The sequence below is a fragment of the Vibrio pomeroyi genome (assembly GCA_041879425.1).
In the GTDB taxonomy this organism is placed as follows: Bacteria; Pseudomonadota; Gammaproteobacteria; order Enterobacterales; family Vibrionaceae; genus Vibrio; species Vibrio pomeroyi_A.
Genome location: CP090854.1, coordinates 865,072 through 980,414, shown reverse-complemented (window position 1 = coordinate 980,414; position 115,343 = coordinate 865,072). Strand labels below are relative to the sequence as shown.

Below are 115,343 nucleotides of genomic sequence, written 5' to 3'. Positions count from 1 at the left end.
TTTCACGGCTCCCCTGTTCAACGAAGAAGCATTAGATAAAGAACGCCAAGCCGTTGATTCAGAATATAAGATGAAACTCAACGACGATTCGCGACGCTTGTACCAAGTTACCAAAGAACTGGTGAACCACAATCACCCATTCTCGAAGTTTTCTGTCGGTAATATCGATACGTTGGGAGACAGAAACGGCGAGACGATTCGACAAGAGATCTTATCGTTCCACCAGCAACAATATTCTGCAGACCTGATGACGCTGACGCTGTCTGGCAATCAATCCTTAGATGATATGCAAGGCTGGGTTGAGGACCGTTTTAGTTCGATTACCAATCACAACCTGCAAGGCAAGAAGGTTGAAGTACCGATTGTTGGCGAATTAAGCACAGGCGTTCAAGTGCACGTTGAGCCAATTAAAGAAGTGCGCAAACTCATCTTAACCTTCCCTATGCCAAGCATGGATGAGCATTATGGCGTTAAGCCACTGTCGTTCTTTGCACACCTTTTAGGTTACGAAGGCGAAGGCAGTTTGATGATGCAGTTGAAAGAGAAAGGTTGGATTACTTCTCTCTCAGCAGGTGGCGGCGCAAGCGGCAGCAACTATCGTGATTTCACAGTCAGTTGCTCATTGACCATCGAAGGTTTAACCAAAACCGATAACATCATCCAAGCGGTATTCCAGTACATTAAGCTGATTGAACAACAAGGTATTGAAGAGTGGCGTTACCTAGAAAAGCGTGCCGTTTTAGAGTCCGCTTTCCGCTTTCAAGAACCAGCAAGACCACTTGATGTCGTGAGTCATTTGGTGATCAACATGCAGCACTACCAAGAACAAGATGTGGTGTATGGCGATTACAAAATGTCGCATTTCGATAACGAATTACAGCGTTCTTTGCTTCCCTACTTAACCGTCGACAACATGCGCGCGACCATTGTTGCCCAAGGTTTCGAGTATGACAGAGAAGCGAAATGGTACTTTACGCCCTACTCTGTGACACCTTTTAGCTCAGAGCAAACCCAATGCTTTATGTGCATCAATCCCGGTTGGCAGTTCGAGCTTCCAAGCAAAAACCCGTTTATTTGCTATGACTTAGATCCGGCAGAACTCGAAGGTGACGCTAAGCACCCGCAATTGTTAGAAGAGTTAGACGGCTTTAAGCTGTGGCACCTGCAAGACCATCAATTTCGAGTACCGAAAGGTGTGGTGTATATCGCTATTGATAGCCCGCACTCAGTGGCTAGCCCTAGGAACATCGTCAAAACACGCTTATGTGTAGAGATGTTCTTAGATTCACTCGAAAAAGATACCTATCAGGCTGAAATTGCTGGTATGGGTTACAACATGTATACCCACCAAGGTGGTGTCACACTGACTCTGTCTGGATTCAGTGAGAAGCAGCCGCAATTGCTCAATATGATTCTTGAACGCTTCCAAGCACGCGACTTTAGTCCAACACGCTTCGAAACAATTAAGCATCAATTGCTAAGAAACTGGAACAACGCGTCGCAAGATCGTCCTATCTCGCAACTGTTTAATGCAATGACAGGCATCTTACAGCCCAACAACCCTCCTTATGCGGTGTTGATTGAGGCACTAGAAACGATTGAAGTCGATGAGTTGTCGTCATTCGTTCAGTCTATTTTGGCTGAACTTCATGTTGAGATGTTTGTATATGGCGACTGGAAAAAAGCCGATGCACATAAGATGGCTGACACGCTAAAGGATGCCCTACGTGTTCAAGATCAGGCTTATGAAGAGTCACTGCGACCGTTAATCATGCTGGGTGAAAACGGCAGCTTCCAACGTGAAGTGGTCTGTAATCAAGATGATTCGGCTATCGTGGTTTACTACCAATGCCCTGATATTTCACCTCAAAATATCGCGTTGTACTCACTCGCTAACCATTTGATGTCGGCCACTTTCTTCCATGAGATTCGTACTAAACAACAACTGGGCTACATGGTTGGCACTGGCAACATGCCACTCAATCGACACCCAGGTATTGTGTTGTACGTGCAATCTCCCAATGCTGCTCCGGCTGATCTGTTAGCTTCAATAGATGAGTTCCTTAATGCTTTTTATATGGTGTTATTGGAGCTCAATGACTACCAATGGCACAGCAGTAAACGCGGTCTCTGGAATCAGATTTCAACTCCCGACACGACATTGCGAGGTCGAGCACAGCGCCTGTGGGTTGCGATTGGTAATAAAGATATGGAATTCAACCAGAGAGAACGTGTGCTTGAAGAGCTCAAAGGGCTCACTCGCTCTGACATGATGCGTTTTGTGGTTAGCCACCTGAAACCGCGCACGGCCAATCGTTTGATTATGCACGCTCACGGTAATGCGCATCAGGACGAAGAGAAGCTGTCGGCGGGTGTGGAGATAGGCTCTATTGACGAGTTTCAACTGCGCCCGAAAGATACTGAGCTTGGCTAATAAGAGTTTATAAAAATCAAAAGGTTGATGTGAGAGCATCAACCTTTTTTATTGGGTGAAGCACATCACTCTCCGTCATTCCCGAGAAGGAAGAATGACGGAGTCGGGAATCTCATTCCTTTCACTCGCTCATAAAAAAGAAAAGCCCGCATCAATGGCTTGACACGGGCTCAATAATTAGCGTACTAGAGAGTTACTTGTAAAAAGACTCATCCAGACCAGCACGTGTCAGTAGGCCATCACATGGTGCAAAACGATCACCGTACTTCTTAGCGAAGTCGTTCATCATCTCAACCAGTGACTTAATACCGATTTGATCCATATAACGGAACGGACCACCTAGGAATGGAGGGAAACCAATACCGAAAATAGCACCAATATCGCCATCACGAGGGCTACGGATAATACCATCGTCGAGACAACGAACCGCTTCGTTGAGCATTGGTAACACACAACGCATAGCGATGTCGTTATCACTTAGTTTAGGTTCAGGTTGCAGCTTAAGCAGCTTGTAAACTGACTTATCGACTTCCTTCTTCTTACCTTTGTAAGTATAGAAACCTTTACCACTCTTACGCCCTTTACGGTTGTCGTTCAGAAGAATGTCGAACACATCAGGGCCTTGGAAACGATCGCCTAATTCATTGACCAAAATCGGGATGATCTTAGCGCCGATATCAACACCCACCTCATCTAGCAAGGTAATAGGGCCGACCGGGAAGCCGAAATCCAATAACGTGCTGTCGAGCTTTTCAATCGGCTCATTTGCCAATAGCAGATGTGCCGCTTCATTCATGTACGGAGCAAGAATACGGTTCACATAGAAACCTGCCGTATCTTTAACAACAATCGGGGTTTTGCCTTGCTTCTTCGCTAATGCCACTACAGTCGAGATAGTCTCTTCTGAGGTTGTCTCATGAGGGATAACCTCTACCAGCGGCATTTTCTCAGCAGGGCTGAAGTAGTGAAGACCGACCACATTTTCTGGTCGCTTCGCCTTCTCCGCTATCTTATGGATTGGCAGTGAAGATGTGTTGGTCGCGAAGATCGTCTCTGGCTTAGCATTTTCTTCAATGTCTGCAACCATCGACTGCTTAAGGTCTAGATCCTCAAACACCGCTTCAATCACTACGTCAGTGTGGTTGAAACTCGTAAAGTCGATACCACCAGAAAGCTGAAGCATCTTACTTTCTAGTCCAGCACGGCTCAGAATACGACGCTTACGCTGCTTATCGAACAACTTGTAGTTGTAGTTAAGCGCATTCAGCACACCTTCATTTGATACGTCTTTAATACGGACTGGTACTTTTGCTTTCACCACGCTGACATGGCTGATACCTGCGCCCATAAGACCGCCACCCAACACACCAACGCGCTTAACCGCTTTCGGTTCTGCATCTGCACCGTGTTCTTTCTTCATTTCAGTGGTAGCAAAGAAGATTGAACGAAGGGCTTTTGATTCAGAAGTCATTACTAATTCAGAGAAACGCTTCGCTTCGTACTGAAGACCTTTTTCAAAGCCGTTCTCTAGGCCATAACGAATCACATCAAGAATCGCGTCAGCTGCTGGGTAGTTACCACGAGTTTTCTGATTGGTCTTCTTCGACGCTTGTTCAAAAATCACCTTACGGCCAAGGCCATTGCGCGAAATCAGTTTCTCTTTGGTCGAAGCTTGGCTTTTAGACGCCAGACGCTTACCTTTTTTACTGCCCGTATTCTTTTCAACGAAGCTTTTCGCTACTTCAAGCAAAATAGTATCTGGGACACAAGCATCCACAACACCAAGCGATTTCGCTTTCTTAGCGCGCAGCTGTTTACCTGTGAGAATCAGATCGAGCGATGGTAGCAAGCCAATCAAACGAGGGAGACGCTGCGTACCACCAGAACCCGGTAGTAAGCCTAGTTGCACTTCTGGCAGACCAAGACGTGTCTTATCGGAATCGGTACACACACGGTAGTCACACGCTAATGCGAGCTCTAAACCGCCACCAAGACACGGACCATGAATTGCCGCAACGACTGGGTAAGGAAGATCAGATAGCGCTTGGAACATTTCCTGACCTTGACGAGCAAGAGACTGAGCTTCATCAGCGGTTTTACACGCATCCAGCATTCGCACATCAGCACCAGCAATAAAGTTATCTGGCTTAAGTGAGTGAACGATTAAGCCCTTAACGCGGCTTTGCTTTTCTTTTAACTGCTCAAAGATCGCTTTCATCTCTTCAGCAAAAGCCGCTTGTAGCGTATTCATTTTCTCGCCTGGTACATCGATCGCTAGCCAAGCAATATCTTGGTCATCGATGTTAAGAGAGAATGCCGTCGCTTTCTTTTTGGTTGATTCAGTCGCAGACGTTGAATCTGGTTGAGCGACTGTTTCCTTTTCTGTTGTTGCATCAAGAGTCGTAGACATTATTCTACCTCCAAGATCATTGCTGCACCTAAACCACCAGCTGCACAAGCTGTGTTCAGTGCCAAGCCGCCACCGCGACGTTTCAGTTCACGTAATGTTTGAGTCATCATGCGCGCACCAGTCGCAGCAAACGGGTGTCCGTAAGCAATTGAGCTGCCCAGTACGTTGAACTTCTCCATATCAATCTCACCGATCGCTTTGTCGCGGCCAAGATTCTTCTGAGCAAACTCGTCACTTGCAAACATTTTCACATTCGCCAGCACTTGTGCAGCGAATGCTTCGTGCATCTCGATCAGAGTTAAATCTGACAGCTCTAGGCCTGTGTTCTTCAATACTTGCGAGGTCGCGTACGTTGGGCCCATCAGCATATCTGTTTCAACACCGATTGCTGAGAACGCATAGCCGCGAATATAACCAAGCACTTCTAAGCCTAGTTCTTTCGCTTTACCTTCGCGCATCAACATAACCGCAGCGCCGCCGTCAGTAAGAGGCGTAGCATTGGCTGCCGTTACGCTACCGTATTTTCTATCAAATGCAGGACGCAGCTTCGCGTAGCCTTCAACCGTTGAGTCGTGACGAATGTTGTTGTCTTCCGCTAGGTACTTTTTGTAAGGCGCCGGGAATGCCGTCATTACTTCGTCTTTGATCTTGCCTTCTTTCCATGCTTGAGAAGCCAAAGAGTGAGAACGGTGAGCAAGTGCATCTTGAGCCTCGCGAGTAATCCCGTGCGTCTTCGCCATCTGCTCAGCGGTTTGCCCCATGGATAGACCAGTCGAGTATTCAGCAACGGCTGGCGGTACTGGCATAAGGTCTTTCACTGAAAGGGTTTTAAGAATCTTCAGCTTTTGACCCATGGTCTTGGTTTTGCTCAGCGCTAATAAATTTGCCGCTAACTTTTTCGAAACACCGATTGGCAATACAGAAGACGAATCCGCACCACCCGCAATGCCGACATCAATCATGCCCGCCATAATGCTCTCGGTCACGTTGACTGCCGCTTGGAAACTGGTCGCACACGCTCGTGTCACACTGTAGGCATCGGTATTGATGTCCATGCCTGTTCCCAACACGATTTCACGCGCGATGTTTGGTGCTTCTGGCATCTGAACAACTTGGCCGAAGACGACTTGTTCAATAAGCGCAGGATCGACATCAGTTCTTGCAAGCATTTCGCTCACAACCATTTTGCCTAAGTCGACCGCAGGCACTTGACTAAATTCTGTGCTCTGACGAGCGAATGGGGTTCGTAATCCAGCGACAACGGCAACACGTTCTCCAGAACGCGTTTTGACTTCCTGTTTGCCCATGGTTTCTCCTTAAAGTTAAGAGGTCTGACCTGAAGCATTGTAAAGAAGTTGTTAATTAAATCAAACGAGCGTTTAAATAAACGTGATACGAGTATCTCACTGCTTGAAAATATAATGCACATTCAGGCGAACCTTTTTGGGGGTAAGGTTGTCGTAAGAGACTAAACTATTGTAAGTAAATACTGTTATCGCTTTGTAGGGATTGGTTTTCTTGAGGCAAAAAAAAACCACACAAAGCTGTGTGGTCGGAATGTGTATAAAGCAATTAACTTGACGCCAATTGAAATAATCAGTTTCCTGATTAGGAGAAAGTAAAGTCAGCCTTCAAAAGGAAGTGTCGTCTTGCTCAACATGCTAGCCACGAATGACTAACTAGACGACAAGGTGTACTATAACGGGTTCGAGGCCTTAGATTTTGAAGTAGATCAATTTTAATGTGATTTTACGATTTCCTGCCGATCGTTAGCTCTAAAAACGAAACAGAATATAAAAACGAAGCACAACGTATAGAGGACAGCTATACGCAGAGCAATTATGGAGGCTCGTGTGTCAATAATAAAAATGTTTGGAAAGAAAACAGCCAAGCGTCCGGTCAACTCTGATATGGACAAACAAAGAAAATACGAAGCACTCGTGCGTGCCTATCATCGTGACCTCTTTCGCTACGCCTATTGGTTATGTAAAGACAAAAGCATTGCCGAAGATTTAGTGCAAGAGACTTGCCTTCGTGCATGGAAGTCACTCGATAGCCTACAAGATGAAAAAGCCGCGAAATCTTGGCTGATTACTATTTTGCGCCGCGAGAATGCTCGACGTTTTGAACGCAAACAGTTTGATCTGGTTGATATCGACGATCATGGTAACGATGCTAGTGTCAGTGATGACCCACACCATCAGCACCTATGGTTGCAAGCTCAGATCATGAAACTTGAAATTGATTACCGTGAGCCTCTCTTCTTGCAAGTGATTGGTGGTTTTAGTGGTGATGAGATCGCAGACATTCTCGAACTCAACAAAAACACGGTGATGACACGTTTATTCAGAGCTCGAAATCAGTTGAAAGAGATGCTGGATACAGAAGAGGCAGAGAGGGGGCAACATAATGGATGATTTGGAATTTCGTCGTCGTGTATTGTCGGAACCTAAACAGCGTACACAAGATATTATTGATGCAGCAGCAAACAGCGAAGCCAATAGTAACTTCTTAGACGATGTACTATCGCTTGATAAACAGATCCACTCTGCGATGAACGTGGATGTACCAGACGATCTTGCTGATCGCATTCTGTTCAATCAAACCTCAAGCGAAGAAAGCAAAGTGGTAAGGCCGACTTTTGCTCGACGAGCAATGGCGATGGCAGCCTCAGTAGCATTTGTTGCAGGCTTATTAGTTGGCCAAGTGAATTGGGGAAATGCATTAGTCTCTCCAGCACAAGCAAGCTTAGCTGATACGGCAATGAAACACGTTGTTGATGAAAAGAGCTTTATTAGTGGGCTTGATGAACAAGTCACATCTCAACAGATCAATGCCAAAATGAACCCGTTCGCTTTTCAGTTTGACGAAGCTTTCCCCTATCACGTTTATTACTTGAACCATTGTGGTTTTGGTAAGTCGAATGCCATGCACATGGTCTTCCAAGGCGAAAAAGGCAAAGTCACACTGTTTTTAACAGGGATTCCAACAGACAAACCGGTCGACTTTGACGAAAAAGGTATGTCTGGTTCGGTAACTCCGATCGATGACAGCAGTCTGATCCTTGTCGGTGAAGATGGCGAGGACGTTTCTAAGATCGCCGAAAAGCTCACAAAAATGATCAAACCAATGGGCTAATTAGCTCTCAAAGCCCCGTCATAAAAGGCCCAGCAATTATACTCTTGATATTGCTGGGCTTTATTTATAAATAAACATCAAAACCATTCACAACATCAATAACTCTAGAGTTAAAACTCTAAAAAGCAGCATTTCCCACCATTTTCGTGCCAGATAGGCGTCATTTCCATAATTTTCCACTCAAATTTCTCAATGGTCGGATTTGTATATCGTATACTTCCGAATAGGATCAGCCACCATTGAGCAATTGCTCAAATTAATCGCCCTGTAGAGGCGGATATATAAAGGAATAAATGAATGACTACCAACAACACGCGTCTGTTTAAAAAGTCTCTTTTAGCAGTAACAATTACACTGGCGTCTTCGCAAGCGATGGCAGCAGGTTTCCAACTTAACGCACAATCAGCAACCGGCATCGGCCGCGCTTTCGCTGGTGATGCAGTAATCGCAGATAACGCGTCAGTAATGGCACGTAACCCTGCAGCAATGGCACTGTTTGACAAAACTGAGCTATCTCTTGGTTTTGAAAGCATCACTTCTATGATTGAAGTTAAAGATGCAGAATATAACATCAACGGAAGTCCAATTCCGGTTGCCGACACTGATGATGTTGGTGATACATCTATCGCGCCAAATATCCACCTTATTGTTCCAGTTAACGATAAATTCGCTTGGGGTGTTAATGCGTACTCAAACTTCGGTACTAAGACAGAGTTCGATGATAGTTATACTGCAGCAGAATACGGCGGACTAACCGATGTTCAGAGCATTAACTTTGGCCTTGCAGGTTCATACCGACTAAATAAACAATGGAGCTTTGGTGCAGGTTTAGACCTTATTTACGGTCAAGGTACTATGAAAAGAGAAACTAGTGCAGCTCTAGGTGTAGCTAGTGGCGGTTTAGTTCCTGCCGGAACAACATTAGTTGATGTTGATGAGGCTGATGGTTGGGCTGTGGGCTTCAATGTTGGTACTGTATATGAGCTAGATGAAAACAACCGCTTCGGCTTAGCTTACCGTTACAGTCCAGAGATCACAGCTAAAGATGACAAAGGCCAAGAAATCACCTTACCTTTACCTGATATCGCTGAATTCTCTGGTTACCACAAAATAGAAGATACTAAATTCGCAGTTCACTACTCTGTACAATGGATTGGTTGGGGTGCATTCGATCAAATCGACTTTGAAAACTTACAAGGTTCACCTCTTGGCTCGTCGTATGCGAAACAATACCAATGGCAAGATGGTTGGCACTACTCTATTGGTGGTACATACTACCTAAACTCTGATTGGACTCTTCGTGCAGGTTACATGTACGACACAAGTGCACAGGATGAACTAACTTCTATCTCTGTTCCTGATTCAGATCGTCAGTGGTTCTCTGCAGGTTTCACATACCATATTGATACAGTTTCAAACGTTGATTTCGGTTTCACTTATCTAATGGGTGATGATGTAAATGTATCAGAAACGACTCCGGTTGCTCCTGGACTATCGACTGGCGTTAACGCGACCACACACGCTGATGCAATCCTAATGGGTCTACAATACAGCCGTAGCTTCTAATAAAAGCTAGGTTATAAATACCCAAAGGGTCGCTTTTATGCGACCCTTTTTTATTACCTAAGCCACTGACTAACATTAATTTAAGCTTACAGCTGTAGCCTGCGCAGGCCACAAATGACTACAAGTGTACGCTCAAATTTCGCAACACAGCCGAAACATTCAGACTATTTACCTAATAATTAGTCACAATTACTCATTAAATCCCTAAAACACTGTTTTATTCGAATTTCGTTTTTAAAGTAATGACTCTAAAAGTAGAATCACGCCACTAAATACTTATGATTCAGCGAACATAATAATGAAAATGAATAAGACTCTTCTATCTGCTGCAGTGGCAGTTGGACTACTTTCGACTTCTACCGTTACTCACGCGGCAGGTTTTCAGCTAGCAGAATACTCGGCAACAGGTCTTGGCCGTGCATACGCAGGTGAAGCAGCAATGGCTGACGGTGCTGACGCACAATGGCGTAACCCAGCAATGCTGACTTACCTAGAAGGTACTCAGGTTTCTGTTGGTGGTATCTATGTTAACCCTAATATTGATGTTAAAGGTGAAGTAAACCACGCTCACCCTGCAATCGGTACAAGCCAAGCATCTTCAAACGATTTCGCAGATGACGCAATTATCCCGAACCTTTACATTTCTCACCGTTACAACGAGAAGTTTGCTATCGGTTTTGCATTTGGCACGAACTACGGCATGGAAACCAATCTAGGTGATGACTTCAATGCATCTCACTTCGGTAACGAAGCAAGCGTAATAACTAAAGAAGCTAACCTAAACTTTGCTTATCAAGTTGTTGAACAAGTAAGTGTTGGTGGCGGTATTCGTTATGTTATGGGAGAAGGTAGCTTTGGCGCGACTGCTCCTGCAAAGAATGCTGTTGGAGTACATCCAAGTACTGGCGCACCAATCTCTGTCCCTGCTGGAACAACACTGAAATACATGGAAGGTGATGACACTGCGTGGGGCTGGCAAGTAGGTACTGCATGGCAGATCAATGAGAACAACCGTATCGGTTTTGCCTACAAATCCGAGGTTGAACTCAAATTAGAAGGCCATGCAGAAGGTATGGGGTTTGGCATGATGACACCAGGTCAACGTGACAACGGTCATATGATGCTAGCGCTTCCTGCTACAGCAGAGCTTGCTAGTTTCCATCAACTGACAGAAGCATTGGCAGTCCATGCTAGCTTCAACTGGACTGATTGGAGTTCTTTCGAAAAACTACAAGCAGAATTAAACACATACGGCAGCCAAACAGTTAAAGTTGAAAATTGGGAAGATAACTACCGTCTTGCTTTAGGTGCAACTTACCAAGTTGACCCAAAACTGGCTCTACGTACTGGTGTGGCTTACGATACTTCAGCTGTTAGTGACAAAAACCGTACTATTACAATCCCAGAAACTGACCGTACTTGGTTAAGCATTGGTGCGGGTTACCAATGGTCTGAACAACTTTCATTAGACGCGGGCTTTACTTACATCATAGCTAAAGATGCTCCAATCACTGAGTCACGCGGTTATGCATCTGACGATGCTGCAGAAGCAGTTGGTGGTCAATTTGTTGGTACAACAACAGGTAATGTTTGGCTAGTTGGTGTCCAAGCTAACTACCGCTTCTAATCTGTTTGACTTAATCTAAAGTCATAAGCATTAAAAAGGCTCGATGTTGTTTCCAACATCGAGCCTTTCTTTTACCCGTTATTCAAGGTCTTCAAATTAGTAATCTTCTAAATAGCCATCAATGAAGTCTTCTTCATCAAGATCAACCTCTTTAGGTTCAATCTCCGCTTTAAAGTCACGACGTTGAATATAAACATCACGCGTTAAAGCGTATGGATCCGGAGAATCATCTAACAAGGCTTCTTGCGACACTAACTGAGCTCGAGTTTCCATTCCCTCAAATGCCCACTTGCCTAGGCTAGCCCAGAAGTTCAAGAAGGACAAAGGTACATACAAACCGTCAACGGTTTCAGTTACTTCACGTGTTGTTAATGGGCCATAACCCGGCACCATGAAGTACGGTCCGTTCCCTACTCCATAATGACCAATCGCATCAGAGAATGACTTGTCATCGTATTTGGTGATCCCAGCTTCACTGGCAATATCAATTAAGCCTAACAGACCAAAAGTCGAGTTAATCCAAAAGCGGTTAAAGTGGTCGAGTGCTTTCTCGCCATTACCCATAATGAGGTTGTTCACCATGCTTGATGGCTCGTCTAAGTTGGCTAGAAAATTGGAGATACCAGAACGAACCGGTACAGGGGTGTAGTCAACATAAGCGAGAGAAACAGGGCGAACCAAGTAAGGGTCTAGATATTCGTAGTTGATATCCCACATCGCTCGGTTGAAGCCTTCAAAAGGATCATTCGGGTGGGATTCTTCGACGTATTCAGAGGTTTCGAGATTATCATCGTTAACGCTCTCATCTGGTGCGCTAGAGCAGCCCACAGTCAAGCTTGCGATAAAGAGTAAACTCGAGAGTCTTAAAACACTGATAGACATATCACCTTTTCCATAAGGAATTCAAATAATAAAAAAGGCCAGCAATCGCTGGCCTCAATTGTTTGGCTAAGTCTATACCGTTTATCAACAAATCGGAATAGCTAACACCTATGCAAAGTGATGATTAATATTGCTTATTAATATCAATGGTCACTGGAGCACCTAGTTCAACCACTTCACTTTCACCGTACCAATCACCGTCGCGAGTTGACACGTTACCGTCTGTATCAAGCCTAGCTCTAACCATCAGAGTTTCAAGGCTAGACAGCTTTTGGCCTTCCATCATGCTGTTGCCATCATCAAGCACAACGGTACGAGGAAAAGTACCCAATGGGTAGCGAGCAGCTGCAACAGGCATTGGTGAGCCATCAGCTCTGTGTACTGAAACAACCAACACTGAGTTTGGATCCGCGTTCACATCACCAGATAACTCAAGTGTTACAGCAACAGTCTTGCCTTGGTCAACGCCCATTGCATTGCCCATTTTTTGCTGAGCACTTTCAATACTACGTGAAAGCATTTCGTAGCGACTGTCTTGAGGACCAATCATCTGTTGCATGATGCTCCAGTACTTCACAGCACCTGGGTAATCTTGACGCTCAAATGCATCGAACGCTAGCAATGAGAACACACGAAGGTCAACGTAATCGTTTTGAATCAAACGGCTCAGAAGTAGACGAGCTTGGTTTTGGTCAGCTTCATCAGGAGAAAGCATTAGTGCTTGTGCAAAACCTAACTGAACATCTTCATTCTTAGGCTCAAGCTTGTACGCTCGTTCCATAGAATCTTTTGCTGTTTCAGCGTCGCGGTTAGCCAAAGCAATACGACCAAGCAGCAACCAACCTGTAGAATCTTCCGGTTGATAATGCAAGCGAGTACGCAGTGCTAGCGTCAAATCTTCTAGTTCATCATCCGTTAGCGCGCCACCTTCTGATGACATTAGCTTTTTAGACAATTCAGGAAGGTTCGAGCTCACTTCTTGCCAGTGTTGAACTTTGTCCAATGCACCGAACTTAAAGTACATACCATAAGTTACAACAACGACAAGAATGATCGACGGTACAACCACACCAACGGTTGAGATGTGAGTCTTCTTCACCTCTTCTTGCGCAGGAACATCATCAAGCAGAGATTGTTTCAAATCAGCGATCAGTTCTTGTTGGTTATCAACAAGACCTTCCTCTGCTTCTACTTCTAACTCGACAAGACGGTCTTTATAGAATGCTTTGTTCAACTCGTCGCGAAGCATTTCATCATTGTTTGCCTTCTTATTAATGAAAGGCAGAACAATTAAGAAAATTGCCGCTAGCGAAAGGATAATGGTAGAAATCCAAAATAGAGTCATTACTTCTTATCTCCGTCGTTCTCTTCATCGAGTAACGCTTTTAAGCGAGCTTCTTTGTCTGCATCCCAGTCTTTATCTGACTCTACTGCTGCTTTTGATTTTGACTTTCTGCTGCGTAAGATGATCAAACCAAATCCAAACACAACCACAGCAAATGGACCAATCCAAAGGATTGAAGTTGCTAGTGTCAGCGGTGGATTGTAAGTAACAAAGTTACCGTAGCGAGCGATCATGTAATCAATGATGTCTTGCTTCGACTTACCGTCCTTTGTCATCTCGTACACTTTTTGGCGTAGATCGACCGCCAGTTCAGCGTTCGAATCACCAATGGTGTTGTTCTGACATTTAGGACAACGAAGCGTATTGCTCAACTCTTTGAACTGCTGCTCTTGGTCAACATTATCAAATTCATGAAACTCGATAGGTGCAGCAGAAACTGTCGCTGAAATCGCAAACGTAGCAAACAGAGTAATCAGTGCCTTCTTGATCATTTCGCTTCCTCCAACAAGTCTTGATACATCGGTTCAAGCGTCGATGCCCAGTTGGTTGGATTCACATCACCCACATGGCGGTAACGAACGACGCCGTTAGCATCAATTAGAAAAGTCTCAGGAGCGCCATACACACCAAGGTCTAGGCCTAGCATACCGTTGCCATCAAAAAGACTGATTAGATACGGGTTGCCTAACTCGTTTAACCAACCAACCGCTTTGTTGCGATCATCTTTGTAGTTAAGACCAATAATCTTAACGCCTTGATCAGCGAGCTTGTTCAAGTAAGAGTGCTCTGCATAACAAGTCGGGCACCAAGTCGCCCACACGTTAAGAAGCAGCGGCTCACCTTTAAAGATCGCTTGGTCATGTAGCTTACCTGGTTGCTCTAGATCTTCTAGGTCAAACTCAGGGACAGGCTTACCAATCAATACGGATTCAAGCTTAGTCGGGTCATCGCCCGACTGATTGCGCATTAATTGCGTTGCAAAGATCCCAGCTAGAACCATGAACGCAATCAAAGGAATGAATAAAATCTTCTTGTTCATTCTAATTAAGCCTCCTGCTCTTGAGCCAACTTTTTGGTTGGCTTACGGAAACGGTAACGACGGTCACTGATAGCGATAGCACCACCAATCGACATGATCAAAGAACCAGCCCAGATCCAACGTACAAACGGTTTGTAGTAGATACGAACAGCCCAAGACTTGTTGTCGTCCAAACGTTCACCCATTGCTATGTATAGGTCGCGAGTTACGCCACGGTCAATCGCCGCTTCGGTCATCATAGACTTAGCAGTAGTGTAGAAACGTTTTTCCGCGTGAAGCGTGTTGATGTACTTACCTTCTTTAGTAATTTCAAAGTCAGCAATGTAACCATCGTAGTTTGGACCATCTTTGTCACGAACACCTGTGAACAGGAAGCTGTACTCTTCAAGCTGGTAGCTTTCGCCAGGTGCCAGACGAACATCACGTTCGATGCTGTAGTTTTGCACCATCGCGATACCAATCACTGTCACCGCTAAACCGATGTGACCACACACCATCGCCCAGTGGCTACGAGGTAGCTTAGTTAGACCTTTCATAAACGTATGACGGTGAGTCGCACGTTCATGCAGCTCGAAGCCGTGCATGAAGATGATCCAGAATGCCATTACCCAGCCAGCAAACGCAGTACCACTGAAGCGGTCAGCCAATAGAGCAACCATTAGCGCACTCAAGCCAAGTGAGAATGCACCTGAAATCAGCATTGGTTTAACAAGCTTAGACAGGTTGTCGCGTTTCCAGCGGATCAGAGGACCGATACCAAGCAGGAACGAGAACGGAATCATTAACCAGAAGAACAACATGTCAAAGAATGGAGCACCGATAGATACCGAGCCCAAGCCTAACTGTTTGTGAACTAGAGGTAATAGCGTACCTACTAACACAACCACTAGGGCTGCGATCAACAAGATGTTGTTACCAAGCAGCGCGTTTTCACGAGAAACCAGATCGAAGTTACCACGAACACGAACCGAGGCGCCTTTCACAGCAAACAACAGCAGTGAACCACCGATAACGAAGACTAGGAAACCTAGGATAAACATACCGCGAGCAGGATCCGACGCAAACGCGTGAACCGATACCAAGATGCCCGAACGAACTAAGAATGTACCTAACAAGCTTAGCGAGAATGCAGAGATAGCCAGCAGTACTGTCCAAGCTTTAAATGTGCCACGCTTTTCGGTTACCGCAAGTGAGTGCATTAATGCAGTACCTGCCAACCAAGGCATGAATGAAGCGTTTTCTACTGGATCCCAGAACCACCAGCCACCCCAGCCAAGTTCGTAGTAAGCCCACCAAGAACCTAGTGCAATACCCACAGTTAGGAATAACCAAGCAGCGATTGTCCAAGGACGAGACCAACGAGCCCATGCCGTATCTAAACGACCGCTCATTAAAGAAGCAATCGCAAAAGAGAACGCTACAGAGAAACCTACATAACCCATGTAAAGCATCGGCGGGTGAATGATCAAGCCCGGGTCTTGCAATAGAGGGTTCAAGTCACGGCCATCAACAGGGAAGAAAGGCAGTGTACGTAGGAACGGGTTAGACGTTACGATAATGAACAGCAAGAAGCCGACCGTAATCAAACCCATGATAGCCAATACACGAGCCACAGACTCTTGAGGCATGCCACGGCTAAACGTCGCAACAGCAACCGTCCAACCCGCTTGGATTAGAACCCAAAGCAGCAATGAACCTTCGTGAGCGCCCCAAACCGCAGTAATTCGGTAATACCAAGGCAGTTGGCTGTTCGAGTTACTTGCTACGTATTGAATCGTAAAATCATTTGTGTAAAACGCGTAACACAAGATAAAGAACGAAATCGCTAAGAATCCGAACATACCCCACGACAACGGTCGTGCGCTGTTCATCAATAATGTGTTATTTCGAGCGGCTCCATACAATGGGAGCACGCTGAGCAGCAATGCTAATCCCAAGGATAGGATCATCGCAAAATGGCCGATCTCGGCTATCATTGAGCATTTCCTTCTTTTTGTTCAGTTGTGTATTGCAAAGGCTCATGGGTTTTCTTCATTGCTTCCGCAACTTCAGAAGGCATGTACTCTTCATCGTGCTTTGCCAACACCTCAAACGCTTCGATTGTCGTTGCATTTTTAAGGACACCTTGAGCAACAATACCTTGGCCTTCACGGAAAAGATCAGGAAGGATACCATCGTATAGAATTGTTACTTTAGGGCCTACATCCGCCAAATCGAAGCTTACACGTAGTGATTCATTGTCACGGCTTACAGAGCCAACTACGACCATGCCACCAATACGTAGGCGTTGACCAACTTCAGGCTTTTTACCGTCTTTGCCGTTAACCAGCTCAGTTGGCGTGTAGAACAGATCCATGTTCTGGTTAAGTGCATAAACCATCAATCCAACAGTCGCACTGATACCAAAAAAGATCGCTAAGACAATGCCCAGCCTCTTTTTGCGTCTTGGGTTCATAGAGTGTTCTCCATATTTTTTGCTGCATCGATACGAGCTTGACGATCAATCTTAGCTTGTACTTCATTTAGTAATTGCTTACCACGACGAACGCTTACCACCAGTAAGATGATCATCGCGAGGAATGTGATTCCAAATGCACTCCATACATATGAGGCGTAGCCCCCCATGGCAAAGAAATCACTCAAAGATTCAAAATACATAATTACCTACCCTACTACGCTTTTTCGGCCGCAAGCTTGCGGACCCATGGACGATGACTCTCTTTACTGATGATTTCGTTACGGAAACGAACCATAGTCACAGCACCAAAGAAAAAGGCGAAGCCGAAGATGTTAAGAAGAAGCGGCCATAGCATGTCACTTGAAATAGAAGGCTTGTCGAATTTAGTGATCGTCGCGCCTTGGTGAAGTGTGTTCCACCACTCTACTGAAAAGTGAATGATAGGTAGGTTGATAACACCAACGATTGCCAAAATGCCTGCTGCTTTAGCGGCTGTTTTTTGGTCGTCAAACGCGTGGTGAAGTGCAATCACACCCAAGTATAAGAATAGAAGAATAAGCTCTGAGGTTAAACGTGCATCCCAAACCCACCAAGCACCCCACATCGGTTTACCCCAAACCGCACCTGTTAGCAGTGCAATGAAGGTAAATACAGCACCAATCGGCGCCATAGCCAATGCGGCCATATCTGATAGTCTTACCTGCCATACCAAACCGATAAAGGCAGCAATCGCCATCGACATGTAAACGCCCATAGACCAGATTGCAGACGGAACATGGATGTAGATGATTCGGAAACTATCACCTTGTTGGTAATCTGAAGGCGCAAATGCAAGCCCCCACACGGTACCGACGGATAGACACAATAGCGCTAGGATCGAAAACCATGGCAGAAGTTTACCAGCAAGCTGATATGAGGTTTCTGCTTTGGCATAGGGATGGAGCCATTTCCACATGTTGTAATCTCACTCTTACTTCATATTGCTTACAGCTATTAAAGCTATAATTATAATAATTTATTTTGTCTTGCTTTCAGTTTTGCTGACTCTATGAGTCCAATCGACACATTTGGTTCACATTAGCTATACGATAACGGAACCCTTATCAGTTCACACTCACTCTAAGTGCGGCACTGATCGCAAAAGGTGTCAGAGTCATCGCACCCATTAACATCGCCCCAAGCACTGCCAACTGGCCGTTATACGCAACGCCCAATGCCGCAGCGTCAATCGCTGACGTCGCGAAAATCAAAATGGGGATGTAAAGCGGCAGAATTAACAGGCTTAACAGGACTCCGCCCTTCTGTAACCCAACGGTCAATGCAACACCAATCGCACCAATAAAGCTCAATGCGGGTGTACCTACCAGCAAGGTCAACACAACTGAGAGCCATGTATCAAAATCTAAAGACAACAAAACAGCCAACAATGGGCTGATTAGAATCAATGGTAACCCTGTCAACAACCAGTGTGCTATGACCTTGGACAATACTACCAACTGCAACGGGATGGGCATGAGCATCATCTGTTCGAGCGCGCCATCTTGAAAATCATCGCGGAAAAGGCGTTCCAAAGAGAGCAATGCAGAAAGTAAAGCAGCCACCCAAACAATACCCGCAGCAATGCGCGCAAGTAGGTTTGGCTCAGGGCCGATACTTAAAGGGAAAAGCGTAATAACAATGATGAAAAACCACAGAGGGTTAAAGATATCCGCTTGGCGTCGGAATGCGATAAGCAGCTCACGTCGAATAATCGTGGTCATAGAAGAGATCATATTACTCACCCAACTTTATTTTTCTTAGTTTCGGGCTATCAGCAAACATATCTTGGTGCGTGGTTAATAACACGATGCCGCCGTTGTCTGCATGCTGAGAAAAAAGAGATTCGAGAACTTTCACGCCCTGCTTATCAATCGCAGTCAGCGGCTCATCGAGAATCCACAACATTTGTTTGCTCAACCAAAGACGAGCCAATGCCACTCGGCGCTGTTGACCAGCAGAAAGCTGCCCGGCAGGGACATCTTCTCTACCTGCAAGACCGACTTGAGCCAGAGCATGATAAAGGTCTTCTTTGCTCGAACCTCCACTGTGAATCGACTGATAGAAACTTAGGTTCTCATAGGCACTAAGCTCGCGCTTTACGCCCGTTTGGTGACCAAGAAAAAGCAAATTCTGATGATAAACATCTCGACCCGATTCGATGGACTCACCATCCCAAGAGATAGTGCCGTCATCGCGATCGCCTAAACCAGTAATAATCCTAAGGAGTGTCGTTTTCCCGGTACCGTTACGACCTTCAACCTGAACCAGCTCACCTGGTTTCAATTGAAAAGACAACGATTCAAACAGAACCCTGTCGTCACGAATAGCAGTTAAATTTGAGACTTCTAGCATAGGAAAATTTAGTCGAGTAATGAGAGGGCTATAGTAGCACACCAACATGGTGACAAAACAGGACTAGGCGTTTTCGATAGAACAAACTCCGTAAGAAACTGTTACCACCGCATCACAATTTACACATTTTAATCAACAAACAAGATATTGTCGTAGATACAAGCACTTATAAACATCGTTCTATATACAACAGACAGGCATAAAAAAAGAAGCCGAAGCTTCTTTTAAGAGGAATGCGTGATAAACATCAAGTGCTCGATACACAATTAGCGCTCAATTTATCGACGTCGAGGTGGGTCTCTGCGATCACGCGAAGACGCAGGTTGTTCATCAAATGATGAAGGATTACTTCTTAGCGAAGGAATTTTCTCTTTGCCAGCAAGCTTATTCTGCAGAGACATCATTAGCTCAGCTTCCGCTTTTGGCAATTCGCATTCTTCGATCAGTTCGTTAATCCCAGCTCCAAGCTGAACCATTTTCGTTGCACGCGTGTACAAACGTCCATCGGTATCCGCATGTTCCAACTCAACAATACGTTCGTTCAAGTGCTTGATCAGATCTTGCTGCTCAGTCACTTTCTGACCAAGACCAACCACAACAGAGCGAACTTCAAGTAATTGCTTACTCGATTTCTGAAGCTCTTTGTCCAAGTTACGAACTTGAAGGCGTGACTGATCAAGCTGCTTTTGAATCGCACGTTTTACTTTGCTAATCAAAATCAAGATGAATAACGAAAAAACCCCGACTCCAGCAATCAGAGCAACTGGGGTTAAAGGAAGCGCTTCAAACATTACAGGTGAGCCATCTCATCCCATTCGTCTTCGCTTAGTAGTTTGTTTAGATCTACTAAGATAAGCAGCTTGCCATCACGGTTGCTAACACCTTGGATGAACTTCGCGCTTTCATCAGTACCAACACTTGGTGTTGTATCGATTTCAGAAGAACGTAGGTAAACCACTTCAGCAACGCTATCTACTAGGATACCAATGACTTGACGCTCAGATTCAATAACGATGATACGAGTGTTGTCTGTAATTTCACCTTGCATCAAGCCAAAGCGAGAACGAGTGTCGATAACAGTAACAACATTACCACGCAGGTTAATAATACCTAGCACGTAGTCTGGAGCACCCGGTACCGGAGCAATTTCGCTGTAACGCAGTACTTCACGCACTTGCATTACATTGATGCCGTAAGTTTCTTCTTCTAGCTGGAATGTTACCCATTGAAGTACTTCGTCATTAGTTTGATCTTTTCTTACTTCAACTTCACTCATTTGAGACATAGATAATCCTCTTGCCGTCGTTACCGACCACTATTATTAACTTGATGCTTTTGTTGTACCAATCGTAGTACTAGCTCAATGCTTTTACATCTAGCCCTGCGTTTAGCATGGCGATTAATGCTTCGACATGGATCAAAGCACACATTTTTTCTTTTACCATACCAGCGAGCCAAGGGCGTTTTCCCGCCGTTTCTCGCCAGCGTACTTTATCTGTATTCAGCAACTCGGTGCCTTTGAGCTCAGTGCCCGCCAGGCCCCACAAGCTTTCTCCAAGCATCACTATATATTGATAGTTTTCTTTGTATTCGTCACCTGATAGTTTCTCAGACATCACCCATTTTGCGGTATCGACCACATCTAGCTGACTATCACGATTGGTTTGCAACCCCAAATACCAAGTCGGTTTACCAATAATGTGATTGACCTCTTCTAGGCGATGGATACCACCGAGTTCATCAAGCGGCACCGCAAAGGTCACACCATTCACATCAAAATACAGTACTTGAAAATCTTCTGTTCGAGTTTGGCTTTCCCAAGAAGTAAATTGGTCAGTGCCTCCAGCTTGAGTTTCAAGCTCAACAACTGGCTCGATAGAAGGAGCTTCAAGCTCAGGTTCTATCACTTCAGCTTGTTCAGTTTTTACTAACTCAGATTGAGCGGCGAACTCAACTTCAATTTGTTGCTCTTCAATTGACGGTGATTCAGCCAAAGGCTCCACAGCAATTGATAAATCGGTTTCTGGAAGATTCCAATCTTGAATTTCTGGTTCTTCAAACACTTGAACAGATTCGACCGCAGCATCAAACATTTGCATGTCTGTTTGCTGAGCGATTTTCTGAGTGTTCTGATCCATCAACTCATCAAGATTCAGTTCATCAACCACATTGGTTGCTTCTAATCGACTGAGTAGCTTTTGAACATCCTCAAGATTAGGCACTTCAAACTCAGCTGCGCGAATTTCCGCGTAGCTTGAATGATGACCAGCTAATTGACGCTCTGGCTCTGGCTCTGGCTCTGGCTCTGGCTCTGGCTCTGGCTCTGGCTCTGGCTCTGGCTCTGGCTCTGGCTCTGGCTCTGGCTCTGGCTCTGGCTCTGGCTCTTCAGATTGTGATTCGTCGTTAGACTCGTCAACAAAAAAATCATCCGATTCAAAGCTTTCATCACCTAACAGCGCGGTAAAATAGTCATCCAGTGCTTGTTCACTCGATAGACTTGGTCGCGCTATTGTTGATTCTTTATTCGCGCTCATTTATCGCCAACCTTTCGAGATAAATAAGCAGTTGTTTGTAAGCAAATACACCACGACTACCCGATGCAAAATGAGAGGCTGGCAAGCGCTTTAGGCTTGCGTCTCTAAACTTGGTATCAATCGGCACAGCAGACGTCCAAACTTGGTTCGGATAATCCTCTTTGAGCTGCGTTAATGTTTGTAGTGAAGCCTTGGTTCGCTTGTCGTACATCGTCGGGACAATCGTCACCTTAAACGGTGTTTTACGAGACTTCTGCATAATGGTTAGAGTGCGAATCATGCGCTCTAGGCCCTTCATTGCGAGAAACTCAGTCTGTACCGGAATCAAAATTCGGTCGCTGGCCGCCAACGCATTCACCATCATCACACCAAGAATTGGCGGACAGTCGATCAGTACGTAGTCGTAATCATCTTTCAACGCCGCTAAAGCACGCTTCAAGATTAACCCCATGCCGCTTCGATTTCCCATCACACGGTCAAGTGTTGCCAATGACATGTGTGCAGGAATGATATCGATACCTTCAACGTCGGTTTGCAACGTCAGTGGTCTTACCGTTTGCGCAGAAAACTCACGAAGCTGAAACAGATCGAACAAGCTCGACTCCACCGTATCTGAGTCGTAACCCAGATAGGTGGTCAGTGATGCATGTGGGTCAGTATCAACCAGCAGAACACGATGCCCTTTTAAGGCAAGTAAGCCTGCCAAGGTCACTGTCGTGGTTGTTTTACCAACACCACCTTTTTGGTTTGCAACACTCCAAACAATCATCTCGATTTACCTAAGCTAACCCAACTTCAACCAAGATCCTTTCCGCGATGCGGTCTAGAGGTAGGTCTTCAGTAGAAATGCCAGCTTTTGCTACAGCTTGAGGCATACCATATACAACACAGCTATCTTCGTCTTGTGCCCAAATTGTCGAACCCGCAGTCTTCAACATACGCGAACCTTCTCGACCATCTGCGCCCATACCGGTCAGGATCATAGACAAGACTTTGTCGCCGTAGATCTTCGCAGCTGAGCCGAAAGTCACATCCACACATGGTTTGTAGTTCATGCGGTCGCCGCCATCGATAATTCTTAAGCGAGCAGAACCAGGGCGGCCATCAACCATCATCTGTTTGCCACCCGGCGCAAGATAAGCCACACCAGGTTTCAACACGTCACCATCTTGAGCTTCACGCACTTCAATCTTACACAAGGTATTCAATCGGCTAGCAAAAGCAGCAGTGAAGGTTGCAGGCATATGCTGAACTAACACAATCGGATGTGGGTAGTTGGCAGGGATGCGGGTCAAAATCTTCTGTAGTGCAACCGGGCCACCAGTCGACGTACCAATTGCCGTTAGCTGATACTTCTTACCCGAAGCTCTAAACTTGGCTGCTGATGCAACTGCTGGCTTCGCAGATGAAGTAGCAGCCGAAGTCGCTGCTGACATCGGTTGGCGTAATGGCGCTGATGTTGACGTCGTTGCAGTAGCTCGCGGTGCAATAGGTGTGCGACGCATGAATGCACGCTTAGCAGCAATCTGAATCACACGCTGTTGAAGCAATGCGACTGCGTCATCACGGTTACGAGCGATGTCTTCAAACTTCTTAGGTAAGAAATCCAGAGCACCGGCGTCTAACGCATCTAACGTTGCTTTCGCGCCGTCATGCGTTAACGATGAAAACATCAAAATAGGCGTTGGAGACGCAGCCATAATTTCACGAACGGCAGTGATACCGTCCATGACGGGCATTTCGATGTCCATCGTAATCACGTCAGGTCTTAGCTTCTTTGCTTTCTCGACCGCTTCTTTGCCGTTTACTGCTACATCGATGACTTCTAGGCGAGCCTCTGAGTTGATGATCTCGCTAACGCGACGACGAAAAAAGCTCGAATCATCAACGACTAATACTTTAATCGCCATATTTATCCTTAAATTAAATTCTTGACGCAGCTGCGTACTGCTTCAACAAGTCCGGCACATCTAGAATCAATGCAATGTGTCCATCACTTGTGATTGTCGCGCCTGCCATTCCTGGCGTGCCTTGCAGTAGTTTATCAAGTGGCTTGATGACTACTTCTTCTTGACCGATAAGCGTATCAACAACAAAACCAACACGTTGGCTGCCCAGTTGTACGATAACAACATGGCCGTGTCCTTTGCGAAGTTCAACGATACCCGCTTTAGGCGCAAGCCAGTTTTGCAAGTAGAACAACGGAATAGACTTATCACGAACGATGATAGTCAGTTGGCCATCAACCACGTTAGTACGGCTTAAATCTAGGTGGAAGATCTCGTTTACAGATGCCAATGGCAATGCAAATGGGTGACCCGCGACACCGACCATCAAGGTAGGTAGAATCGCTAGCGTCAGTGGAACCTTGATCGTGATCTTGGTGCCCTGTCCCATCTCTGAATCGATATCAATTGAGCCATTCAGTGTGTTGATCGCTGTTTTCACAACGTCCATACCTACACCACGACCAGAGATATCTGAGATCTGCTCTTTGCTTGAGAAACCAGGAGCAAAGATTAGGTTGAAACACTCTTTGTTTGATAAGCGAGACGCAGCATCTTCGTCCATCAGACCACGTTTAACCGCGATACCGCGAAGCTTATCAGGGTCCATACCGCCACCGTCATCAACGATAGCCAGTTCAATGTGGTCGCCTTCTTGAGAGGCAGACAGAATTACTTTACCCGTTCTCGACTTACCTGCGGCAACACGATCTTCCGGCATTTCAATACCGTGGTCGACAGAGTTTCTCACTAAGTGAATCAGGGGATCAGCAAGTGCTTCAACTAAGTTTTTATCCAGGTCCGTCTCTTCACCGCGCATCTCAAGAACAATGTCTTTCTTCAAGCTACGAGCAAGGTCACGGACAACTCGTGGGAAACGACCAAATACTTTCTTGATCGGCTGCATACGAGTCTTCATTACCGCACCTTGTAGGTCTGCAGTAACAACATCTAAGTTAGACACAGCTTTAGACATTTCTTCGTCGTTGCTATTTAAGCCAAGGCTGACAAGTCGGTTACGAACCAATACCAATTCACCCACCATGTTCATGATGGTATCGAGTGTTGATGTATCGACACGAACAGTTGCTTCGGCTTGTTGCTTTTTAGCTGGTGCTTTCACTTCAGCTTTTGCTGGAGCGCTCGGCTTCGGTTCTGCTTTAACCGCAACCGGGGCAGCAGGCTTAGGCGCAGCTTGTGGTGCAACTGGCGCAGGCTTCACTTCTGCAGGCTTAGTCGCTGCATCAAGTTCTTCAATTGAAGGCCCGTTACCTGAACCATGCAGTTGGTCTAGTAACTTCTCGAACTCTTCGTCCGTCATCAGATCATCGCCTTCAGACATCGCCGAAACAGGTGCTGCAGGAGGAGCTGGCGGTGGTGGAGGCGTTGAACTTGCCGCTGTCGGGCTCTTACCCGCACCGTGCAATTCATCTAATAACTTTTCAAATTCGTCATCAGTAATATCACCGCTGTCTGCGACTGGCTGAGGTGCAACTGGAGCCGGCGGCGGTGTTGGTGTTGGTGCAGAAGCCGATGTTGGTGAACCACCTTTACCATGAAGTTCATCAAGTAGGCGTTCAAACTCGTCTTCAGAGATGTCATCAACAGAAGACGCGCTGATGCTTGCGCTTTCAACAACAGGCTCAGGCGCTGCAACAATAGGTTCAGGGATAACAGGTGCTGGTGCTTCTACTGGTGTAACTTCATCAGCAGACTCTGGTTTGCAGAGACGATGAAGCTCATCCAATAGAGATTGGTCAGCTGGTACTAAAGGTTCCTGATCTTGCACGGCTCGAAACTGTACATTAACTGTATCTAGCGCCTGCAGCATAGTATCCATCAAGCCTGATGTTACGCTGCGTTGGCCGTTTCTTAGAATGTCGAACACATTCTCAGCACCATGACAAGTATCCACCAGCTCAGTCAATGCTAGGAAACCAGCACCACCTTTTACTGTATGGAAACCACGGAAAATAGCATTTAATAGGTCTTTGTCGTCAGGGTTGTTCTCAAGTTCTACCAGTTGCTCTGATAGGAGTTCAAGGATCTCTCCTGCTTCGACTAAAAAGTCCTGAAGAATATCTTCGTCTAAATCGTAGCTCATACGTTACCTTTAAAATCCAAGACTGGATAACAAATCGTCGACTTCATCTTGAGATGCAACAGCGTCTTCTCGCGCTTCTGGGTTCATGATTGGACCCTCAGGAGCAATAGATGCTTTCTTCTCTTTTTCTGGCGTTGGTTCGATTTGATTCGCTCCGAATACGGTGAGAATCTCTACCAAACGTCCTTCAACCTCATTTACCAAGGTAATAACTTTGCTAATTATCTGCCCAGTTAAATCTTGGAAATCCTGAGCCATCAAGATTTCAGTCAGTTGTCCACGTAGTTCAGTACTATCGCCTTCTACTTGGACAAGTAATCCATCAATGCGGTGACATAAAGCTTTAAATTGTGCCAGCTCAATGCGGCCATGCATCAGTTCATTCCATTGAGGCCTTACTTGAAGTAAACACTCGTGTAGGTTGTCTGCAATTGGCATACAGCGATCGACAGCGTCCATCGTTTTGTTCGCCGCAACTTCCGTTTTATCAATGACATACTGAAGGCGATCCCTAGCGTCAGGGATTTCATCATTTGCGATAACGCTAATGCGCTCGTCAAAGTTGAATTGTATCAATGAGTCATGGAGGTCGCGAGTCAGACTACCTATTTCTTGAAGCATTGGATTGTCTTGAAGACTAAAAGTATCTTCATAAATGCTTCTAACAAGAGAATCAGCACCTTGCTGCTCATCGTTCTCAAGCAGCTCTACTAATTTTTTTGCTTGTTCTAATGAAATCATCCTGAGTTCGGCCTTACTCCGCATATTTTGTGACGCTTCAGCTATAGAGATAAACGGGAAACTGAAAAGTTAATGTCCCTCTAGAAGCGCCTAAAACAGGTTATTATGAGTGCTTATAAGCGCTCAAAAATCTTATCTAGTTTCTCTTTCAGAGTTGCGGCAGTGAAAGGCTTCACAATGTAACCATTAACACCCGCTTGCGCTGCTTCGATGATCTGCTCACGCTTCGCTTCAGCTGTGATCATAAGCACTGGAAGGTGCTTAAGTTCTGCGTCTGCGCGAATGTGTTTAAGCAGGTCAATACCTTGCATGCCCGGCATGTTCCAGTCAGTTACCACGAAATCAAATTCGCCTTTTTTCAGCATAGGTAACGCGGTCAAGCCATCATCTGCTTCTTGAGTGTTGTTGAAACCTAAGTCGCGAAGTAGGTTTTTAACAATTCGGCGCATCGTTGAAAAATCATCAACAATGAGAATTTTCATGTTTTTGTTCAAATTAGCCTCCACTGAATAAAATCAGTGTTGTTAGTCGTTCTGTGTCCAAGCACTTAACTTAGTGCGTAAACGCTGCATAGATTGGCTCAGTATTTGGCTGACACGAGATTCGCTGACACCTAGTACTTCCCCAATCTCTTTTAAATTGAGTTCTTCGTCGTAGTAAAGCGAAAGCACAAGGCCTTCCCTTTCCGGAAGCTGTTTTATCGAATCGATCAAAGCTTGGCGGAATGACTCATCAGCAACCCCTTGAAAAGGCGCGTTATCTTGAGAGTCTTCGTTCGGAGATATTACATCATCTGAAACGCCTAAATCTTCGATCCCAACCAGTCTTGAGCAATTAATGTCAGTTAAAGCGCAGTGGTACTGCTCTAAACTGAGTCCCATGTGCTTTGCCACTTCGGCATCGCTTGGGTCGCGGTTGAGTGTGCCCTCTAATTCCGCGATTGCACTACTGATTTCTCGATTGTTTTTGTGAACCGATCTCGGCACCCAATCCCCTCGGCGAATGTCATCTAACATTGCTCCGCGAATTCGAATACCAGCGTACGTCTCAAAGCTTGCGCCTTTGGTACCATCATAGTTTTGTTGCGCTTCAATCAAGCCGATCATGCCAGCTTGAATCAAGTCATCAACCAATACATTAGGCGGTAATCGCCCCAACAAGTGATGAGCGATACGTTTAACCAACACAGAGTACTTCTCAAAAAAAGCCTGTTGGCTATTGTGATTAGCGTGTTGGTCGTAAGTAAGCGCTTTATTCACCAAATGGTTCCTCTACAAATTCAGTACGATTCAGCAGCCTTTCAACAAAGAACTCCAAGTGTCCGCTTGGTGTTTTTGGTATTGGCCAGGTCAATGCTTTGTTAGCCAAAGAGCTGATTGCCAATGCAGCTGGAGAGCGAGGGAACGCATCGACTACGATCTTCTGTCTCTTGACTGATTGACGTACTTTATCATCTAAAGGAATACATGCTACGAGTTCGAGGCTCACATTCAAGAAGCGCTCTGTGACCAAAGTCAACTTTGCAAATAATTCTCGGCCTTCGCGGTAGCTTCTGACCATATTTGCAACAACTTTGAATCGCTGAACCTGATGTTCTCTGCTCAAAAGCTTAATCAGCGCATATGCATCAGTGATTGAAGTTGGTTCATCACAAACCACAACCACGACATCTTGCGCTGCTCTTGAGAAGCTAATCACCATGTCCGAGATACCCGCTGCGGTATCAACTAACAAGATGTCCATCTCGTCTTCAAGCGAACCAAATGCTCGAATCAAACCCGCGTGTTGTGCGTGTGATAGCTCAGTCATGCTCTGCGTACCCGAAGTCGCTGGAATAATTTTAATTCCGTGCGGACCTTCGACAATCGCATCCTTAAGTTCACATTCACCTGCCAATACATGTCCAAGGTTTCGTTTAGAACGAATTCCCAGCATGATGTCGACGTTCGCAAGGCCTAAATCGGCATCCAGTACCATGACTTTTTTACCTTGGCGAGCCATACAAATAGCCATACCTAAGGTCACGTTAGATTTACCAACGCCGCCTTTACCACCCGTTACAGCAATAACTTTTGTGAGTGAAGGCTTGGTTAAGCGACGGAGGCCGCTAGCTTGATCATGTATCATATTTTCGTTCATATTTATCCGCCGCCTAGAGCCCTTCAGAATCGCTGTTCCAGTAATGAGGTTCATTCTCTGTAGATTTTTCTAATAACTCATTTGCCTTAGCAATCATGTACTTTGGCTGAGCAATAACGATATCTTCAGGAACTCGTTGACCATTTGCTATGTAAGCAACTGGTAATGCATTTTGTATTACGACACTGATGAATTCACCTAGACTTAGGGATTCATCCAGCTTAGTCATGATGCACCCCGACAACGGGATTCTTCTAAAGTGTTCAATTGTTTCTTGTAGCACTTTGCGCTGCGCGGTTGCTGGCAACACAAGGTAACTATTAATAACGGAACCACTCTCTTGCATCAGTGTGTCTAACTGCTCAGATAGGCGAACATCTCGTTGTCCCATGCCTGCAGTATCGACCAGAATTAGGCGACGATTACGTAACTGATATATTACATCGGCCAATTCACTAGAATCTTTAGCAACTCTTACAGGACAACCCATAATTCGACCATAAATCGATAACTGCTCATGTGCACCTATGCGATATGTGTCCGTTGTCACTAGTGCCACATTGTCGGCGCCATACTCCATGGCTGCGCGAGCAGCGAGCTTTGCAACAGTCGTTGTTTTACCTACGCCGGTAGGGCCAAGCAGAGCCACAATACCGCCGCGTTTTAAAATATCTTTTTGTGTCACAGAGATTTGGTCAGCAACAAGCGCTAACAACGCCTTCCAAGCTCGGGCTGGTTTGGTATCTTCCGGAATGTAGCAAGCCATTTGATCCGCAAGCTCAGCCGACACACCCATACGTTCGAGGCGTTTGATAAGCATGGCTCTGAGGGGTTCACGACGCTCAACTTCTTGCCACATTAATCCAGACACTTGATGTTCCAAAAGACGGCGAATCGAGGTCATCTCTTCGCGCATCGTTTCCATTTCAGTATCTGAACCTTTGGACTGAGTATTCTCACGACCACGATCATAGCGAGTAGGATCCAGACGAGGAGCTGGACGCTCGACTCGACGGTCTTCTGCAATCAGTTTGGACAAGCCCGTTTCACGCGCAAATGCAGAATCGAGGTTACCGCTCGATTGCTGATTATTTTGCGACAAGTGACTGTTGCCTGATTGGCGATTCAGTAGGGCTGACAACGAATCTTCGTTTTCAGCACGATGTTGTGGCTCGTCGTCTGCACCATGACTGTACTGCTTAAGCATATTGGCAAAGCGTTTAGTCATTGAGCGTCCACCTTCAGCATTCGACTGTAGGCTAACCTTGTCATCGTCTAGCTGACGACGCCCTGATGGTGCTGCAGGAGCGGCCATCTGTGTGTATTGGCTTGGTGCAGGTTGCTGAGGTTTATTGAGTCTCTGAGGCGCTGTCGATGGGCTGGATTCACCATCAATAGCGGCAACAATTTCCACGCCACCTGCGACCTTTTTGTTAGACATGATCACCGCTTCTGAACCAAGTTCTTCTTTAACTTGGAGCAGCGCAGTTCGCATATCTTTTGCAAAAAATCGTTTAATTTTCAATTCGATCGTCCGTTCTAATTAGGCGGCTTAATTACCAACAGCTTGTACTATGCGTATCTGCTTTTCGTCCGGTATCTCTTGGTAAGATAATACTCTCAAGCTTGGGATCGTGTTTTTCACGAACTTCGCCAGAGTGGAACGCAATACACCAGAGGTCAGTAACACCGCTGGTTCACCTTTCAGCTCTTGCTCTTGTGTGGCATGGCTGAGGGAGGTCTGTAAACGTTCGGCTAAACCAGGTTCAATACCAGCAGATTCTCCGCCGGATGCCTGCATGGTTTGATGCAAGATTTGTTCCAGCTCAGGAATCAAGGTTATAACAGGCAACTCTGGTTCTATACCATTGATTTCCTGAACAATTAGTCGTTTCAATGAGATACGAACAGCGGCCGTTAGTATGTCAGGTTCTTGACTCTTACCTGAGTACTCCGACAAAGTTTGGACTATTGTTCGAATATCACGAATTGGAATGGCTTCATTAAGTAGGTTCTGCAGAACTTTCACCACCACACCCAGTGGCAATTGATCCGGTACAAAGCCTTCCACCAATTTAGGTGTTGAACGGCTCAGCATCTCAAGCAGGTTCTGAACTTCTTCGTGACCAATCAACTGCGATGCGTTGTTGGTGAGCAATTGGCTTAAATGTGTTGCTAACACGGTCGATGAATCTACAACTGTGTAGCCGAGGGCTTGTGCGTGTTCACGCTGCTCTTCACGAATCCATACCGCTTCTAACCCAAATGCTGGGTCGATTGTCGGCTCACCATCGATCATTCCGTATACTTGGCCCGGGTTAATCGCCAGTTCCATATCAGGCTTAATCTCAGCCTCACCCACCGCAACACCCATCAAGGTGATTCGATAGCTGTTTGGTGTCAGCTCTAGGTTATCGCGGATATGGACAGCAGGAATCAAGAAACCAAAGTCTTGAGACAGCTTCTTACGCACACCTTTAACGCGTTCTAGTAGCTCGCCGCCTTGGTCTCTGTCTACCAATGGAATCAAACGGTAACCCACTTCTAGGCCAATGATATCAACGGGTTGAACATCATCCCAAGAAAGCTCTTTCTGCGAACCTGTTTCTCCACTGGCTTCAACTGCCGCCGGAAGGTTTGGTTCCAGAGCCTTCTTCTTCTGTTTCTTATCGATGTAATACGCACCTGCGCCCGCAACAATAGCTAAGCTTAAGAAAGAGAAGTGCGGCATGCCCGGAACAATACCCATGATGCCAAGGATTGCGGCAGTGATCATCAGGGCTTTTGGGTTGTCGAACATTTGGAAGACAAGCTGTTGCCCCATGTCTTCATCGGTATTTTGACGCGTTACCATCATCGCGGCAGCGATAGAAAGTAATAGCGATGGAATTTGTGCAACCAGACCATCACCGATAGTCAGTAGCGTATAGATTTCGATTGCTTCGCCAAAACCAAGGTCAAACTGAGCCATACCAATGCTCAAGCCACCAATGATGTTGATGAATAAGATAAGGATACCGGCGATCGCATCGCCTTTTACAAACTTAGAAGCACCGTCCATTGAACCGTAGAAATCAGCTTCTTTGGTTACTTCAAAACGTCGCAGACGTGCCTGATCTTGGTCGATCAAACCCGCGTTCAAATCGGCATCGATTGCCATTTGCTTACCCGGTAAGGCATCCAAGGTGAAACGTGCACTTACTTCCGAAATACGGCCTGCACCTTTGGTAACAACCATGAAGTTAATGATCATCAAGATCAAGAACACCACTAAACCAACCGCGTAGTTACCACCGATAACCACGTTACCGAAGGCTTCAATTACGTTACCAGCCGCATCGCCACCTTCGTGACCATGCAGTAACACCACACGTGTCGAAGCAACGTTCAAGGCTAATCGAAGTAGTGTCGCAATCAGAAGGACTGTCGGGAAAGCGGCGAAATCCAAAGGTCTGCGGGTATATACCGAGACCAGTAGCACAACCATAGACAATGCAATATTGAAGGTGAAGAACATATCCAGCAAGAACGCAGGAATGGGCAACACCACCATAGCAAGCGTTGCAAGTACCATAACAGGCGCGCCAATCGCAGGCATGGCACGGTTAGGGATTTTCGGTAGCTTGTCCGCAAAAGGCAGGGAGAATTTCATAAATCTAGACTGGTTCGCTATGTTGTAGCTATCTCACCAAGCGTATTGAAGCTCAGGTCTAAGCTATGTTGCTATGTTTAATAATACACAGGTTGATAATACACGGGATTATCATGAACCAGTTATTATGTTCGGAATTGATATAGCAAACACTGTACCAACATCTTACGTCAAATTATCGCCATCACCTCTTAGAAAAGAGCAATAACTATGTCCCTATTATCAGTGTTCATCACGCTGAGCTCAAGCAATTGATCTAATGACGTAAATCAGGTGGGATCGGCATATTAGAATCTTGCAGTTTTGGTCTCTCTCCCCCGCGTTTTCGATACTGTTTCAGTTGAAAAACATAGGCGAGCACTTGGGCAACCGCTGTAAACAAACCGTCAGGAATTTGTTGTTCGAGCTCTGTGGTGTGATAAAGCGCCCTCGCCAATGGCGGTGCGGGAACAATATAGATGTCATTTTCACGGGCAATTTCACGAATCTTCATCGCCATGTGATCAACACCTTTGGCGACCACAATTGGCGCTTTATCTTGGTTCTGCTTATAGCGCAAAGCCACCGAGAAGTGCTCCGGGTTAGTGACGATCACGTCCGCTTGAGGTACATCGGCCATCATCCGACGCTGAGCTGCTTCCCTTTGCAACATGCGAATTCGGCCTTTCACCTCAGGCTTACCTTCAGTGTCTTTGAATTCGTCTTTCACCTCTTGCTTGGTCATCTTCAGCTGATCGGCGTGTTGCCAGATCTGGAATGGGATATCAATAGCCACCACAATCAACAAAGAGCAACTGATCAACAGAATGAAATTAAGCAAGATATCCAACGCATGGAAGATGTTCTGCGGATAGACATCCATACTCAGCTGCATCAAGTCATGCTGAGACGCTTGAATTAGATAAATCGCCATACCCGACACAAGCGCTACTTTCAAAATAGATTTGAGCAGCTCAACCCAGCTTTGTAGGCCAAACATACGCTTGATACCACTCAGAGGATTGAGCTTAGACGCTTTCGGCATCGCTGCTTGCATCGAGAAGTTAATCCCGCCTACACCTGCCGCGCCAATAACAGCCGCAACAAACAAGGTGATCAGAATTAGGAACAGCGGAAACAGCAGGTTCACCAGTGCGCCACCAGCGATTTCTAGGAGTTTGTTGGTGTCAAAGATTTCTTCGCGGCTCAAAGAGAACAGACGTTGCATAGCCTCGAACAAAGCCTTCGCCATCGATTCGCCAAACCACATTAATGCAATCGCACCGACAATTAATACCGACGCTGACGCTAGCTCTTTTGACCTTGCAACCTGCCCTTTCTCTTTGGCCTGTTGCAAGCGTCTGGGCGTGGCGTCTTCTGTGCGTTCTTGACCGTCTGACTCTGCCATTTCAGCCTCCTAGCAATCTAACCGGATTAGACGACATATCTGTTGCTCGCCTTGCATCCAGAATAGCTCATAGTGACTATACAAGCCGCCAAGGATGTACCAACAAAGTAACAGACCCACGAGTAGCGCAAATGCAAAACCCAAAGAAAAAATGTTTAGCTGAGGTGCTGCACGCGTCATTACACCAAACGACAAGTTAATCGTCAGCAGTGCAATAATGCCAGATAAAGACATCGCCAGTGCTGTTTTGAACATGATACCAAGCCACAATGCGAGTTCTCTAAAATCGACCGAGGTCAGAGAACCACTGCCAATCGGCAAGGTTTTAAAACTGAATACCACCAGCTGCAACATCTTCAAATGACCGTCGGTCGCCAAGAAGAACATAGTCGCAAGTAGCATGAATAGTTGGCCGAGTACTGGTGTGTTTTGACCGTTTGCCGGGTCGACCATTGAGGCGAAGCCCAAGCTCGATTGCATACCGAGGATCTGGCCGAGCATAACGAAGGTTTGAATCATAAACTGGGTAACAAACCCCATCGCCACACCAATCACGATTTGCTCAAAGACGGTAAGAAAGCCTTGAAAAGAGAGCAGTTCAATCTCTTTTGGAACAGCGGGAATTGCAGGCATCACCGCGAAGGTAATTGCCAAACCTAAATACAGACGAATACGCGGCGACACAAAACGTGCACCGGTGACCGTCATCACCATCAGCATGGCTGAGATGCGAGTGTAAGGCCAAAAATAATTGGCTAACCACTCTAGTACAAGGCTCGTTGGGTATTCCATATCGGTTTAATACAGAACTTGAGGTAAGCGTTCGATGAGTTCAAAAAAGAACTCCATCATCATCTGAGTCATCCAGTGCGCAAACAGCATCAATGCCAATAAGGTCACGATCAAACGCGGCAAGAAGCTCAATGTTTGTTCGTTGATCGAGGTCGCCGCTTGGAAAATAGCCACGACCAAACCGATCAGCAGGCTGGGGATAATAATGGCGCAAACCATGATTAATACCATCCAAAGCGCGTCTCGGAACAACTCTACGAATATTTCAGGATTCATGATTTCCCCCAGCTACAAGGCAAAACTGCCGGCGAGTGTGGAGAGTATCAAGTTCCAACCATCAACAAGAACGAACAGCATCAACTTAAACGGCAAAGATACAATCATCGGTGACAACATCATCATACCCATCGCCATCAATACCGACGCTACCACCAAGTCGATAATGAGGAATGGCAAGAACAACATAAAGCCTATCTGGAAAGCCGTTTTCAATTCCGATGTGATAAACGCAGGGATCAATACTGCCATCGAAACATCTTCTGGGTTGGTCACTTCCGCCCCAGAGATTTCAACAAAGGTCTCTAGATCTTTGATTCGAGTCTGTTTGAGCATGAAGGATTTGATCGGCCCTTGGGCAACATCAAATGCCTGTCGCGCAGATATCTGTTCATTCAAATAGGGTTGAACCGCTTGCTCGTTAACCTGATTGATCACGGGTGACATGATGAAAAAGGTCAAGAATATCGCGATACCAATGATCACTTGGTTGGAAGGCGTTTGTTGCAAACCCATCGCCTGACGCAAGATAGACATCACCACCACAATACGGGTGAACGAGGTCATCAATATCACCATTGCCGGCAAGAAGCCAAGCATGGTCATTAACGCTAGAATTTGCAGGTTGATTGAGTAGTCTTCACCACCATTGGCGTTGGTTGTCATGGTGAAAGCAGGAATGCCGCCCCCGTTACCTGTCAAGCTGCCAGTAGTCATGGTGGTTGATTTGGCTTGGTCTTGTTCCATCGTGCTGATGGTGACCGACTCTGAACCCGCGGTGTTGGCAGGGATTACAGTGCCGTCTTCAGCCTGTGCGAATACCGACACACTGAATACTAGGGTACAGAGAAAAGTAAGCTGAACCAGCAGCACTTTTACCGCGCGGAAAGCTCCGGCTTGGCAAAAGTAAGATGAGTTCAAAAGTCCGTTATTTGTTTGCATCTTTTTTCATGAGCTGGGAAAGCTGACTTGAGAATGTACTTTTTTCCAGCATCTCCTGAGTAAGAGGTTTATCAAGCTTAGAGATCAGCTGAATGGATTGTGTGGTAATGCCAACCAAGAACTGCTCATCACCCGCTTGCACGATAGCAATACGCTCTTTTGTGCCCACAGGGATTTGCCTAACAATGGCCAAACCTTGCTGATTGGACATCGCTGGCACTTGCATTCGTTTCAGTAGCCAAGCAATAAATAAGATGAAGGCTATAACGAAAATTAGCGACCCAAAGGTGGTCGCTAAGTCAAGAGAAGGCGGCGTTGCAGCAAAAGCGATGGAAGGAGCAGTTAATAGCCCTACTCCCAAGGTTCCTCGTAACAACCCTGTCATTCCGAGAGAAGAGCCCGCTAGTCTTTGAGACAAAAGACTCATTAACGCAGCTTCTTAATTCGTTCTGTTTGGCTAATAACGTCAGTCAAACGGATACCAAACTTGTCGTTTACTACAACCACTTCACCGTGAGCAATCAAGGTACCGTTTACCATCACATCCAGTGACTCACCGGCAATTCGATCTAGCTCGACAACCGAACCTTGGTTCAATTGAAGTAGGTTACGAATACTGATCTGAGAGCGACCCACTTCCATCGAAATGGTCACTGGGATATCCATAATGGTATCCAGCTTACGACGCTCATCTTCAGAAATCGGAGACGATGAATCAGTTAGCTCATCAAGTGGTGCCGCGAGCACATCATCAACATCAATTGACGGCGCTGAAGGGTCTTCACCAAGTGCTGCCGCCCATTCGTCTGCTAGCTTTTGATCTTCACTAGGTTCCATTACCAATTCCTATACTTTTATCTATTTTGCTATTCGTCATCATCGCTATTTTCTAGCTCAGACATTAAGTCTTTACCTAGAAAGGCGAGATCAGTTTTGACCACATGTGGTCGTTGAATTTTTTCAGAAATCTGCACCGCGAGCTTTTCACCCGAACGACCCATTTTCACACGGTACGTCGGCAGTTCTTCAACAAACATGGTTGCGTGTTCAGGCATATTCATTGGAATCACATCACCTGGACGCAACTCCATTAAATCGCGCAGCGAGATGTCTTGCTCTAGAAGGTTGACGCGGAAGTTAACAGGCACGTCCATGATTTCATCACGCAGTGCTGTACTCCAACGAACGTCGGTTTCCATTTTGTCTGATTGAACACCCGCATCCAGCAATTCACGGATCGGTTCTACCATTGAATAAGGCATCACGACGTGAAAGTCACCACCGCCGCCATCTACTTCAATATGGAACGAACTCACGACGATCACTTCTGTTGGGCTCACAATGTTCGCCATACTTGGGTTCACTTCAGAATCCAGGTATTCAAACTCAACCCCCATCACTGGAGACCAAGCTTCTTTGTAATCTTCAAAAACAATTTTCAGCAGCAGCTGGATAATACGTCTTTCAGTCGGCGTAAATTCACGGCCTTCAATCTTGGCGTGGAAACGACCATCACCACCAAAAAAGTTCTCTACGAGAATAAAAACAAGACGCGCTTCCATGGTGATCAGCGCCGTACCTTTTAACGGACGGAAACGCACCATGTTTAAACTGGTGGGTACATACAATGTGTTTTGGTACTCACCAAACTTCATCATCTGTACGCCGTTGATCGACACTTCAGCCGTTTTACGTAACATATTAAACAAGCTGATACGCATATGACGTGCGAAGCGCTCGTTAATAAGTTCAAGGGTCGGCATTCGACCACGGACGATTCGATCTTGCGATGAGAAGTCGAAATTGACCGCGTTGTCATTTTCGGTTTCTAAGACATCTTCAACTTCTTCAACATCGTCAACGCCGTGTAACAGCGCATCAATTTCGTCTTGGCTTAATAAATCGGTCACAAATTACCTATTGAATTACGAAGTCAGTGAATAGCACTTTTTCAATCACAGGCTGGCCAACAGCTTGAGACAGACTGGCTTTAATATCTTCAGTCGCCTTGTCACGCAGTTCAACTCGCCCTGTTGGGGAACGCAGTTGGTCAACCGTTGCCGAAGCGAACGTTGCTAGCAGTGTACTTTCGACAAGTGGAGAGTGGTAACGCGCAAGATCTTCATTCTTACTTCCGCGCACCATTAGCTGTGCTTTTATCTGGACTAGGCGATCTTTTTTATCACCGGTCACATTGAACAAGAAAGGCTGAGGAATATTAACATACATAACAGGCTCAGCAGCGACCACAGCAGTTGCGGGTTGAGACTGAGATTCAGAAGCACCATCATCTGAGCCTAGGAAAAAGAACAGTGCACCACCAACGCCAAGCAGTAAAACGACTACGGCAATTATGATGATGAGGAGCTTACTTTTCTTTTTAGCTGGATCTAGTTCTGCGTTCATACTGTTCTTTAACTTCCTGTTACTTCCACTAACGAGCTGCTATAGGCCTGATATTAGGCATAATAACTAATTCCATCACGCTTTGATGCGACATTCAATTCAAGATTGCTGCCGCTATCAAGGTTTTCATCACCTTGAGCATCATTTGTGCGGTTAGAGCCGGATTGTTGCTCACCATTGTTGTATCTATCTTGCCCTTGGCCTGAATTCTGTTGTTGAACAGACGAATCAGCGAGCTGCATACCTTGTTGAGCAAGCATCTCTCTTAAACGAGGTAGGGTTTGTTCTATCACATCCCTCGCCTGTTGGCTGTTCACTGTGAAATGAACGCTGGCCACATCATTGTTCATGGTCATGCGAATCTTCATTTGCCCTAACTCTGGTGGGTCGAGGCGGATATCTAAGTTCTTAAGGTTCTTAGACATCATCATTTGCACTTTTTCCGCTACCTGCTCATTCGCGAGTTCTTTAGTCAGCTGCAAAGGCGCTTGTTGAGCAGCTTGAATCTCAGCTCGGGTTGGCGCAGAACCCGCAGTTGTAGCGCCTTGAACACCCGCAGCAGAAGCGATCTGTTGAGCAAATGTCGAATCTTTAGAGTCTTCTTTAGCACCCGCTTTTCCAAGACCAGACAATGCCGCTGCTCCGGCTCCAGCTTTAAGTAACATGTCCGTTGAGCCGGCTTTGGTCGCAACAGGTGCTGCATTCATCGCCACCCCTTGCGCAGTTAAAGCAGGGTCTAAAGCAGCTTGTTGAGGTGAAGCAAGGTTAGCTTGTTGAGCCGCAGCCTGCTGGGCCGCGTGCGCATTATTGGCGTGTAGCATTGTCGCCTTGTCTGAAACAGCATTGGCTGCAGCTTGAGACGAGGCCTGTGATGTCGCTTGCTGAGCAGCGGTCGCGACAGCTGCTGTCGATGCTGCTGCCGCTAAGGCCTTAGCTTCATTCGAATCTGCGTTATCCCAATCAATCGCGGTTGGGTTACCTGAGGTGCCACTCGCATTCGGGGCTTGGCTTAGTAAAGCACTAGCTTGCTGTTGAACGTTGGCGAGCTGTTGATTCAACACTTCTATATTAGAGGTTGCTTTAGCTAAGGCAGCTTGCTCGTCGACCGTCAACTTAGCGCCGCTTTGTTGTTTTTGAAGCAAACCATCCACTACAGACTGCTCTGATTCAATCTGAGTATTCAATTGGTTAAGCGCTTTAGTATGCGCATCAACCTGTTTCGCTAGCTCGAGTTCAGCAGGTGAGAGTGCTTGCCTTTGATCGGTAGTAACCGCGCTAGCCGCATTTTTCTGGTTCAGCTCTCGGCTCATGCTTGCTTCGATCTGCTCAGGGGTCACGCCTTTGTCCATTAGCTGTCGGATTTCATCATCAGTCAGCTGAGAAACACCCTTACCACCGGTAAGCACCGCAATTTCAGAGTCCACTTCAAGAGCGCTGTCTGAGTTTGCCGTATTATTTTGTTGTGTAGCCAGACCCGCAACGGAGGCACCTGCAATAGGAGCACCCGCGATATTACTTTGAGCTTGGTCTATCTGAGCTTGCTGAGGCAAGCCTTTGCCGTTCGGTGTCTTATTAAGCGTTTTGTTTGCCTCATCCAACTGACCAAGTAATTTATTGCCTTCGCTCATCGCTGCGTTGGCTTGAGAAGCATCCTTGGCTTTTAATTCTGCAGTTTGATCTTTTGAATGTTGACCAGCAGAAGCAGCTTGAAGTTGTTCACCTTCGGATTGAGCTTTCTCAGCAGAGGTGTCATCACCCGCCATGTTCGATGAGGTTTTGTCTTTCGACTGCAAATCTAATTCAGCCGTTTGTTCAACACCTGACTTATTGGTCTTCGCATCTTCAACAGGCGCCTTTTCAGCACCTGCCGTTGTAACAGCTTGTTTGGCTTGAGCCTCGCTAGTCGCATCTGTGCTCTTTGATTCAGCTACATCGCCTTGCGTTTTCCCCGCCGACTCACTGTTAGCCTTTTCAGAAGACGCATCACCTTCAGCCGAAGGTTGTTTGCCTTCAGATTTTGAGGCACTTTCTGCGCCTTTTACTGCAGCCTTGCTGTCACTTTCTTCAAAGCCGAGCGCTTCTTTAAACGACTCAAAAAAACCTTTTGAATCGCCGGTTTCTTCTACCTTTGAAGCGGTAGAACCGGTTTCCAACAACGATGACGTTTTGTTGGTCGCTGAATTTGAGGAAGGACTAACATTCATATATACAAGCTCTATCTACTAGCTTTGCTGCCACAAAATCGGCAACAAAAAGAAAGTCGGGCGCTTTTCATACCTTTAGCAGGCAAAAGGCGCAATTTTATATAAAACGGAGCAAGAAACATGCCTATAAGTTTCGATATTACAATCTAGCGAATATCACCGATGTCATTCGTGGCTTAGGATCACATCTTCTTTCGGCTGTACAACAGCGTTGAGAACTCATCCATCTGCTTCTGCTCTCTTTGATCTTGCAGTCTGGCTTTCTCTTTCTGCTTTTTCTCCATCAACCACTCGTAAGATTTGCGTTTTTTACGCAATTCCATCCAGTAGCTCTGGCAGTTATCGACCTGATTTTTAAAGTGATGCTCTGCTTCCCTCTGTTTAGAAAGCGTTTCATCCAACTGGGTTAAGAAGCGATTCAAGTGACCATATTGACTGGCGGTTAACCCAGCCTTGCCACGGTCAACCAATTGCTGACAGTAATCCAGTCGATACTTTTCAATCTGCGCGACCTGTTCGTAATAACCTTGTAGCTCTGCATTGGCTTTATTCAGCGCTAATACGGCTTGGTTTTCTTGGTCTTTGGCTTGATCAAGAAGAAACTCTAATGCGTTATCCATGACTAACCTTATTCATCGTTAGCCACCTAACACATGCTTCAACATGTTGACGCACATGTCGTAAGGAACCGTTTCTTTCATCTTCTGCTGTAAGTACTCGTCCAGTTTCGGCTTCAAGGTGAAGGCGCTATCAATCGCAGGGTCAGTACCCGGTTTGTAAGCACCAATCGATACCAAGTCTTGGTTTTTGCGACAAATAGACAGCACTTGTCTGACCGCTTTCGACATCAAGACATGTTCTTCGGTGGTGATTTGAGGCATCACACGGCTGACGGATTTCTCAACATCAATCGCAGGGTAATGACCCGCATCCGCCATCTCACGCGACAACACAACGTGACCATCAAGAATCGCTCGCGATGCATCGGCAATTGGATCTTGTAAGTCATCACCTTCGGTTAACACGGTAAAGAAAGCGGTGATCGAGCCTTGTTCATCGTTGCCGTTACCCGCACGTTCTACCAGCGCAGGAAGCTTAGCAAATACTGAAGGCGGATAACCTTTAGTTGCTGGTGGCTCGCCAACAGATAGTGCGATTTCACGCTGAGCTTGTGCAAAACGGGTCAGTGAGTCCATCAAGAGCAGAACATCTAAACCTTGGTCACGGAAGTATTCCGCCACCGTTAGCGCCGTTTGACAGCCCTTCAATCGCATCAATGGCGATGAGTCTGCAGGCGCGGCAACAACAACCGACCGTTTACGACCGTCTTCACCGAGAATCTCTTCGATAAATTCTTTTACTTCACGTCCACGTTCACCGATTAGACCCACCACAACCACTTGCGCAGTTGTACCTCTGGTCATCATGCCTAGTGTTACGGATTTACCGACACCAGAACCCGCAAATAGACCAATACGCTGCCCTTTACCTACCGTCAGCAAGCCGTTAATCGCCTTTAAGCCAACATCAAGCGGCTCGGAGATTGGTTTACGTGCTAACGGGTTAATAGGCTCTGCATTAAACGAAGCGCGTTGCTCGGTATAGATTGGGCCAAGTCCATCTAGAGGATTACCGACACCGTCAATGACACGACCAAGCAGTTCCATCCCGACCGGAATGCCACTTTCAGAGGTCATTGGTGTGACGCGAGCACCGGGTAAGATCCCTGTGATTTGTTCGCTTGGCATTAAAAATAGGTTATCGCCAGAGAAGCCAACGACTTCGGCTTCCATCTGACCAGACATGGTCTCAACCAAGCACAAGCTACCAATCGGCGCTTTACAGCCTGTTGCCTCAAGGGTTAAGCCGACAACACGCACCAATTTACCGGAGGCAACGGGTCGCGATTTTAGCCCTTCGATTTTGTATTGGCTGAGACGATTAGCTAACTCAAGCATTACACATGGCCTTGATGACGATTAGCGCCGCAGAAGCTTTGAATCACGTTCTTCACGCGCTCTTCCATTCGATAGTTAACGCTCGACTCTCCTGCTTCGATTTGGACATCACCACGGTTGAGTGCAGGCTCGGCTACTAACGTCCAATTACGGCAGTCCAATTCGGTTTCACCATACGCAGAGCGAATAATCGCAACGTCTTCAGGGTTAAGCTTCAAGGTAATCGCGTGACCAGAGATTGGCAGTGACTCGACCGACTCTTTCACGGTATCTAAGATGATTTGTGGGTTGGTTTGAACTTCAACGTGAACCACTTCTTTAACCATGGTTAACACCATGTCGACAAGTTGCTTCTCAACCTGAGCATTCATTAGCTCCAAAGGTTGAGCAAACTGATTCGCGAGCCCCATAAAGATGGCAACTTGCTGCTGGATATACTCTTGACCAGCAGTCACGCCTTCAAGCTTACCGGCTTCATTACCTTCAGCATGACCTGCGACAAAACCTTCTTCTTTGCCCTTTTCATAGCCCTGCTTGAAGCCCGCTTCTTGACCTTGATGCAGGCCTTCTTGATAAGCGCCCTGCTTTATCAGTTCGATTTGCTCTTCGGTCAGAACAAGCTCTTCATCTTCAATGGCTTCTTCTACCGTAGGCATCCAACCCGGATCGTAGTTAAACGCCGTTTCTTTGGCTTGTTTACTCACATCAGAGGTGTAGTCAGGCAGCCCCCATTTCTGAGGTTGGGCAACCGTATTATCTTCTTCAGGGCGAAGGAAGCCGCGTTTTCTATCACCTGACATATCAGTACCTATCTATGAGTGAGTCAAACTGCATTGCAAATTCAAGCAGTTAAACTTAATTAATCTGTGGTTCGAGATTGGATAAAGAAAAGCCCCAACGGTGTGGGGCTTTTGAGGTTTCTGTATTAAAGGAACTCGTCGGCGCCACCAGACAGCATAATCTCGCCACTGTCGGCCATCTTCCTCGCAATACCCAAAATCTCTTTCTGAGCCGCTTCTACATCAGAGACTTTCACTGGCGGCATCGCCTCAATATCGTCTCTCATCATATCGGCAGCACGTTTAGACATGTTCTTGAAGATCTTCTCACGCAGACCTTCATCAGCACCTTTAAGTGCTTTCTGTAGAATGTCTTGTGGAACATCACGCAGCAGTCGTTGAACACCTTGGTCATCAACTTCAATAAGGTTTTCAAAGACAAACATAAGATCTTGAATCTGAGTTGCCATGTCTTCGTCTTGATCCCGGATTTGATCCATCAAGACACCTTCAACGTTGTTGTCCATGTAGTTCATGATCTCAGCCGCAGCTTTCAGGCCACCAATTTTGGCTGCTTGAGCACCAGCTTGACCCGCGAACTGTTTCTCCATGATTTCATTCAGTTCAGCAAGTGCTGACGGTTGAACTTCTTCAAGGTTAGCAATACGCATCATCAGATCCAGACGAACACGCTCTGGGAACTGAGACAATATCTCTGCCGACTGATCAGCATCGAGATACGACAATACAATCGTTTGAATCTGCGGGTGCTCGTTGATGATGATGCTCGCCACCTGACGAGGATCCATCCACTTAAGAGAATCCAAGCCTTTAGAGCCGGTTCCCAGAAGGATTTGGTCAACAAGGTTATTCGCCTTATCTTCACCCAGAGCAGCCACCAGCGCATTACGCATGAAGTCTTCGCTGCCCATACCAATGTTGGTGTACTTCTGAATATCATCCAAGAAAGCACGGTGCACTGCGCCTACCTTCTCTTGTGATAAGTCCGTTGCACGAGCCATCGCACTACCCACACGCTGAACCTGCTTAGGCTCTAGGTGACGAATAATACCCGCCGCATCTTCTTCGTTTAAACTTAACAACAAGATCGCTGCGCGCTCATCGCCTGAGATTGAGGCGATATCCACACTTGCGACATCAAGCACATCACCGCCTTCAGCTTGTTGTGGAACAATTTCGTTAGCCATCTGTCATCCAATTCTTAACTACTTGAGCTGCTAGCTCTGGTTCATTAGCGACAAGTGCACGTACTGCTTTAAGCACGTCCTCGTCTTTGTGCAGGTTAGGTAAGTCGATGCTTGAACCAAATTCAAACAGCTCACCACCTTCTATATCACCGCCAATTAGGCTGGTTTCGCCGTCGGCACCAATTGGCATACCATCAGGGCCGTACATTTGATCGTCGTTATCAGCGGCTGGGTTAAGCAGTTTCTTCATTGCAGGGCGAACAAGGACTAATACCACCACAATAATAACCAGCGCACTCGCAAACCAACGAACCCAATCATTGAAGTTTGGATGTTCCCAAATCGGCACATCAGCGACAACATCAGTGACTTGAGGTGCGAACTGCATGCTTAATACGTTGAGCAAATCACCACGAGTTTCATCAAAGCCCACCGTACCAATCAGCACTTGGCGAATGGCATTAATTTCGCTCGCTGGAATTGGCGTGTGAACTACTTCACCTGTATCTGGGTTCAATGATTGACGGTCTTTAATCGCGACAGAAACTGTCTGACGGTTCACTGTACCAGTCTGTTTACGCTCGTGACTGATGGTTGTGTCTAGCTCGAAGTTTCGTGTCGCTTCTTTATGAACCGAACCTTGGCCGGTCAAAGCGCCGTCTTTCATCTGGGCAACGTCTTGCGGGATTGAAGCATCAGCAGGAGGCTGATTACTCAAGGCACCCGGAATGCCTGCCACAGTATTGCCGTTGTTATAATCTTCTAATGTGTATTCGCTTCGTGTTGCTGGCGTGTTCGGATCAAAACGCTTTCTCGTTTGCTCCACAGCACTGAAATCGAGCTGAATATCAACCTGAGCGGTATAGTTACCAAACCCAAGAATCGGAATCAGGATAGAGTCAATTTTCTCACGCAGCGCTTGTTCTTGGTTACGCTCTAACTCGTGTTCTTTACGACGCGCCGCTGACATCGGGTCTTGAGAACCTGAACTCAGAAGTCGACCGTGTTGATCGGTTACAGTAATGCGTGACGTTTTCATTCCCGGAACGGCACTCGCCACCATATCCACAACAGAATCGACTTCTTGCTGCTTGAGGTTAGTACCTGTTTTTAGAGTTAAGAATACTGAGGCAGAAGCTTCTTGGTTATGGCGCACGAACACGCTTTGCTTTGGCAAGGCTAATAAAACCTGCGCTTTACGCACTTGTTTCATCTGCTCAATGGCTTTTGCAAGCTGTCTTTCTCGGCTTAACTTAAGGCGCTCTTGCTCTAAACGTTGTGATACACCGAAGCCCATGTCTTGCATGAGGATGTCATCACCCGCGTTTCGCTCTTGGTTCAAACCAGCTCGTACCATATTTAGCTTCAACGAGTTGTACTCGCTAGCAGGAACCGAGATGGTATTGCCTTCAAGAGAGTACTCGATCTTCTGCAGATCTAAGTAATCAAGAACCGGGATTAATTCTTCTGTTTCGTAGGCCCCTAATGGACGCATTTCTGGCTCTTTAACCCAGAAAAACAGCATCACAATCAGCGCTACACAGATAGAGATAGAAAGGACTAAGACAACCTGACGAAGTAAATCGAGGTCACCTACTGCCATATCGAACTTCGATGAACTGCGTTCACCTAGATCGGGATTTTGCCCTTCGCCGTCTAGCTCAGAGCCTGCAATAAGTGCGTGGTCGTTGCTATCGCTCACGGTTAAATCTGTTGTTTGACTATTATCTGCCACTATTTAACTACCTAACTTATACCGGCATGTTCATCAGCTCTTTGTACGATTCGACCAATTTATTTCTAATTTGGATCGTCGCCTCAAAAGCCACACTAGATTTATTACGAGCAATCATCACGTCTGATAGAGACACGCTTTGGTCACCGCTATCAAAACGAGCTTGAAGATCACCTGAGGTCTTCTGTAATGAGTTCACATTATTGATGGCATTAGTCAGCATGTTGCCAAAATCTGCACCGACCGCTTGCCCCGTTGCTGCGGGACGCGCGCTGGCAGCTTCGACCATCATTGCCTGCATTTCGCCTTGTAAACCATCTATTCTCATCTACTACCTCAGGAGTCAAAATTATGACTATCTATTTAGCTGTATTATTGACAGAGCAATTAGCGTGCCACACATTAAATTGACTAGATATCGTATTACACTAGTCAGAAAGCTGACACTACTAATCTATCCTCAGTTTGGGATATCTATTCCAGCATCACGCATTTTCGCCAACTTATAACGCAATGTACGAGGGCTGATACCCAGCTTCTCGGCCATATCTTTACGTCGGCCATTGCATGCGATCAAGGTTTCAAGAATGATCGCATACTCTTGATCTCTAAGCTCATTACCGAGCCCTTCACTGCTAGCCGCCACTTTACTTATTGGATTTGCTTCAGCAATCGGCTTAATGTCTGGCGTCGCAACGTCATTACCTTCAACTATTTGTTGTAGGCTGCTTGCATCTTGCCAATCGACACCTTCAAGCAGAATGTGCTCACCAGAGATATTCTCTTGTTCGCTTAAGATTAACGCACGCTGTACCACATTATCTAATTCACGAACATTGCCCGGCCACGGATAATTGACGAGTTTGCTGATCGCTTGTGCCGACATCACTGGCACTGGCATACCAAGTTTGGTGCAGTGACGCTCAACTAAGTGTTTGGCTAAAGGCTCAATATCGCCTTTACGCTCACACAGTGGTGGCCAAGAAATTGGGAACACATTCAGTCGGTAGTATAAATCTTCACGGAAATTCCCTTCAGAAACATACTGTTTAAGATCTCGGTTACTGGTCGCTAACACACGAACATCTAACTTGATGCTCTTACGGCTACCTAAACGCTCAACCTCGCGCTCTTGTAAGACACGCAGTAGTTTGGCTTGAAGGCTAAGATCCATTTCACTGATCTCATCCAACAAAATCGTGCCGCCTTGCGCTTGTTCGAATTTACCTGGGCAAGCTTGAATAGCGCCAGTAAATGCGCCTTTTTCATAACCAAACAGGGTTGCTTCCAACATATTGTCTGGGATTGCCGCACAGTTGATCGCGACAAACGGACCATCTTTACGACTAGATGCGTTGTGAATATAGCGAGACATCACCTCTTTGCCTGAACCACTAGGCCCAAGCACCATGACATTGGCGTCTGTTTTCGCAACTTTATCAGCCAGCATCATTAGCTTAATGCTTTTTTCATCGGCAACGATGGCATCACCATTGTCGTCCGACTTTACGGGAGCGTAGCGGCTCACCATGTTTAACAATACTTCCGGCGCAAATGGCTTCGCCATGTAATCGATCGCGCCCTCTTTCATTGCTGCAACGGCGTCTTCAATGTTGGCGTAAGCAGTCATCAACAGCACCGGTAAATTTGGCCAGTGCTGCTTGATATTTCTCAGTAGCGCCAAACCGCCCATGCCTGCCATTTGAACGTCAGACACAACAATATCAACGGAGTTGGATTTTAATTTGACCAGAGCATCTTCCGCACTATCTGCTTCCAGCCATTCATAGCCAGCCAGCGCGAGAGTGTCGACAAGGGCTTCGCGTAGACCTTCATCATCTTCGACGATTAACACTTTGCTTTGAGCCATAGGATTCTCCAGTGTAAATTCAGTTAAAACTTATTAGTCTTCAGTAGAAGCGCTTCTTTCTAGCGGCAAGCACATAGTAAAACATGCGCCATCACCTTCTTCTGAGATCAATTCCAGTCGGCCTTCATGTGCTCGACATACCATTTGTACAACCGCTAAGCCTAAACCTGTACCTTGAGAACGAGTGGTAAAGAATGGTTCCATAATTTTACCTTGAAGTTCTTTCGGTACGCCGGGGCCACTGTCTTGTACTGATATCTTAAGCTCGCCGTTTACTGGTCTAAAAAACACATCAATCTGCGATTCCTTGCCAGCAATTTGAACCGCATTCAAAACCAGATTACTTAACGCTGATGCGATGGCGTTGGCGTTGCCAAACATTTGAGTCTCTTCGCCTTCAACCTCCTGACAATAATCAATCTGGTTGGATTTCAGTGCCGCTTCCACCATAGGGTGAAATTCGGTAATCAATTCAGCGACAGTAAATGGCTTAACCACCTTGTTATCGCCACCTTTGGCAAACAACAGCATGTCATTCACTTGTTTTTCTAAGTCATGCAATCTATCCATAAGCTTAGATTGAAAACGTGTCTTTGTTGCCGGCGGCAGGTTCGGCGCGGCAAGGTTGGATGCATACAACATCGCGCTAGAAAGCGGCGTACGAACCTGATGGGCCAGCGAGGCCACCATTCTGCCTAACGACGACAAGCGTTGAAGATCACTCACGCGAGACTGCAAAAGGCGAGTTTCTGTCAGGTCGGTAATCAAGATAAGCTGACCTGTAGTCGAAGCTGAAATCGCCAAACGTACCTTTCTCCCATTTTTCAATGAGATCTCATGACCATCATCGTCTTTAGGGTCGAAGGCACTTTGAATGACCGAAAACCACTTCTCGCCTACGAGCTCTACCCCAAGAATACGGTGCGCTTCTGGGTTGGCTTCTCTCACTTCGCCATGTGTATCTAACAAGATGACCCCTGCTGGCATCACATCGAGCACTTGCTTGTAGCGCTCAACCTGCTGTTCAACAGAATCTAGGTGTGATTGATTTTCTGGTTCGTTAGATACGTGCATGTCAAAAATTTGCCTCAAATACTAAAACAGCCTGACACGTAAAACACGAATCAGGCTATTTGCTATATTTATCACATAGTTAAGCAAGCAACAACTCGACTATGGTTTATCAATTCACTTAGCTAGCGTTACGAAATAGCTAAAATGTGCGTGCTAGTTTTCACTTTCGTATAAAAATGGGCACTAACGCTGCAAGTTATATTTACGCATTTTTTCAACCAAAGTGGTTCTGCGCATTCCAAGCATGTCAGCTGCACGAGCAACAATACCGCCCTGTGCTTCCAAAGCTTGGTTGATCATATTCACTTCCATGTCCGCAAGCAGCTCTTTCAGGTTTACCCCTTCTGGTGGTAACTCTTGAGGTGCATTCGCGTTGTCAGCGATATCATCTTGCTGATCAAAGCTGAAATCTTCTGAGAACAAATCAGCCAGTGCATCACGCTCTTGCTCTTCTTCGGACACAAAGCTATTAAACTCAGGCTGGAACTCAGGAATATCGCTGTATCGATACTTAGTTGGTAGATGGTTTACATCAACCAAGCTATTAGGATAAAGGATGACCATACGCTCAACTAGGTTCGCTAATTCACGAACGTTACCTGGCCAGTAATGCTCCATCAAAGAGTTAATCGCGCGAGGCGTAAAGCAAATAGGCATGCTGCCTTCCGCTTCCATTCGTGTCATCAGCTCTTGAAGCAATAATGGAATATCTTCTTTGCGATCTTGCAGCGCCGGCATCTCAATCGGGAATACATTCAAGCGGTAGTAAAGATCTTCACGGAACGAGTCATCGTCGATCATGTCTTCAAGGTTACGGTGCGTTGCCGCAATCACGCGAACATCAGCTTGAATCGTGCTATTGCCACCTACGCGCTCAAAGCATCGTTCTTGTAAAACGCGTAGCAGCTTAACCTGCATCGCCATTGGCATATCGCCAATCTCATCAAGAAACAGTGTGCCACCTTCAGCCAATTCAAAGCGGCCTTTACGTGCAGTAATCGCACCAGTAAATGCGCCCTTCTCATGGCCGAACAGTTCGCTTTCCAATAAGTCTGGCGGAATTGCGCCACAGTTCACTGGCACGAAAGGCCCAGAACGACGCTTAGAATGATAATGAATATTACGTGCTACGACTTCTTTACCCGTGCCTGATTCACCAAGAATCAATACATTCGCTTCTGTCGAAGAGACTTGTTCAATTAAGTGACGTACTTCTTGAATGCCAGCACTTTGACCAACTAGGCTACGAAACAGTGTGTTCTTACGTGCCGAAGAGACAACTTGAACACCCTTACGGCCTAAGAAGTCTTTACAGTGTCTTAATGCATCACTTAATTGCGGGTAGTTAAGAGGAAGCTCAAGTTCACCAACAAAGTTAGTGAGCTCGTCAACCGGGTGATTATTTTTGCCAATCACTAATAGTGGGATGTGATTGGCGTGAACAAGCTTTTCATTCAGTAATGCGTTGAAGCCTTTACCTTTAATTGAGCCAATGATGCAGCCGGCCCACTGTTGTGACCAGTCAACCTTGCGCGCTTGTTCAGAGCTGATTACTTCGCAGCTCTCTCCTACAAACTCTAATATTGTGCTTAAATTGTGACGATCTTGAGCGTTATCGTCGACGACAAGCAGTTTTGCCAAACCTTGCATAAGTAGGAATTATTGCCTTTATTTTGGTGCGATGCGGAAAAACGGTGAGCGACGTAATTTATAAAACAGAGATATGTATCAATGATTATGTTTTACGTGGACAAATTTAGGAAATCAGCAACGAAAAAAAGCCATTAGGCTATCTAATGGCTTCTATTTTATTTGATTAAAAAAATAAGGCAACCAACCAATTAAGGGATATGAGATTGGTTAAAACTGCAATTTTTCTTTAAATACCTACGTCAGCAGACGTCAAGTTGTGATATTCATTCGGAATTTGGTCCCAAGCGCTCTTAATTTCGCGGATAATATCGATAACATCATCAATAGGCTGTGGGTCATTTTTGTGATTTGCCGCAGAAATTTGCGTGATCATGAACTCATAAAGTTGATCTAGGTTTTTCGCAATGTCGCCGCCATCGTCCATAGACAGGCAACTACGTAGGCTAATAATGATATCTAGAGCCTTACCAAGTCGCTCACCTTTCACTGGGATGTTGCCTGCTTGCATTGCCGCTTTGCCCTGAATCAGACGCTCGATAGCACCTGCCATTAGCATTTGTACAATTTTATGCGGTGAGGCAGCTGTTAGCTGACTATCCACTGATACCTTTTTATATGCCTGTAAAGAACCGCGCATAGTAAACCTCTTCTATAAAAACTTTTTGTATTGTTGAACTGATTTAGCGCCGTGACGGTATTTGTGTAGGGTCTTACCTACTCGACTCGTCTCAGACTGCATCAATTCGACCAATTTTCTGGTTCTGGTAATGGCTTCAAACCATTCAGAACTTTGCTTAACGTCGGGGTGTGAGTCGATTAATTGAAGCACGTTTTGCAATAACTGTTCTCTGTTATCGACAAGCTGCGTTATTTCTTCAGCATTAATTTCACTAAATTCGAGCTTAGAGATAATTAGTTGATCTAGTTCACAAAGCTCTTGAAGCTGGCTATTCATCGATTAGCCCAACGCATTCATCATACTGCCCAGCTGAGATTGCATCTTACTGGTCGCGTCTTGCATCGCGGTGAACTTAGAGTGGGTACGGCTCTCCAAGCTATCCATCCGTCGGTCAAGCGCGCTTTGGTCATCCGCGAGGCGGTAGTTTTGCTCGACTAAGCTCTTTTCTCTTGTACGAATTGAGCCAGTGATACCTGTGATACCTTGAATCGCGTCTTCGACTTTTTTAGCAAAACCGTTGTTGCCGCCAAAGAACTCTCCCAGCTTATCGAAGTTGTTGTTCAGTTGGCGGTCGAGCATGTCGTAGTTGATCTCTAACGAACCTTGTCTTGTGGTTGTGATACCAAACTCGGTCAAAGATTTTAGGTTATCAGGCGCGCCTTCAATGCTTGATGAGAACACACCTTTCAATCGTGAGTCAGCGTTACGCACGGTACTGTCGCCAGACAGCGGTCCTTTTTGGCCGGTCGTTGGGTCAACGCCCGCCAAGTTTTTAGACACTTGGTAAAATTGATTGTAAGAATTAACAAAAGCTTCAATGTCTTGACGAACACTATTACGGTCATACTCCACACCAATTTCTGCCGGCGGCTTATCTTTGGGTGTTTTTCCTTTTACCGTAATATCGATGCCTTCTACGGCATCTTCAATCACATTATTGTTACTTGAGAGCTGAGCAACGCCATCCAAGACAACCATTGAATCTTGTCCGGCTTGAACTTCCGTCATACCACTGTAGGTATCGAAAGACTCTTGAGCCTGAGCTAGGTCAGCTTGTGCTTTATCGACCTTCTCTAATTGCTCACGTTCTTCTGGATCGAGTTTGGCACGCTCAATCTTTTTGGCTTGTTCAGCGGTCAATTCGCCTTTTTGAACTTTCTCCGCCAGCTCTGCTTTTTCTTGTGAGATCTTTTCTTCGATACGCGCCTGCTCAGCCTCAAGCTTTTGCTGAGCTTCTTTTGGCGTCACATAGGAATCTGTCAACGTACCTGAGGCAGCATTTGACCACCCCGGAACATCGGGTGCTTTCTCTATCGCTTTTTCATCAAGCTCTAGTTCTGGTGTGTAGTAAGAATCAAGAAGCGTACCAGAGGCAGTTTCCGTCCAACCTGGGATATTGTCTTCAGGCATGACAGATTTTGCCGCTTTAGCTGCATCAAGGGCAGCTTGACCGTCGGCAGCGGCTTGTTCACCGTAGCTAAGGCTTTGAGAACCTTCGTCCGCAACGGAGGTAGAATCGGTTTGGGATGCAGGGATGACATTGCCGTCTTCATCGAGTGTTTCACTCGCATTAGGGTCATCGTTCGAAATCGCGTCATCAACAAGTTGTGCGGCTTTTCCTGCGGGTGTCAGAGCAAGAACGTCTTGAGCGGCAAGGCGAGCTTTCTCTAGCGCTTTAACACGCTCTTCCAGAGTTTTGTATTCGAGTTTTTTGAGAGGATTAGCAGCATCAGATTCGACATTAATGCTGATCTGCTGATCGGAACCAGACTGGTTCGAGGCAACAATAAGTCGCGGGCCTTCAACATCATTAATAACAGATGCGCGAACGCCTGGATTGCTATCTGCACCGTTTATGCTTCGAACGATATCGATCAGTTTCGATCTATCGCCAACTTGCACATAAAAGCTGTCATCACCAAGCGAAACCTGCAGCTTACCTGGGCCAAATTTCATGTCTTCTGATAGCACATCAGAAGCCACTTTATGGCTTTGGGCAAGCTGCAACACATCGATGGCATACTTGCCAGCGATCGCTTCGGTAGTCGCGGTTGCAGAGACAAGCGCTTCATCGGTACTTTCCACTGTTCGCACAGCAAAAGCTTTTTCCTGACGAAAGTTTGTCATCAGGTTTTTCATCGAATCAAGGGATTCTCTGAGTCTTCCATAGGCACTAATGCTGGTATCGATTCGCGTTCGTTCATTGTCGATTCGTTGCTGTTTAGGTACACGCTCCGAATCAACAATTTTGCTGACCATGGAATTGATATCCATGCCAGACGAAATCCCCATTGGGCCAAAACTCATTAAACCACCTCAATAATACGACTTAAACCTTCACCTCAAATATTCGACTATTCGAGTTTTGGGCTGCTAGGCGTCTTAGAATTTCAAGCATTTCTTCATCGGGTATTTGGCGAATAATATCACCGGTTGTGGTCTCATAAATGGTCACCACATCCCTACCTGACTCTTCATCAACCTTAAAGGCAACACCCTTATTGAGAGAGGAGATAAACTCGTTCACCTTCTCCACCATCTTGACTCGCTCTTCATCATTCAGCTCTTGTCTATGTTGAGCTAATTGAATCGCCGCTTCGGTAGCTTCCTCTTTCGATTTTTCTACCTTGTCATAAGGTGTTGCTTCTTTCAGTCGTGAAGTGCTCGACGCACTACTACCTTCATCGCTTGCAAATTTAATGCCATTAGGTGAGCCATAAGGCTGGATGTTCGATGCGTTGGATGATATTTCCATAACACTCTCCCTCCCTCCTTTATGAGCCATACAGTAAAACTCTACCCAGAGTAGAGTTTACCGCTACTTACCGAGGTAAGTTTAGCCCAATAAGCTTAGAGCTGCTGATGGTGATTGTTTCGCTTGAGCTAGGATAGAAGTACTCGCCTGTTGTAGGATTTGAGACTTCGTCATTGCCGTTGTTTCTTTCGCGTAATCGGTATCTTTGATACGGCTCTTAGATGCATTAACGTTTTCGTTGATGTTGTCTAAGTTGCTGATTGCGTGGTCAAAACGGTTTTGGAAAGCACCAAGAGATGCACGTTGGCTATCTACAGATTTTAGAGCGCCATCAATGATAGATACTGCTTCGTTTGCACCTGCAACCGATGTTACGTCGATGTCGTTAACAGTAACGTCTTTACCAGCACCGATACCTAGTTCACCAGCAAGGCTGCCACCGAACTCAACTTCGCCTTCAACTTTTTGGCTTGATGCGAAAAGTTGCAGTTTGCCGCCTTCACCTACAGACGCTTTAACGTCTTGGCTTTGACCGTTGATGTAAGTTGCTAGCTCTTCGATATCGTTGCCTTCTTTAGCAGAGATAGATAGCTCTTGCGCTTCACCAAACTTATCGTTGTATTTGATAGTCAGGTCAGCACCAGCACCTACACGCCAAGATGCATCTTTACCTTCAGTAACACCGTAGCTCTTACCCCCCATGTCTTGAGTGTCAGTACGCATGTTGCTCATAGATAGCATTACTGCTTCACCGGAGTCAGCACCGATTTGGAAAGATTGGCTGCCGTAAGTACCGTTAAGAAGCTTGTTACCACCAAAAGAGGTCGTTTCAGCGATACGGTTAAGTTCTGTGTTTAGAGCAGAGACTTCTTCTTGGATCGCAACACGTTCAGATTTGCTGTTCGAACCATTTGAAGATTGAAGAGAAAGGTCACGCATACGTTGCAGAATGTTGGTTGACTCATTCATTGCACCTTCAGCAGTCTGTGCAATAGAGATACCGTCATTCGCGTTTTTTACAGCCATATCTAGGCCACGACTTTGCGACGTTAAGCGGTTAGAGATTTGTAGGCCTGCAGCATCATCTTTTGCGCTATTGATTTTATAGCCAGAAGACAAACGCTCCATTGATTTTTGAGTACCTTCAGCCGCGCTATTTAGGTAGCGCTGAGCCGTCATTGCAGACACATTTGTGCTTACATTAATCGCCATAGTTGATCTCCTTTAGGCATTTTTTAATGTACTTATGTGACTCTCACCTCACACAAATACATGTCAATTTTGTTTATGCACCAGTGTCTCTCTCACCTTACATTGGTACATATCATTTCTCTCAATCCCTTTAACGGCCCCTTAATTAGAAGCTTTAATAAAAAATTCGCTTTTTTTCATATTCTTTTCAACAACAAAGGAAAGTGTGATCGGTCTTCAATTAATAGGGCGACATTCGCTAAAGTTTCCTACCTTTGTTCATTTATAAGTGTCGCCTTGCACATAAAAACCAAAGCAGATCCCTGATATCTCGTTCTACTCGATTCTGGGATGACGATAAAAGTAATTGTTCTACTGAGTCATTACTTACTCGAACAAAGCGTACTTATATTGCAAAGCAATAGGATCATCATCGCCCTATTCCCGTCATTCCCTACAGTGAGGCACGAACGTGATAGGGAATCTCGCTTTTGCTTGTGTTTACCAATAATGCACTTCTCCAAATACGCCTTCGTTAAATAACAGGCAATAAAAAACCCAGCCGAAGCTGGGTTTGTTTAGCGCTCATCTCTCACCACGAGCTAATTTGTGGAAGCCTAACGTCGACGATTATAGTCAACGTGGCTTTTCAATCGATTAACCTAGTAGGCTAAGTGCCGAGTTCGGAGCTTGCTTCGCTTGAGCAAGAATCGAGCTTGAAGCTTGAGAAAGGATCTGAGACTTAGTCATCTGAGTCGTTTCTTTCGCGAAGTCGGTATCTTTAATACGGCTCTTAGATGCATTAACGTTTTCGTTAATGTTGTCTAAGTTGCTGATAGCGTGGTCGAAACGGTTTTGGAAAGCACCTAGCTCAGCACGGTGGCTGTCTACGTACTTAAGTGCCGCATCGATGACTGCTACAGACTCTTGTGCACCGCCAACAGATGTTACGTCGATAGTATCAACCGTTACGTCTTTAGCTGCTTGAATACCTAGCTCACCCGCAAGACCGCCAGAGAAAGACACATCGCCGCTCACTTTGTTGTTGCCTGTGAACATTTGCAGCTTGCCGTCTTCAGTAACAGACGCTTTAACAGAGTCTTGTTGACCGTTGATGTAAGTCGCTAGCTCTTCGATGTCGTCACCCGCTTTTGCGCTGATGTCGATTTCTTGTGCTTGACCGAAGTTGTCAGTGAACGACAATTTTAGGTCGTTAGAACCTGCTTGAACGTTCCAGTCTTTGTCTTTCGCGTTCTCAGTTTGGTAGCTCTTACCACCCATCTGAGCGTTATCAGAGCGCATGTCTTTCAGTTGAAGCATTACCGCTTCACCGTTGTCCGCACCGATTTGGAATGACTTAGTACCGTGAGTACCGTTAAGTAGCTTGTTGCCACCAAAAGACGTCGTTTCCGCGATACGGTTTAGCTCGTCGTTCAGCGCTGTTACTTCTTCTTGAATCGCTACACGCTCAGATTTTGAGTTTGAGCCGTTTGAAGATTGTAGAGACAAATCACGCATACGTTGCAGGATGTTTGTTGTCTCATTCATTGCACCTTCAGCAGTTTGTGCAATAGAGATACCGTCGTTCGCGTTACGTACAGCAACATCAAGACCACGACTCTGAACGTTCAAACGGTTCGAGATTTGTAGGCCTGCAGCGTCATCTTTTGCGCTGTTGATTTTAGAGCCTGAAGCTAGACGCTCCATTGATGTTTGTTGTGCGCTGTTTGCGTTGTTTAGGTAACGTTGCGCTGTCATCGCTGAAACGTTTGTATTTACATTCACTGCCATGGTGATTTCTCCAATTGATTTTCCGGTATAGCGGTTTCCGACGTCTCGGAAAACCAAAGTAGTTCTCTCAAAGTTACTTTTAATAACGGCGCGAAATTCAGAAGCTTTAGAAAAACTTTTAAAAAACCACAAAAAAATTATTAAGTTAATATTTTTCAGACACTTAAAGATTACATTTTTCAATAACAACTGCAGACTTCAATTGATAAAAGATCTCAATCTGTTCAAAAAACAGACTAGTAACCGTAGAAATGGGTCAACGTATAGAAATGATCGATCATCAAAGATCCTCTATGCGGACAGATTTAGTACATTGAGGTGGGCTATTTTCCGCGGTAGCAGGTGAAGTTCATTCAAGGTTGAGAACTAGAGTAGAGAACTGGAGTTGAGAAGCGGCTAGGCAAACTAAGTAGATAGCGAAGAAACAGAAAGGTAGACGTCAGAAAGGAAAAAGCCCCTTTTCCTTTGAGAGAACCGGGGCTAGTTGGCGCGTCAGAGCCTGTGTGGAGATCATCGAGAAATGAACACATTTCCGACTTGCCGTTGCATTCTTACCGTAAAAATGGATAGCAGGTGAGAGATGAGAGAGCTAAACACTCAATAGTAAGTATGCTTGCCAGTTTCCCTTGCTGCATGGCTCACGTCTGAACACGAGCAGCAAGTTCAACCAATAACTATTGCAATAATGTCATTGCAGAGTTAGGCAACTGTTTTGCTTGAGCAAGTATTGAAGTACCTGCTTGTTGCAGAATTTGTGACTTGGTCATTTGCGTCGTCTCTTTCGCAAAGTCCGTATCTTTGATTCGGCTGTTAGAAGCGTCTACGTTCTCTTGTACGTTTGCCAAGTTATTAATACTGTGGCTTAGACGGTTCTGTTTCGCACCCAAATCAGCACGCTGTGAATCTACGTACTTCATTGCAGAATCAATCACACTGATTGCGTTCTGTGAGCCTGCAACGCTTGTTAGGCTGATATCTTGAACTGATGTAGCGCGGCCTTCACTCTTAATACCTAGCTCAGATGCTAGACCACCAGAGATAGACATTGAGCCCTCAAGATCTGGTTCAGCAACGAACAGTTGTAAACGGCCTTCATCGGTAACCGATGCATTCACTAGATCAGATTGACCATTAATGTAAGTCGCCAGTTCTTCAATATCGTCACCCGCTTTGGTGTTGATATCTAGAATGATGTCTTCGCCCGCTTTAGTCTTAAATTCGAACTTAAGATCGCTTGCGGTTGGCGGCACTTGCCAATCTTTATCTTTCGCGTTTTCTGAATCAAACGTAGTACCACCCATGCGGAAATCATCGGCACGAATGCTAGTCAACGCCATGATCATCGCTTCACCAGAGTTTGAACCAATCTGGAACGACGCTTCACCAAATGAACCGTTCAGTAGACGACGACCACCAAAAGAAGTTGTTTCCGCGATACGGTTAAGCTCATCTTGAAGTGCCATTGACTCTTCATTCAGTGCAGTACGCTCTGCTGGAGAGTTAGTGCCGTTTGATGACTGAATCGCTAGATCACGCATACGCTGTAGTACGTTGGTCGATTCGTTCATCGCGCCTTCAGCGGTTTGAGCAATCGAAATACCGTCGTTAGCATTACGCATTGCTACATCAAGACCACGAGATTGTGCCGTTAAGCGGTTCGAGATTTGCAGACCCGCTGCATCGTCTTTCGCGCTGTTGATCTTGTGACCAGATGACAAACGCTCCATAGAAGTCGCTAAGTCATTAGACGCTTTATTCAGGTAACGCTGTGCTGTCATAGCAGATACGTTAGTGCTTACATTGATAGCCATTTTGCTCTCCTTATGAGTTCGCAAACTTTCTGCGAAGCGGCCAGCTTTACTCTCATATGGATAAGCACTGACCGTGTATTACTCGATAAACCCTATTCAGGATTTAAGATCTGTATTAATCATTTATAACCAACACAGATACAAGTTGTATGCCAAGTTTAATTTTGTATGAAAAATTTTTTAATTAATTAAAAATCAAAAACTTACACAAAATTAAACGCGATTATGATTGTTTGTTCTTTGAGGGTGAAACAACGTATTCCCTCCTGATTGCCGTTTTTTGCCGCTATCTTGAAAAACAAGATGTTTAGTACAAAAAAGCGGCAAACATTGGAGTCATTCGCACGTATGGCATAGCACATAAGGCAAAGAATCGACTCCGTGATGAACAGCAGTTCACCACTAGATCGTTATATATAGTTAAACAAGGTTAGGTCTTTTGTTTTACCAAACGCTTGTTGTGAAGCTTGGAGTGCTCGAGAGTTTTCATTGAATTCAATGATGGCTTTCGAATAATCCAAGTCTTCAAAGTTGCTTTTCGCTTTCGCCAAAGACAACTTAAAGTCTTCATGTTGTTGCTCTTGAATATCCAAGGTACTCAAGCGTGCACCGACATCGGTTCTCGCCTTAGTTAAATGGATAAACGCAGCATGGAACTCTTCTGTTACTTGGTGCAATTTCGCCGTTGCCGATGCATCCGACACAGGGTTTTCTGCCTGTTCTGCCGCTTCTTTGAACGTATCAAAGATAGAGAATGTCTCTCTAGGCTCTAAGGTGATTGAGTCACCCTTAGTGATCTGACCTTTGACTTGAATATTCAGCCCTTCGTAAACAATACCTGTTGAAGGATCAAAATCTTCCGCCGCAACCACTGCGCCGTCTTTTTCAAGCTGATAAGCGAAATTACCCGTCTGCATGTCGACAAAAGTCACTTTATAAGTAGACCCATCTTCATTGCTGTTGGTCGCACGCCCGAGCAATAGCTCAGACGCAGGTTCAAGCTCATATTGAGGCTCGTAATCACCGAACGGGTTGTCTATTTCCATAAACATCTTGCTGCCGGGATCATTCATCGCCATTTCAAAGCTGCTTGCCACACGCATCTTGCGTTGGTAGTCATCACCTTGATACGTCACATTCCCTTCGTTATCTCGAAAGAAAGGCTGATTTTTCGGCTTAGTGCCTGCAAATGTGTAGTTACCCGACTCATCTTGAGAGTTAGCCAAGTGCAGGAAGTTATTCGCTAGCTCTTGGATCTCACGCTTTTTCGCTAAACGGTCTTCAGGGGAAAGCGCACCGTTGATCATTTCCATCACGGTTCGTTTTGCTTCATCAGCAAAGCCTTCAGTGTTAGAAACCAATACCTCATGATGCTCAAGACGGTTTCTGACCAAAGTAATCGCATCAACATATTGCTTAAGCTGCTCTGACTGTTGACCGATGTTTTGCAAATAGTGCGTCGCTAACGGGTCATCACTCGGCGACTGCAGCTTCTTACCAGAAGCGAGTTGCGCTTGGTTGTGATGCACCTTGTTCTCTTGGCGGCGCAAGTCATTTTGTACTGACTGATAGTTATGGAAGCTAGAAATACGATTCAACATTTATACTTCCTACCTCAGAGCCAAAATAGTATTAAACGTGTCATTGGCTGCTTGCATGATGCGTGAAGAAGCCATGTACGCTTGCTGAAATTTCATCATATTTGCCGCTTCTTCATCGAGGTTAACCCCCGAGATCGAAGCAATACGTTCTTGAGCTGACTGCTTTTCTAGCGTCGCGATATCACTCAAGCGATTTGCCGTTGAAGACTTCAAGCCCGTATTAGTATTCAAGTTATGGTAAAGGTCTAAAATAGTAGACTCACCATCATTCAAGATCTTGCCTGTTTGAAGATCTTGTAGCTTACGTAGGTTTCCGTTGTCACCTTCCGATGGGACAAGGTTTGCCGTAAATTTATCGTTTGCCACCGCGCCGGCTGTTAGCTCAAAGGTGGTGCCATTGATGGTCACAGGCCCTTGTGGCGGATACGGTTGTGGCTGCATTAATATGTTGCCCTTCGGATCCGTCACCGCAAACTGCTCACCTTTTGGTGACACAATCACTTCAAACTCACGCAGCTGACCAGCTTCTAGGATTTTGAATCCTGCCGTACCTTTGGCAAAAGTGGTTGAAGCTTCATAACTTTGTGCAGCGATGTCTTTTGGATCTTTGGTTTCCATCTGAATCTGAGCGGCAAAGTTACGCGTTGGGCGCAGTAATAGCTTCTCACCAAGTTCAGGAGGATTACGCACTTCCACTCGCATACCATCAAGATAAAAAGCGTTGCCACTCGAGTCAGTCGTCATCTTAACGGTTTCGCCATTCGGCTTAGTCACGACATAATCACTGCCATCATACTTAAGGCCGTATTCACCACCTTTTAAGGCAGAGGTGTCATCGATATATACCGCAACATCGGCTTTTGACTGCCCACTGGTCGTAACACGAGATTTTGCCACCAGCTCTGAGTTCACATCGGTAAACAGGTCCTTACCCACGTTGCCGTTGAGATCCAAACCTTGTTCTTGAAGACCATTTACTTTGTACGAAAACGCCGTCGCCAAACGACCAAGCTCATCCATAATTGCTGGAATATGCTCGTCTCGCATGTCTAACATGGCACCGATTTTTCCATCGATATCACTGCTGGTGATCGGTTTTAAAGACTTCCCTTCAACAATCGCCAAGCGACGCTGATGTGCATCGGGCAAGCCATCAACCATTTTCAGTTGGCTTGCTTCACTACCTGAAACCAAGGTGTGGCCATTACCGATATGGACGTTAAATCCTTCAGCGTTTGAGCGCGGTGTTACCGTTACTTTGGTGTAGCCAGAAAGCTCATTAATCAGCTTTTCGTGCTGATCTCGTAGGTCGTTATGTGGCCCAGGAGTTCGCATCATTAAGCGTTGTACGTCACGGATCTCGTAAGCCAGTTGATTAACTCGCTCGATACCCATGTCTAATTTTTTGTTCGTAGAATCAGACTGTTGGCGAACCGTTTCATGAAACTCATTCAACGTTTTACTTAATAGCCCAGCCTTTTCTAATACGACCTTTCGCGCACCAACATCATTCGGTGTATCAGCTAATGTTTTAACCGAATCAAACCACTCGTTGAGATTTTCAGGGATCTTCTTCGAAGCAACCGACGACAACATGCTCGACAGCATATCTAGGTTCGCTTCGGTATCACCTTTATTGGCGGCATTGGTTGTCGATAGGTTAAGTTCATTGACGGCAAATTGGTCCCAAGAGCGGCGAACATTTTCCACGTGCACACCCATACCGTAGGTTTGACCACCGTACTGGCGCGGGTCATTTACACCTTGAATCACAGATTGGCGGCTATAGCCCTCTGTGTTGGCGTTAGAAATGTTATGACCTGTGGTGTTTAGCTGTCTCTGAGCGGTAAGAACACTTTGTGCCCCTACATTCAGAAGATCCGACGCCATAATGCCCCCAAAAAACTTAACAAAATCAGGATGAACTGATTAACTACCAGTTTAAAAAGCAATATATGTGCCAATAGAGAAATGTAAGAACTAAAAGACAATAATTTATTGAAGTGTAAGGAGATAACTTTGGATAACGCGACAAGATTTGAGGGAGCGGATAAGAAAAGAGCCTGCCAATGGCAAGCTCTCAATGTTCATTAAAGGTGATTAGTTCATCTCATCAATCTTGGCTTTAACGCGCAATACCTTATCAGCATAGTTAGGGTCAGTTGCGTAACCTGCTTGGTGAATACCTTTGATGAAATTCTCTGAGTTACCCTGGTGCTGCAATGCCGTTTCGTATCTTGGGTTTTCGTTTAAGAACTTCACATAGTCATTAAAGCTGTCTTCAAAGTTTGAGTAAGAACGGAAAGACGCCGACTCTTTAACAGCTGTTTTACCGTGGAACTCAAGAGTTTGAGTCGCGACCTTATCGCCCTTCCAGCTTCTGTCCGCTTTGATGTTAAATAGGTTATTACTGTTACCCAACGAGTTCTTAACCATTTTAGAACCCCAACCTGTCTCAAGTGCCGCTTGTGCCAATAGTAGAGATGAATCTACACCAAGCGCGCTTGCTGCTTTTTCTGCGTAAGGCTTCATTGAGATAACAAATGACTCTGGAGAATCGAAAGAGACGGGTTGTTTAACCGTTGACGCAGATTGAACTTCAGATGCTCTATCTTCTGAACGACCTGAGTACTGAGATCTTTGCAGTGAAGTATCAAAGCCTTCACTACGAACTTTATCTTCTGTTGTGTCGCTTGCTTGACCCGCACTTAACTGCGCGACAATCATATCCGCAAGACCAAGCGAACCTGAAGCACTCAGCTCACTCGCCATTTGGTCATCTTGCATCTGGCGATAGAACTGTTCGTTCTGGCTGTTCAACATGTCCGACTTGAAGCTTGAGTTCGCATCACGCATCGACTTAAACAACATCGAAGTAAAAATCGATTCAAACTGTTTTGCCGCAGCGGTCAGTGCTTCTTTTTCGCTGCCCTCTTCACCATTTACCGCTTGTTGACGAAGACGGTCTAGGCTGCCGATGTCGTGAATAAAGCCGATGTCATTGTTATTCTTAATCATGCTTTATTCCTTAGATAATGATCAATTGGCCTTCAATCGCACCCGCTTGTTTGAGTGCTTGAAGGATTGCCATTAAATCAGAAGGCGCTGCGCCCACTTCGTTGACTGCGCGAACCAAATCATCCAACGTTAAGCCCGGTTCGAACTTGAACATCTTGCCATCAGCTTCAGTTACTTCGATATCTGAATCAGGCACGACTACCGTTTGGCCACCAGAAAATGCATTCGGTTGGCTTACGTTTAGGTTTTCTTTGATAGCAACCGTCATACCACCGTGCGTTACCGCTGCCGCTTTTAGGCGAACGTGCTTACCAACCACAATCGTACCCGTACGAGAGTTTACGATGATTTTTGCAGAACCTTCAGCAGGGTCGAACTCGATGTTTTCGATAGCCGATAAGAACGCCACACGCTGGCTGATTTCTCGCGGTGCTCGAACTTTCACTGAAGTTGCGTCTACCGCTGAAGCCATTTGTGGGCCTAGGAAATTATTAACCGCATCAGCCATACGCTGAGCGGTTGTGAAATCGGATTGGATTAGGTTGAAGGTAATGTAGTCACCACGGCCGAATGGCGTTGGGATCTCTTGTTCAACCGTTGCACCGCTAGAGATGATGCCAACGTTAGGGTTGTTACCGACAATCTTAGAACCGTCGTTACCTTGCGCGCTAAAGCCGCTTACTACCAAGTTACCTTGCGCTACCGCATACACTTGGCCATCAAGACCTTTTAGGAAGGTTTGTAGTAACGTACCGCCACGTAAGCTTTTCGCCGAACCGATAGAAGATACGGTTACGTCAACTTCCTGACCTTGCTTAGAGAAGGCTGGCAATTCAGCAGTCACAATAACGGCCGCTACGTTTTTAGTTTTTGGCTTAGTGCCGGGCGGCAATTGAATGCCAAAATTTTGCAGCATTGCGTTAAATGTTTGATCGGTAAAGGGAGTTGTCTCACCAGTACCCGGCAAACCTGTAACCAAACCATAGCCGACAAGTTGGTTACTACGAACACCCGCCACTTTTGCCACGTCTTTAATACGCGCAGCATGAGCACTGGTGGCAAGAAATAGCATGCCGAATAGTACGAGTGTCAGTTTTTTCATTGAGTAACCTGTCTGTATTGCTTTAATTTATAATGAGTTAGCTTGAAATTAGATAATTGCGAGAGAGTCAGTAAGCCGACACTCTCTCAAGCTCTACAGAGATACATTAAAGAATCGTGCCAAGAATCCAGGCTCTTGCATATCTTTTTGCACGCCAGTACCAGAGTACTGAATTCGTGCGTTAGAAACACGGTTTGAAGCGATGGTGTTTTCGAAGTCAATATCATCAGGGCGAATAGTGCCGCTTAGGCGGATGTACTCATCACCCGTGTTCAGTGTCATCCACTTTTCGCCACGAACCACTAGATTACCATTGGCTAAGACTTCGATAACTTCAACGGTAATGTAGCCGCTGATGCTGTTACTTTGGTTGGCTGACGCATCACCCGCAAAAGTATTGGTGTTGCTCAGGTCATAAGAGAAGTTGTACTTGTCGATCGTCAGCTCTTGGCCACCCACAGCCAGAGGCTCCATAGAGGCATCGTTCGACTTAGACATGTCAGCATTGGCTTTTTTGGTCGCTCGAGTATTCTCATCTAGCGCTACGGTAATGATGTCACCAATACCACGCGGTTTTGAGTCATCGTACATGCTGCCAATATGGTTAATATTAAACAGTGAGCCTGTTGCCGCTGCGTAATGCTCTGGTTTTTCTTTTGGATTGATTGGCGCCCATGCTGGGTCACCAGCAATAGGATCGGTTCTGCCACGAAGCGTGTCGATAATTCCTGAGCTTTCTTCTGCCGACTTATCGCCTTCTACCGCATCAACCACTGTGGTCGCGTTCTCTTGCGCTGGCGTCTCGATAGGATCCAGTACTGTACAACCAGTCATTGAAGCTAACAGGGCTAAACAAAAAATACGTTTCATGGCGATATACTCTCAACAAGTCGTTGTAAATAGTAGACAGTGACAAACACGTCAATTAATGCGAAACAAGTAAGCGGCAAGTAACCAATTACAGCTGTTGGTTAACAAAGCTCATCATCTTGTCGACTGACGAGATAACTTTCGAGTTCATTTCGTAAACACGTTGAGCTTCGATCATATTTACTAGCTCTTCGGTTACGTTTACGTTCGATGTTTCTAGCATCGACTGGCGGATGTTACCTAGGCCGTCAAAACCCGGAACACCTTCTTGTGGGTCACCACTCGCACCTGTTGGCAAGTAAAGGTTTTGACCAACTGGTTCTAAACCGCCTGGGTTTACGAAGTCTGTAATCGTGATTTGACCAACTACAACGTTGTTTTGCTCACCACGAAGACGAACCGACACTTCACCGTCGTTGCCAACCGTCACCGAGATCGCATCTTCTGGAATAACGATTTCAGGTTGCAGAGGGTAGCCTTGACCCGATGTTACGATTGCGCCATCACCGTTCAAAGTGAACTGACCATTACGGCTGTAACCTGTTTCACCGTCTGGCATCTCAACTTGGAAGAAGCCATCGCCTTCAATCATCATATCTAGGCTGTTCGACGTTGTTTGTGCGTTACCGTGCGTATGAACCTTTTGAGTAGCCACTACTTTAGAACCGGCACCCAACATCAAACCACTTGGCAACTCAGTGTTCTGAGACGATTGGCCACCCGGTTGGTTGATGTTTTGGTAGAACAAGTCTTCAAATACCGCGCGGCTCTTTTTAAAACCAATGGTCGAGGCGTTGGCAAGGTTGTTCGAAATCGTTGAGATATTGGTTTGTTGGGCGTCTAAACCTGTTTTACTTACCCATAATGCTGGATGCATAGCAATTTCCTTTAAATTCTATTAGCTCATACGAAGCAGTGAATCAGACGACTTGTCCATTTCCTCTGCTGTGCTCATCATCTTGACCTGCATTTCAAACTGACGTTGTAAGTCAATTAAGCTAGTCATTTCACCTACGGCATTTACGTTACTGCCTTCGATAGCACCTTTTAGCAACGTTACCGCTGCATCTGCTTCGTATGCCTGATCTGGGTTTTTCGAACGGAATAGACCATTCGTATCTTTAAACAAACTTTGGTTGTCTGGACGTACAAGCTTAATACGATCAACCACAGCCAATTCTTCAGCTGGAGCGCCTTGAGGAATGACAGAGATCGTACCGTCTGTACCAATTTCTACTTTACTGATTGGGATAGGCAACGTGATTGGTGCGTCGTTTTCGCCAAGCACTAAGTGACCACTTGCGTTGGTTAGTAAACCGTTTTGGTCAACTCTTAGGTTGCCGTTACGTGTTAAACCTTCGCGACCAGTGTTGTCCATAACTGAAATCCAACCATCACCTTGAATAGTCACGTCTAGATCTCGGCCAGTAGTAACCACACTACCCTGAGCGAAATTATGACCCGGACGCTCTGTCATGCTGAAAACACGAGTAGGCATGCCTTCGCCATACGCTTGCATTGAACGAGCCTGTGCTAAATCAGCACGGAAACCCGTTGTACTTACGTTGGCAAGGTTGTTTGCACGTAGCTGCAAAGCTTGCATATTTTGCTTAGCGCCACTCATGGCAAGAAACAGTGCGCGATCCATAATTTTGCTCCAAAAATCATCTTCTGGGGCTAATAAAGCAAACACTGTGCCAATATTTTTAACTGTTATTTATCAATAATTTAAATAGAAAACAAACAAGAAAGGTGATCATCAAAGGATCATTCAGGAAGAATTGTTGCCAGTGGCATTACCGTGCGGCAATAGGGGCGGCAAATAAAAGGACAAACAACAATACCCAATTCAATAACATTGAATTGGGTATTCGCAGATGATTCAAACGCTCGAAACGATTAACGAATCTGAAGAATATTCTGTTGTAGCTGGTTGTGTACTTCTAGAGAACGCGAGTTCGCTTGGAAGTTACGTTGAGCAGAAATCAAATCAACCAGTTCTTGAGTCATATCGATGTTCGACTGCTCTAGAGAGCCGTTGTTGATGCTACCGAATGAACCTTTGTTCGATTCACCCCAGATTTTGTCACCTGAGTCATTAGTAGAATCCCATTGAGTGCCGCCTTTCTTATCTAGACCTTGCTCATTTGGAACACGAACCAAGCCTACACGGCCAAGCATCACGTTTTCACCATTTGAGTAAGTACCTAGAACACTGCCGTACTCATCGAAATCGATTTTGGTTAAGAAACCTGTTGTCGCGCCATCTTCATCAAACTTAGTCAATTCAAACGGAGCAGCAAACTGAGTTGAAGAATCTAGACCAAACTTAAGCACTTGTGTTGGATCCGCACCGTTCAAGTCAATTGGGTTCGCGCCAGCACCTAGTGGTTCCGAGTTAATCGGCTGACCATTATTCAGGCTCGCTAACGTACCGTCATTGTTGAACTTCATTGTGTGACCAACATGGCCTTGTGCATTCGTCGCATCACCACCAGTAATGTTGATTGGCTTTTCGCCATTCTCATCTGACATGGTGTAGTACGTTTGCCAAGTGTTTGGTTGAGTCTGATCTTTGAGGTAGTAAGTCGTTAACTTGTATGACTGACCCATAGAATCGTATACCGTCGAAGACGTTGCACGGTTATAAGTATCAGCATCTTGGTAGTTAAATGCAGCCGGGTCTTTAAGATCACCGTTTGCAGGTAGGTTAACCCCTACTTCAATATTTTCTGTCTGTTTTGGTTTACCAAACTCAGCAGGAATGTCGAGAGGCTTTGGTGCGTAAGAAAGAACTTCACCCGAGTTTGGATCAACATCGTAACCTAAAAGAAACTCATCGTTAGCTGTAACCATGTAGTTATCTTTGTTTAGGTGAAATGCACCATTACGCGTTAGTTCATTAATCTCTGGCACCATGCGATCTTTCGATACTGCAAAGAAACCTGTACCACTGACACGTAAGTCCATTGGGTTGTTTGTATAAATACTCGAACCTTCGTGGAACTGCTGCGCTACTTGGCTAGCTTGCGCACCGCCACCAGCAGTCGTTTTTGCGTTAGTGAACAACGAGCTTGAGTAAACATCACCGAACTCAGCACGAGACTCTTTAAAGCCAAATGTGTTTGCGTTCGCAATGTTGTTACTGGTTGTATTCAGGTCTAATTGTGCAGCGGATAGGCCGCTTAAAGCTACATATGACATTCCAATATTCTCCTAATCTATCTAGCTAGCATAGTCACTCAATAAAGAGCTACGCTTTACCAACTTCTAGTACTTCAGCAAGTCGTACTGGCGATGTGAAACCAGCCAGATTGAGTAGTACGTTGCCATCACCCTTACCAAGAAGCACACTGTTCACGTTCGCATAACTGGAAACTTGGAACTCTGTGTTCTCGCCATCCAGCAAACCCGACGCTTTCACGTTGTATTTACCGGCCGGCAATGGGTTACCGTCTTCGTCTTTTCCGTCCCATTCAACACGTGTGTCACCAGAAGGTTTAGAGCCAATATCAAATGTGCGAACTAATTGGCCAACTTCGTTCTCAACACGGACCATGACATTATCCATTGCCTGAGGAAGCTTAACCATTGCCGCCATACCGCCATCACCGGGTTTCACACCTGCCGCACCAGGAACCAATACATCACGGCCAACCAAAGAGGATGCCTGCAGTGCTTGGTTAGAGGTCATTGATGAATTCAAGCTTTCAAACTGTGTATTCATTTTGCCAATGCCATCTACGGTCGCAAATGAAGCCATTTGCGCAATCATCTGGTCATTGCTAACCGGCTTGAAAGGGTCTTGCTGTGCTAATTGCTTAGTCAACAAAGATAAGAAATCTTCTTGTTTAAGATCCTGCTTACCTGTTGTTTCGTCGGGCTTCTTAGCGCCATCTTGAAGACTCTTCAGCTGGTCAACATAGGACAAGCCGCTTTGACCAACATTGTTGTTGATTCCAGCCATGTGCTACCTCCTTATCCTTATTGACCCATCTGCAGCGTACGCAGCAGCATTTGTTTACTCGAGTCAGCAACCTGTACGTTTGTTTGGTACGCACGTGATGCCGAAATCATGTTTGCCATCTCTTCCATAACGTTTACGTTCGGCTTGTAGATGTAGCCTTCGTTATTCGCTAATGGGTGATCAGGGTTGTACTCCGCGCTTAGCGGCTTATCGCTTTCAACAATACCTAATACTTTCACAGGCACAGTGTGGTCACTGTTGCGTGCTCGATTTAACTCAGCGCCGAACACTGCGTGGCGAGCTTTGTAAGTTTCTTCAGCAGAACTACTTACACTGTCCGCGTTCGCAAGGTTGCTCGAGGTCGTATTTAGACGAACAGATTCAGCACTCATCGCAGAACCAGTCACATTGAATACATTAAATAAGCTCATCTAATTATTCCCCTTTAATCGCTTTAGTTAAATTCTTGAACTTACTTCCTAAGAAGTCGAGAGAGGCTTGATGCCTAATTTGGTTTTGCATGAAAAGGTTTCTTTCCAAATCCAAATCAACCGTGTTGCCATCTCCTGTATCAGGTTGTGTAGGAATTCGATACTTCGTTTCCCCGTTCACCGTTGTTGAGGCAGAAATGTGCCGACCATCTGTGCGGCTAAGACCAATGCTTGCCCCAGAACTTGCCGCTTGCAGTGATTTCTTAAAGTCTAATCCCTTTGCCTTGTACCCAGGCGTGTTTGCTTGCGCGATATTGGTGGAAAGCACCTCAGCGTTACGCTCACGTACACCAACTGTGTGCTGGTGAATGCCCAAAGCATTGTCAAAAGAAATAGCCATGTAAACCTCAACTCAAGAACTGACTGTTATGAAATAACCAAAGCAATATATATACCAACTTTTAAAACAAAGCGGTCTATCAATACTTTTACAGGTTACTCGTGGGTAAACTTGCAATATACAAGCCAAAAAATAGAGTAAATTGGAATGTCACTCTGACTTAAAGATATAGGTTAAGCAGGAAAAAGAAAACCCAGCACTTGGCTGGGTTTTAAAATTAGACAGTAACGCCGCACCTGATTCTGGTGCCAACCATTACTTTAATTTGTAGATGATGCCTGGATTACAGCGAACCATTTCAAAACGATCCGTTAAGCCTGTTAGTGATTCAGACGCACCTAATAGCAGGTAACCACCAGGGTTGAGGCTATTTGCCATCTGGTTAAGTACCTTTGACTTCATATCAGGTGAGAAGTAAATCAGCACGTTACGACAAAAGATGATGTCGAACTTGCCTAACAGTGCATAGCTGTCCATCAAATTTTGAGGACGGAAGTTCACCATGCGCTTCACGTTGTCTTTCACTTTCATACGACCATCGCCCGCATCTTCAAAGAAGGTACGACGACGCTCTGGAGAAAGTCCGCGTCCCAATGCAAGGTTGTCGTATGCGCCCGTGCGGCACATATCCAACATACTTGCTGAGATGTCAGTTGCGGTAATCGATACATTTGGCAGCATACCCGGCTTACGAGCTTGAGTTTCAAGCACCGTCATTGCCATTGAGTATGGTTCTTGGCCTGAAGAACTTGCCGCAGACCAAATCTTAATAGGACGTTTATTTGCCGCTATTTCCGGTAGAAGTTTATCCGCAAGCACAGCAAACGGGTAAGTATCTCGGAACCAAAGTGTCTCGTTCGTCGTCATAGCATCCACTGCTGCCACTCTCAACTCACGGTTTCGACCTGTCACTACATCTCTCAGCAAATCAGATAACGACGCTACATTGAACTTCGTTACTAATGGGCTTAGACGGCTGCGCACTAAGTACTGTTTGCTGTCACCTAATACAATGCCACATTGAGATTCTAAGAAACGGCTGAAATCGCGATACTCTTGATCACTTATTGTTATAGCAGTCATTAATGTCTCTTTTAGTTAGTTAACGCAGCTTTAACCGCTGCACCAAGCTCATCAGGGTTGAATTTCGCGATGAAGGAGTTAGCCCCTACTCGCTCAACCATGGCTTGGTTAAATACACCACTCAATGATGAGTGTAAAATTACGTATAAATCTTTCAATTCTGCGTGACGACGAATCTCAGCAGTCAGCGTGTATCCATCCATCTCTGGCATTTCGATATCTGAAATCACCAACGAAATCTGATCGTAAATACTGCCCTCGGCTGACATCTGCATCAACTTCTCGTAGGCTTCTTTACCATCTTTCACTGAGATAACTTCAAAACCAATCGACTCGATAGCACGTTGAACCTGCTTACGAGCAACCGTCGAATCATCAGCAATCAAGATACGGCGAACCAATTCTTTCTCTTGCTCTACTTCTGCGATTTCTTCAGCAATTTTGCTGTCCATTGTTTCATCAACAGGTGAAATCTCAGCAAGAATCTTTTCAACATCCAGAATTTCGACTAATTCATTATCGATGTTGGTTACCGCTGTCAGGTAGTTGGCTTTACCTGCGCCATCAGGCGGCGGAAGAATAGATTCCCAGTGCATGTTAATAATGCGCTCAACTGAACTTACCAAGAAACCTTGAATGGTTCGGTTAAACTCAGAGATAACCACAAAACACTTTTCAACATCCGTTGTAGGACGGCCACCAATCGCTAAGCTCAAATCAATCACAGAGATCGTTTGGCCACGAATGTGTGCGACACCTTTAACCAGTGGGTTCAAGTTTGGCATCTTCGTCAGCTTAGGGCATTGAAGCACTTCTTTTACTTTAAAAACATTAATGCCGTAACGCTGACGCCCCATTAGGCGAAAGGTTAGTAATTCTAATCGGTTTTGACCGACGAGTTGCGTACGCTGATTCACCGAATCAAGAATACCCGTCATGAGCTCATCTCCATATCAAACTTTTTTGTATAAAAAGTGTTAGTCTACTGCAGGCTACGAACCACCAGAGAAACGGAATGACGTATTATAAAACAAATTTGCCACCTCTTTCCATAGCAATGTGTAGAGCTACTTTTAAAACTGTCGCTAAGTTTATCGGCATTTTATCAATATTGTTTAGTTTTTTTGTGCAAGCTGCGACCCCAGAACAAATTGAGATGATTCAGTCTGCGGCGGAGCAACACATCCTTGATACCGTTGAACAGCCACGAGGCGGCGAACTCTTTGTTAATTCAGCAAATGTTGACTCAAGAATCAAAGCAACAGACTGCCCAATCCCTCTCGAGACAAGTGCCTCAACCACTACCAATACCCGCAGCAGTATTACGGTTTTAGTGCAATGTGTTCCTGATGAGTGGCGAGTTTATGTACCGGTACGCCTTTCGATGTCAGTACCGCTTGTGACGACAACCAGAGCACTCGCGAGAGGCGAAATTGTTGGTCAATACGATGTGACCACCGCGATGATTTCTCTTAACAAGTTTCGTCGCCAAGGTTTCACCGCTCCAGAACAAGTCGTCGGTGCCAAGGTTAAAAAGAACCTAAGACCAGGAGATGTTGTTGAAAGAGGCGATATTTGTGTCGTATGTCGAAATGAGAAGGTTATCATACAGGCAGTAAAAGGTGGCATGACCATTACCACCAAGGGCACTGCACTCACCGATGGCTCAATGGGCGATCAAGTAAGAGTGAAAAATGATAAATCACAGCGTATAATTGAAGGAATTGTTACCAGCATGTCTGAAGTCACGGTTTACTTTTAACTCTTTGCTTCTAAATTGACGGTATCGTTAGTAATTTCGCTCTCAACTCTAATGCTGAAAATCACAGCAGCAGTGTTTGGTCCCTTTTCGACTATTGAGCTAAAAATTGCTAAAGTATTCGAACCCTTGGTCGATATTGACTGTACAGGTTCCCATTTTTGAAGAAAAAGGCTTAACTATGGCAGGCATTGATAATATTCGTTCAGGGCAAACCCTAACGACCACCAACCGATCAGCAGTACGCTCTGATTCTAGCTCTGAGGCATCGCGTTCTGATGTATCAACTAAATCACCAGCAAGCAAAGATGCGGTTTCTCTAAGCCAACAAGGCAAAGCGATTGGTCAACTCCATCAAGACATGGCATCACAGCCAAGCTTTGATTCTGTGAAAGTAGCAGCGATCAAAGAAGCAATTGCGAACGGTTCATACACGGTTGATCCAGAAAAACTGGCTGACAACATGATCAAGTTCGAAAACGAATTAAAAGGTCTTTAAGCACTAACCCTTAGATTAAGTGGTTAACTTAAAGCACACGAGGTTATTGATAGGTTTACGTTATGGCGGCACTAGCAGACTTAGTTAATTTTCAACTTCAAAATGCCAAAGCCTTATCTGAATTATTAAGTTCAGAGAAAACCGCGATCACGAGCCGACAATCCAATGATATTGAGCGAATCGCCAAAGAAAAAGTGGTTCTTGTCGAACAGCTAAGATCAACCGATCAACGCATCGCAGCCCATACCAATATCTCAGAGCTGACCGAGAACCCTGAACTGGCTCAGTTAGTCGCAACCATCAAGTCCATAGTGCACGATTGCCATCAAGCGAACCTGGTTAATGGCGAAGCCTTGAATCGAGCACACCTTAGCTTCAAAAAACTCAGCAATATGATGCAGCAAAGCCACGGAAAAATTGGCATGACCTACAATGCCGGTGGACAAACGCATACTATTTCTACGCTGGGAACCAACGTAAAAGCCTAGTTAAGTTAACTCTTCCTCTTCAGTAATACCCCTTAGTAGCCTTCTGCCTGTATCTGTATCTGTATCTCAGGCTATTCCTGTCGTTATTCTTTATCAAAACGTCTAGTCAGCCTTTGAATGCCCTGACAAAATCAATAAACAAAAAAGCGGCAAGTATTTTCATACTTGCCGCTTTTACATTCACATTAGTTATTGGTTGCCGATACGCCATCTGGAAAGCGAGTGGCAGCCAATATCACTGAATACTCAATTCAAACACCGAAATTAGAATAGTGTTTGTTGTCTCTTCTCAGGTACAGCCTGAACTTCACCGTAGTTACGGAGCTGATCCATCTTACGGATGTCTAACTGAAGCTCGGTCACATAGCTATCACCTACAGGGTAACTGCGCACCACTTCTGCACCACGGATAACACCATCAACCGCACCTGACGTACGTTCGGTACCAAGGCGTTGATCTTCAAGCTCCGCACGGCCGCTTACTCGCATACCGTAAACCTGTTCTGCCAATTCACGATAAGCATCGATCTTAGAGGCTCTCATCGCACGGATGCGTCTCTCTTCGTCGTTACGGCCTTTCTGTTCACTGATACTCGCGTAGCCAACAGCCACTAAGAAATCATCAGGTCTCATGCTCTGCAATGGCTGACAGCCAACAAGCAATAAAGCGGCAACAACAAACATTAACTTCTTCATCTCGAACTCCTAAGGGCGAAGAATAACAGTATAAGGCTGGCTGATCGTTGGGTCAGAACGAATGATCACGCCATCTTGAGTTCGAATACTGTTCAGAGTATCGAGGTCACGACCAATACGGTCAGCAGGCAAGAAGCCTTGTGCAGAAGCCACCACGATACGTGTTTGCATCCCAACCACACGAGCATTCACTAGAACACCGCCTTCTTGGCGAAGCATAGTACCTGTCAGGACGTATTGAACGTCTTGCTCTTGAGCTAAGTCTTTCCAATCACGGCTTAACGCAAAATCACCTTGGTGAGTAACTTGAATAGAACCCGTTGTTTTAAAATCAACCACCTTGAAGCCGCGACGCTGAAACTGATGAATGAAACCTTCTGATACTGAGTTACCGAGCCAGTTTGTTGTGTCCATGTGTTGTAGGTCAACAAACGAGGTAATCGCAATCGGCGTTCTTGCTGAAATACTCGTATTCGACACGATCAAATCTTCGGTCATACTTTCAACGAAAAAATCCATGGTATGACGAGGGCTGTCCATCAACATAAACTGACTGCCTGAATACTCAGACTTGCCGTTATAGATTGGCGAATAAGCGCATGAGGTCAATAACATGACACTCACTACTACGAGCCATTTTTTCATTCTCTTATCTCCAGATAGTTTTAGTGCTACCTGTTCCAATATGTTCTCACCATTATTCTTTTCAATGGATTACAATGTTGGAACAGTCTTTGCTTTTCATTAATGGTTCAGATTAAGAAAAACGCACTTAAGTCAGCTTCAAGCTTATAGTTATTTGTTAAGCAATATTTATACCCAACTGGTAACGAATAGATGAAAAAAATAATTTCTTACTTATTTTCAATAAGTTCACTGATAACCATAAGCTTCAATGCTCATGCCTCTTGGTATGAAGTTACCGGTACAGCAGCGATCGTATCGACAGAAGAAAGTGCAAGGGTCCACGCTCTAGAAGACGCGGTTTACAAGGCTATTCAGTTCTCAGGTGCTGATATTGGTAGTATCTCCAACCTCACGCCCTATCTAGATTCGAGCAAGAAAGAGTTCCAGTTTACCAACCACGAAGTACGCTACATCTTGGTTGATAAAGAGAGAACACGCGGTGGCAATTTAATGATCACCGCAAGGATCGACATCTACCCTTCGGCAAATGCTTGCCATGAGAGCCAATATAAGAAGACATTTTTGATCGGCAATATTGATGTGGCCTCTCCTCAACAAGCCGTGATGGGAAGAATCTATAACATCGGCGATGATTTCAGCCATGTGGTTGACAGGCAGCTAGCGCAAGAGTCTCGCAGTTTTGTTTCTGTCGGCACAACCAATTACGACATCGATAAGCGTCGACCTGAAGTGATCAAGATGATCGCTCAAGATACAGGTGCGCAGTACATCATTGGTGGCGACATTACCGACTTAACGGCGACCATCGAATCTAAACTTTTGAAAGACGATGTTATCAATCGTCAGTTTGCACTCGAGATGCAAGTGTTCGACGGTAAAACAGGTCATCAAGTTTATAATCGTAGCTATCGTGAAGTGGCAAAATGGCCATTTGCTAAGACCAGTGAAGTCGACACACGCAGCGCGCGCTTCTGGGCATCCACTTATGGCAGCATGATGCTTCGCGTCAGCCGTAATATCATGCTGGACTTGGAATCAGAAGTATCGTGTAAGATCACCCTTCCAGAGGTTGCGGCGGTCTACGGCAATACAGTGACCATTGATTTAGGCCGAATGCATGGTGTTCAGCAAGGTGACAAGCTGCAGTTGTGGCACACAGGTTCGTTTATCGACCAACGCGGTTTACCACGCAACAAGGTATCTCAGAGTGATATCACCCTAACGGTTTCTCGCGTTTACGAAAACGAAGCGGAACTGACGATTGATCAGCCAAGCCTTGCGGGAAGCATTCAAATTGGTGATGTGATGCAGAAAATCATGTAGTTAGCGACACGCTCGTCTCAGAGTTTCTAATAAAGCCTTAGCACTTTTGTTAAGGCTTTATTTTTTTCATGATGATTAGTTTCGGTTTTAACGTATTTGTCGTAACCTTATTAATAACATAATCATCATTTAGCAAACTATGAGCCAGAATAATCTAATTGGTGCTACCGGTTACCGCTTTATCTCGAAAGGTAAAACCGCTTTTAAGATCCACATTCATACGCCCGAAGACACTGTGCTGCACAGATCTGTCGGCTTTGTTCGTATGGGTGAAGACAAAGCACTGAAGAAAACCATTAAGTTAAGAGACGAGCTAGGTAGACAGCTTTGGGGTAAGTTTTGGCCTAAAGTCCTCAAAGAGCCCTACTTGATGACGCGCCTACCTCATAGTTTAGAGCCTAAAATCGTATTCAAACCCAACCCGACACAAAGTGACCCCGAGCACCGTGATGAGTGCTATATCGCTAAATGGCGTGTGTTCTCTGAGAATGGTGATTACAAATACAAAACTAAAGTGTGTTCAATCAGAAAGCACGGCCGACTTGCCGCGTACAGCCAGACCAAACGCGCACTGCTTGATGCTCACAAAGATGTGATTGATCTGCTCGTTTTTATGGGTCGATTGAACAGCATCGACTTGAAGTAACCTTCGCTCGATTGAATTGACTTCCCATATTTTCAGATACAAAAACAGCCGCATTTGCGGCTGTTTTTATTTTTAGGTTAGTCACCCTATTAATTGAAGATATTCAATCACACTGAATCGACCACCTAGCTTCGGCAGATCTCTGCCAGTGTCGTCAATCGGCGTTTTGAATCTTTCACATAAGGATTGGTTTGATCCCATGCGTAGCCCGCCAAAATAGAGCACACCATTTGCTTAATCTTCGGGTTTGGATCTTGATAGAAAATCACATCCTGCAACGTACCTGAGTACCACCCTTCGACATATGTTCTAAAGGTGTTTACGCCAACCATCAACGGATCTGCATAATCGCGTTCCCAATCAACCTTCTCACCGTTAAGCTGCTTTTCCACACACTCAACCGCAAACTGTGCCGACTTCATCGCAATCGTGACGCCCGATGAGAACACAGGATCAAGGAACTCACCCGCGTTACCGAGCAATGCGTATTTGTCTGTCGCAAGGTGCTTCACGTTAGCAGAATAGCCACCGATTTCACCCGCAGGGTTTGGGTACTCTGCGTTTGCCAGTATTTCAGCCAAACCCGGCTCTTCCATTGCCAATTGCTTAATCGCGGCGATCTTGTCTTGTGGGTAAGATTCAAAGAACTTAGGTTCGCCAACCACACCAAATGAAGACACACCGTTGCTAAACGGAATCAACCAATACCAAACATCAGGGTTGGTTGGGTGCACAGAGATAAGAATTTTATTGCGGTCATATTCAAGAGCGGTATCCACCTCTGCAATATGATCGTTGATGTGCGTAAAAATAGCTTTACGAGGTGGAAGCGATGACGGCTCTTCCAAATCAAGCATTTTCGGTAGTACTCGACCAAAGCCGCTGCCATCCAAAACGTACTGCGCTTCTAGCTGATAGCGTTCTCCATCAACTACTTGAACCTCTAAAATGGTACTGTTGTCGGTGAAATTAATGCCCATCAACTCATGTTGGTAATCAATAGCGACACCTTGCGCCTCGGCAGTGTCTGCTAACACTTTATCAAAGGCGCCGCGCTGAACCTGAAAGGTAGTTCCCGGCCCAGCAGAGAACTTATCTTCAAAGTTGAACGCCGTGTACACACCATTCTTACGAAAAGCTGCGCCATCTTTGTATTGGAAGTTGGCGTTGATTACTGCATCCGTCATGCCAGCCTGTTCAATCACTTCCATACAAGCAGGTAACAGGCTTTCGCCAATAGAAAAGCGCGGAAATACGCTCTTTTCAATCACTCGAACATCGATGCCTTTTTTATGAAGCAAAGACGCAGCAATAGACCCTGATGGCCCAGCTCCGATGATCACTACTTGAGTTAACAGTTTTTTCATTAATTTAAGCCATGTTTGTTATTTTTTATTGCGCGCCAGCTTTCAATTCAAGCAGTGTATGACCAAGACCGATATCGTCGGTACGTGTCACCACTTCAAAGCCAGCTTCTTTAACGATCTCTAAGAAGTCTTCACTGCGGTAAAAACGGCTGTTGCCATTGGCTAAGCACGTAAAGTACAGCGAAGTCGCATTTAAGCTATAAGAAGCCGCATCGTATTTCTGTGCATCCCAGAACAGTTCAAGGATATAGACCGTCGCTTCTTCTGACATATGAGAGCGAACACGCTTTAATATGCTCAGAATCTCCATTGGCGAGAAGCAATCAAGGAATTGGCTCATCCACCATACATCCGCACCTGTCGGCAGCACTTGCTGTTTGTCGAGCATGTTGGCAGGGAATGGCGTCACTCTATCTTGATGACCATGTTGCTTAGCGTTTGCCATTGCCATTTCTAACTGCTGCGGAAGATCGACAATGGTGACTTCAACGTCTGCATCGTGGTTGCAACACCGCATTGCCCACTTACCTGTGTTACCGCCAATATCCACCAGCGATTTAGGTTTCTTGCTAAAGACTTTCTCGAGCAATACAGGGAATGAACGATCGGAATAGAAGTGATCAAATTTGAACCAGCTCTCTTTTGCTTTTTCTGGCAGTTGAGACAAGCCTTGGTAAATGGTTTCCCAATCACCTAGCTCTTTTAAACCCGCAGGTGTGCCTTCTTCAATCGCTTCGGTAAGGTGCATCATCGCCGCGTAACATACATCGGCAGTGAAATCCATGTTTGCGTTCGTCATGCCATCGTGCAAAAGGTAGAAGCCAAGGTTAGCCATTTTGTAGTTAGGCTTTTCCCAAGTCACAATATGAGCACTCAACGCCATATCGAGCAGAACTTTCACGCCGTACTCGGATACTCCGGTTAATTCAGAAAGCGTCTCTGCTGGTAAACCATCACTGCCCGTATCATCTAAGGCTTTTAAAATACCTAAATCCCGAAGTGTACGAGCAGTATGAAAAACAATAGGAGCGAAAGACAATTTTTGAGCTTCTGTTTTTGCTTCTAATGCATTGAATGGATCTAATTTATATTCCGACACGAAAAACCTAACTTTAAAATAATAGAGGGTTACTCTGCAGCAATTTGTGCAAGCTTACGTTTAATATCAACGTTTAAGTTATTAACCCAGCGGTTGTAATTACGGTGTATTTCACCATCGTCATACTTCAAATTCTCTGATTCAACGTAAAGAATAGAGTAAAACTTATCGCTATAAGGAATTTCAACCACAGCATGGTGTGAGCGAACATACAACTCTGCACGGATCAAGCCAGGCTTTATTTCTGAAACCAACCAGCCTCGATTCTCAGCCGACTCATAAATAGTTGATTTCACCTGTTTACTTTGAAGATTAAGTGCAACTGGAGTATCCTCAACATTCATTACAGGTTGGACACGTCCACACCCTGCAAGAACGAATATGAATAACATTGAAACGGCTATTTTTAGTAATTTCATTTAAATTCCTTATCTGTGTTTATTTATAAGCACGCATAGTATTTAGTTAGACCCAAAGCAAATCAATACTCTATGTCAAATCAGTCCCAATTAATGTCGTTTAATATTGAGAAATGGTCCGCAAATTCTGCCGGTCTCAATTCCGATGCCGAATGGCAAGCGTGGAGCACTCATTTAGATTGGCCACAAGATGGCTCAACTGAATTCAAAGCGATCCCTCCTATGATGCGTCGCCGAATGAGCCTGCAAAGTAAGCTTGCTGTTCAAACCGCATTAACACTATTAAAAGACACCTCGATTGATTATCTGGTTTTTGCTAGCCGACACGGTGAACTGCACCGAACAGCAACCTTGATTCAGTCGATATTGGAAGGTGACGATGCCTCACCAATGGCCTTCTCACAGTCGGTACACAATACCGCAGCCGGGCTAACCACCATTGCCGCAAAAGCGCCGATTCCATTGACCTCTATTGCAGCTGGGCAAGATACTTTCCATAACGCTCTGATTGAAGCCTATCTTTACCTTCACCAATACCCGTCGCATCGTGTGTTAGTTATCGATTTCGACCAACCTCTACCTGAGCTCTACCAAGAGTTCGAAACTCAAAGCTATGCCGACTATGCGCTGGGCTTAGTGCTCACTTCTGGTAATGACTACTCGGTATCAAGAGCGGTATCGTTATCAAAAGCCGTAACCAGCGAAAACTCAGTAGCTGAATTGCCTCAAGGCCTGCAAACACTGCAGAACATCCTTCAGAACTCACAGAGCTGGACAGTGGCAGGCAAACACCAAGATTGGACTTGGGTAAATAACGCAAAAGCCGGAGCAGTATAAATGAGTAAGGTCGACCAATATTGGCGAGTATTCGCGACAGGCCTCTGCTTTACTATCTTCGGTTTAGGTGGCTTAGTGCTTAGCTTCTTGATCTTGCCATCGATCGCCCTCATCACGTCAGACACCATTCAACGAGAGCTTAAGGCTCAGCGATTGATTCGTTTTTCATTCAATGCGTTCTGCCAGATCATGAAATTCACTGGCGCAATTAATTATCGAATTGATGGTGCGGAACTACTGCGTGAAGATCGCAACTGCATCATCGTCGCCAATCACCCAAGCTTGATTGACTATGTACTGATCGCCTCTCAGCTTCCTCAATGTGATTGCCTCGTTAAAGCGGCCATTTGGGAAAATCCATTTATGAAAAGGATCGTCAAAGCGGCAGGTTACATACCGAATCAAGCCCCTGACGACCTTTTAGAACGCTGTGAAGAACGTTTTTCACGTGGCAATGTACTGCTTGTTTTTCCCGAAGGAACTCGCACAACGCCCGGAATTGAACCATCCTTACAACGTGGTGCGGCGCAAATTGCGACTCGAACACAAACCGATTTACGCGTGATTCATATTACAGTTTCTCCGACATTCTTAACGAAAGAAAAAAAATGGTATCAAGTTCCTGCTACGAAACCCTTTTTTCATGTCGCGGTGAAAGGTAAAATAGAAGTCGCACCATTTATTGAGAATTCGAATAATTTAACTTCGGCAGCAAGACGCCTTAATCATCATCTTGCACACACTATTTTCCCTTCCGAAGAAAACATTTAGTTCCTCAATTTAACAGCAGGCGATATCAGCATTTCGAAAATACCTCGCATAATGTAGAATCGCCCCCTTAAAGCAGCATTTAGATAAAGCATTAAGTAGGCCAAATGGAAACATTACACAACGAACTGAAACAACTGATCATCGACGCATTGAACCTTGAAGATATGAGCATCGATGAGATTGAAACGGAAGCTCCACTATTTGGTGATGGACTTGGATTAGATTCTATTGATGCGCTAGAGCTTGGTCTTGCTATCAAGAAAAAGTACAACATTGTTATCGATGCCGACGACTCAAACACTCGCCAGCATTTTGCATCGGTTGAAAACCTAGCGAACTACATCTCATCTCAAACGAACAACTAGACAGATCTTTATGACACAAGCTAACCAACAAGAAGTATACAACCAGGTTAAAGATGCGCTTATCGAGCTGTTCGAGCTTGACGCTGAAGATATCACGCCTGAAGCTCATCTTTATCTTGATCTAGACCTAGACAGCATTGATGCGGTTGATTTGGTCGTTCATCTACAGAACGTAACAGGTAAGAAGATCAAGCCTGAAGAGTTCAAAGCAGTACGCACCGTTAATGACGTTGTAGAGTCTGTGGTTGAACTATTGAAGGACGCATAATGCGTCCTCTGCTGACTTTACTGTCGGCAATCATACTTTTCACTTATCCAATAGCGGTTTACTTTGGACTCAACAAGTTTGGCCTACAAACCGTTGGTATTGCCTTGGCCGCTATCTTTGCTGTCCGCATTGTCACCGGCGGTCAGGCTAAAATCAAAGAGCTAAAACACCTAGCTTGGATCAGTGGAAGTGCCGGTATTGTTCTGCTGACCTTAGGCTTAGCCTTTAAGCAACATGGCTGGCTAACTTATTATCCCGTTATCGTTAATGTTTGTATGCTGGTCGTATTCGCTTCAAGCCTATGGCAACCACAAACGATTATCGAGCGCCTTGCTCGCCTTCAAGAGCCTGAACTTCCGCAAAGTGGCGTTGATTACACGCGAAAAGTCACCAAAGTTTGGTGCTTGTTCTTTGTTATCAATGGCTCTATCGCCCTTTACACCTGCTTCCAACCTCTGGAAATATGGACCCTCTACAATGGCTTACTTAGCTATTTGTTTGCTGGGTTGCTCTTTGCAGGAGAGTGGATAGTAAGACAGCGCATTCGTCAGAGTTAAATTGTTATGACCCAAACCGTATCTTACACCTCGTTGTCTGAACTTCTTAGCCAAAACAGAGCCCCTGAATCTATTGTCTGCTTTGACGACAATAGTGAGATTACGTGGCAGATCTTTAACGACGACTTATCTCAATTCGTGCACCTTTTATCTTCATCCCCTTTTCAACGAGTTGCGATTTGTACCCAAGATAGCTACCTATTTTCGGTGGCATTTCTGGCGTGTGCAGCAGCCAACAGACACATCATCTTACCGGGCAACTACCAGCCTTGTGCGCTTGCGGAGTTAAATGAACAGTTTGATTGCCTGCTAGTTGATGACTCGATTGGCGAAGTTGAGGTGAGTGACGTTCGCAATATCCAAACTTTATTGGACTCAAGCACCGAAGTACAAAAGCCTCTAACCGATGACCTTACGACCATTGATTTGGCAACAGTCCCATTAACGCTGTTTACTTCAGGTTCAAGTGGCACGCCAAAAGCGATAGATAAAACGTTAGAACACCTAGATATTGAGACCGCTCAGTTACACAAAAACTGGGGCGAATTACTCAAGGGAAACCGAATCCAAAGCACCGTTTCGCATCAACATATCTATGGTTTACTGTTTCGAATCTTATGGCCGCTATGCTCTGGGGTGCCATTTGCTCGACACAACCTTGAATACCCGGAACAGATCTTATCTCACGCAAATAAAAACTGTGTGCTGATCAGCAGCCCAGCGCTACTCAAACGATTAAAGCATGAGACCAACAAGGTACAACTTGCAGGAGTCTTCTCTTCGGGAGGTCCATTGCCTACCGAGTCCGCTCATCAGTCACGAGATCTACTTGGTCATTTACCTATCGAGGTGTTTGGCAGCACAGAGACTGGCGGTATAGCCTTTCGTCAGCAAGAAAACGCTCAAACCCCTTGGCAGCTTTTTGACTGTATTGAGGCTAGTCTCAACAGTGAGAATTGCATTAAGTTATTGTCGCCGTATATCGATAAGAACAACTGGTATCAAACCGCTGATGAGTGCGAAATGGTCTCAGAGAATCAATTTATATTGAAGGGCCGAACCGACCGAGTGATCAAGATAGAAGAAAAACGAGTATCACTGGTTGAAGTCGAAAAGCGACTTGAGCAACTTCCTTGGATAAGCGAATGTGTCGTCATTCCATTTGAAGAACCGGAACGCTTAATCTTGGCGTCGGTTTTGGTATTATCAGATGAAGGCCAAGCGAAACTCGCCACCATGAGTAAAGGTAAATTCTGGTTGATGCTGCGTTCAGAACTCAGAAATTGGTTAGAGCCAATCGCTATCCCAAGAAAGTACCGTATTGTTGATGAGATTCCTCTCAACAGCCAAGGTAAGCGATTAACATCTCAGATAGAACAGCTAATAAAATCATAGAAACCGCTGATCGTATTTTACACTGAGATTATCTTTTTATATTTTTGTCAAAGAACCAATATTTGCCCAAGGATTCTAAGCACACCCTATGGATAAAAGAAAACCAAACATCATTGCTGTAGACACGGTAGAGAATGAATCGACCCTGACACTTCATGTTAGCGCAGATATCACCGATTTTAAGGGGCACTTCAAGAGCTTCCCTATTCTACCGGGCGTCACGCAAATCGATTGGGCACTTCACTACGCTGTCCAAGAGCTAAACGTCCCTAGTTTCTTTAAAGGCATGGAAGTCATCAAGTTCCAAGAGCCTATCCTGCCTGATGCAACAATTCAGCTATCACTCAAATGGGATGCTGACAAAGACAAGCTGAGCTTCAGTTACACCTCAAACAACGGTGAACAGACCCACTCTTCAGGCAAAATGAAGCTGGGAGAGAAAAGTGAATAGCACTCCCGTCGAGGCTACTTCTCAAGACCCAACAGAAGAAAGCAGCTACAAGGCTTGCTTCCTTATCCCGTGCTTTAACCATGGCGCAACCATGCCTGCTGTGATCTCGTCGCTCCATCACTTTGAGTTGCCGATCATCATCGTCGACGATGGCAGTGAATTCACCACAAAACAGTTTCTGGCTCCCCTTGCAGAGAACTCAAACGTAACCTTGGTGACGCTTGAACAGAACCAAGGCAAAGGCGGTGCTGTAAAGGCCGGAATCAAAAAAGCACAACAACTCGGCTTTAGCCATGCCATTCAGGTTGATGCTGACGGACAACACGACCTTGAAGCCTTACCAGCATTGATTGAGGCCTCACAAGCTAGGCCACAACGTCTGATATCAGGCCAGCCTGTCTACGACGAGAGTGTGCCTAAGGCAAGGCTCTACGGGCGCTATGCGACACACATTTGGGTATGGATAGAAACCCTTTCTTTATCAATTAAAGACAGTATGTGTGGCTTTAGAGCGTACCCAATCAACCAAACACAAGCGGTGCTTAGCAAATACGATGTTGGTTCGAGAATGGATTTCGATATCGAAATTCTAGTTCGCCTGTATTGGGAAGGTTGCGACATCGACTTCGTTGAAACTCGAGTTATCTATCCTGAAAACGGCATCTCCCATTTCGATGCATTGTGGGATAACGTCAAAATCAGCTGGATGCATACGCGTCTGTTCTTCGGCATGCTACCAAGAGCACCCAAGCTGATCGCTCGCCATTTCAAATCTGATTCAGCTGATAATAACCAAAGTTTACCGACGGGTTTAGAACCGCAAACTTCTGAACAACCACACTGGTCTCGCACTCAAGAACGCGGCACAGTATTAGGCATCAAGCTGTTATTGGCCATTTATACCTTGTTAGGCCGTGGTGTGTTCAACCTCATTCTGCGTGGTGTGATGCGTTACTACCACTTAACGGGCAAGCGCGCGCGAAACGCTTCTGAGCAATACTTGTTTCAACTGAAGGCGTACGCAGAGCAGCAGAACATAGAATTACCCGCCGAGCTAACCAGTTATAATCACCTGCTTTCGTTTGGGCATACGATGCTCGACAAGCTTGCGGCATGGAAAGGCGATTTCTCAGCAGACAACCTCACTATTCATGGCCAAGACCGATTCGAAAATATGGTGGCAAACCAACAAGGTGTACTGATTTTAGGCTCACACCTAGGCAACATCGAGTTGTGCCGCGCTTTAGGTCGCAGACACTCGAACATCAAAATCAATGCTTTGGTTTTTACAGAACACGCAGAGCGTTTTAACTCAGTTATGAAAGCCGTGAACCCACAGTCGGATCTAAACCTGATTCAAGTGACTTCAATGGGGCCTGATACGGCGATCTTGTTACAACAGAAGTTGGAGCAAGGCGAGTGGATTGTGATTGTTGGTGATAGAACTTCCACCAGCAAGGAGAGCCGCTCAGTATGGGCAGAGTTCTTAGGTAAGGAAGCCCCGTTCCCTCAAGGGCCATTTATGTTAGCCTCTGTACTCAAGGCACCCGTATTTTTGCTATTTGGGTTACGTGACGATTCACAAGCAAAGCCGCACTTTAATGTCTATTTCGAGCATTTTAGCGACAGAATCGAACTACCTAGAAAGACACGCGAACAATCTTTAAAGCAAGTCGTTCAACAATACGCAGATCGACTTCAGCACTACACACTGAAAGCACCGCTTCAGTGGTACAACTTTTTTAATTTTTGGACATTGAGCAAGCACCATGACGAAAAAGAATCCAAATAGCATCACCTTTGGTGCCGAACGCCTCACGATTGAGGACGTTGTCGCTATCTCACAAGGCGCTAAAGCCTCGATGAACTCAAGTGAAGCATTCACATCTAAGATCGACCGTGGTGTCGCTTTCTTAGAACGCCTACTGAAAGAAGAAGGCGTAATTTACGGCGTAACGACGGGTTACGGTGACTCTTGTACGGTTGCGATTCCGCCAAGCCTTGTCGATGAACTGCCCCTGCATCTAACGCGCTTCCACGGTTGTGGCTTGGGTGAAATACTGTCTCACGAGCAAGCGCGCGCAGTATTAGCAACGCGCCTGTGTTCGTTATCACAAGGCGTATCTGGTGTGACTCACGATCTACTTAACCAGATCGTTACCCTGATCAACCAAGACATCTCACCGCGTATTCCTCAAGAAGGATCGGTGGGAGCCAGTGGCGACTTAACACCTCTGTCTTACTTAGCAGCCGCGTTAATTGGTGAGCGTGATGTCATCTACAAAGGTGAAGTGCGCCCAACCAATGACGTCTACAAAGAGCTAGGCATCAGCCCTATCAAGCTTAAGCCGAAAGAAGGCCTGGCATTGATGAATGGTACATCTGTAATGACGGCATTAGCTTGTATCGCTTATAAACGCGCGGAATACCTAGCTCAACTATCAACTAAGATCACGGCTATGGTATCGGTCGGTATGCACGGCAATGACTTCCACTTCGATGAAGCGCTGTTCGCAGTGAAACCTCATCCAGGTCAACAACAAGTTGCAGCATGGCTGCGTGATGACTTACAAGCGGATCGCCCACCACGTAACAGTGACCGCCTACAAGATCGTTACTCTTTGCGCTGTGCTCCACATGTTATCGGTGTGGTTCAAGACTCTCTGCCTTGGCTCCGCCAAATGATCGAGAACGAGCTAAACAGTGCTAACGACAACCCAATTATCGACGGCGATAACGAGCGCGTATTGCACGGTGGACACTTCTACGGTGGTCATATCGCAATGGCGATGGATACGCTAAAAACCGCCGTAGCCAACCTTGCAGACCTGCTTGATCGCCAAATGGCGCAGCTAATGGACTACAAGTTCAATAACGGCCTGCCATTTAACCTAACGGGTGCTGAAGGTGAGCGTAAGCCAATCAACCACGGCTTTAAAGCGGTACAAATCGGCGTGTCAGCTTGGACAGCAGAAGCATTGAAACACACCATGCCTGCAAGCGTATTCTCTCGCTCAACTGAGTGTCACAACCAAGACAAAGTGAGCATGGGTACTATTGCAGCTCGTGACTGTTTACGCGTTCTAGAGCTAACCGAACAAGTAGCGGCAGCTTCACTTCTGGCAGGTACGCAAGCGCTTGAGCTTCGTAAACGCCACAATGAGCTTGATGAGCACCACATGAGTGAGAATCTCAAGCACATTCGCGACGAAGTACTGAAAGAGTTTGAGTTTATTGTCGAAGACCGCCCGCTGGAAGGCGATCTACGCCACTTTATTTCTCGTATTCAAAATCAGCACTGGTCACTTTACTAAAAGAACTTTACTCATAGAGTAGTTAACTTCACAAAGTAGCTGCCCCTTTACGCAATATTGTTGAGAGCGATTTATGTCTGAAATCCTTCATCCACTACAATCTGAGGTGACACTTATCACCTCATTCCAAGATGCCGACCCGATGGGCGTGATCTATCACGGCAACTACTTCCGATTTTTTGAAGAAGTAAGACGCATCATGATGGATAAGATTGAGTACAACTATCATGAGATGAAGGATTCTGGCTACATGTGGCCTATCATCGACACGCGGGTGAAGTACATCAAAGCGATACCGTTTAATCACAAGATTAAAGTAACGGCGAAGCTCACAGAATGGGAAAACCGCCTACGCGTTGATTACGAAATTCACGATGCCAACACAGGCGCTCGCATGACACGTGCTCATACAATGCAGGTTGCCGTGACCATTGAAGAGCAAGAGATGTGTTTCGCTTCACCGAAAGTGTTTACCGATAAAGTCGAGCACTGGCACCAATTCGGGTGCTTACCTCTAACAACTGATCATCAATCCCAAGCCTCTAACCCACAACAGGTGAATCATGAGTCTGTTTAAACGCAGTCGTAAACACATTAGCGTCTTGCTGTTAGGACTCGCTGCGATGATGGCGAGTGGCCTTGCTACTGCTAATCAGAACACAGCCCCCGTCGGTTCTATTTCAGAGCTGCAAACGGTGTTAAGCGCAAATAGTATTGTCCGTGGCGAGTTTACTCAAACACGCAACATGGAAATGTTCGCCCAACCTTTGACGTCTCAAGGTACATTCCTGTTAGACAAATCAAGTGGCCTACTTTGGACGCAAACCACACCGTTTCCGGTGAACTTAGTGCTTACAGATAACAAACTGAGCCAAAGATTTGCTGATCAACCCGCTAAAATCATCACAGATAAAGAAAACCCAATGGCGTTTTATTTCAGCCATATTTTCCTATCGGTGTTCCACGGTGATACACAAAAGCTTCAAGAGCAGTTCTCACTGTCATTCGAGCCTGCAACAATACAAAGCTCAGACGAGAATACAGGCAACAATTCATGGACACTTATCCTAACGCCAAAAAGTGCACCAATGAATGCGGTATTTGAAGCCATCACGCTGCAAGGCAACAGTGATATTGAGCGCATTGAGTTAAAAGAGATTCGTGGTGACAGCACGGTGATCGAATTCAGCCAGCTAAGCCATCAACCGGAAGTATTGTCAGATGCCGAAGCGCAACAATTTCAACTCTAAGCTTGCCCTTGTTTGGCTAGTTATCGTGGTGCTTTTTAGCGGACTGTTGATCAAACAGTTCGCTTTTTCTTCTTCAGTGCCAATCGAAAGCAACATCATGAAATTGCTGCCAGAGAACCAGCAAGACCCTATAGTTGAACAAGCTTTTCAGCAGATTTCCAATTCGATGAGTGAGCAAGTGGTGTTCATCTTGAGCGGCTCCGACATCACGAACACCATGGCAGCAACCCAAGCCTTTGAGAAATCGCTCAATCAAGACGCCTTTTCTGACAGTTCAGTTCTTTTCAAACATGTTCAAGGCAAGATCAACGCCAGCACACAAAGCCAATGGAGTGACTTCTATTTTCGTCATCGCGCTCAACTGCTGACCGAACAACAGAAAGAAACATTAACTCATACACCAGAATCGCGTGCTCAATATGTGATTCAATCCTTATACAACCCTTTTTCAGGCGTGACAGCGACTGAGTTAACCTTAGACCCGTTCCTGTTATTTCGTGACTATATAAGCGAGGTTGGCACCCGTTCGAGTAACTTTGGGATTAAAGAAGGTTATCTAACCGCACAATCACAAGATCAATCACACATTCTTGTTACCGCGACGTTAGCTGGCTCTCCTTATAGCTTAGCGATTCAAGAACAACTTCCAGCATTAGATACTTTAGAGCGAGAAATTGAGAAGCAGTTTGACGTCAAAGTTCAGCACACTGGTGTGGTTTTCTACGCAAATTACGGTACTCAAAGTGCGAAATCTGAAATCAGCACCATTGGCTTAGGCTCATTGGCGGGCGTGATTCTATTAGTATGGCTGACGTTTCGTAGCGCACTGCCACTTGCCTTGTCTTTACTCTCGATTAGCACGGGGTTATTGGTCGCACTGGCGAGCACAGTCGCCATCTTCGGTAAGGTACATCTATTTAGCTTGGTGTTTGGGGCAAGTTTGATTGGTGTATCCATCGATTACTCATTTCACTATCTCACTGACCGTTTGGCAGCAGGAAGCCAGTGGCAGAGTGATAAAGGCCTAAAACACATCTTCATTGCGATCACTCTAGGTTTAATCACCAGCTTGATCGGATATCTAGGGCTTCTGGTTGCGCCCTTCCCAGGCTTACAGCAACTCGCTCTGTTTTCATCGATCGGGCTTATCGCCGCCTACGCTAGCGTGGTGTGTTGGTACCCCGTGTTGGCCTCTAAACCGAGCCAAGAGCGAGCACTTCCTCTGGTCGGCATTTGGCACACATGGCTAAACTTATGGAGTAAACCTAAGTTCAAAATAGGCTTGCCGCTCGTTGTTACTGTTATTAGCGTGGTTTCAATCAGCCAAGTTCGTTACGACGACGATATCAGGCAACTTCAAGCAATGCCTGACGAGCTAAAACAACAAGAGCAAGCCATCTCTGAGATATCTGGTTTAGGTAGTGCTCAGAACATGCTGCTAGTTACTGCCGAAAGCAACCAAGCGTTGCTCAATAAGTTAGCATTGATCAGCTCTAATCTTGATAACTTAGTCGCTCAGCAAGCTATCTCAGGCTATCGCAGCGTCAATCAACACCTGCCAAGTGAGCAAGAACAACACCATAACTATCAGCTAGTTAAGCAACTTTATGATAGTCAAAGCGCCACGTTACAAACTACGCTTGGCTGGCCGAGCTTCCCAGAGCTTCCTAAATACAGTCCGATCACGCTCGATGAGTTTCTATCATCGCCTGTATCAGAGCCTATTCGCCCGCTTTGGTTAAAACCAATCAATAACCAAGCAGCATCAGTTATCATGATCAAAGACGTCACTAACACCGCGCTGTTCTCACAGTGGTTAGAGTCCGACTTTACTCAGCAACAAGGTGTGAAATACCTCAATAAAGCAGATGAAATCTCCTCTCTTTTTGCTGAGTACCGCGTCAAAATTACCGAACTGTTATTGATTGCCTTCGCTGCTATTGGCATGGTGCTAGGATGGCGATATGGCGTGAAACAAAGCCTATTAATGCTTCTGCCATCTCTTATTGCAGGTGTAGCGGGGTTAGCGGTGACTGGCGTTTTAGGCTCAACATTGAACCTATTTAATCTGCTTGGCTTAATTCTGATTTTAGGGATTGGTATCGACTACACCCTGTTCTTTGCTGAACAGAAGAAGTCACTGAGCACCTTATTAGCGATCACCTTATCTGGCCTTACAACATTGCTTTCATTCGGTTTACTGTCGCTGAGCCAGACTCACGCTATTCATAGCTTCGGTATTACTGTGCTAACCGGTATTTTTGTAGCGTGGCTGCTTTCTCCACTCTCAATCAACAGCGAACAAGCCACAGAAAAAACCAAACCTCGCGAGGCCTTCAGATGAACAACACAATCAAGATAGCACTCACCGTCGTGCTAGGGTTACTACTCAACGCCTGTTCATTGGTTTCTCAACAACCGACAGGTGCAAGTGTCGCAATCGATCAAGAGACAGAATTAGCCTTACCTCTGCCTGCAGATCTTGGATACTCATTGATGGCAAGTCAGTTGATCAGCGCAACTTGGCAAGACGATACCCAGCAGTTGCCCGTTCAAGTTGAAGTCACTCCTGATAAGGTCATTTTGGCGGGCTTCTCTTCTTGGGGTACTCGTATCTTATCGCTGCAATACCAAAACCAAACTATTGAAACACAAGTGCTATCTGGCCTTGGGGCTACACTGCCGCAGCCCGAACAGGTGTTATTTAATTTAATGCTCACCTTGTGGCCTGCAGAAGCGTGGGCTCAGCCTCTGCAAATTATCGGCTGGCACTTGGTCGACACAGACAACAGCCGCACCGTGTTTGATGACAACCAGCAGGCAATCATTCAAATTGATTACCAAGCAGAGCCTGGTACACACAAAACAGCAAGCAATATCGTCTTCAAACATTTGACCCAAGGCTACACCATCACCATACAAACGTTGAACTCAACGATTGTCGATAACCCAAGTAAGAGCTAAACACTATGCCTATTTATATCCAAGACTGTGGTTTCCACTCAGCGTTAGGCTCAAGTATTACTGACATTCATGAATGTCTCAAAGACGAACGTGAATCAAACATGGTTGAAGTGAGCGATATGCTGAACGATGGCAAGCACACTGTCGTTGGTAAAATCGTAAGTGAGCTACCAGAGATTCCACCAGCTCAAGCGCAATACGTCACTCGCAACAATCAATTGGCACTGTCGGCTCTAAACCAAATTGAAGACTCTATCGAACAAGCAAAATCTCAATTTGGCGCAGATAGAATTGCAGTGGTAATTGGCACCAGTACTTCTGGAATTTCGGACGGCGAGGCAGCATTCAAACATAAACTGGCACACGGTGAATTTCCTGAGCATTACCACTACTCAAAACAAGAGTTAGGCAATGCCTCTGAATTCGTTAGCCAATATTTATCATTAACCGGGCCAAGCTACGCGATCTCGACCGCCTGCTCATCGAGTGGTCGTGTATTTCTCACTGCCCAACGTTTATTAGATTCAGGCATGGCTGATGCTGTGTTGGTTGGCGGTGTTGATACACTGTGTAAGCTGACGCTCAATGGCTTTCATGGTCTTGAAGCACTTTCAACCACACATTGTAAGCCATTTAGTGCCACTCGAGATGGCATCAATATTGGTGAGGCAGCGGCGTTTATGTTGCTCAGTAAAACAAAGCTTGCGCCAACAAGTCCAACCCCAAACTCACCATATATTGCCTTATTAGGCTGTGGTGATAGCTCTGATGCACACCATATTTCAGCACCTCATCCTGAAGGGAATGGCGCTGAGCAAGCCATGAGAAAAGCGTTAAATTCTGCTAACTTACAAGCAGAAGACATCGGTTACATTAATGCTCACGGCACTGCGACACCACTCAATGATTCAATGGAAAGCAAAGCCATTCATCGTATTTTTGCAAACAAGGTTCCCGTTAGCTCAACCAAGCCGCTCACCGGGCATACTCTAGGAGCAGCAAGTGCGATTGAGGCTGCAATTGCGTGGCATATTCTGAAATATGACTTACCGCTTCCCTTACAAAAATGTCAGGATAAAGCTGAAGATATTGAGATTGATTTGGTAAACTGTGCGCAGAAACTTAAAGTAAAGAACATCTTAAGCAACTCGTTTGCTTTTGGTGGCAACAACATTAGCCTGATTTTTGGTGTAGTAAATGACTGATATCCCTTCTGTAGACCAACTCCTCCCTCACGATGATCCGATGATATTAATCGATCGTGCTATCAGCGTAGAGGCGTTGTCGATCCACTGTCAGGTCGATATTGGTGACCATAATCTGTTCTTTGACGCCGAATCTCAAACGGTCCCAGCTTATGTTGGCATCGAGTTTATGGCGCAATCTGTAGCGGCATGGTCTGGATACCATGCACTCAAAAACGGTACCACTCCTCCAATCGGATTCCTGCTTGGCTCTCGTCGATATAAATCATTGTGTGATGAATTCACTCAAGGTCAGACGCTTGATATCTACGCCGAACAGCTTATGGAAGACAGCGGTATGGCCGTGTTTACCGCAAGAGTCGAAGACCAAGGCGAGTTGGTGGCTCAATGCCAACTCAACGTCTACGTGCCAACCGAACAAAAATTACAAGAAATGAAAACTAGGAGCCCATCATGACCCGTCAGGTTTTAGTCACTGGTGCCAGCAAAGGCATTGGTAAAGCGATCGCTATTCAACTCGCGAAAGACGGATTTGAAATCGCCGTTCATTACATGGGTGACAAGCAAGGCGCTGAAGAGACTCTACAATCGATCACCGAACAAGGTGGCGCAGGGCGTCTTATCCAATTTGATATCAGCAACCGCTGCGAATGTCGCGAAAAGCTTGAGTCTGATATTGCTGAACATGGCGCTTACTACGGTGTGGTAAACAACGCGGGTATTACTCGTGACACCGCATTCCCAGCAATGACGGAAGAAGAGTGGGATGGCGTGGTCCATACCAACCTAGATAGCTTCTACAACGTACTTCACCCTTGTGTGATGCCTATGGTTCAAAAGCGTAAAGGTGGTCGAATCGTCACGCTGGCGTCTGTATCAGGAATTATGGGTAACCGTGGTCAAACTAACTATGCGGCGGCAAAAGCTGGTGTGATTGGCGCAACTAAGTCTCTTGCTTTAGAACTCGCAAAACGCAAGATCACCGTAAACTGTGTGGCTCCTGGCTTAATCGATACCGGCATGGTTGATGAGCACGTGAAAGATCATGCGCTTCCTCAAGTACCACTACGCCGCATGGGTGAACCAGAAGAAGTGGCAGGCCTAGTCAGCTATCTAATGTCTGATATTGCAGGCTACGTAACTCGCCAAGTGATTTCAGTTAATGGAGGCTTAGTATGACCCGCCGCGTTGTTGTAACTGGTATGTCTGGCGTTACTGCCTTTGGTAACGACTGGCAGCACATCGAACCAAAACTAAAAGCCTGTGAAAATGCGACCCAGTATATGCCAAGCTTTGAGCAGTATGATGGGCTCAACACGAAACTTGCCGCGCCTATTGATGACTTCCAACTGCCTAAACACTACAAGCGTAAGCAAGTGCGTGGTATGGGACGTGTATCGCGTCTAGCCACCGTTGCGACAGAAAATGCATTGGAGCAAGCAGGGCTGATTGGCCACGACATTTTGACCAATGGTGAGACTGGTATCGCTTATGGTTCTTCTACTGGCAGTACTGATGCCGTTGGCGCGTTCGGTGTGATGCTGAATGAGAAGTCAACACGAGCAATCACAGCAACCACCTACGTTCAAATGATGCCACACACCGCTGCGGTAAACGTAGGTCTGTTCTTTGGTCTGCGCGGCCGTGTGATTCCCACTAGCAGTGCATGCACTTCAGGAAGCCAAGCGATTGGTTACGCCTATGAAGCGATCAAGCACGGTTACCAAACCGTGATGGTTGCCGGTGGTGGTGAAGAGCTGTGCCCAACTGAGTCTGCCGTTTTCGATACCCTTTTTGCTACCAGTTTAAAAAACGACACACCCAAGAAATCCCCTAGCCCATACGACAACGAGCGTGATGGCTTAGTTATCGGTGAAGGTGCCGGTACGCTTATTCTTGAAGAGTATGAACATGCTGTTGCTCGCGGTGCCAAGATCTACGCAGAGATCATAGGCTTTGCCAGCAACTGCGATGCCGCCCACGTGACCCAACCTCAGATGGAAACCATGCAAATCTGTATGGAGAAAGCATTGAGAGACGCACAGCTTCCTGCTGAGAAGATTGGCTATGTTTCTGCGCACGGTACTGCGACTGAAAAAGGCGATATTGCAGAGAGTAACGCAACAGCGAATATCTTCGGTGAAGTGCCTATTAGCTCTCTCAAGAGTTACTTTGGCCACACACTTGGCGCGTGTGGTGCAATTGAAGCTTGGCTCAGCCTAGAGATGATGCACAGCGGTTGGTTCAGCCCAACCCTAAATCTTGAGAATGTCGATGAGCAATGCGGCAAGCTTGATTACATCACCGGCTCTGGTCGCGAATTGGATGTTGAATATCTGATGAGCAATAACTTTGCCTTTGGTGGTATCAACACCTCTATCATTTTCAAAAAAATCTAGGATAGATAATGAAAAATTGGTTAGTAGCTGGTGTTGTCGTTTTACTCGCAGGTTGTAGTGCCCCTAAGTATTCAGGAAACGCACTTCCAGAAGCGAATACTATAGAGCAGGTTACGATAGTTGAGGACGAGAAAACTCGTGCGGTCTTCCTCGATTCAATGCTCGACTGGTGTCTGAATAACCAAGTCAAATGTAAGGTTGTTGCAGATGGCTCAGAGAACAATCCAGAAGATATTACGCTAGATTACGTGTCTCGTTGGAGCTGGGATTTCAGAACCTTTGTCGCAGACGCTAAGATCTCGGCTTATCAAGATCAACAACGCGTAGGTAACGTCGAATTTAAAGCGCCGAATAGTGGAAACTTTTCGAAATTTGGTGACGATATGGAACGAATCAAAGCGATGATGGATATCTTGTTTGATAAGAAAACAGCCGCGCAAGCGACTCAAATGATTGGCGACGACCAGCTATAACGAAGTTGTTTAGATAATAAAACTCCAAACAAATAAAAAGGGTCAGTAACCAAGTTACTGACCCTTTTTGAATCTAGCAAGCGCTCAATTAAGCGTTAGCTTCACGCTCAGCAATGAACTCAAGCGCCATCTTGATGCGAGCGATTACGCGCTCTTTACCAACAAGCTCCATCACAGCATCAACAGAAGGAGACTGACCGCCACCTGTTACTGCTACGCGAAGTGGCATACCGATTTTACCCATGCCGATCTCTAGCTCTTCACATACTGCTGCAATCACACCATCTTTGATGTTTGCAGTAGTGAAGTCTTCAAGTGCTTCAACTTTAGCAAGAGCAAGCTCTAGTGGGCCTTTAGCAACACCACGTAGGTGCTTCTTAGCTGCGCCAGCTTCAAACTCAGAGAAATCTTCGTAGAAGTAACGAGATTGCTCTGCAAGTTCGATAAGTGTATTACAACGCTCGCCAACTAGCTTGATCACTTCAGTGATCGCTGGACCGCTTGTTGTATCGATCTTCTGTGCGTCTAGGTGCCATTGCAGGTATTTTGCAACGTACTCAGGCTCAGAAGTCTTGATGTAGTGGTTGTTCAACCAAAGTAGCTTGTCAGTGTTGAATGCAGATGCAGACTTGCTGATTGCGTTTAGGCTGAAGAATTCAATCATCTCTTCTTGAGAGAAGATCTCTTGGTCACCGTGAGACCAGCCTAAACGAACTAGGTAGTTGTTTAGTGCATTTGGTAGGTAACCTTCGTCGCGGTATTGCATTACAGATACAGCACCGTGACGCTTAGAAAGTTTCGCACCGTCATCACCAAGAATCATTGCACAGTGAGCGAACGTTGGAACTGGCGCGCCTAGTGCTTCATAGATGTTGATTTGACGAGGTGTGTTGTTGATGTGGTCTTCACCACGAACAACGTGTGTAATACCCATGTCCCAGTCATCTACTACTACTACGAAGTTGTATGTAGGAGCGCCGTCTGTACGACGAATGATTAGGTCATCAAGTTGGCTGTTAGCGATTTCGATGCGACCACGGATTTGGTCATCAAATACTACGCTGCCTTCTTTAGGGTTACGGAAACGGATAACGCATGCATCGCCTTCTTTTGCTGCTTCGTTTGCTGCAACAATTTTAGGGTGGTTAGCATCGTAGCGAGCCATCTCTTTGTTTTCTTCTTGCTCTGCACGAATTTCATCAAGCAGTTCTTTAGACGCGTAGCATTTGAATGCTTTGTCTTCAGCAAGTAGCTTATCAACCATTTCGTTGTAACGGTCAAAACGCTTAGATTGGTAGTAAGGACCTTCGTCCCATTCCATACCCATCCATTGCATGCCTTCTAGAATTGCATCAACCGCTTCTCGAGAGTTACGCTCAAGGTCTGTGTCTTCGATACGTAGAACGAATTCACCGCCTTGGTTTTTAGCGAATAGCCAAGAGTAAAGTGCAGTACGTGCACCACCAACGTGAAGATAGCCAGTTGGGCTAGGAGCAAAACGAGTTTTAACCGTCATTTAAATACCTTGATTATGTAGGTGATTCTTTTAGTGGAGCCGATTACAAAGCCTGTAATGGCCAAATATCACTAAATTTTGGGCGCTATTTTATCACCACCGCTTAAATCTACAATCAGTAGTGAATGATTAATGTGCTGTTGTTGTACGAAAGCGTTTATAGAAAGACAAATTCCGCCTTCAAAGTAGCAAAACTATTGCCTTAGCCAGTAGATTATAGTCGCGCATCCTTTATTCCCCTCTCCCATACCCAATTTGAATCCACCAGCTAATGCACCACTAAGATCAAATTCTTGAATTTATGTTTGACCTTACCCTTACGGGAAGGTTTATGTTAGGCGTAGATGAGAATTGGAGTATCGATATGAACCACTACAGAACCGCGCTCAACGGCCTAAATTGCATGGGTTGTGCGAAGAAAGTCCGCACACTGTTTGCTGATCTCGACAACACGACGATCAATGATATATCGCCGACCTACATCGATATTTCGACTCCATTTAGTTACGTTCAACTCAGCGAACAGTTAGCGACGCTTGGTTATAGCATGGGCAATCAACTGCACCTTTCGCTATCTGGTCTTAGCTGCGGTAAGTGTGTGAACAAACTGACTCAAGCGCTTGAACAAACCGAGCAAGCATCAAACCTAGAAGTCAGCAAACAGGAATTATCACTGAACACTCTGCTTTCTGAATCCGAGGTAATTGAGTTGGTCGAAAGCGTGGGTTATCACGCAACTCCCTACTCTGAAGCCCATGACCTCTCACCAAGTTCCGATTTAGAAGAAGATAAAGAATCTGTATCTACAAAAACAACGCCTACTGAACCCGTTGTGAGTCAATATACTTATCACCTTGTTCTTGAGGGAATGACGTGTGCCAGTTGTGTTTCTTCAGTCGAAAAAGCACTGAAAAAGAACGAGTTTGTCGACCAAGCTCAGATCAACCTCGCCGAGCAGACAGCCTTGGTTTTCACCTCTAAAACACGTGACCTGATCGAAAGCGAACTCATCCAATCGGTGAAAGCCGCGGGTTATGGCGCCGAATTTGTTGATGATGCGGCAACACAACAACAAAAACAGCAAGAGCAACAACTTCGCACTCAACAGGCTTTCCTGAAAAACTCAGTAAGCGCGCTACTGCTTGGGGCTCCGCTGATGGCTTGGGGTGTGTTCGGCGGCAGCATGACCATTACCACATTTAACGACCAACTGGCTTGGGGATTAATTGGTGTGGTCTGTTTGGTACTGCTAGCCACTTCAGGTCGCAGCTTCTTCACTAACGCGTGGCAATCACTGATGCACAAGCGCGCGACCATGGATACGTTAGTTGCTTTGGGTACAGGCGCAGCATGGTTCTACTCAATGCTGGTTGTGCTGATTCCATCATGGTTCCCTGAAGCCTCTCGCCATGTCTACTTTGAGGCGAGCGCGATGATCGTTGGCCTTATTTCTTTGGGCCACTACATTGAAGCAAAAGCCAAAGCTCGCACCACAAAATCACTACAAGCATTGATTAATTTACAACCTCAAAAAGCGGTGGTCATCGTCGATGGCAAAGAACAAACCATTGCTGTAGAAGCCATCCAAGTAGGCATGCAAGTACGAGTAAAACCCGGTGAGAAAGTGCCGGTTGACGGTGTTGTAGTCTCTGGCGAGTCCTACATCGATGAATCCATGCTGACCGGTGAACCACTTCCCAACGTTAAATCGGTGAGTGATGGCGTTTCTGCGGGTACCATTAATGGCGATGGAAGCTTAGTTATCGAAGCGACAGGAATTGGCTCAAGCACAATGTTGGCTCGAATCATTCAAATGGTTCGCCAAGCACAAAGCAGCAAACCTGCGATTGCGAAACTAGCCGACTCTATTTCTGCCGTTTTCGTACCCGTTGTGGTCGCGATCGCAGCTGTTGCCGCCCTAGTTTGGTTTTTTGTTGGCCCACAACCAAGTGCCAGTTACATGCTTGTGGTATCGACTACCGTACTGATCATCGCTTGTCCGTGTGCCTTAGGCCTAGCGACTCCACTTTCGATTACTGTCGGCGTAGGTAAAGCCGCTGAGTTTGGCGTTCTAATCAAAGATGCCGATGTGTTGCAGTCAGCCAGCAAGATTGACGCGGTCGTATTTGATAAAACAGGCACCCTAACCCAAGGTAAGCCAAGCGTTCAGCAGGCGTTTTATCACAACCTATCAGAACAAGAACTGCTGGCTTACGCCTATTCGGTTGAAGTCGGTTCAGAACACCCACTTGCCAAAGCCGTTTGCCAGTATGCCGAAAACTTAGAAGTTTCAGCACTCCCACACAGCGACTTTGAAAACCGCCGAGGCCTTGGAGTACAAGCCAACATTAACGGTAAATACGTTCAAGTCGGCTCTCTTAAATACCTCACCCAACTTGGTATTGATACTCAAATAGGCCGTGACTTTATCGAACTTTGTCGTACACAAGCATGGACGCCAATCTTCGTAGTCATCGATCAAAAACTGGAAGGCATCTTAGGCATTTCAGACGCGTTAAAAATAGATAGCAAACAAGCCATTGCTCAACTAAAATCCGCCGGAATTCACACCGTGCTATTAACAGGCGACAACGATTCTGTTGCTCAAGCGATTGGTAAAAATGTCGGTATCGATGAGGTTATCTCAGAAGTACTGCCAGAGCAGAAAGCTCAGCATATTGTTCAGCTTCAACAACAATATAAGAGTGTGGCTATGGTTGGAGATGGCATTAACGATGCACCAGCGCTTGCTCAAGCTGATATAGGTATCGCTATGGGCAGTGGCAGTGATGTCGCGATTGAAAGTGCACAAATGACACTCCTCAACTCGTCGCCACTGTCTGTAAGTAACGCGATAGAACTGTCCCAAGCGACCGTGAGAAACATGAAGCAAAACCTCTTTGGTGCCTTCATCTATAACTCGCTTGGCATCCCTATTGCCGCCGGTGTGCTCTACCCGTTTTTTGGATTTCTGCTTAGCCCAGTAGTTGCAGGAGCAGCTATGGCGATGTCGTCAATTACTGTCGTAAGCAATGCCAACAGGCTGAGATTGTTCAAACCAACTCATTCTAATATTAATAAAAACCATATTCATGAGGTTAACCATGATTCGTAAAGTTATGACTCTTACTGCACTCGCTGCAATTTCAGGACAGGCTTTGGCTACTGATGTTCTAAACCACAAATCTCCATACTGCGGCTGCTGCACAGAATGGACAGAGCATATGCGTGATGCCGGGTTCGATGTAACAGAGAAGCTCCACGATGATATGAACCCTATCAAGCAAAAGTTAGGCGTAACGCAAGAGCTGGCTTCTTGTCACACCGCAGAGATCGACGGTTATGTATTTGAAGGTCACATTCCCGCAGAAGACGTAAAAGCCTTTTTAGAAAACCCACCACGTAATGCGATTGGTTTGGCGGTTCCGGGTATGCCAATGGGCTCACCGGGTATGGAGTATGGCGATAAGAAAGACGAGTACTCTGTGTACGCGTTTAATGATAAAGGTCAGGTGTTTGAGTACCGTCACTATAAAGGCAACTAAAGTACACGAACACTAAGCTAGAAATGGAAGCATAAAAATAGAGCCTAGTATCAAGCAAACCCAAGACTGTGGTTTACTTACTAGGCTCTTTGCTTTTGGACAGTAAAGCAAATCTTGTCGCGACACTAACCGGGCTGTTAGTGCCGCTTAATCCCCCCCGCTCATTCACGAAGGAAGTGCTTTGGCAAAAAAGCTATTTCGCGAATAGTCTCATTGACTAAACCGCCAAATAAATCAGCTTAGAAGCCGTAAGAAGCACCGAATACGAATGCGTTGTTCTGCTTAGAATCGCCGTTTGCGAAGTCTACGCCGTTAGCTTGGCTACGGAACTCAAAGTAAGGTTGAACGCCTTGACGAGTCCATGTTGCACGTAACTCGTGGTCCATAGCTTCTGCATCAATCATGTATACGTTGTTGTAGCTAAGTGCTAGGTCAGCATTCACTGTGTAAGCAATGCGGTTATCCATGCGGTAGTCTGTGTCAGCATCAGCAGAAGTATCATCGATGTGTGCACGAGTACGGTTACTAATAGAGATACCGTTATCGAAGTTGTAACCGATCTTAACTAATGGACGGAATTGAATGCTCTCACCTGCAGAGAACACATGTTGGTAACCAGCGGCAACCCATAGGTTATCAGTAATGTTGAACGCTTGCTCACCACCAACAGTGATGAATGCGTTTGCTTGACCAGTAGTTGGTAAGTCACCAGTTTCAGCAGCAGTTAGTCCTTCAAGGTCACCCAGTTGGATGCCATCAAACTCAGTGTAAACCGTGAAGCCGCCTAGAGAGTTGTCAAACGTGTGACCAGCTTCTAGCGTAGAAGTCATATCAGAACCGTGGATACGGCCGTCATCGTGAATTTGGATGTTACCTGTTACGTAAGAAGAACCAGCAAAAGCACTAGAAGCGAAAGCAAGAGAAAGAGCACTTAGAGCGATAATTTTTTTCATAGTAAACTGCCTTAGTTTGATTTTTTCAGCGGCATATCTTCGGTACATCATTCACCTTCACCGCTTGAGTAGTTGGTCGCCTCCCTGGCATGAAATCTATGTTGCTCGAATTAATTTGCGTTTCAAAATAAAAGAGCAGACAGAGTGATCTCTCTCACTATCAAAAAAGAACAAGTTATTTAACATATTTAAATCAAATACTTAAAAACATAAAAATTGATAAAAAACTCAAGGTGGAAAAATGTACAGATCGGGATCACATTATTTTACGGTGCGAAATTAGATTCAGTTAATTGAATCACACCTGATTTAGAGTTTTTTATGAGGGACTTATTTTTTGAAGAGAATAATGAGAAGCGCGTCACTTTTGCGATAAACCTCACCTTATGTGCATTGTTGACGTTATAAACCAAGACGGTTTCTATATGTTCCCGTTTTGGATGAGAGCCTAATTCGCAACAAACAAAAAGAGCTCCCACTTTTAACCTTAAGTAAGGTAATAGCTAGGGAGCTCTTCTATTAATGTTGCTTATCGATTATTTAACTGACGTTACTCGACTTACTTTCTCGCCACTTTCAGAGATAGAGCGGATGTACGTTTCACCAGAAACCGATGGTTGTTGCTGCTCATCATACGTTAGCCAGTTTTCGCCATCAGCAGAGTATTGCAGCTCTACACCTGGGAATTGAACGTTCATCGCCAACTTACCATCAACAACTTGAGCACCCGGTACTGGTAGTCGGTAATCAATACCTGCTTTCTCAAGTTTAGCCAGTTCACGTTGACCAACAATATTCGCGAAGCGATTGAAGTCGTTGTTTAGAGCCTGCTTATTCACTAGATTAGTTTCTTGAGAGTACTCAACGCCCACTTTGTAGTCGTTTTCCCAATCAGCTCTGTGCCATGCGCGCTCTGCTGCTGCCAATACGCGAGGGAATACCATGTATTCATACTGTTCGTCGGTACGAACTGTTTCAGACCAAAGTTGTGCGGACAAACCGTAGAAAGGTTTCGCTTCAATTTCGCCTTTACCAGAGAAGCCATTGCCGTCACGGTCTAATGATGTTTCTGCGTTTTGTGGCATGTTCTCTGGTGCGAAGCCAAACATCTTACGGGTATCGGTTGCACGCGTTGCCCAGTAGTAACCGCGCTCTGCTGCATCCACTTCGTATGGCATATCCATGTAAACGTAGTCTGGGTTAGAGACGATTACGTCATACCCTTTCGCAGACCAATCGTATACTGATGAAGTGCCGCCCCAGTAAAGAACGTCCCAGAAGTTTACGCGAGTGCTTTCGGTTGCAAATGCTTTCTCGCCTTCGCTGTATTTCAGACCATCTTGCCATGCTTGGAAATGAGGAATACCTTTGTCAGCAACAATCTTAGATACTTGCTCTGCAAAATGACTTGGCAAATGACCGAAGTCGCTTACCGTTCCATCAGCGATCAAAGACTGACACTGAGGAGACTGTTGGAATGGCTTATCTTGCTTAGACAAATCGATGTTGCCTTTCCACGCCACTTTATCTTCTGCATTAATATCTTGTAAGCCAGCGCCTAACTTGATGTTTTTCGCTTCATCGCCGCCGAAGTGCCAAGTCGTTAGTGGAACGCCCGCTTCTTGGTGCATTGCCGCCACTTCAGAGATCACTTTATCGACAAAGTGAGTTGAAGACTCCATACATGGGTTAATGAAGCTTTGCTTATCGTAGAACTGAACCGTGGTTACGTTCGATGTATCTTGTGGATCCATCAAGCGGTATTCATTTGCTTCCGCTTCTTTACCTTCCGCCATTAGGCGAGTGTAACGCGCTTCCATCGATACCACAGCAGAACGAGCGTGTGCTGGCATATCAATTTCTGGAATTACTTCAATGCTGCGCGCTTTTGCGTAGCTTAAGATCTCGACGTAATCCGCTTTACTAAAGAAACCAGAGCCAAAGTTGTCTGTTGTTGGACCTGAACCTAACTGAGGCAGTAAACAGTTTTGTTCTTCCAAATCGAAACAACGATTAGACCCTACATCCGTTAGCTCTGGTAAACCTGGGATTTCTAAACGCCAGCCTTCATCATCCGTTAAGTGAAGGTGGAGTTTATTCATCTTGTATGCCGCCATTTGATCTAGCGTTGCTAGGATGGCATCTTTTGAGTGGAAGTTTCGAGCAACATCCACCATCACACCACGGTAATCAAAGCGCGGTGCATCTTTGATTGACAGTTGTGGTAATGATTCAGCGTTCTGACTGTCTATTAGGCCAAAAATAGACTGAACTGCGTAGAAAGCACCTGTTTTATCAAACGCTTTGATCGCAACCCCCTCTTCCGAGATGCTTAGTTCATAAGCGCCAGATTTCGCCAAATCACCCGTAAACTGAGTAGGAACAACGGTAACACTTACTGGAAGGTCACCACTCACATCTACGTTTACCACATCTGCACGTTCTTCAATTGCAGCGAACTGATCAGCATCGAATGCGTCTTTTGGTAGGGCAATACCACCAGCAATGCTCACTGAACCTTCACCTACTTCTACCGACATTGGCGTTGGTAGTAGCGTTGTGGATACATCTTGAGTTGCTAGATCAGCATTCTTTTCGAAACGCGTCACCGCTGTAGCCATTACGTTATTGTCATCAGGTGTACGTTTAAGGTTGTTACCCTCTAAGCCCGTTACAAATGACGCGACGTCTTCCGTATTCAATGAAGCAATCATCTTAGGTTCTGCATTTGGCGCAGTAACGAATGCCCCTGGCATGAAGTCGGTTTCAAACAGTTGCCAGTATTCACTCGTCAGTGGAAGAATCACTTCTTCACCCGCCGCGAAACCATCGAACTTATCTGTAGGCTCTAGTTTGTGTAGGTCACCCGTTACACGAGTAATTTTAAATTGTTCATTATCAACATCTAAGATAAGGCGAATACTATGGAAGTAGATGGTCCAGTCTTTAGAATCAATCGCTTCACCGTCATTGGTCAGGGTCATGTTCACTTTGTTACATGATGCCCATTCAGCGCCGAGATCCTGACAAGCCATACCCTCATTCGCACCGTGATTGGTTAGAATTTCATATTGCACATCAAGGTTATCAGCCAGTGCATTAACAACCTGCTGTTCTGGTGCTTGTGTTACTGCACAACCCGTCAGGCCAGCTAATACCGCTACAGATAGTAAGTTTCTCTTCAACATCGTATTCACCCATAAATTTAAAAAATTGAGTAAGAAGCAAAGTGGAGCGCTTCTGAAAGTTAGATAAACTATATGGTCTTATTTTTTGGCGTGAATTAAATCAGGCCAATTCAGTGATCGGCTTCAAATCTCAAAAATACTGATAAATTTAATTTCAATTAAATCACGAGGTTATGCTTAACGGCACTTCCGTCACTTTTATTTTGACGTAATAACTGAGAATTAAATCACAATCTTTTCATAGGATTTCATAAAATCGTGTCGTTCGTAGAGAGAAAAGTTTTAGAGTTTGCTCGTGTTGTTATACTTTTCGTATAAACAACGTGACATTGTTCTCAAAAAAAACCGTTAAAAAACTCCGTCAAAATCTTTTTTAACGAGTTTATGTCTTTCTAAAGGAGCTTTCTTTGCGCACATTCTTGTACCTTACGCTACTCACACTTGCCTTTTCAGCAAAGCAAGCTGTCGCCGAACCACTTTATTGGCAGGCAAAAAAGGATGATCTGACGCTCACCATCTTAGGTTCCGTACATGTTGGAGACGAGAGCATGGACCCGCTTCCTACACAAATCACAGACACGTTAAAAGAGAGCGACGGATTAATTGTCGAGACGGATATAAGAAAGACAGAAGGCGTGGTGTACCCTACCACCACGGTCACTACAGCCGATGTATTAAGCGAAGATCAACAACAGTTATTAACAAGCATTTCCAAATCTTTGGGTATGTCGACACAACAACTACTGAGCTCCCCACCTTGGGCAACATCTCTGTCTATACAAATGCAGCAGTTAAAGAACCTTGGTTACGGCTCAGCGGGCGGTGTAGACGCAACACTCGCCTATAAAGCGACGATACAAGACGTTCCAGTTCTCAGCCTAGAGCCACTACAATTTCAAATAGACCTCATTGCAGGGCAAAAATATTCTGGTAAAGAGTGGCTAGTGACAAGCATTGAAGAATTTGACCAAACAGACCGTGTGGTTCATTGCCTAATTGAGAGCTGGAAAGCTGGAGATGTAACCAAACTTGAGGAATTTGCAGAGCTGTCTGAAATGCCATCTGAACTTGAAAAAGCATTTCTTACGGATCGCAACGTTGATTGGGCAAACAAACTATCTGCCAATGACTGGAAACTCGATTCGAAAGGACACTACGTGCTGGTCGTCGGTACTTTACACCTGATTGGAGATGGTAACCTTTTACAGTTGTTAGAAGATAAGGGGTTCAGTGTGACTCAACAATCACAAAGCCAACAAGCTCAGTGTCAGTTCGAGGTTAACGAAGACAGCTAGTTGGTTAGTTAGGGCATGACCTTTTCATTATAAAAGCATGTCCTTAATAACAGAATTTTTACATTTAATGGCACCATAGCGGTGCTATTATCTTTCGCTCTTTTTACATACGGTGTTGTTCTCATGAAACCAGTATTTTTTGCTTTCCCTTTAGCTCTAGCGATCCTGATGCCCACATTAGCGTCTGCCAAAGAAACTTGTACGATCGAACAATTCCAGCCGATAGACATTCAGCCAGACACCAAAGGCGGTGTGTTAGATAAAGAAAGCGGACAGTTTCTGATCACTGAAAAGCCACCAATGCGATGCGCAAATATTACGTTCACGACTTCTACAACACGGAACCGTATCGCAAGCCAAATGAATGGTAATTTTGAAGCAAGCTTCTACGATGGCCAGACGGGGAATTCTCAATCGGTGACGTTTAACGAAGATGAAGTACAGGCCGGCTATATTCGAATTGGTCCAAATAACCCTGTTGACGCTTATGTTTGTTTTGTTACCTCAGAGACGCCAATCAAAGACATCACTTGCGATGTGAACTGATCAGTTAACGAAAAAACAGGGCTAAGGGAAAAATCCGTTTTCCGCATAGCCCTATTTTGCTGCTTACTCAGTTGACTAAAGGATGTCTGTACTCGCGTCTGAGTAGCGCGCGATAATTGGGTTACTCAAGGCATTTGGATCGCCTGGAGACCACATTCCACGCTTCATTCCTTGAACAATCAAATGGATAACGGCAGCGTCAATCGCCGACATGACAGCAATATTAACCGGTTCATTCTGGCTATAACCCATCTCAACTTCTAATAGCTCTTTGTAGTCAACGAACCTGAATGCTCCAACACCAATTTCATGCGAAGAAATCGTTTTTGTCGTCGTCACGCTTAACAACACTTGCCCAGTTCTTACATCCACCGCTCTCAAGTTAACGGTGACTTGATCGGTCCTATATTGGCCTGAACCACCAATGCCAAGATACTTCGCACCAGCTCCTCCGGTAACAATATTAGAGTCATAAGCAACAATACCGCCTTCAATAACGATATTCGCAGAGCTCAGCGATGTTAAGTCGGCTCCGTGATTGTTCACTACCTTATCTTTCTTCTGGGCAGCACGAATGATCTTACGTTCCGTCAATAAGTTTTGTAGGCCTTCACGCTCTAAAGGCACAAACCATTGCGAATCGATCAACGATGTCGTCAATAACGATGTGCCCCCTTGTGGTACAGCGGTTGAAAAATTACTGTTTGGCTGAGGTTTATACTGTCCCGTTTGATCTCTAAAATCGTAAACCGAAACAAGTATCTTCCCTCGAGGTCTTGGTAATGAGATGAGATCAGTATAAGTCGCGCCTCTAGGCATCAGCTTAGGGATCTCAGATGTTTCTGGGATCTGCATAGAATAGCTGCACCCCCCTAACACCAGTATCAAAAAGATGGTGAACATCGATTTCATAACACAATCCTTGTGATTAGAGGTCTGGGTTTAGCCCAGCAACGCTGATTTCTGTCGATTCCCCTGTCTTTTTATCGACAATTTGAACCAACAATGTCCCAGAATCGTCCACAATGTTCAGAAAGAAATCGTCGGTCTCAAGTTGCCCAGTATTACCACTCCCCACATCAGCAAGTAGCTGGCTGATCAAACGTGATTCCAAACTTGAAGCCAACCTATCTAGAGCGGACTCTTGCTCACCAAAAATATCCCTTGCACTAGGGTCGTCATAATCGTTAATGGCATTAGCATGATTAAAAAGGTGGGAACTGTTTAGTGCGTTTCCTCCAAAACTAGGATTTATGGGCGTATAAACCAATTCGCTCGAACAAATCGAAGGCGACACGAACAACACTATAAGTGCCAATTTTTTTAATGATATAGACATCCCTACCTCCTCAAAATTCATCATGGTCTAGATCGTAGGTATCTTGAAACAGTCGCTCTGCTTGCCATCGGATGATGTAATTTCCAACCACTCCTGTTGCATCGGCAGCGCGTTCTTTTGCTTGTCTACGGCCTGGAGACAACGCCGTACGGAAGATCGGTTTCCTAGAGTGTTGAACCTCTATGATGCTTCCAGATAACGCTGTTGGCCTTTCTTTTACCGTCAAATTTTCCTTAAGGTCAGGATAACTATCATTGAGCGATTGCGAGAAGAAAAAATAGAAATCCTCTCCCAACCGCGTAATGGTTCTGTCCACGATGATTCCATCAACTTCACTAAAATCATTAAATTTTTCCTTAAGACTGTTCGTCGACCCCTCAAGTTTCTTTCCATTTTCTAACGGGGCACCATTTTCAAGACCATGACTTTCATCTCCGGCATGAACAACAAAAGAGAGAAAAGTAATTGTAAGCAGCTTGAGTTTCATATTGGTTCCCATTCGAAGTCCATTTACAAGATGAGGAGGTGATTCTTTGAACAAGATAAAGAGTAGGTGCAATGCACCCTGTCACATATAAACTTTGTAATTAAATTCCAATTTCAATTCACTAACTAAGGTTAATAAAAATTCAAAAAACTAAGTATTTTTAATATATGCAATTACGTTATTTTTAGATTTTAGTTTATAGCTGTTCGTCATTTGGATACCTAGAATCTCCTCATTACATTGGCTTACACAGCTCTCAGTGCGGGAATTTATGTTTCGGTTCTTGATTGAGGTAAAAACCACAAACACTTTAAGGTAAAGGTAATGATAACTAGGGACGCGTCACTTATCGGCTTAACTTGTTTATATTTATCAATAGGTAGTTTTAATAGTGCTATCGCTTCTGATTTGGAGGGGAGCTTTCTACACAACGTAAACCATGACGTCGTAAACGAGTTTAATGACTTAGATCTTATTTCGTCACGGGATTTGGATAACTACTCAGAAATAGATATATCCGACTCTTCAGGTTCCATTGCGATTATTCAACAAAATAGTCTAGGAACCAGCGCAAATAATAAAGCCAAGATCAAACAAAACGGAAGCTCTAATTCAGCTTATATAGGACAAATAGGCAAGAATAATATTGCTCTGATTGATCAGGATGGATCAAACAACAAAGCCGCTATTGGTCAGCTCGGAGCCAATTCCGACGCTCTAATCTCCCAAGATGGAGATAACAACTTGGCGGTGATAGGACAAGCGAATTACTCAGGACAAAACAGCCAATTAAGTATTGCTCAAAAAGGTCATGGCAATACGGCTTATATGGTTGGGTCTGGAGGAGACAATTTAGGAATTTCTCAAAACGGCAATGACTTTGCAGTAATCAACGCGTCTAGCTCAATGAGAATTCACATCAATCAAGCCAATTAGCGCGAAGTATGGAAAGCTTGATTCACCGTTGCTTCTCGATGAAGTAACAACATAGTCGACATGGAAATGTATAAGGATACAACTTATGAAAGTTACACAAATTGGAATTATAGTCGGTGCTATTCTGGGCTTTAATGCAGCATACGCAGATAATTTACCTGCTCCTTTTCCAGCCTCTGAACCTGCGTTGGGGGTAATAGAAGGAACAGCCGATCTTGGGATATCATCGACAGTCGCTGGTATTCAACCTTTAGCGATGGATAATACTGCCGTTTGGCAAATGGGCAATGGCGATAATGCCAATGTCACTATTAACCAAAACACGTCTGGTGTTACTGATGGACATGTTGCACTAGTAGACACACATGCTAGCTATAACTCTGACGTTGTGGTTCAACAAGATGGCAATCTCAATGAAGCTCACGTTAAGCTACGCTATGTAAACAACAACGCTTGGGTTGATCAAGATGGTGTGAGTAACCAAGCCCAAATCACAGTTCAACCTTATGGTCGAAGCAATGATTTACGTGTTACACAAGTGGGTAATGAGAACATCTCTGTAGTTAATGCCCTAGGTGGTGCTGACTACAATGAAGCTGATGTGAATGTCTCTGGTAACTCCAATACAACCTATACCGAGTTTAGTAACGCGAGTGTTGACAATAATGATGTAGACATCGATATCAGCGGCGATAATAACTATGTTCAAACGATAGTAAATACCGATGTTGGTGGTGGCGATGATAACTATGTCGATATCGATCTCGTGAACAGTAGCGATAACCGAGTATTCACGTTACAAACAGGCTCTCATTCAGATGCCATTGTTAGCTTAACAAACAGCAGTTCAAACCAATTTATGATTGAGCAAACCTCTTATGATACTGCGCTAGTTTCAGGTAATGGCGCAAGTGGTAATGTCGGTATAATTTATCAAAATTAATATGACAAGATGTGCATATATTAAAACGGCGTTGATCGCCGTTTTATTTTTCCCTTTACGTTTAAATGCATCTGAAAAAATTTCAAATTCAGTACAGTGTTTTATTAACAACAAACATAACGTGCTTGTGTTAGATAGCAGTACAGCATCTTCACTCACTCTAAAAACAAGAACACACTCTCAACTCAACCAATATATAAGTGGTGGTAAAACAAAATTTATTCTTAATGCCAAACAATTTCCTCTTACTTTAGAGATTAAACCAGAAAATAAGAGTTGGAAAATATTTCGAGATTGTACGATGAAAGAACTAGAAGTTAATTAATAAAACTAAAGGAAACAGATGCTTCCACTTAATACTGTTATATACCTTCACCTGTACTATTAATTACATTCACCATATTTATAAAATAACCAGCCAACTTATTGGTAGAATAACTATGTGTGCTATAGACTATCAAGTCTGATACAAGGGCAGTGGGTTAATAAAGGAGTGTACACATGGCTAAGTCGAAAGTTCATCAAGCCATTTTAATAGCCGAAAATAATTTACAGTCTACGCTGCTTAAAGAGTCATTAGAGCAAAAGGTGAACCTTAGTATTAGGCTTATATCCCCTGAAAAACTGAGTTTCAACTCATTGCAAGCTGACAATTTGGATATCATTATTATTGACTACCCAATAATGACCAAAGATTTTATCTTTAAATACCAAGAGCTTAGAGACGATGTAATATGTGACACCCATGAGGTATTGTTAAACACTCCAAACGACTTCCCACACACCGAGATGCTCAAATGGCAATATCTCGTTGGTATTTTCTATGTTTCAGACACACTTGATAAGCTTGTCACTGGCTTCAACTGCATCTTAGAAGACGAAATGTGGATGAGCAGGAAACTAATTTATAAGTACATTCGCTTTTATCGTGAAAGACAATGCGCAAAAACGAGCCCGTACTATTTAAAACTCACTAAACGTGAGCAACAAATCATCAAGCTGCTTGGTGAGGGCGCGTCCAACACTCAGATCGCCGACACACTCTACGTCAGTGAGAATACGGTCAAAGCACACCTTCACAACACGTTTAAAAAAATCAAGGTGAAGAATCGCTTACAGGCTCTGATTTGGGTGAAGAACAATGTCGCTACCAGTGAGTTCGTTCAATAAGGGTAGGCTTAGACTCAACAAACGATCGATAGGCGATCGACACAATTACAGAATATAAAAAGCCGTAGCCCCTTCTATTACAAAGAGTGCTACGGCTTTCTTTAATGCGGCCGGTGCAGAGCTTATTTTGAACATCAGGCGAACCCCACTCGAGTTCCAAACCAAAACGAAACGTTCAAATGCAAAAAAGCCGTAACATTTCTGCTACGGCTTTCTTTAATGTGGTCGGTGAAGAGGGATTCGAACCCCCGACCCTCTGGTCCCAAACCAGATGCGCTACCAAGCTGCGCTATTCACCGAGATATCTAACTGGCTGATTGCCTGTCGATGGAGCGTATAATACGGGTTCTGAATTTATCCGCAAGGGCTTTTTCTTATATTTATTGCGATTTTGAATCGTTCGAACAAAAGACATACAACAATGAGCATGATGTGACGAAAAACACACAGTTACCAACAAGTATTTAACTTATGAAACAGGATTGATCCAGATCAGTGAATTGATAATGCTTGTTAATACACTAAGCCATGTCATATAACTTTGAGGTATACACATGGACTTTTGGCTAGATCTCCTATTTGGTAATGCGGTGGGACTATCTTCAATGATAGTAATCTTCGGGGCTCTGGGTCTCATGATGTTTTATGGAGGCTTCTTCATCTACAAAGTTATGACTGACAAATCTCCTCACTAGAGTCGCTCAGCCTAAATCATTTGCTGTTAAGTATCATTTACTTGATAAGTAAACGTTAAAACGCTTTGCACCGGAGCTGACTTCCCTTGTCTCCTCCGGTTTTTTCATTTTTAAACCCAGCCCCAACTTAGGTATACTTAATCTATCCTTCTCTAACTTGAGATGCACACTATGTCTCATGATGACGATTTAGATCTATTCCAAGAAATGATGGGCGATGTGAAACGCATCGACCACGACACCGCTGAACACCAGAAAGTACACCGCGTAACGGAATCTCACCTAGCTAAGCGTGAAGCCGCAATGTGGCTATCTGACGACGAGAAAGATTACCTCTCGCTCGATTACTCTCCGATGGTGAAGCCCGATGATGTTATCGCCTATAAGAAAGATGGCGTTCAGGAAGGCGTATACAAAAAGCTACGTCTAGGTAAGTACCCTATTCAAGCCAAGCTGGATCTGCATAGAAAAACACTCAAAGACGCACGTAATGAAGTGCTTTCATTTTTGCGTCAATGTCTAAGGATGGATGTTCGTACCGTCATCATTGTTCATGGCAAAGGTGAACGTTCGAATCCACCAGCGATGATGAAAAGCTATGTCGCCAACTGGTTGACTCAAATTAACGATGTCCAGTGTGTGCATTCTGCTCAGCAATTTCATGGTGGAACAGGCGCGGTCTACGTCATGTTGAGAAAGAGCAATGACAAGAAGCTCGAAAACAGAGAACGACACCAGAAGCGATCAAGTTAGTGCAAGTTGTGTTGATAAGCTCGACTGCACGCTCATTGTCACGCCAATTTGCTAGACAATAGATATTTAGTGCCGAAGTAGACACTAGGTGCTAAAATTGTCGTCAGTTAACGAATTCAAACGTAAAAGCAACTGCCCTGTAGTTGCTTTTTGTTTATCTAAATTTCCGTTGTGAAACGCTAAGAGAATATCATGTCACAAGAATCCCAAGCTAAACGCCTTAATAAGTACATCAGTGAAACTGGTTTTTGCTCACGCCGCGAAGCCGACAAACTCATTGATGCTGGCCGAGTTACTATCAATGGTAAGATCCCAGAGATGGGTACGAAAGTAATGCCAGGTGATGACGTTGAGATCGACAACAAGCCCGTTCGTTCGAAAGAAAAGCCTATCTATATTGCCCTGAATAAGCCGACCGGTATTACTTGTACTACTGAGCGAGATATTCCAGGCAACATCGTTGACTTTATTGGTCACCATAAGCGTATTTTCCCAATTGGTCGCCTTGATAAACCATCTGACGGTCTTATCTTCCTGACCAATGATGGTGACATCGTAAACAAGATTCTTCGCGCGGGTAACAACCACGAAAAAGAGTACGTAGTTCGTGTCGACAAGCCGATTACCGGTGAGTTCTTACAGAAAATGGCAGCGGGTGTTCCTATTTTGGATACGGTGACTTTGCCATGTAAAGTAGAGAAAGAGACTAAGTTTTCTTTCCGAATCACACTAACGCAAGGCCTTAACCGCCAAATCCGTCGCATGTGTGAAGCGCTTGGTTATGAAGTTTTCAAACTTCGCCGTGTACGTATTATGAACATCTCTTTAGACGGCATTCCAAATGGCAAATGGCGCTACCTGAGCGACGAAGAGATCACTGAAATCTTAGCGATGTGTGAAGGTTCAGTAAGTACTGAAGATGCGTCAAAGATGAACGCGAAAGGCCAGCGTATTCGCAAAGCGACGGACGCTAAACTTTTTGATAGCCGTGAAGAGAACCAAACCTCAACAGCACGCCGCAACCAAAAAGAGAACCGTACTCGTACTTATCGCGGTAACAATGCCGATGAATTCCGTCATGCGCCTAATTCAAAGCGTGGTCGTAACTCATCGAATAGTGAAAGCGGTGGCAATACCGAGAACTGGAAATCGAACTCTCGTTCAGAGCGCTCTAATTCAGATAGAAACAGTTCGGATCGTAATCGCACAGACCGTAACAACAACGATCGTAAAAGCGGTAAACCTGCAAACCGTAGCCAAGACTCAAACAGACCAAACAAACCGGCACCTAAGCGCGTTGGTGGTACATTAGGTCTTAAGAAGTAATATACCTCT

111 protein-coding genes and 1 tRNA gene (1 of these 112 running past the window's edge) are annotated in these 115,343 nt (G+C 45.3%); 38 read left to right on the top strand and 74 right to left on the bottom strand.

The features are described 5' to 3' along the window. Nucleotides 1–2,434, top strand: partial view of an insulinase family protein gene (locus tag L0992_04465; protein ID XGB67947.1) — the 3' portion only. 344 nt of this gene lie to the left of the window's left edge; 2,434 of the gene's 2,778 nt are visible here — the last part of the coding sequence; its start codon lies off the left edge, out of view; it ends in the stop codon at nt 2,432–2,434. A gap of 193 nt (nt 2,435–2,627) precedes the next feature. Here the strand turns inward: L0992_04465 and fadJ are convergent, their stop codons facing one another. Together fadJ and fadI are read right to left on the bottom strand one after the other, a co-directional pair. Further along, a complete protein-coding gene (gene fadJ, locus L0992_04460; protein ID XGB67946.1) occupies nt 2,628–4,844 on the bottom strand; it encodes a fatty acid oxidation complex subunit alpha FadJ in 2,217 nt (738 codons plus the stop codon). Continuing rightward, nucleotides 4,844–6,151 carry an acetyl-CoA C-acyltransferase FadI gene (gene fadI / locus L0992_04455; protein ID XGB67945.1) on the bottom strand — a complete coding sequence of 436 codons (1,308 nt, stop codon included), beginning with the start codon at nt 6,149–6,151 and terminating at the stop codon, nt 4,844–4,846. The genes fadJ and fadI overlap by 1 nt, the downstream gene beginning before the upstream one ends. A gap of 561 nt (nt 6,152–6,712) precedes the next feature. Here fadI and L0992_04450 point away from each other — a divergent pair. The 4 genes from L0992_04450 (at nt 6,713) to L0992_04435 (ending at nt 11,175) form a co-directional block, all read left to right on the top strand. Then, nucleotides 6,713–7,261, top strand: a complete 549-nt coding sequence (locus tag L0992_04450) for a sigma-70 family RNA polymerase sigma factor (protein ID XGB68686.1) — start codon at nt 6,713–6,715, stop codon at nt 7,259–7,261. Further along, the gene (locus L0992_04445; protein ID XGB67944.1) at nt 7,254–7,982 is read left to right on the top strand and encodes a DUF3379 domain-containing protein; all 729 of its coding nucleotides are present in this window, start codon (nt 7,254–7,256) and stop codon (nt 7,980–7,982) included. The genes L0992_04450 and L0992_04445 overlap by 8 nt, the downstream gene beginning before the upstream one ends. Before the next feature lie 297 nt (nt 7,983–8,279). Next, entirely contained in the window at nt 8,280–9,548 is a 1,269-nt protein-coding gene (locus L0992_04440; GenBank protein XGB67943.1) for an outer membrane protein transport protein, read from the top strand. 298 nt (nt 9,549–9,846) lie between these two features. Next, nucleotides 9,847–11,175, top strand: a complete 1,329-nt coding sequence (locus L0992_04435) for an outer membrane protein transport protein (GenBank protein XGB67942.1) — start codon at nt 9,847–9,849, stop codon at nt 11,173–11,175. 96 nt (nt 11,176–11,271) lie between these two features. On the opposite strand, the gene L0992_04430 is transcribed toward L0992_04435, so the two are convergent. From L0992_04430 to L0992_04135, 60 genes are all read right to left on the bottom strand, one after another. After that, a complete protein-coding gene (locus L0992_04430) occupies nt 11,272–12,057 on the bottom strand; it encodes a VacJ family lipoprotein (GenBank protein ID XGB67941.1) in 786 nt (261 codons plus the stop codon). A gap of 124 nt (nt 12,058–12,181) precedes the next feature. Continuing rightward, entirely contained in the window at nt 12,182–13,402 is a 1,221-nt protein-coding gene (ccmI, locus tag L0992_04425) for a c-type cytochrome biogenesis protein CcmI (protein XGB67940.1), read from the bottom strand. Then, complete coding sequence (locus L0992_04420) at nt 13,402–13,893, bottom strand: cytochrome c-type biogenesis protein CcmH (GenBank protein ID XGB67939.1); 492 nt, start codon at nt 13,891–13,893, stop codon at nt 13,402–13,404. The genes ccmI and L0992_04420 overlap by 1 nt, the downstream gene beginning before the upstream one ends. After that, on the bottom strand, nt 13,890–14,441 hold the full coding sequence (locus L0992_04415; GenBank protein XGB67938.1) for a DsbE family thiol:disulfide interchange protein: 552 nt from the start codon (nt 14,439–14,441) through the stop codon (nt 13,890–13,892). Before L0992_04415 ends, L0992_04420 begins: the two co-directional genes overlap by 4 nt. A 5-nt stretch (nt 14,442–14,446) precedes the next feature. Beyond that, nucleotides 14,447–16,417, bottom strand: coding sequence for a heme lyase CcmF/NrfE family subunit (locus tag L0992_04410; protein ID XGB67937.1), 1,971 nt, complete (start codon nt 16,415–16,417; stop codon nt 14,447–14,449). Next, nucleotides 16,414–16,896, bottom strand: a complete 483-nt coding sequence (gene ccmE, locus L0992_04405; GenBank protein XGB67936.1) for a cytochrome c maturation protein CcmE — start codon at nt 16,894–16,896, stop codon at nt 16,414–16,416. The genes L0992_04410 and ccmE overlap by 4 nt, the downstream gene beginning before the upstream one ends. Continuing rightward, nucleotides 16,893–17,099: a heme exporter protein CcmD gene (ccmD, locus tag L0992_04400; GenBank protein XGB67935.1), complete on the bottom strand. Its 207-nt coding sequence runs from the start codon at nt 17,097–17,099 to the stop codon at nt 16,893–16,895. The genes ccmE and ccmD overlap by 4 nt, the downstream gene beginning before the upstream one ends. 14 nt (nt 17,100–17,113) lie before the next feature. Beyond that, nucleotides 17,114–17,854 (bottom strand): heme ABC transporter permease, encoded by a 741-nt coding sequence (locus tag L0992_04395; protein XGB67934.1) that lies wholly within the window; start codon nt 17,852–17,854, stop codon nt 17,114–17,116. Nucleotides 17,855–18,002: 148 nt separating this feature from the next. Further along, on the bottom strand, nt 18,003–18,671 hold the full coding sequence (gene ccmB / locus L0992_04390) for a heme exporter protein CcmB (protein ID XGB67933.1): 669 nt from the start codon (nt 18,669–18,671) through the stop codon (nt 18,003–18,005). A 1-nt stretch (nt 18,672) separates the two neighbouring features. Further along, a complete protein-coding gene (ccmA, locus tag L0992_04385) occupies nt 18,673–19,290 on the bottom strand; it encodes a cytochrome c biogenesis heme-transporting ATPase CcmA (GenBank protein XGB67932.1) in 618 nt (205 codons plus the stop codon). Between the two features lie 278 nt (nt 19,291–19,568). Continuing rightward, a complete protein-coding gene (locus L0992_04380) occupies nt 19,569–20,081 on the bottom strand; it encodes a DUF2802 domain-containing protein (protein ID XGB67931.1) in 513 nt (170 codons plus the stop codon). Next, on the bottom strand, nt 20,081–20,575 hold the full coding sequence (locus L0992_04375) for a chemotaxis protein CheW (protein ID XGB67930.1): 495 nt from the start codon (nt 20,573–20,575) through the stop codon (nt 20,081–20,083). The genes L0992_04380 and L0992_04375 overlap by 1 nt, the downstream gene beginning before the upstream one ends. Before the next feature lie 70 nt (nt 20,576–20,645). Continuing rightward, complete coding sequence (locus L0992_04370; GenBank protein ID XGB67929.1) at nt 20,646–21,824, bottom strand: chemotaxis protein CheW; 1,179 nt, start codon at nt 21,822–21,824, stop codon at nt 20,646–20,648. Then, nucleotides 21,811–22,593 carry a ParA family protein gene (locus L0992_04365; protein ID XGB67928.1) on the bottom strand — a complete coding sequence of 261 codons (783 nt, stop codon included), beginning with the start codon at nt 22,591–22,593 and terminating at the stop codon, nt 21,811–21,813. Before L0992_04365 ends, L0992_04370 begins: the two co-directional genes overlap by 14 nt. Before the next feature lie 10 nt (nt 22,594–22,603). After that, nucleotides 22,604–23,734 (bottom strand): chemotaxis response regulator protein-glutamate methylesterase, encoded by a 1,131-nt coding sequence (locus tag L0992_04360; protein XGB67927.1) that lies wholly within the window; start codon nt 23,732–23,734, stop codon nt 22,604–22,606. A 13-nt stretch (nt 23,735–23,747) separates the two neighbouring features. After that, a complete protein-coding gene (locus tag L0992_04355; protein XGB67926.1) occupies nt 23,748–25,934 on the bottom strand; it encodes a chemotaxis protein CheA in 2,187 nt (728 codons plus the stop codon). Nucleotides 25,935–25,943: 9 nt separating this feature from the next. Further along, nucleotides 25,944–26,675, bottom strand: a complete 732-nt coding sequence (locus L0992_04350; GenBank protein XGB67925.1) for a protein phosphatase CheZ — start codon at nt 26,673–26,675, stop codon at nt 25,944–25,946. Nucleotides 26,676–26,788: 113 nt separating this feature from the next. Further along, nucleotides 26,789–27,157: a chemotaxis response regulator CheY gene (gene cheY / locus L0992_04345; protein ID XGB67924.1), complete on the bottom strand. Its 369-nt coding sequence runs from the start codon at nt 27,155–27,157 to the stop codon at nt 26,789–26,791. 42 nt (nt 27,158–27,199) lie between these two features. Next, entirely contained in the window at nt 27,200–27,934 is a 735-nt protein-coding gene (locus L0992_04340; protein XGB67923.1) for an RNA polymerase sigma factor FliA, read from the bottom strand. Beyond that, nucleotides 27,927–28,814, bottom strand: a complete 888-nt coding sequence (locus L0992_04335; GenBank protein XGB67922.1) for a MinD/ParA family protein — start codon at nt 28,812–28,814, stop codon at nt 27,927–27,929. The genes L0992_04340 and L0992_04335 overlap by 8 nt, the downstream gene beginning before the upstream one ends. 13 nt (nt 28,815–28,827) lie before the next feature. After that, entirely contained in the window at nt 28,828–30,339 is a 1,512-nt protein-coding gene (gene flhF / locus L0992_04330; protein XGB67921.1) for a flagellar biosynthesis protein FlhF, read from the bottom strand. A 27-nt stretch (nt 30,340–30,366) separates the two neighbouring features. Further along, complete coding sequence (gene flhA, locus L0992_04325; GenBank protein ID XGB67920.1) at nt 30,367–32,466, bottom strand: flagellar biosynthesis protein FlhA; 2,100 nt, start codon at nt 32,464–32,466, stop codon at nt 30,367–30,369. Nucleotides 32,467–32,722: 256 nt separating this feature from the next. Continuing rightward, nucleotides 32,723–33,853, bottom strand: coding sequence for a flagellar biosynthesis protein FlhB (flhB, locus tag L0992_04320; protein ID XGB67919.1), 1,131 nt, complete (start codon nt 33,851–33,853; stop codon nt 32,723–32,725). Between the two features lie 9 nt (nt 33,854–33,862). Then, the gene (gene fliR / locus L0992_04315) at nt 33,863–34,645 is read right to left on the bottom strand and encodes a flagellar type III secretion system protein FliR (GenBank protein ID XGB67918.1); all 783 of its coding nucleotides are present in this window, start codon (nt 34,643–34,645) and stop codon (nt 33,863–33,865) included. Between the two features lie 6 nt (nt 34,646–34,651). Then, nucleotides 34,652–34,921 carry a flagellar biosynthesis protein FliQ gene (gene fliQ, locus L0992_04310; GenBank protein XGB67917.1) on the bottom strand — a complete coding sequence of 90 codons (270 nt, stop codon included), beginning with the start codon at nt 34,919–34,921 and terminating at the stop codon, nt 34,652–34,654. 12 nt (nt 34,922–34,933) lie between these two features. Next, nucleotides 34,934–35,863, bottom strand: a complete 930-nt coding sequence (gene fliP, locus L0992_04305; GenBank protein ID XGB67916.1) for a flagellar type III secretion system pore protein FliP — start codon at nt 35,861–35,863, stop codon at nt 34,934–34,936. Next, complete coding sequence (gene fliO / locus L0992_04300) at nt 35,850–36,290, bottom strand: flagellar biosynthetic protein FliO (GenBank protein ID XGB67915.1); 441 nt, start codon at nt 36,288–36,290, stop codon at nt 35,850–35,852. The genes fliP and fliO overlap by 14 nt, the downstream gene beginning before the upstream one ends. Continuing rightward, on the bottom strand, nt 36,290–36,700 hold the full coding sequence (fliN, locus tag L0992_04295) for a flagellar motor switch protein FliN (protein XGB67914.1): 411 nt from the start codon (nt 36,698–36,700) through the stop codon (nt 36,290–36,292). The genes fliO and fliN overlap by 1 nt, the downstream gene beginning before the upstream one ends. 29 nt (nt 36,701–36,729) lie before the next feature. Next, nucleotides 36,730–37,773: a flagellar motor switch protein FliM gene (fliM, locus tag L0992_04290; protein ID XGB67913.1), complete on the bottom strand. Its 1,044-nt coding sequence runs from the start codon at nt 37,771–37,773 to the stop codon at nt 36,730–36,732. Between the two features lie 7 nt (nt 37,774–37,780). Continuing rightward, nucleotides 37,781–38,269: a flagellar basal body-associated protein FliL gene (fliL, locus tag L0992_04285; protein XGB67912.1), complete on the bottom strand. Its 489-nt coding sequence runs from the start codon at nt 38,267–38,269 to the stop codon at nt 37,781–37,783. A 53-nt stretch (nt 38,270–38,322) separates the two neighbouring features. After that, entirely contained in the window at nt 38,323–40,473 is a 2,151-nt protein-coding gene (locus L0992_04280; GenBank protein XGB67911.1) for a flagellar hook-length control protein FliK, read from the bottom strand. Between the two features lie 182 nt (nt 40,474–40,655). Continuing rightward, a complete protein-coding gene (fliJ, locus tag L0992_04275) occupies nt 40,656–41,093 on the bottom strand; it encodes a flagella biosynthesis chaperone FliJ (protein XGB67910.1) in 438 nt (145 codons plus the stop codon). An 18-nt stretch (nt 41,094–41,111) separates the two neighbouring features. Further along, entirely contained in the window at nt 41,112–42,431 is a 1,320-nt protein-coding gene (gene fliI / locus L0992_04270; protein ID XGB67909.1) for a flagellar protein export ATPase FliI, read from the bottom strand. Next, a complete protein-coding gene (gene fliH, locus L0992_04265) occupies nt 42,431–43,231 on the bottom strand; it encodes a flagellar assembly protein FliH (GenBank protein XGB67908.1) in 801 nt (266 codons plus the stop codon). The genes fliI and fliH overlap by 1 nt, the downstream gene beginning before the upstream one ends. 125 nt (nt 43,232–43,356) lie before the next feature. Continuing rightward, entirely contained in the window at nt 43,357–44,418 is a 1,062-nt protein-coding gene (fliG, locus tag L0992_04260; protein ID XGB67907.1) for a flagellar motor switch protein FliG, read from the bottom strand. After that, on the bottom strand, nt 44,411–46,153 hold the full coding sequence (gene fliF / locus L0992_04255) for a flagellar M-ring protein FliF (protein XGB67906.1): 1,743 nt from the start codon (nt 46,151–46,153) through the stop codon (nt 44,411–44,413). Before fliF ends, fliG begins: the two co-directional genes overlap by 8 nt. Before the next feature lie 16 nt (nt 46,154–46,169). After that, nucleotides 46,170–46,481, bottom strand: a complete 312-nt coding sequence (gene fliE / locus L0992_04250; protein XGB67905.1) for a flagellar hook-basal body complex protein FliE — start codon at nt 46,479–46,481, stop codon at nt 46,170–46,172. A 132-nt stretch (nt 46,482–46,613) separates the two neighbouring features. Next, the gene (locus L0992_04245; protein XGB67904.1) at nt 46,614–48,023 is read right to left on the bottom strand and encodes a sigma-54 dependent transcriptional regulator; all 1,410 of its coding nucleotides are present in this window, start codon (nt 48,021–48,023) and stop codon (nt 46,614–46,616) included. A 33-nt stretch (nt 48,024–48,056) separates the two neighbouring features. After that, the gene (locus L0992_04240) at nt 48,057–49,097 is read right to left on the bottom strand and encodes an ATP-binding protein (GenBank protein ID XGB67903.1); all 1,041 of its coding nucleotides are present in this window, start codon (nt 49,095–49,097) and stop codon (nt 48,057–48,059) included. 183 nt (nt 49,098–49,280) lie between these two features. Further along, the gene (locus L0992_04235) at nt 49,281–50,747 is read right to left on the bottom strand and encodes a sigma-54 dependent transcriptional regulator (GenBank protein XGB67902.1); all 1,467 of its coding nucleotides are present in this window, start codon (nt 50,745–50,747) and stop codon (nt 49,281–49,283) included. Nucleotides 50,748–50,976: 229 nt separating this feature from the next. Next, nucleotides 50,977–51,387, bottom strand: a complete 411-nt coding sequence (gene fliS, locus L0992_04230) for a flagellar export chaperone FliS (GenBank protein ID XGB67901.1) — start codon at nt 51,385–51,387, stop codon at nt 50,977–50,979. 12 nt (nt 51,388–51,399) lie between these two features. Then, nucleotides 51,400–51,705, bottom strand: coding sequence for a flagellar protein FliT (locus L0992_04225; protein ID XGB67900.1), 306 nt, complete (start codon nt 51,703–51,705; stop codon nt 51,400–51,402). Nucleotides 51,706–51,708: 3 nt separating this feature from the next. After that, nucleotides 51,709–53,736, bottom strand: coding sequence for a flagellar filament capping protein FliD (gene fliD, locus L0992_04220; protein ID XGB67899.1), 2,028 nt, complete (start codon nt 53,734–53,736; stop codon nt 51,709–51,711). Between the two features lie 22 nt (nt 53,737–53,758). Next, nucleotides 53,759–54,184, bottom strand: a complete 426-nt coding sequence (flaG, locus tag L0992_04215) for a flagellar protein FlaG (GenBank protein ID XGB67898.1) — start codon at nt 54,182–54,184, stop codon at nt 53,759–53,761. Between the two features lie 81 nt (nt 54,185–54,265). Then, entirely contained in the window at nt 54,266–55,396 is a 1,131-nt protein-coding gene (locus tag L0992_04210; protein ID XGB67897.1) for a flagellin, read from the bottom strand. A gap of 636 nt (nt 55,397–56,032) precedes the next feature. Further along, nucleotides 56,033–57,166 carry a flagellin gene (locus tag L0992_04205; protein XGB67896.1) on the bottom strand — a complete coding sequence of 378 codons (1,134 nt, stop codon included), beginning with the start codon at nt 57,164–57,166 and terminating at the stop codon, nt 56,033–56,035. A gap of 674 nt (nt 57,167–57,840) precedes the next feature. After that, the gene (locus L0992_04200) at nt 57,841–58,977 is read right to left on the bottom strand and encodes a flagellin (protein XGB67895.1); all 1,137 of its coding nucleotides are present in this window, start codon (nt 58,975–58,977) and stop codon (nt 57,841–57,843) included. Nucleotides 58,978–59,387: 410 nt separating this feature from the next. Beyond that, nucleotides 59,388–60,578, bottom strand: coding sequence for a flagellar hook-associated protein FlgL (gene flgL, locus L0992_04195; protein XGB67894.1), 1,191 nt, complete (start codon nt 60,576–60,578; stop codon nt 59,388–59,390). 9 nt (nt 60,579–60,587) lie between these two features. Continuing rightward, on the bottom strand, nt 60,588–62,468 hold the full coding sequence (gene flgK / locus L0992_04190; GenBank protein ID XGB67893.1) for a flagellar hook-associated protein FlgK: 1,881 nt from the start codon (nt 62,466–62,468) through the stop codon (nt 60,588–60,590). A 210-nt stretch (nt 62,469–62,678) separates the two neighbouring features. After that, the gene (gene flgJ / locus L0992_04185; protein ID XGB67892.1) at nt 62,679–63,596 is read right to left on the bottom strand and encodes a flagellar assembly peptidoglycan hydrolase FlgJ; all 918 of its coding nucleotides are present in this window, start codon (nt 63,594–63,596) and stop codon (nt 62,679–62,681) included. Nucleotides 63,597–63,606: 10 nt separating this feature from the next. Next, nucleotides 63,607–64,698 (bottom strand): flagellar basal body P-ring protein FlgI, encoded by a 1,092-nt coding sequence (locus tag L0992_04180; GenBank protein XGB67891.1) that lies wholly within the window; start codon nt 64,696–64,698, stop codon nt 63,607–63,609. A 93-nt stretch (nt 64,699–64,791) separates the two neighbouring features. After that, on the bottom strand, nt 64,792–65,568 hold the full coding sequence (gene flgH / locus L0992_04175; GenBank protein XGB67890.1) for a flagellar basal body L-ring protein FlgH: 777 nt from the start codon (nt 65,566–65,568) through the stop codon (nt 64,792–64,794). Between the two features lie 88 nt (nt 65,569–65,656). Next, entirely contained in the window at nt 65,657–66,445 is a 789-nt protein-coding gene (gene flgG / locus L0992_04170) for a flagellar basal-body rod protein FlgG (protein XGB67889.1), read from the bottom strand. Between the two features lie 21 nt (nt 66,446–66,466). Continuing rightward, nucleotides 66,467–67,216 carry a flagellar basal-body rod protein FlgF gene (gene flgF, locus L0992_04165; GenBank protein ID XGB67888.1) on the bottom strand — a complete coding sequence of 250 codons (750 nt, stop codon included), beginning with the start codon at nt 67,214–67,216 and terminating at the stop codon, nt 66,467–66,469. A 251-nt stretch (nt 67,217–67,467) separates the two neighbouring features. Beyond that, nucleotides 67,468–68,772, bottom strand: coding sequence for a flagellar hook protein FlgE (flgE, locus tag L0992_04160; GenBank protein XGB67887.1), 1,305 nt, complete (start codon nt 68,770–68,772; stop codon nt 67,468–67,470). Between the two features lie 49 nt (nt 68,773–68,821). Continuing rightward, on the bottom strand, nt 68,822–69,535 hold the full coding sequence (gene flgD / locus L0992_04155) for a flagellar hook assembly protein FlgD (protein ID XGB67886.1): 714 nt from the start codon (nt 69,533–69,535) through the stop codon (nt 68,822–68,824). 17 nt (nt 69,536–69,552) lie between these two features. Beyond that, on the bottom strand, nt 69,553–69,966 hold the full coding sequence (flgC, locus tag L0992_04150; protein XGB67885.1) for a flagellar basal body rod protein FlgC: 414 nt from the start codon (nt 69,964–69,966) through the stop codon (nt 69,553–69,555). A gap of 4 nt (nt 69,967–69,970) precedes the next feature. Further along, the gene (gene flgB / locus L0992_04145) at nt 69,971–70,366 is read right to left on the bottom strand and encodes a flagellar basal body rod protein FlgB (protein XGB67884.1); all 396 of its coding nucleotides are present in this window, start codon (nt 70,364–70,366) and stop codon (nt 69,971–69,973) included. Between the two features lie 255 nt (nt 70,367–70,621). Further along, on the bottom strand, nt 70,622–71,449 hold the full coding sequence (locus L0992_04140) for a protein-glutamate O-methyltransferase (protein ID XGB67883.1): 828 nt from the start codon (nt 71,447–71,449) through the stop codon (nt 70,622–70,624). A gap of 11 nt (nt 71,450–71,460) precedes the next feature. After that, on the bottom strand, nt 71,461–72,387 hold the full coding sequence (locus L0992_04135) for a chemotaxis protein CheV (protein XGB67882.1): 927 nt from the start codon (nt 72,385–72,387) through the stop codon (nt 71,461–71,463). A 77-nt stretch (nt 72,388–72,464) separates the two neighbouring features. Here L0992_04135 and flgA point away from each other — a divergent pair, with 77 nt between their 5' ends. The 3 genes from flgA to flgN all read left to right on the top strand — a co-directional run bounded on the left by flgA (nt 72,465) and on the right by flgN (nt 74,195). Further along, nucleotides 72,465–73,211, top strand: a complete 747-nt coding sequence (gene flgA, locus L0992_04130; GenBank protein XGB67881.1) for a flagellar basal body P-ring formation protein FlgA — start codon at nt 72,465–72,467, stop codon at nt 73,209–73,211. Nucleotides 73,212–73,389: 178 nt separating this feature from the next. Then, nucleotides 73,390–73,707: a flagellar biosynthesis anti-sigma factor FlgM gene (gene flgM, locus L0992_04125; GenBank protein XGB67880.1), complete on the top strand. Its 318-nt coding sequence runs from the start codon at nt 73,390–73,392 to the stop codon at nt 73,705–73,707. A gap of 62 nt (nt 73,708–73,769) precedes the next feature. Next, complete coding sequence (flgN, locus tag L0992_04120; protein XGB67879.1) at nt 73,770–74,195, top strand: flagellar export chaperone FlgN; 426 nt, start codon at nt 73,770–73,772, stop codon at nt 74,193–74,195. Between the two features lie 264 nt (nt 74,196–74,459). Here the strand turns inward: flgN and flgP are convergent, their stop codons facing one another. Continuing rightward, a complete protein-coding gene (gene flgP / locus L0992_04115) occupies nt 74,460–74,891 on the bottom strand; it encodes a flagellar assembly lipoprotein FlgP (protein XGB67878.1) in 432 nt (143 codons plus the stop codon). A 9-nt stretch (nt 74,892–74,900) separates the two neighbouring features. Next, the gene (locus tag L0992_04110) at nt 74,901–75,536 is read right to left on the bottom strand and encodes a hypothetical protein (GenBank protein XGB67877.1); all 636 of its coding nucleotides are present in this window, start codon (nt 75,534–75,536) and stop codon (nt 74,901–74,903) included. 192 nt (nt 75,537–75,728) lie between these two features. Here L0992_04110 and L0992_04105 point away from each other — a divergent pair, with 192 nt between their 5' ends. Together L0992_04105 and L0992_04100 are read left to right on the top strand one after the other, a co-directional pair. Then, entirely contained in the window at nt 75,729–76,862 is a 1,134-nt protein-coding gene (locus L0992_04105) for a flagellar assembly protein FlgT (protein ID XGB67876.1), read from the top strand. Between the two features lie 139 nt (nt 76,863–77,001). Next, nucleotides 77,002–77,508 (top strand): Fe3+-citrate ABC transporter substrate-binding protein, encoded by a 507-nt coding sequence (locus L0992_04100; GenBank protein XGB67875.1) that lies wholly within the window; start codon nt 77,002–77,004, stop codon nt 77,506–77,508. A gap of 125 nt (nt 77,509–77,633) precedes the next feature. Here the strand turns inward: L0992_04100 and L0992_04095 are convergent, their stop codons facing one another. Genes L0992_04095 through L0992_04085 form a run of 3 tightly spaced genes read right to left on the bottom strand, consistent with a single transcriptional unit; the run spans nt 77,634 to nt 80,393 of the window. After that, entirely contained in the window at nt 77,634–78,875 is a 1,242-nt protein-coding gene (locus L0992_04095) for a tryptophan 7-halogenase (protein ID XGB67874.1), read from the bottom strand. 25 nt (nt 78,876–78,900) lie between these two features. Then, a complete protein-coding gene (locus L0992_04090) occupies nt 78,901–79,974 on the bottom strand; it encodes a methyltransferase domain-containing protein (GenBank protein XGB67873.1) in 1,074 nt (357 codons plus the stop codon). 29 nt (nt 79,975–80,003) lie between these two features. Continuing rightward, complete coding sequence (locus L0992_04085; GenBank protein ID XGB67872.1) at nt 80,004–80,393, bottom strand: hypothetical protein; 390 nt, start codon at nt 80,391–80,393, stop codon at nt 80,004–80,006. A 72-nt stretch (nt 80,394–80,465) separates the two neighbouring features. On the opposite strand from L0992_04085, the gene L0992_04080 reads away from it, so the two are divergent. The 18 genes from L0992_04080 (at nt 80,466) to L0992_03995 (ending at nt 96,642) form a co-directional block, all read left to right on the top strand. Further along, nucleotides 80,466–81,230 carry a beta-ketoacyl synthase chain length factor gene (locus L0992_04080; GenBank protein XGB67871.1) on the top strand — a complete coding sequence of 255 codons (765 nt, stop codon included), beginning with the start codon at nt 80,466–80,468 and terminating at the stop codon, nt 81,228–81,230. Beyond that, nucleotides 81,231–82,001: a 1-acyl-sn-glycerol-3-phosphate acyltransferase gene (locus L0992_04075; GenBank protein XGB67870.1), complete on the top strand. Its 771-nt coding sequence runs from the start codon at nt 81,231–81,233 to the stop codon at nt 81,999–82,001. A 104-nt stretch (nt 82,002–82,105) separates the two neighbouring features. Continuing rightward, nucleotides 82,106–82,366: a phosphopantetheine-binding protein gene (locus L0992_04070; GenBank protein XGB67869.1), complete on the top strand. Its 261-nt coding sequence runs from the start codon at nt 82,106–82,108 to the stop codon at nt 82,364–82,366. A gap of 10 nt (nt 82,367–82,376) precedes the next feature. After that, the gene (locus L0992_04065; GenBank protein ID XGB67868.1) at nt 82,377–82,634 is read left to right on the top strand and encodes an acyl carrier protein; all 258 of its coding nucleotides are present in this window, start codon (nt 82,377–82,379) and stop codon (nt 82,632–82,634) included. After that, nucleotides 82,634–83,191, top strand: coding sequence for a septation protein IspZ (locus L0992_04060; protein XGB67867.1), 558 nt, complete (start codon nt 82,634–82,636; stop codon nt 83,189–83,191). Before L0992_04065 ends, L0992_04060 begins: the two co-directional genes overlap by 1 nt. 6 nt (nt 83,192–83,197) lie before the next feature. Next, entirely contained in the window at nt 83,198–84,586 is a 1,389-nt protein-coding gene (locus tag L0992_04055; GenBank protein XGB67866.1) for an AMP-binding protein, read from the top strand. Nucleotides 84,587–84,674: 88 nt separating this feature from the next. Beyond that, the gene (locus tag L0992_04050; GenBank protein ID XGB67865.1) at nt 84,675–85,037 is read left to right on the top strand and encodes a 3-hydroxyacyl-ACP dehydratase; all 363 of its coding nucleotides are present in this window, start codon (nt 84,675–84,677) and stop codon (nt 85,035–85,037) included. Further along, on the top strand, nt 85,030–86,829 hold the full coding sequence (locus tag L0992_04045) for a glycosyltransferase family 2 protein (protein XGB67864.1): 1,800 nt from the start codon (nt 85,030–85,032) through the stop codon (nt 86,827–86,829). The genes L0992_04050 and L0992_04045 overlap by 8 nt, the downstream gene beginning before the upstream one ends. Next, a complete protein-coding gene (locus L0992_04040) occupies nt 86,807–88,351 on the top strand; it encodes an aromatic amino acid ammonia-lyase (GenBank protein XGB67863.1) in 1,545 nt (514 codons plus the stop codon). Before L0992_04045 ends, L0992_04040 begins: the two co-directional genes overlap by 23 nt. A gap of 73 nt (nt 88,352–88,424) precedes the next feature. After that, nucleotides 88,425–88,928, top strand: coding sequence for an acyl-CoA thioesterase (locus tag L0992_04035; protein XGB67862.1), 504 nt, complete (start codon nt 88,425–88,427; stop codon nt 88,926–88,928). Beyond that, nucleotides 88,915–89,601 carry an outer membrane lipoprotein carrier protein LolA gene (locus L0992_04030; protein XGB67861.1) on the top strand — a complete coding sequence of 229 codons (687 nt, stop codon included), beginning with the start codon at nt 88,915–88,917 and terminating at the stop codon, nt 89,599–89,601. Before L0992_04035 ends, L0992_04030 begins: the two co-directional genes overlap by 14 nt. After that, nucleotides 89,573–91,945, top strand: a complete 2,373-nt coding sequence (locus L0992_04025; protein XGB67860.1) for an MMPL family transporter — start codon at nt 89,573–89,575, stop codon at nt 91,943–91,945. Before L0992_04030 ends, L0992_04025 begins: the two co-directional genes overlap by 29 nt. Continuing rightward, on the top strand, nt 91,942–92,565 hold the full coding sequence (locus L0992_04020; protein XGB67859.1) for a DUF3261 domain-containing protein: 624 nt from the start codon (nt 91,942–91,944) through the stop codon (nt 92,563–92,565). Before L0992_04025 ends, L0992_04020 begins: the two co-directional genes overlap by 4 nt. Before the next feature lie 5 nt (nt 92,566–92,570). After that, nucleotides 92,571–93,770, top strand: a complete 1,200-nt coding sequence (locus L0992_04015) for a beta-ketoacyl-[acyl-carrier-protein] synthase family protein (protein XGB67858.1) — start codon at nt 92,571–92,573, stop codon at nt 93,768–93,770. Then, nucleotides 93,763–94,227 (top strand): hotdog family protein, encoded by a 465-nt coding sequence (locus tag L0992_04010; protein XGB67857.1) that lies wholly within the window; start codon nt 93,763–93,765, stop codon nt 94,225–94,227. Before L0992_04015 ends, L0992_04010 begins: the two co-directional genes overlap by 8 nt. Beyond that, entirely contained in the window at nt 94,224–94,949 is a 726-nt protein-coding gene (locus L0992_04005; protein XGB67856.1) for a 3-ketoacyl-ACP reductase FabG2, read from the top strand. The genes L0992_04010 and L0992_04005 overlap by 4 nt, the downstream gene beginning before the upstream one ends. Beyond that, on the top strand, nt 94,946–96,169 hold the full coding sequence (locus L0992_04000) for a beta-ketoacyl-ACP synthase (protein XGB67855.1): 1,224 nt from the start codon (nt 94,946–94,948) through the stop codon (nt 96,167–96,169). The genes L0992_04005 and L0992_04000 overlap by 4 nt, the downstream gene beginning before the upstream one ends. A gap of 8 nt (nt 96,170–96,177) precedes the next feature. Further along, a complete protein-coding gene (locus L0992_03995) occupies nt 96,178–96,642 on the top strand; it encodes an Sbal_3080 family lipoprotein (GenBank protein ID XGB67854.1) in 465 nt (154 codons plus the stop codon). Between the two features lie 88 nt (nt 96,643–96,730). Here the strand turns inward: L0992_03995 and gltX are convergent, their stop codons facing one another. Further along, complete coding sequence (gene gltX / locus L0992_03990; GenBank protein ID XGB67853.1) at nt 96,731–98,158, bottom strand: glutamate--tRNA ligase; 1,428 nt, start codon at nt 98,156–98,158, stop codon at nt 96,731–96,733. Nucleotides 98,159–98,459: 301 nt separating this feature from the next. On the opposite strand from gltX, the gene L0992_03985 reads away from it, so the two are divergent. Both L0992_03985 and L0992_03980 read left to right on the top strand, forming a co-directional pair. Continuing rightward, complete coding sequence (locus L0992_03985) at nt 98,460–101,273, top strand: copper-translocating P-type ATPase (GenBank protein XGB67852.1); 2,814 nt, start codon at nt 98,460–98,462, stop codon at nt 101,271–101,273. Further along, complete coding sequence (locus tag L0992_03980) at nt 101,263–101,703, top strand: DUF411 domain-containing protein (GenBank protein ID XGB67851.1); 441 nt, start codon at nt 101,263–101,265, stop codon at nt 101,701–101,703. The genes L0992_03985 and L0992_03980 overlap by 11 nt, the downstream gene beginning before the upstream one ends. A gap of 239 nt (nt 101,704–101,942) precedes the next feature. Here the strand turns inward: L0992_03980 and L0992_03975 are convergent, their stop codons facing one another. Together L0992_03975 and L0992_03970 are read right to left on the bottom strand one after the other, a co-directional pair. Then, complete coding sequence (locus tag L0992_03975; GenBank protein ID XGB67850.1) at nt 101,943–102,656, bottom strand: porin; 714 nt, start codon at nt 102,654–102,656, stop codon at nt 101,943–101,945. 536 nt (nt 102,657–103,192) lie between these two features. Further along, nucleotides 103,193–105,844, bottom strand: a complete 2,652-nt coding sequence (locus L0992_03970) for a carbohydate-binding domain-containing protein (GenBank protein ID XGB67849.1) — start codon at nt 105,842–105,844, stop codon at nt 103,193–103,195. Between the two features lie 407 nt (nt 105,845–106,251). Between L0992_03970 and L0992_03965 the strand changes: the two genes are divergently transcribed. Then, nucleotides 106,252–107,139: a TraB/GumN family protein gene (locus L0992_03965; protein XGB67848.1), complete on the top strand. Its 888-nt coding sequence runs from the start codon at nt 106,252–106,254 to the stop codon at nt 107,137–107,139. Nucleotides 107,140–107,262: 123 nt separating this feature from the next. Then, complete coding sequence (locus L0992_03960) at nt 107,263–107,685, top strand: hypothetical protein (GenBank protein ID XGB67847.1); 423 nt, start codon at nt 107,263–107,265, stop codon at nt 107,683–107,685. Nucleotides 107,686–107,760: 75 nt separating this feature from the next. On the opposite strand, the gene L0992_03955 is transcribed toward L0992_03960, so the two are convergent. Genes L0992_03955 through L0992_03945 form a run of 3 tightly spaced genes read right to left on the bottom strand, consistent with a single transcriptional unit; the run spans nt 107,761 to nt 109,511 of the window. Continuing rightward, entirely contained in the window at nt 107,761–108,597 is an 837-nt protein-coding gene (locus L0992_03955) for a curli production assembly/transport protein CsgG (protein XGB67846.1), read from the bottom strand. Nucleotides 108,598–108,613: 16 nt separating this feature from the next. Continuing rightward, on the bottom strand, nt 108,614–109,024 hold the full coding sequence (locus L0992_03950) for a curli production assembly protein CsgF (protein ID XGB67845.1): 411 nt from the start codon (nt 109,022–109,024) through the stop codon (nt 108,614–108,616). A 10-nt stretch (nt 109,025–109,034) separates the two neighbouring features. Further along, nucleotides 109,035–109,511 (bottom strand): curli production assembly/transport protein CsgE, encoded by a 477-nt coding sequence (locus L0992_03945; GenBank protein XGB67844.1) that lies wholly within the window; start codon nt 109,509–109,511, stop codon nt 109,035–109,037. Nucleotides 109,512–109,835: 324 nt separating this feature from the next. On the opposite strand from L0992_03945, the gene L0992_03940 reads away from it, so the two are divergent. The 3 genes from L0992_03940 (at nt 109,836) to L0992_03930 (ending at nt 112,560) form a co-directional block, all read left to right on the top strand. Next, entirely contained in the window at nt 109,836–110,447 is a 612-nt protein-coding gene (locus L0992_03940) for a curlin subunit CsgB (protein ID XGB67843.1), read from the top strand. Nucleotides 110,448–110,532: 85 nt separating this feature from the next. Beyond that, the gene (locus tag L0992_03935) at nt 110,533–111,390 is read left to right on the top strand and encodes a curlin (GenBank protein XGB67842.1); all 858 of its coding nucleotides are present in this window, start codon (nt 110,533–110,535) and stop codon (nt 111,388–111,390) included. Between the two features lie 501 nt (nt 111,391–111,891). After that, on the top strand, nt 111,892–112,560 hold the full coding sequence (locus L0992_03930) for a LuxR C-terminal-related transcriptional regulator (protein ID XGB67841.1): 669 nt from the start codon (nt 111,892–111,894) through the stop codon (nt 112,558–112,560). Between the two features lie 222 nt (nt 112,561–112,782). Here L0992_03930 and L0992_03925 read toward each other — a convergent pair. After that, a tRNA-Pro gene (locus L0992_03925) sits at nt 112,783–112,859 on the bottom strand. 255 nt (nt 112,860–113,114) lie between these two features. Between L0992_03925 and L0992_03920 the strand changes: the two genes are divergently transcribed. The 3 genes from L0992_03920 (at nt 113,115) to rluF (ending at nt 115,334) form a co-directional block, all read left to right on the top strand. Continuing rightward, entirely contained in the window at nt 113,115–113,255 is a 141-nt protein-coding gene (locus L0992_03920) for a DUF3149 domain-containing protein (GenBank protein ID XGB67840.1), read from the top strand. 171 nt (nt 113,256–113,426) lie between these two features. Next, nucleotides 113,427–114,008, top strand: coding sequence for a DNA endonuclease SmrA (gene smrA / locus L0992_03915; protein XGB67839.1), 582 nt, complete (start codon nt 113,427–113,429; stop codon nt 114,006–114,008). Between the two features lie 192 nt (nt 114,009–114,200). Then, entirely contained in the window at nt 114,201–115,334 is a 1,134-nt protein-coding gene (gene rluF / locus L0992_03910) for a 23S rRNA pseudouridine(2604) synthase RluF (protein XGB67838.1), read from the top strand. Nucleotides 115,335–115,343 lie beyond the last annotated feature (9 nt).

What these genes read in the sequence shown, in the direction of transcription:
- fadJ (XGB67946.1), bottom strand. Translation starts at nt 4,844, where the DNA reads ATGTCTACGACTCTTGATGCAACAACAGAAAAGGAAACAGTCGCTCAA.
- fadI (XGB67945.1), bottom strand. Translation starts at nt 6,151, where the DNA reads ATGGGCAAACAGGAAGTCAAAACGCGTTCTGGAGAACGTGTTGCCGTT.
- L0992_04450 (XGB68686.1), top strand. Translation starts at nt 6,713, where the DNA reads ATGTTTGGAAAGAAAACAGCCAAGCGTCCGGTCAACTCTGATATGGAC.
- L0992_04445 (XGB67944.1), top strand. Translation starts at nt 7,254, where the DNA reads ATGGATGATTTGGAATTTCGTCGTCGTGTATTGTCGGAACCTAAACAG.
- L0992_04440 (XGB67943.1), top strand. Translation starts at nt 8,280, where the DNA reads ATGACTACCAACAACACGCGTCTGTTTAAAAAGTCTCTTTTAGCAGTA.
- L0992_04435 (XGB67942.1), top strand. Translation starts at nt 9,847, where the DNA reads ATGAAAATGAATAAGACTCTTCTATCTGCTGCAGTGGCAGTTGGACTA.
- L0992_04430 (XGB67941.1), bottom strand. Translation starts at nt 12,057, where the DNA reads ATGTCTATCAGTGTTTTAAGACTCTCGAGTTTACTCTTTATCGCAAGC.
- ccmI (XGB67940.1), bottom strand. Translation starts at nt 13,402, where the DNA reads ATGACTCTATTTTGGATTTCTACCATTATCCTTTCGCTAGCGGCAATT.
- L0992_04420 (XGB67939.1), bottom strand. Translation starts at nt 13,893, where the DNA reads ATGATCAAGAAGGCACTGATTACTCTGTTTGCTACGTTTGCGATTTCA.
- L0992_04415 (XGB67938.1), bottom strand. Translation starts at nt 14,441, where the DNA reads ATGAACAAGAAGATTTTATTCATTCCTTTGATTGCGTTCATGGTTCTA.
- L0992_04410 (XGB67937.1), bottom strand. Translation starts at nt 16,417, where the DNA reads ATGATAGCCGAGATCGGCCATTTTGCGATGATCCTATCCTTGGGATTA.
- ccmE (XGB67936.1), bottom strand. Translation starts at nt 16,896, where the DNA reads ATGAACCCAAGACGCAAAAAGAGGCTGGGCATTGTCTTAGCGATCTTT.
- ccmD (XGB67935.1), bottom strand. Translation starts at nt 17,099, where the DNA reads ATGTATTTTGAATCTTTGAGTGATTTCTTTGCCATGGGGGGCTACGCC.
- L0992_04395 (XGB67934.1), bottom strand. Translation starts at nt 17,854, where the DNA reads ATGTGGAAATGGCTCCATCCCTATGCCAAAGCAGAAACCTCATATCAG.
- ccmB (XGB67933.1), bottom strand. Translation starts at nt 18,671, where the DNA reads ATGATCTCTTCTATGACCACGATTATTCGACGTGAGCTGCTTATCGCA.
- ccmA (XGB67932.1), bottom strand. Translation starts at nt 19,290, where the DNA reads ATGCTAGAAGTCTCAAATTTAACTGCTATTCGTGACGACAGGGTTCTG.
- L0992_04380 (XGB67931.1), bottom strand. Translation starts at nt 20,081, where the DNA reads ATGTTTGAAGCGCTTCCTTTAACCCCAGTTGCTCTGATTGCTGGAGTC.
- L0992_04375 (XGB67930.1), bottom strand. Translation starts at nt 20,575, where the DNA reads ATGTCTCAAATGAGTGAAGTTGAAGTAAGAAAAGATCAAACTAATGAC.
- L0992_04370 (XGB67929.1), bottom strand. Translation starts at nt 21,824, where the DNA reads ATGAGCGCGAATAAAGAATCAACAATAGCGCGACCAAGTCTATCGAGT.
- L0992_04365 (XGB67928.1), bottom strand. Translation starts at nt 22,593, where the DNA reads ATGATTGTTTGGAGTGTTGCAAACCAAAAAGGTGGTGTTGGTAAAACA.
- L0992_04360 (XGB67927.1), bottom strand. Translation starts at nt 23,734, where the DNA reads ATGGCGATTAAAGTATTAGTCGTTGATGATTCGAGCTTTTTTCGTCGT.
- L0992_04355 (XGB67926.1), bottom strand. Translation starts at nt 25,934, where the DNA reads ATGAGCTACGATTTAGACGAAGATATTCTTCAGGACTTTTTAGTCGAA.
- L0992_04350 (XGB67925.1), bottom strand. Translation starts at nt 26,675, where the DNA reads ATGATTTCATTAGAACAAGCAAAAAAATTAGTAGAGCTGCTTGAGAAC.
- cheY (XGB67924.1), bottom strand. Translation starts at nt 27,157, where the DNA reads ATGAAAATTCTCATTGTTGATGATTTTTCAACGATGCGCCGAATTGTT.
- L0992_04335 (XGB67922.1), bottom strand. Translation starts at nt 28,814, where the DNA reads ATGAACGAAAATATGATACATGATCAAGCTAGCGGCCTCCGTCGCTTA.
- flhA (XGB67920.1), bottom strand. Translation starts at nt 32,466, where the DNA reads ATGAAATTCTCCCTGCCTTTTGCGGACAAGCTACCGAAAATCCCTAAC.
- flhB (XGB67919.1), bottom strand. Translation starts at nt 33,853, where the DNA reads ATGGCAGAGTCAGACGGTCAAGAACGCACAGAAGACGCCACGCCCAGA.
- fliR (XGB67918.1), bottom strand. Translation starts at nt 34,645, where the DNA reads ATGGAATACCCAACGAGCCTTGTACTAGAGTGGTTAGCCAATTATTTT.
- fliQ (XGB67917.1), bottom strand. Translation starts at nt 34,921, where the DNA reads ATGAATCCTGAAATATTCGTAGAGTTGTTCCGAGACGCGCTTTGGATG.
- fliP (XGB67916.1), bottom strand. Translation starts at nt 35,863, where the DNA reads ATGCAAACAAATAACGGACTTTTGAACTCATCTTACTTTTGCCAAGCC.
- fliO (XGB67915.1), bottom strand. Translation starts at nt 36,290, where the DNA reads ATGAGTCTTTTGTCTCAAAGACTAGCGGGCTCTTCTCTCGGAATGACA.
- fliN (XGB67914.1), bottom strand. Translation starts at nt 36,700, where the DNA reads ATGGAACCTAGTGAAGATCAAAAGCTAGCAGACGAATGGGCGGCAGCA.
- fliL (XGB67912.1), bottom strand. Translation starts at nt 38,269, where the DNA reads ATGAACGCAGAACTAGATCCAGCTAAAAAGAAAAGTAAGCTCCTCATC.
- L0992_04280 (XGB67911.1), bottom strand. Translation starts at nt 40,473, where the DNA reads ATGAATGTTAGTCCTTCCTCAAATTCAGCGACCAACAAAACGTCATCG.
- fliJ (XGB67910.1), bottom strand. Translation starts at nt 41,093, where the DNA reads ATGGATAACGCATTAGAGTTTCTTCTTGATCAAGCCAAAGACCAAGAA.
- fliI (XGB67909.1), bottom strand. Translation starts at nt 42,431, where the DNA reads ATGCTTGAGTTAGCTAATCGTCTCAGCCAATACAAAATCGAAGGGCTA.
- fliH (XGB67908.1), bottom strand. Translation starts at nt 43,231, where the DNA reads ATGTCAGGTGATAGAAAACGCGGCTTCCTTCGCCCTGAAGAAGATAAT.
- fliG (XGB67907.1), bottom strand. Translation starts at nt 44,418, where the DNA reads ATGGCTAACGAAATTGTTCCACAACAAGCTGAAGGCGGTGATGTGCTT.
- fliE (XGB67905.1), bottom strand. Translation starts at nt 46,481, where the DNA reads ATGAGAATAGATGGTTTACAAGGCGAAATGCAGGCAATGATGGTCGAA.
- L0992_04245 (XGB67904.1), bottom strand. Translation starts at nt 48,023, where the DNA reads ATGGCTCAAAGCAAAGTGTTAATCGTCGAAGATGATGAAGGTCTACGC.
- L0992_04240 (XGB67903.1), bottom strand. Translation starts at nt 49,097, where the DNA reads ATGCACGTATCTAACGAACCAGAAAATCAATCACACCTAGATTCTGTT.
- L0992_04235 (XGB67902.1), bottom strand. Translation starts at nt 50,747, where the DNA reads ATGCAAGGTTTGGCAAAACTGCTTGTCGTCGACGATAACGCTCAAGAT.
- fliS (XGB67901.1), bottom strand. Translation starts at nt 51,387, where the DNA reads ATGCGCGGTTCTTTACAGGCATATAAAAAGGTATCAGTGGATAGTCAG.
- L0992_04225 (XGB67900.1), bottom strand. Translation starts at nt 51,705, where the DNA reads ATGAATAGCCAGCTTCAAGAGCTTTGTGAACTAGATCAACTAATTATC.
- fliD (XGB67899.1), bottom strand. Translation starts at nt 53,736, where the DNA reads ATGAGTTTTGGCCCAATGGGGATTTCGTCTGGCATGGATATCAATTCC.
- flaG (XGB67898.1), bottom strand. Translation starts at nt 54,184, where the DNA reads ATGGAAATATCATCCAACGCATCGAACATCCAGCCTTATGGCTCACCT.
- L0992_04210 (XGB67897.1), bottom strand. Translation starts at nt 55,396, where the DNA reads ATGGCGATTAATGTAAGCACAAATGTGTCTGCAATGACGGCTCAGCGC.
- L0992_04205 (XGB67896.1), bottom strand. Translation starts at nt 57,166, where the DNA reads ATGGCAGTGAATGTAAATACAAACGTTTCAGCGATGACAGCGCAACGT.
- L0992_04200 (XGB67895.1), bottom strand. Translation starts at nt 58,977, where the DNA reads ATGGCTATCAATGTAAGCACTAACGTATCTGCTATGACAGCACAGCGT.
- flgL (XGB67894.1), bottom strand. Translation starts at nt 60,578, where the DNA reads ATGTTGAATCGTATTTCTAGCTTCCATAACTATCAGTCAGTACAAAAT.
- flgK (XGB67893.1), bottom strand. Translation starts at nt 62,468, where the DNA reads ATGGCGTCGGATCTTCTGAATGTAGGGGCACAAAGTGTTCTTACCGCT.
- flgJ (XGB67892.1), bottom strand. Translation starts at nt 63,596, where the DNA reads ATGATTAAGAATAACAATGACATCGGCTTTATTCACGACATCGGCAGC.
- L0992_04180 (XGB67891.1), bottom strand. Translation starts at nt 64,698, where the DNA reads ATGAAAAAACTGACACTCGTACTATTCGGCATGCTATTTCTTGCCACC.
- flgH (XGB67890.1), bottom strand. Translation starts at nt 65,568, where the DNA reads ATGAAACGTATTTTTTGTTTAGCCCTGTTAGCTTCAATGACTGGTTGT.
- flgG (XGB67889.1), bottom strand. Translation starts at nt 66,445, where the DNA reads ATGCATCCAGCATTATGGGTAAGTAAAACAGGTTTAGACGCCCAACAA.
- flgF (XGB67888.1), bottom strand. Translation starts at nt 67,216, where the DNA reads ATGGATCGCGCACTGTTTCTTGCCATGAGTGGCGCTAAGCAAAATATG.
- flgE (XGB67887.1), bottom strand. Translation starts at nt 68,772, where the DNA reads ATGTCATATGTAGCTTTAAGCGGCCTATCCGCTGCACAATTAGACCTG.
- flgD (XGB67886.1), bottom strand. Translation starts at nt 69,535, where the DNA reads ATGGCTGGAATCAACAACAATGTTGGTCAAAGCGGCTTGTCCTATGTT.
- flgC (XGB67885.1), bottom strand. Translation starts at nt 69,966, where the DNA reads ATGAGCTTATTTAATGTATTCAATGTGACTGGTTCTGCGATGAGTGCT.
- flgB (XGB67884.1), bottom strand. Translation starts at nt 70,366, where the DNA reads ATGGCTATTTCTTTTGACAATGCTTTGGGCATTCACCAGCACACAGTT.
- L0992_04140 (XGB67883.1), bottom strand. Translation starts at nt 71,449, where the DNA reads ATGACTGCTATAACAATAAGTGATCAAGAGTATCGCGATTTCAGCCGT.
- L0992_04135 (XGB67882.1), bottom strand. Translation starts at nt 72,387, where the DNA reads ATGACGGGTATTCTTGATTCGGTGAATCAGCGTACGCAACTCGTCGGT.
- flgA (XGB67881.1), top strand. Translation starts at nt 72,465, where the DNA reads ATGACGTATTATAAAACAAATTTGCCACCTCTTTCCATAGCAATGTGT.
- flgM (XGB67880.1), top strand. Translation starts at nt 73,390, where the DNA reads ATGGCAGGCATTGATAATATTCGTTCAGGGCAAACCCTAACGACCACC.
- flgN (XGB67879.1), top strand. Translation starts at nt 73,770, where the DNA reads ATGGCGGCACTAGCAGACTTAGTTAATTTTCAACTTCAAAATGCCAAA.
- flgP (XGB67878.1), bottom strand. Translation starts at nt 74,891, where the DNA reads ATGAAGAAGTTAATGTTTGTTGTTGCCGCTTTATTGCTTGTTGGCTGT.
- L0992_04110 (XGB67877.1), bottom strand. Translation starts at nt 75,536, where the DNA reads ATGAAAAAATGGCTCGTAGTAGTGAGTGTCATGTTATTGACCTCATGC.
- L0992_04105 (XGB67876.1), top strand. Translation starts at nt 75,729, where the DNA reads ATGAAAAAAATAATTTCTTACTTATTTTCAATAAGTTCACTGATAACC.
- L0992_04100 (XGB67875.1), top strand. Translation starts at nt 77,002, where the DNA reads ATGAGCCAGAATAATCTAATTGGTGCTACCGGTTACCGCTTTATCTCG.
- L0992_04095 (XGB67874.1), bottom strand. Translation starts at nt 78,875, where the DNA reads ATGAAAAAACTGTTAACTCAAGTAGTGATCATCGGAGCTGGGCCATCA.
- L0992_04085 (XGB67872.1), bottom strand. Translation starts at nt 80,393, where the DNA reads ATGAAATTACTAAAAATAGCCGTTTCAATGTTATTCATATTCGTTCTT.
- L0992_04080 (XGB67871.1), top strand. Translation starts at nt 80,466, where the DNA reads ATGTCAAATCAGTCCCAATTAATGTCGTTTAATATTGAGAAATGGTCC.
- L0992_04075 (XGB67870.1), top strand. Translation starts at nt 81,231, where the DNA reads ATGAGTAAGGTCGACCAATATTGGCGAGTATTCGCGACAGGCCTCTGC.
- L0992_04070 (XGB67869.1), top strand. Translation starts at nt 82,106, where the DNA reads ATGGAAACATTACACAACGAACTGAAACAACTGATCATCGACGCATTG.
- L0992_04065 (XGB67868.1), top strand. Translation starts at nt 82,377, where the DNA reads ATGACACAAGCTAACCAACAAGAAGTATACAACCAGGTTAAAGATGCG.
- L0992_04060 (XGB67867.1), top strand. Translation starts at nt 82,634, where the DNA reads ATGCGTCCTCTGCTGACTTTACTGTCGGCAATCATACTTTTCACTTAT.
- L0992_04055 (XGB67866.1), top strand. Translation starts at nt 83,198, where the DNA reads ATGACCCAAACCGTATCTTACACCTCGTTGTCTGAACTTCTTAGCCAA.
- L0992_04050 (XGB67865.1), top strand. Translation starts at nt 84,675, where the DNA reads ATGGATAAAAGAAAACCAAACATCATTGCTGTAGACACGGTAGAGAAT.
- L0992_04040 (XGB67863.1), top strand. Translation starts at nt 86,807, where the DNA reads ATGACGAAAAAGAATCCAAATAGCATCACCTTTGGTGCCGAACGCCTC.
- L0992_04035 (XGB67862.1), top strand. Translation starts at nt 88,425, where the DNA reads ATGTCTGAAATCCTTCATCCACTACAATCTGAGGTGACACTTATCACC.
- L0992_04030 (XGB67861.1), top strand. Translation starts at nt 88,915, where the DNA reads ATGAGTCTGTTTAAACGCAGTCGTAAACACATTAGCGTCTTGCTGTTA.
- L0992_04025 (XGB67860.1), top strand. Translation starts at nt 89,573, where the DNA reads ATGCCGAAGCGCAACAATTTCAACTCTAAGCTTGCCCTTGTTTGGCTA.
- L0992_04020 (XGB67859.1), top strand. Translation starts at nt 91,942, where the DNA reads ATGAACAACACAATCAAGATAGCACTCACCGTCGTGCTAGGGTTACTA.
- L0992_04015 (XGB67858.1), top strand. Translation starts at nt 92,571, where the DNA reads ATGCCTATTTATATCCAAGACTGTGGTTTCCACTCAGCGTTAGGCTCA.
- L0992_04010 (XGB67857.1), top strand. Translation starts at nt 93,763, where the DNA reads ATGACTGATATCCCTTCTGTAGACCAACTCCTCCCTCACGATGATCCG.
- L0992_04005 (XGB67856.1), top strand. Translation starts at nt 94,224, where the DNA reads ATGACCCGTCAGGTTTTAGTCACTGGTGCCAGCAAAGGCATTGGTAAA.
- L0992_04000 (XGB67855.1), top strand. Translation starts at nt 94,946, where the DNA reads ATGACCCGCCGCGTTGTTGTAACTGGTATGTCTGGCGTTACTGCCTTT.
- L0992_03995 (XGB67854.1), top strand. Translation starts at nt 96,178, where the DNA reads ATGAAAAATTGGTTAGTAGCTGGTGTTGTCGTTTTACTCGCAGGTTGT.
- gltX (XGB67853.1), bottom strand. Translation starts at nt 98,158, where the DNA reads ATGACGGTTAAAACTCGTTTTGCTCCTAGCCCAACTGGCTATCTTCAC.
- L0992_03985 (XGB67852.1), top strand. Translation starts at nt 98,460, where the DNA reads ATGTTTGACCTTACCCTTACGGGAAGGTTTATGTTAGGCGTAGATGAG.
- L0992_03980 (XGB67851.1), top strand. Translation starts at nt 101,263, where the DNA reads ATGATTCGTAAAGTTATGACTCTTACTGCACTCGCTGCAATTTCAGGA.
- L0992_03975 (XGB67850.1), bottom strand. Translation starts at nt 102,656, where the DNA reads ATGAAAAAAATTATCGCTCTAAGTGCTCTTTCTCTTGCTTTCGCTTCT.
- L0992_03970 (XGB67849.1), bottom strand. Translation starts at nt 105,844, where the DNA reads ATGTTGAAGAGAAACTTACTATCTGTAGCGGTATTAGCTGGCCTGACG.
- L0992_03960 (XGB67847.1), top strand. Translation starts at nt 107,263, where the DNA reads ATGAAACCAGTATTTTTTGCTTTCCCTTTAGCTCTAGCGATCCTGATG.
- L0992_03955 (XGB67846.1), bottom strand. Translation starts at nt 108,597, where the DNA reads ATGAAATCGATGTTCACCATCTTTTTGATACTGGTGTTAGGGGGGTGC.
- L0992_03950 (XGB67845.1), bottom strand. Translation starts at nt 109,024, where the DNA reads ATGTCTATATCATTAAAAAAATTGGCACTTATAGTGTTGTTCGTGTCG.
- L0992_03945 (XGB67844.1), bottom strand. Translation starts at nt 109,511, where the DNA reads ATGAAACTCAAGCTGCTTACAATTACTTTTCTCTCTTTTGTTGTTCAT.
- L0992_03940 (XGB67843.1), top strand. Translation starts at nt 109,836, where the DNA reads ATGATAACTAGGGACGCGTCACTTATCGGCTTAACTTGTTTATATTTA.
- L0992_03935 (XGB67842.1), top strand. Translation starts at nt 110,533, where the DNA reads ATGAAAGTTACACAAATTGGAATTATAGTCGGTGCTATTCTGGGCTTT.
- L0992_03930 (XGB67841.1), top strand. Translation starts at nt 111,892, where the DNA reads ATGGCTAAGTCGAAAGTTCATCAAGCCATTTTAATAGCCGAAAATAAT.
- L0992_03920 (XGB67840.1), top strand. Translation starts at nt 113,115, where the DNA reads ATGGACTTTTGGCTAGATCTCCTATTTGGTAATGCGGTGGGACTATCT.
- smrA (XGB67839.1), top strand. Translation starts at nt 113,427, where the DNA reads ATGTCTCATGATGACGATTTAGATCTATTCCAAGAAATGATGGGCGAT.
- rluF (XGB67838.1), top strand. Translation starts at nt 114,201, where the DNA reads ATGTCACAAGAATCCCAAGCTAAACGCCTTAATAAGTACATCAGTGAA.